Consider the following 110,235-nt stretch of genomic DNA (forward strand, 5'->3'; position numbering starts at 1 on the left):
CCGGCCCCGCCGTTCCGGCCAACCTCTACACCGCCGAATCAGGCGATCTCGCGGGTGAGGAGATCGAGGTCCGCGACTACGAGGTGACCTACGCGGAGAACGTCGAGAACGGACTCGTCGCGACGGTCGACGTCGAAGCCTTCGGCGAGACCACGGGGGTGAACACCTCCGGCGTCATCGTGCGGAGTGAGCAGCGGGGCATCTGGACCACGGCGGTTTCGAGAGGTCGGCTGGCGTTCGACGGCCGGAGAGCCGTCCGCCTCGGCGGTGTCGGCTGGCGTGAGACGGTGACCGCCCAGCGCGGCGGGTGGCGCGTCCTCGGCAACAGCTCCGCCTACCGCGTCGCGCTCGGCCACAACAACACCACACGCGTCGTCTACGCCTCGGATCCCGTTACGGCAAGCCCCACGCTCGACGGCCGGAACGTGACGGTCGTCCCGAACAAAAGCGGGTATCTGCTCCGGGTCACCGAGGGCAACACGTCGACCGACGCCCGATTCCCCACGCAAAACGAATCGGTGACGGCAGACGGACTGACGTTCACGCGGAACAACTCCAGCGTGTACGTCTCCTACAACCGGACGCGGGTGCAGTTGCTGGAGCGGGAGTCGTACGAGTGAGACGGTTCGCCGAACTGGTGATATTCAGTCGCCTCGCTGACGGGGATTAAAACTCGACTGTCCTGGTGTCGGATACCGACGAACCGTCTTTTCTGTACGGCTCTTCTCCGGCTTGATCCTTGGTGATCACCGCGGTTACCTCACACGACGTATCGTCCGGTGCCGTCTGTACGACCACCGAGGAGTTCCGAAAGTGCCCGGCGGGCAGTTCGATGATCGACTGCCCCTTCACCTCACAGTCGTTGTTGGCGTTCTCGACGTTGATGTACCCCCCTTCCGGCAGATAGGCGCTGTTGATCTGGATGACCGCGTTGAACCGCGGGTGGTCCCGCGCGGTCTGTGGGACCGGAATGTCGATTTCCGGCTCGTCCGTGTGCGAGGCCGCGGCGCCCGAACTCAATCCGGCCACGCCACCCCCGACGATTGCGGTTCCGACGCCGAGGCGCCGGAGCAGTGTTCGTCGGCTAACGATTCGATCGTTCTGCTTGTCTTGTTTCATAGTTGCCCCCATCCGTAGCCCCACGTCCGCAGCACTGCGGTCGAACGTGTAAGGCCTGAAACCGCAACGGAGGACGGAGAAAATAAATATAGGGGTCCGAGTGGGCCCGATTTCGGACGGAGTTTACCGATCCGCTGGCGTGCTCAGCTTCCCGGTTCCGACCACGCGATCCGGAACACCTCAGCCTCGATCTCCTCGCGGTCGGCCTCGTGGAAGTCGAACTGGCGTTCGATCGGGAACGTCGCCCGGAATGCCTGTGTCACCTCGCCGCCGTTGTCGGCGGCAAAGGACTCGACGAACTCCCGGGAACCGGCGTTGTGGATCGAGTAGGAAACCGTCGCCAGGTCCGCGGCCGTGGCCAGAAACGCCCGATCGGCGTGTTCGTTGCCGTCCTGGGCGCCGAACGGCGGGTTCATCAGCACCGTCGTCTCCGCCGATGGGCGGAGCGGCGCACGCGTCGCGTCCGCACAGACCCAGTCGATAGACGTCGCCGCCCCGACGCGTCGACGGTTCTCCGCAGCGGTCGTAAGCGTCGTTCGATCGATATCGACGCCCACGACGCGGTCCGGGCCGCGGAGCGCGGCACCGAGCGCCAACATCCCCGTACCCGTTCCGAGGTCGACGACCGTCTGGCCTTCGATGTCTCCGTTCAGGTCCGCCACGTGGACGACGTGTGCGGCCAACGCCGGCGGCGTGGGATACTGTTCGAGATCCGCCCGCGGCGCTTCGAAGCCCGCGACGACCGCCAGTTGCGTCTCCAGCGCTGATTTCGTGGCCATCAGACTCAGTCTATGGATTCCCGGTGATAATACAAAAATCCTTCTCGAATACGCGCAGTTATCCCTTCGGTCAGTAGGAATGCTGCAAGACCACGCTCAGTAGGAATGCTGCAAGACGACCGTCCCGTTCGCGTTGCGGACGGTGATCGTGTCACCGCCGTTGTTCCAGACGGCGCCGTCGGCACCCCAGTAGACCTCCGATTCGGTGTCGGTTCCCGAACCGGTCCGGAGCGTCAGTTCCGCCCCCGCTGGGAGCGTGGTCCCCGTCGGGAAGGTATACGAGTGGCCACCGTCGTCGGAGACCGTCCACCCCGAGAGGTCGAGTTCGGTGTCACCGGTGTTGCGGAACGTCACGTACTCGTCGTCGAGATTCTCGTGGTCGTTGCCCGCGGCGTCGGCGTGGACCTCAACGACTGCGAGCGGGCCCTCGGTGGCTGTCCCGACAGTCCCGCCGGTGTCGTCGATGCACGACCAGAGTCCGCGGCGGTCCTCGCGTGCCGCGCTCGCTGCTCGTTCGTACCGCTCACGTTCGGTAAAGGTGCTCTCGTAGATCCGGGCGTGGCCGTCCCGGAGCAGGGCGTAGTTGAAGGACTCGTTCCCGACGTAGACGTAGGCGAGCAACCTGCCGTAGTACCCTCGCTTGTCGGCGCGTTCGTCGAAGACAAGCGTGACGGTTTCGCGCGCTAACCGATCCGACGCGTACGTCGAGGCGTTCTCGCCGGCCCGTCGCAGACAGCGTGCCCCGGCGTCGGTGTCCGGGATGCCGTCGAACTCCTCGGGGGTGTTTTCCGCGTGAACCTCCGGAGTATCGACGCCCAGTAGTCGGACAGTCTCCCGCGTCCCGTTCGGGTAGGCCACCTTTATCGTGTCGCCGTCGACGACCTCGGTGACAGTCACGCGGACGCCGTCTGTCGGCGTCCCGGCGGTCGGTCCCGACGAGTCATCGGTCGCTGCGCCGTCACTCGGCCCCGGTGCCGGAACGCCGGCGAGACAACCGGCCGAAACCACGAGGAGAACGACGAGGAGCGTCTGTGCACGCATAGGGAAGCGGACCGGCAGCGGGTGTCGGAAACCGAACCCGACCGATTTATGTCCGTTTTCTGTTACAAAGGTTTAAATTCACCGTTCACCACAAACCTTATAATGGAACGTCCGAGTCGCCAGCGCCAGCGGGAGCAGGAAAGCGAACAGTCGGGCGAGGAACGCCTCGTATGCCCCGAATGCGAGTCGCAGGACATCGTGACGGACGCCGACCAGGGCGAGTTGGTCTGCGAGGACTGTGGCCTGGTGTTGGACGAACAGCAGATCGATCGGGGGCCGGAGTGGCGGGCGTTCAACCACTCCGAGCGACAGTCGAAATCCCGCGTCGGTGCGCCGATCACCGAGACGATGCACGACCGCGGGTTGACGACGACGATCGACTGGAAGGACAAAGACGCCTACGGGCGGTCGCTCTCCTCGGAGAAACGCTCGCAGATGCACCGCCTGCGGAAGTGGCAGGAGCGCATCCGCACGAAGGACGCGGGCGAGCGCAACCTGCAGTTTGCGCTCTCGGAGATCGACCGAATGGCTTCGGCGCTCGGGGTCCCGCGATCGGTTCGGGAGGTCGCCTCCGTCATCTACCGACGGGCACTCAACGAGGACCTGATCCGGGGGCGCTCCATCGAGGGCGTCGCGACCTCGGCGCTCTATGCCGCCTGTCGACAGGAAGGCATCCCCCGCTCGCTGGACGAGGTCGCCGAAGTGTCGCGTGTCCCTCAAAAGGAGATCGGACGGACCTACCGCTACATCTCCCAGGAACTCGGACTGGAACTCAAACCGGTCGATCCGAAGCAGTTCGTGCCGCGGTTTGCCTCCTCGCTCGGACTGAGCGAGGAGGTCCAGTCGAAGGCGACTGAGATCATCGACGTCTCCGCCGAACAGGGCTTGCTGTCGGGCAAGTCGCCGACGGGGTTCGCGGCGGCCGCGATCTACGCCGCCTCCTTGCTCTGCAACGAGAAGAAGACCCAGCGGGAGGTCGCCGATGTCGCGCAGGTGACCGAGGTCACCATCCGCAACCGCTATCAGGAGCAGATCGAAGCGATGGGCTTCCGGTAAGTAGCCCCACCGCTCGGCTCGCACCGTCCCGTTTTCCTGCTGTCGCTTACGTCCGCACTCACTCCACGACATCGACTCCGGTGAACTCGAACCGGGCACCGCCGTCGCCGCTTTCGGTCACGGCGACGTCCCACCCGTGCGCGTCGGCGATCTGCTTGACGATGTTCAGCCCCAGGCCCGTCCCGTCGTCGGTCGTAGTGTAACCCGTGTCGAACACCTGTTCGCGCTCTTCGGCCGGGATCCCCGGGCCGTCGTCTGCGACGTAGAAGCCGTCCGCGAGGTCGCCGACCGTCACGGTGACGTCCGGCCGCCCGTGTTCGATCGCGTTGCGGACGAGGTTCTCGAACAACTGCTGGAGCCGCGAGCGGTCAGCGCGAATCTGTCGGTCGGTGTCGACGACGAACGAGGCCTCGGGTGCCGAGACGGTCTCCCGGCAGTTCGACAGTAGCTCGCCGGGATCGACGGGTTCGGTCTCGCCGGTGTTCCCACCCTCGCGTGCGAGGACGAGGAGGTCCTCGATCAACTCCTCCATCCGGCCCAGGGCGTCCTGTGCAGCCTTGCGGTGTTCGCTTCGGTGATCGGGATCGGTTTCGACCAGATCGAGCCGTCCCTTCGCTACGTTCAGCGGGCTGCGCAGGTCGTGGCTGACGACCGTAGCGAACTGTTCGAGCCGATCGATCTGCCGTTCGAGTTCCCGCTCGTCGGCCTTCCGGTCGGTGATGTCGCGGCTGAAGGCGATGAAGCGCTCCGCCGCGTCGATCTCGGCTTTCGTGATCCAGACCTCGACGGGGAACGTCGAGCCGTCTTTCCGCCGGTGCCGGCCCTCGACCTGGACCCGCTCGCCGACGTTCGCTTTCGCCCACGTCCCGCGGAGCGTCTCTCGGGAGTGACGGGCCTCGACGTCGGCGACGTTCATCGAGAGCAACTCCTCACGAGAGTAGCCCAGGTTCTCGACCTGCTGGCGGTTGACCCGCAGGATCTCCCCGTCGACGTCGTGGACCGTGATGGCGTCCGGCGAGTTCTCGAAAAGCGCGTTTAGCCGTTTTCTGTTGCGTTCCAGCGCCGCCTGGCGCTCCTTGTGCACGGTGATCTCCGCGTTGACGGCGACAAAGTGAGTGGCCCCCGCGTCGGTTTCGACGGGGGCGATCGTCTGATCGACGACGTACCGGTCCCCGGATTTCGTCCGGTTCGTGATATCGCTCCGCCAGACGCCGCCCGCGAGGATCGTCTCCCACAGCCGTTCGTAGAACTCCCGATCGTGCTCGCCCGATTTCAGGATCCGGGGCGTCTGGCCGATCGCCTCCTCGGCGCTGTAGCCCGTCGTCTCCTCGAAGGCCTCGTTGACGTAGATGATTGTCCCGTCCCGTTCGGTGAAGTACACCGCGTGCCCCGACGCCTCGACAGCCTCGCGGAACAGGCGGAGTTGCGGTACCTCCACCGTCTCCCGACTCCGAAGTTGATCTACACCGCTTCTCACCGCCCGCGCCGCGTCGACGGCGGTTTTTATTCGCTTCGCGAACAGCGCTCTCTGTTCGACGCCATCGCGCCGCCGGAGGAAATCGGTGGCGCCCGCCGTGATCGCCGCCTCGGGCGTGACGTCGGCGTCGGATTCGACGAAGAGCAGAAAGGGGAGATCCGGATGTCTCTCGCTGACGTCGCCGAGCAGTTCGAGGCCGGTCGCGTCAGGCAGTCGGTATCCCGACACGACACAGTCGAACCGCTCGTGGCCGTCCGCCAGCCGATCGAGCGCGTCGGCGGCACTGGTCGCCCTGACGACCGCGAAGTCCGCGACGGCGTCCCCGGAGTGGTGTAGTTCCGACTCGGCGGCCGCGTCGGCAGCGACCCACAACACCCGGATCCCACCAGTCATACTGAGATTGTCCCGATCATCGGTTAAAAAGGTAGGGCGGTCGGGTCCTCAGCGCCGCGAGTGGTTGACGAACACCACTACCTCGCGGTTCCACAGTCCCAACCGGTACGTCGTTGCCTCGTACGCCGGATCGAGCCGCTCTGCGACCACGTTCCGATTCCCGCGGTCGGTGACGACGATCGGCGGCACGGCCCCGGTTTCGGCCAGCCCGTCCAGTTCTGTGGCGTTCGCCACGCTCGTCGCGTCCGCATCGGCCGACGCGACGTACCACGGCAGTGGCAGTCGGTTCCCCCAGGCGTCGCCGACGGGCGGGAATCGCGTCGAGCGATGGTCGGGAACGTGGTAGGCGGATCCCACGTACACCACTTCAGCAGTCGATCGATCCCCATCGGTCGCGTTTGCCGCCGCAGATCTGATCGGGTCGAGATCGTCGCTCGGCTGTCCATACTGCGCAAGCCGGTTGTCCCGGTCCGAGGGCCCGTAGACGTCACCGGCGATGACGCCACCGACCGAAGCCGTCACGGCGAGGACGACGAGCACGACGGCGACGACCGTGCCGGCGTCGAAATCGACGCCAGGGCCGATACGATCGCCCTCGTCGAACTCGGTGCCAACGTCGATCTCAGTATCCGCGTCGACGTCGTCGACGGGGCTCTCGGGCGCCGAATCGGCCGCGTCTCTCACCTCGACTGCAGCGTCGGCACCCCACCGAAGCAAGGCCACCAGGCCGACCGCAGCCGGGAGCGACAGCGGGACGATCACGTGCACGAGCGTCCACGGAGCGGACACCTCTGCGATCGTCGGGAACACCACGACCGCGAGCAGGCCCCAGTAGCCGACGCCCTCGACCACCGGCCGGCGCGTTTCCGTGTACCGTTCCCGCAACGTTGCCGCGACCCCGAGGAGGACGACAGGGAGCGAGACGGCCAGAAAGAGCCTGCCGCTGTCGGCCACGTACGGAAGAATCGCGTGCGTCCCCTCCGGAAATCTGTTCACGATCCGAACGCCGACGAACCGCCGGAAGGCGCCGACGGTCCCCTCGTAGACCGCCAGGTGGACCGTCGACGGATCGTAGAGACCGATCGGGACGCCGGGCCCGGCCCGCGGGGCGAACAGGAAGGCGGTCACGCCCGTCGCGAGCAATCCCGCACGAGCGGCCGGCGTCGACGTCCCTTCGAGGCGCTTTCGAAGGGTACCGACGGCCGCTCGTGCGCTGCGCCCCTCGTCGGCGGCGACGCTCCGCTGGTCGACGACGATGAAAAGCGCCGCGAGCCAGCAGGCGACGTAGCCGACGACAAATCCCGAGGCTGAGGCTGCAAGCGGCAGCGCAACCGCGGCCGCGTACGCGTCACGTCGGCTCCGCCGATCCCAGGCCCTCACCGCGAAGCCGACGGCGGCGAGACCGAACAGCGCGAGCGGGACGTCGCCGCGGAGAAACCGGGAGTAGTACAGGAGGAGCGGCTGGACGGCGAGGACTGCCGCGAAGGCGATCGTCTCGGCGTCGCCGAGCCGATCCCGAAAGAGGAGGGCTCCAAGCGGGAGTGCGGCGCCGAGAACCGCCACAGGGAGCCTGGCGAGCCGATCCGAGACGCCGCCCAGAGAGAAAATCACCCGATCGAGATGGTAGAGGAGCGGCCCGCCGGCCACGGGGCGGTACTGGAACGCGCCCGTCTCGACGTATCGAAGCGCCCAGTAACCGACACGCGCCTCGTCCCAGTGGAACGGCCGTGCCCCGAGGTCGACGAGGCGGAGCGCGAGGCCGACTACGGCAATCCCGATGACGGCGACGACGACGCGATCGATCGGGAGCGATCGGCTCTCGACAGTGTCGACAGCCGAATCGGGGGACGTCTCCTCGTCGCCCTCCTGCGACATAGGCCTCCCGTCGTCACCAGGGGGTAGAAACTTTGTGATCGGCGTCGGCTCCAGTGGACTGTGATTCGGTTTGCTCGGGGCGGTACGCCAGCCCGATCCGGAACGCCCAAGCGCTCGCAGCGCCCACTCCGGGTATGACTGTCGTGGATTCGCTGCCACCGCGCCCGCTCGGCCCGGAGGAGTTGATGCAGCTTAACGCCGCCGACGCGCTGGAGCTCGCGGTCCCGATCGAAGAGGAGGGCCGCGCGTCCGGCGTGCTCGTCGCCACCGACGCGTGGGTGAAGGGTCTCGCCTTCGATGCCGACGCCGAGTCGTGGACCGTCGTGGAGACGGTCAGCCTCTCGGAGGACGTCCAACGTATCGACGGGTTACAGACGTGTGAGGCCGCAATCCTCCGATTCCGCGGGACCGATCCGGCGGACGTGACGGCCGAAGACGCCCCCGGGAACTTCGAGCCCGCAGTCGACGACAGCACCGCCCCTGAGAAGACCGACTAGAAGGCCTCGGGACCGCATCCGAGGATACTAACTAAAACCCCCCGGGACGTAGGTTGTCCCGACAGATGTACGACACCATACTTGTTCCGACGGACGGCAGCGACGCGAGCGAGGGCGCAGTCGAACACGCGATCGAACTCGCGACGCAGTACGACGCGACGCTCCACGCTCTCTACGTGGTTGATACTGGTGCGTACTCCTCGCTGGAGATGGGCGCAGAGATCGTCGCCGAGGCACTTCAGGAGGAGGGCAAAAAGGCGGTCGACCGCATCGAGAAGGCCGCCGAGGAAGCGGGCGTTTCGGTCGAGGCGACCGTGAAAACCGGCCTCGCCCACCGATCGATCGTCGACTACGTGGCCGAGGAGGGAATCGATCTCGTGGTGATGGGTACCCACGGCCGCACCGGCGTCGGGCGCTTCCTCCTGGGCAGCGTCGCCGAGAAGGTCATCCGCACCGCGGACGCTCCGGTGATGACGGTCCGAACGCCGAAATCGGCCAAGGAGGAAGAAAGCGAAGAGTAGCCCGCCCCGTCCGGTCGGGGAGCATCGATCAGATCATCTCCCGGCTGCTTCGCAAAGAGTTTTGAAGCGATCCGCCGAACGGCGAGGTATGACCGAGTACAGTGTCGAGTTCATCGGCACGGGCGAGACTCTGGCGATTTCGGACAAACAGACGATTCTCAAAGCCTGCATCGAGGCGGGAATCGCCCAGGAGTACTCCTGTCGCGTCGGTATGTGTCTGGCCTGTTCGGCGGAGATCGTCGAGGGCGACGTCACCCAGCCCGCAGCACGGGCGCTGACCGACGAGGAGCGCGAGAACTACGCGCTGACCTGTATGGCCCGCCCCCAGAGCGATCTGAAGCTGAAACGGGGCGTGTACCCGCCGAGCATCGAAGCGGACGCCGCTGACGCCTCGCAGGCCGCCGCAGACGACTGATACTGATTACTCTCGTCTCTTCCCGCCGAGCGCCACCCCCGGTGGCGGCGCTCGGCGGTAAACAGTGAGAGTAATCAGTATGAGGGTGGGTCGACGGCTCGGCCCGTCAGTCGGCGTCGGCCCCTCCGGCCGCGCAGTTGTTCGGTCCGAGTTCCATCTCGAACGCCTCGTCGTCGTCGACGCGCTCGCGGCCGAGGTTCGTCGCGATTATCTGCTCGTAGTTGTTCGGCCGCGGTGGCATCGCCGAGAGGACGTGGTCGACGAACGCGTCGGACTCCATCGACAGCGCGTCTAGCGACCCCCGAAGCTCACCCAGTGTGGCGGCGTAGACCCCCGACTCGGCGGCCGTCGTGGTGGTGTCGTAGTGACCCGGCGCCACGATGACGTCGTCAGCGAGTTCGCCGAACTGCTCCGTCAGCGTCCGGTGGAGCAGCGCAGCCAGTTCGGGTGCGCCGTCGAGACCCGCCTCCAGGTCGGGGCGTGCGACTGAGCGCAAGAAGAGGCTATCGCCCGCGAGCAGGACGTCGACTCCGGCAATTCCGGTGTCTCCCCCGCTCCGGGCGGTGTCGGGGTCTCCACCGGTCCCGGCGGTGTCGACGACTCCCCCGCACCCGACGGTTTCCCCGACGGCGAACGCCGTCATCTCGTGGGTGTGACCGGGCGCCCCCAGCGCACGCAGAGTCGTCCCGCCGACAGTGAGCGTCTCGCCGTCGCCGACGAGTGTCGCGTCGAACGCGAGCCCGCGGTCGGCCGCGCCGGCGGGGAGGATCACCTCGGCGTCGGTCCGCTCGGCGACTTCGCGGACTCCGCTGACGTGGTCGGCGTGGACGTGCGTGTCGATCGCGTAGGATACGTCCGCGCCGAGATCCGCCGCGTCCGCGACGTACCGCTCGGCGAAGGCCCGGAGCGGGTCGATGACCGCCGCTTCGCCGTCGCGCTCGACGAGGTAGCCGAGACAGCCGCTGGAGGGGCGCCGATACTGGCGGACGGTGGCCGGTCCGTCGGTCGGCACCTCGGCGGCGACCAGCAGGTCGGCCCACGCGTCCATCCCGCCCGCCAGGTTCGCCGCTTCGACGCCGGCCGTCGTCAGGAGGTCCGCGACGTACGCGCTGGCTTTCCCCTCGCCACAGACCACCACGAGTGGTTCGGGGAGGTCCGGCGCTCGCTCGGCGACGGTCCCCTTGACCTCGGCCTGGACGAATTTCACGTAGGGGATCTGTCTGCTGGTGACGCCCGGCCCGTCGACGTGCCAGGCGTCGTACTCGTCGCGGTCGCGGACGTCCAGGATCGAGACGGGCTCTCCCGAACCGATTCGGGCGGCGAGAGTCGCCGGCGAGAGCGTGTCGACCTCGCCGTCCGGTTCCGGGTAGTCACGGTCACTCATACTCGCAACTACGGCGCTCGGTGGATTAAACAGCAGGGTGGCGGGATCGCGCCGTCCGGATTACACCTCGACTGATAATGATTACCTCACTTTTTACCGCCGAGTCCCACCCCCCCGGTGGCGGCGCTCGGCGGGAAGAGACGAGAGTAATCAGTATGAGGGCACATCCACACTGATTGTTCCGCCGCGGTGTCGATCGAAGCCGATCGCCACCAAGGCTTAACGCCTGCTGCTCCGAAGCGGGAGTATGGACACAGCCGACCTCCGAAGCGCCGTCGAGACGGCCAAGGAAACGGAACTCGACCGTCTCAGTTCGAGTAAACTGCTTCTCGCGCTGACCGACGCCGAACTCGACCGCGAGAGCGTTCTGCGAGCGGCCGCCGCCAGCGAACTCGCCGCCCGCGAGACGTTCTCCACGTGGGCCGACGACGAAGAACACGATGCGGCCGCAGACCTGTTCGCCGACGTCGCCGACCAGGAGCAGCGCCACTACGAGCGGGTCGCCGACCTCCTGGGCGAGGAGATCGAGCCCCCGGGCAGCGGCCCGATGCACGGCTACCTCCGGGAGCGTGCGGGGACCGTAGATCGCCTGGCCGGAGGGTTACTGGGCCGGACGCTGGTCAGCGACCGGACCCACCTCCAGGTGGTCAGCTTCTTCGTCAACGAGGCCGACGAGGCCGCCGCCGACGTCTTCCGCGAACTGCGGACCGAAACCCGCGAGGCCCAGGATCGGGGACTGGACCTGCTGGATACGGTCTGTGAGACCGAAGAGGACTGGGAGACCGCCGAGGCCGTCGCGAGCTACGTCATCCAGCTCGCGTACGACGACTACACCGACGTGCTCGTGGGGATGGGTGTCGATCCCAAGCCGATCTGCTGAGGGGAAAGAACAGGCTTTCGCACACGACTTCGCTCCGATCGGTCGAACACCGTCGGATCGGTCCGTTTGGTCGAACACCGTCGGATCGGTCCGTTTGGTCGAACACCGTCGGATCGGTCCGTTTGGTCGAACACCGTCGGATCGGTCCGTTTGGTCGAACACCGTCGGAACGTCGCTCCGGCGAGCTCGATCCGACTCACGCCGGATCGAACAACGCAAATCGGAGATTGGCTGGCTCGACGAACCTACGCTTCGTCGAACAACTCCTCGCCGTCGACCATATGCTCCGCGACGGCGTCCATATCGAGCGTGACGCCGAGGCCGGGGGCTTCAGGAACCTCGATCGATCCGTCCTCGATGACGGTCTCCTCGACGAGTTCGTCCCACCAGCCGAGTTCGTAGGAGTGGTATTCGACCGCCAGCGCGTTCGGGATCGCCGCGCCGACGTGGGCGGCGGCCATCGTCGCGACCGGCGAGGAGACGTTGTGCATCGCCACCGGCACGTAATACTGGTTCGCGACGTCGGCGATTTTTCGCGTCTCCCGCATCCCACCGACTTTCGGCAGGTCGGGTGCGATGATGTCGACCGCGCCGTTCTCGATCAGCCGCCGTTCCTCGGTGACGCGGTAGCGGTTCTCGCCGACGGCGATCGGCGTTGTCGTCGACTTCGTGACCTCCTCCTGGACTTCGAGGTTCTCCGGCGGCACGGGATCCTCCAGCCACCAGACGTCGTACTCCTCGACGGCGTCGGCGAGGCGCTTGGCCGACCCGCCGGAGAACGTCCAGTGACAGTCGAAAGCGACGTCCGCGCGGTCTTTCACGCGCTCCGTGACCGCCTCGACGATCTCGACTTTGTGCCGGATCTCGCCCGGACGGAGGTGTCGGTTCGCCCGGTCTTTCTCCAGGCCGGAGGGCACGTCGAGATCGAATTTCAGCGCGTCGTAGCCGAGTTCCTCGACGACGCGCTCGGCCTCGTCGGCACAGGCCTCAGGATCGGCTTCGGCTTCGGTATGACAGTCGCAGTAGACCCGCATCTCGTCGCGGTACTTGCCACCGAGCAGCTGGTAGGCCGGGATCTCGAGAATCTTGCCCGCCAGATCGTGGAGGGCGACCTCGATACCGGAGATCGCAGTGACCGTGACGCCCTCGATCGAACCCTCGCCCGACATCTTCTGGATCAGATGTTCGTAGAGCCGGTCGATGTCGAGCGGGTTCTCGCCGACGATCATCGGCTTCATCCGCTGGATGAGTTCCGGGACGCCGGCACCCCAGTACGCCTCGCCGGTACCGACGACGCCGGCGTCGGTGTACACCCGCACGAGCGTCCACGGGAAGTTCCCGTCGATCATCGTCGTCTGGACGTCGGTGATCGCGACGTCGCGGCCGCCACCGCGCTCGCGCGTGACGCCCATCGTTTCCGCGGAGAGTTCCCGCATCGTGTACTCCGCGTTCGGATCGTGTAGATCCGCGTAGTCGATTCCCATAGTTGCGTATTTACTCGGTCCGATGTAACTCTTTGGAGGCTGGGAACTGCCCCGAGAGACCGGCCGATCTCACCACTCGTTCAGCCGGTTCAGCACGGAGACCGTCCGCAGGATCGATCCCGCGTCTCCCGGCTCGTAGACGAGTTCGTCGGTCGCTCGGACGTGTTCGAGGACCGACGCGGAGGCGTGGCTCGGCGCCGCAGCGATTCCGGCGTCGGCGGCCTCGGCCCACTCCATCACGCGCAGATCCGACTTGCTGTCGCCCATGACCGTCACGAAGGGGTCGTCGATCCCGAGGACGTCCAGCGCAGCCCTGACGCCGGTGGGCTTGTCGAGGTCCAGGGAACCGATTTCGGCGGCGTCGGCGTGGTAGTACCCCACGTCGATCCGGTCGAACCGCTCCCGAACCGACTCTGGGATCTCTTCGACCCCACAGGACGGCGTCGCGTCCTCGCGGTCCAGTACCTGTGCGATCTCCGGATCGGCGTCGGCGTAGTACGCCCGCGCCCAGTTTGCGGCGCGTCCTCTGTCGTCGCCGTCGACGTCTCGGACCTCGATGCCGACCTCGCCGATCCCTTCGACGGTCTCGGCGACGGCCTGCCCGAGGAGGTCGACGAGGTACACCAACCCCTCGTCGATGACTGCCGCTGCGGCGTCGCTCCCGACGTCGAAATTCGGTTTGAGCGTTACGTTGAACTCGTTGCCCTGCAGATGTACCGAGCGACGGAGGTCTTCGGGGGCGGCGGTGAGAACGCGCGAGCGGACCACCGAGAACACCTCCTGGACGTCCTCGTCGAGCGTCTCGTAGAGCAACCGCTTCGTGTCGGAGCCGTGGCCCGGGGTGAAGACGCCCGTTCCCGCCTCGTAGACGATGCTGAGCGCCCCCGAGTGGACGAGTTCGGTGCCCAGTCCCTGGATGGCGAAGCCCTTCACGTTTTCCAGCGTCTGGCCCGTACAGATGACGATCGGGAGGCCCGCCTCGTGCATCTCCGTCAGGAGGTGCAGCGTCTCCCGGGGGATCTCGTTGTCCGTACGGCCCGCGGAGCGAAGTGTCTCGTCGACGTCGAGTACCAGGGCGTTCACCGACCGACCGTACTTCGAGTGGAGGTCCAGCGCCGTGAAAGTCTGCTCTCGGGTCGCCCGAGCGGCGATTTCGGCGAGTGTGCCCCTGCCGTCGAACGCCGCGGTGATCTCCCGCTTTCGGGCGTCCAGTTCGTCGCTCGCGTCTTCCCAGTAGTCGAGCGCGACGCGGGAGTCCACCGGCGGAAAGAGATCCACGAAGTTCTGGAGATCACGCAGGGTATCCGTCTCGTACCCCTCGTAGAGTCGGTAGAGGAGATCGTATCGATCCATAGGCGGAGTCGGTTATGTGGGGATAAAAACGCATCCTCCGTGTGATCCGGCCTGCCGATCGCGACGGGGCGCGCCCGGAGCCGCCGAGGGGAAACGCTCAAACGGTCGACTGGCCTACACCGTCGTATGACAGACTGGACCGACAGCATCGTGGGCGACCGGATGACTGTCGACCGGGAGTTCACCGACCGGGTCGAGAATTCCGAGTTCACGAGCCAGGAGTGGGGCCTGATTATGACGGCGACCGAACTGGACATCGAGAACGCCGAGGACCCCGAGAACGCGCGGATGATCGCGAATACGGAGAAACTCCCACAGATTATGCCGGAACTCGAGAACGTGCGATCGCAGATGGGATCGATGGCCGGCGGCCCCGGCGAGGACGACTCCTCCGGTGGTGGCCTGCTGGACTCGCTGAAGGGGGCGATCGGCCTCGACGCCGGAAGCAGCGGCTCGGATCAAGAGCGGATCGAAGCCGCAGAGCGGCTGACGCAGGCGTACGCGGACGAACTCCAGCGACATCTGGAATCCCGCGACAAGTGGGAGCAGGTCCGAATCGCATATCTAGAGTAACCCCCGGCGGTCCAGTATCGGAGCGGCGATCGCTCCGGGAGGAGAACGCTTTCCCTGCCGGCCGTCGTGTGTCCGCGTATGAGCGACGATGACATCCGCGAGTTCGACGGCATTCGGCTCGAACGGGTCCGCGAGCACGTCTGGGAACTGCCCCGTGAGGGTGATATGCGGGTCCCGGCGCGGGTGCTCGCGAGCGAGGAACTACTCGAACAGATCGGCGACGACAAGACGCTGACCCAGCTGCGCAACGCGACGCATCTCCCGGGGATCGTCGAACCCGCGGTCTGTCTGCCCGACGGCCACCAGGGCTACGGGTTCCCCGTCGGCGGCGTCGGCGCGACCGACGTCGAGACCGGCTGTCTCTCGCCCGGGGCAATCGGCTACGACATCAACTGCGGCGTCCGGATGGTGACGACGAACCTGACGTACGACGACCTCGTCGGCCACGAGGCGGAGCTGGTGGATGCGCTCTTTGCGAACATCCCGTCGGGGCTCGGCGGCGGCGGCGTCGTCGAGGCCGGCAAGGAGACGGTCGAGGAGATTCTCGCTCGCGGCGTCGACTGGGCGCTCGAACACGGCTATGCCGTCGAGGACGACCTCACACACTGTGAAGACGAGGGGATGCGTCGGGATGCCGATCCGAGTGCGGTGTCGCAGAAGGCCAAGGACCGCGGCAAAAACCAGATCGGCAGCCTCGGCTCCGGCAACCACTTCCTCGAGGTCCAGCGCGTGACCGACATCTACCGGCCGGCTGTCGCCGAGGAGTTCGGCCTCGAAGCCGACCAGATCGTCGTCCTCATCCACTGTGGTTCCCGCGGGCTCGGTCACCAGGTCTGTACCGACTACCTCCGCGAGATCGAACAGGCGCACGGCGACCTTTTGGCTGAGCTCCCGGACAGGGAGCTGGCGGCCGCCCCCGCCGGCTCGGACCTCGCGGAGGAGTACTACGGCGCGATGTGTGCGGCGATCAACTTCGCGTGGGTGAACCGCCAGCTGATCACCCACCGGGTGCGGCAGGTTTTCGAGCGCGTCTTCGACCGGGACTGGGAGACGATGGAGATGAACCTGCTCTACGACGTCGCCCACAACATCGGTAAGAAGGAGGTCCACGAGGTCGGCGTCGACGAGGACGGCCGGCCGACGACCGCCGACGCCGCGGTCGGCCGCGAGAAGCGGGAGCTCTACGTCCACCGGAAGGGCGCCACGCGCGCGTTCCCGGCCGGGCGGCCGGAACTGCCGGCTGCCTACCGGGACGTCGGCCAGCCAGTCATCATCCCGGGCAGTATGGGCGCGGGATCGTACGTGCTCCGGGGCGGTGAGAATTCGCTGGACCTCTCGTTCGGCTCGACCGCCCACGGCGCCGGCCGGACGATGAGCCGGACGCAGGCGAAAAACGAGTACTGGGGTGAGACCGTTCAGGACGAACTCCGCGACCAAGAGAAGATCTACGTGAAGGCGCAGTCGGGGGCGACCGTCGCCGAGGAGGCACCGGGCGTCTACAAGGACGTCGACGAGGTGGTCCGCGTGTCCGACGAACTCGGCATCGGCGACAAGGTGGCGCGGACGTTCCCCGTCTGTAACATCAAGGGGTGAGCGCGGCGAGACAGCGCATCAGGGAAAGGGCGAACAGGCGGCGCATTCTGACGCCCCCGACGGCGCGCCGCGCTCCCGCTGTGACCGTCGGGGGACCGTCTTCAGGTCACGCCGGGGCTGGCCTCCCGATCGGGTAAAAGCCCTCGCGATGTTCCGATCCGGCAAGATCCCTGCTACTGGTCGTGCGTGCAGATCACCAGCCGCTCGTCTTCGTGGGTTACACAGACCCGTTCGGCGCCGCCGAGGTCGAACGAGTGGCTGCGCCGCTCGGTGAGAAGCAATCGGGAGAACGGGGCGCCGCAGGCCGGACACTCGACGTCTTCACGGTTCTCATACAGCGTGACGTCGCCGCCGTCGCGGAGGAGTTTCATCCGGTGACGGACGGCGTGTTGGTCGAATCGCTCGGCCATCGCCGGGTGTCTGAGAGCCGCGGCCAAAACCGTTGCTGTCGCGATCGCCACCGGCCGTGAAACGAGTCTCTTTAGCCCAGGCGCGAAAGTCGATCCCGAGCACGGGCGAGCGCCGCCTCGTCGTCGTCGTGGAGGTACGCGACGAGTTCGCGGGCGGCACGGACGAGTGCCTCCGATTCCTCGGCCGGCACGTCGCCGTAGATGGCCTCGACGCGTCGCACGTGCGTATCGAGCCTCTCACGCACCTTGCTCGCGGCCGTGTCCGGATTGTCCTCCAACCAGACACCGACGTCGGTGATGAACCCGTCGAGCACCTCCGCGTACGCGAGTCCCCGGGCGGCGGTCATGGACGCCGGGACAGTGTCCGGGGCCGGTCGCTCGCCGAAGTCGGCGCCGCGGAGGAGTTCGAGTACGTACAGGCGCGAATCGTCGTCGGGATCGCGCGTCCGGTCGAAGACGTCGACGGCGTGGAGCAGTTCGGCCGCCGCGAGCACCGTCTCGTCGACGGGACGCAATTCGCCGCCGTGCAGGAACCCGCGACGGCGAACGTAGTCCCGGAGCGTCGTTTTCAGGTCGGCCGCGACGTCTTCGATAACAGTGTGCTCGCCGAGGGCAGCGCGATGGTCCGACAGGTCGAGTTCGACCGCCCCGTCGGTGTGTCGTTCCCGGTCGCCGAGGCCGACGCTCCGGAGGCTCCCGCAGTCCGGACAGTCGACGCGGCCGGTGTCGTAGTACGACCATTCCCGGCCGCAGTCCGTACACCGGCGACGGCCTCGGATTTCCATACGCTCCGGTTGCGTCCCGAATACAAAAAGCGCGTCGCGACGGCGCTCGCCGCAGTCGATATATTTATGTAGAGAAATCCGTAACCGTCGGATGACGCTTCGCTTGGAGGGCCGAAGCGTCAGCGGGGACCAACTCAGGGCGGCAAGCATCCGCGTGCCTTTCACGCGGCTTGCTTCCTTTTCCGTTCGGGTCGTTCGCCAGCCACTGGTCTCTTTGATCCCCATAAGGGTCGAAGTCACGCGACGGCCGACATATTTACTCGTTGACTTTCGAGGGGTAAATCTCCGGATATGTCCCTTGATCGGTATAGCGCATACGAGACGCTCTTGCCGGTTTCGAGCGCCCTGCGGCCGTCGTGAGCCGATATGTTTATTTCCGAGAACACTAAATAACACATAGAGTTCACCGATGTATGACCTGACAGGATTTCAGCGCGACCTGCTGTACGTGATCGCCGGGCTCGACGAACCCCACGGGCTCGCAATCAAAGACGAACTCGAAGAGTACTACGAAAAAGAGATCCACCACGGCCGGCTGTACCCCAATCTCGACACTCTCGTGGAGAAAGGACTCGTCGACAAGGGACAGCGCGACCGACGAACGAACTACTACACTCTCACCAGACGCGGCCGCCGCGAGATCGCCGCGCGCAAAGACTGGGAAGCGACCTACATCAACGTCACCTTCGACGGCATCGACGACGACTGATACTGATCACTCGCACGTGTTCCCGCCGAGCGTCGCCAACGGGGTGGCGCTCGGCGGGAAGAGACGAGCCTAATCAGTGTGAGACGGGCTCGTGGATCTGACGACCGGTGTTCACCACCCGCCGGTGGGCACCGCCCGGAGACGACACCCGGCCTGCCCACCCCGACGACTGCGGGTGACTTCACTCGCCGCTCTCGGAGGGGGCTCCAGCACCTTCTTCTCCGTTCTGCGCCGTCGCCGACGTCGGCTCTGCGAGGGAGGCGCCAAACTCGAAGCCGTCTCCCCCCTCGTGGTTTCCGTCACCGTCGGTGACAACATCCGGATCCCACCCGGGCGGCTGAGAAGATTCGTCCACCTCGGCGACGCTTGGATCGATCGAGTACGGAACCAGCGACTCGCGCTGAATCAGCACCGGCAGTACGTGCCGCGCGAAGTTGACGAGTAACACGAGGATGATCGGGCCGAGGAAGATGCCGTACCAACCGAACAGCAGCGGCCCGAGCGTGTAGGCGATCATCACGGCGCCGACGTGGAGATTGCGGCCCGAGACGTACGGTCGCAGGACGAGATCCGGGATCGTATCCACGATGACGAACGAAACGCCGGCGAACACGCCGGTGAACCACAGGGTAGTCGGGTCAGAGAGGTACGCATCGGCGCCTATATACACCGCGACGGGCACGTAGACGAGTTTCATACCGACGACGGGGATGAGACTCGCGACGCCCGCGATGAGGCCGACGAGGGCTGCAGCGGGGATGCCGGTCCCCTGTGGTGCGAACAGATTCAGGACCGAGTACGCGATGACGCCGATCGTCCCGGTGAGGACAGCGTTGAGGATGTTGCCGAAGAAGATGTTCGTGAAGTCCCGGTCGACGCCGTCGAGGAAGGCTTCCAGGACGCCTCGGTCGTCGGCCACCTGTGTCCGCGTCCACATCGAGAGCTTCTGGTCGTCGCGGAGTAGATAAAACGCGACCGCGATCATCGCAAACAGGTGCACCAGCCCGATGCCGACGAAGGCGAGAACGTTACTCGCCGAGCTCATCGAGGCGATCACCTGCTGTAATTGCGCGACTGTCAACGTGGCCGGATCGAGCGCAAGCAGCCGCTCGAAGTCGGTCAGCCGCGTGAGTTGCTCGGACGTGATCGGGTACTGTGAGAGATCGAAAATCCCCTCGTTCGTCAGGCGGATCAGTTCACTGACCGCGATCGCGCCCGTATACGCAACGAGTGTCAGCGCCGGTAACGCGAGCACGAAGAGCGCGACGGCGGCAGCGAGACTCGGCGGTCGGACTCGTTTTTTGATACGCCGGTAGATGGGACGTGTCGCGTAGTAGATGAACAGCCCGAAGACGAACGTCCCGATGAAAGAGTGGACGACGAACAGCAGCGCCCCCATCAGGGCGAACCCGGCCACCCACCACGACAGCTGTGAGCGGTCCATCCCAACTACGGACATACCCAAGCAGGGACCGGAGGCGGCAAAAAGCTACCGCGAACCCGACCCCTGACCGGCTCCTGTCCGACGATTCGGCTACTCGGCTGTCGAATCCGACGTAGCGGTTTCGGCTGTTGACTCGGCGGCTGGGGTCGCTGTCGCCGTTTCAGTCGGCACCGACGCGGCCGACGACTCGTTCGAGACTGTTGCTTTCGATGACGCAACGTCACAGGCCAGCGCCGTCGAAAACACCCGGGCTCTGACGCTCCCGTCGGGTCGGACCGCCACGTGCGTCGCGGAGTCGTTGCAGTCGACGAAATCCCGCCGGATGCCGAGCATCCGGTCGTCCTCGTTCGACAGTGCGATGTCGAGGACGTAGTCCCGCGCTCGGTAGATTTCGATTCGGAGCGACCCGTAGGCCGGAAACTCGGCCGTCGCGTCCACGACACTCTCGCCCGTCGCTGCCGCGCGGAGTTCGACCTCGATCGTCCGTCGGTCGGCATCGTCGTTCCAGATCACTGCGCGGTGGTGAGCCGCGTCCGACGCCTCACCGACGCGCCGCGTCTCGAAGGGGTCCCTGGCGTCGAACTCCGAGAGCGTCCCGTCGCCCGTCGGTGGGAGTTCCTCGTCGGCCCCGGGGCTTCCGGGGGTGTCAGTCGTCGCCCCCGAACTGCACCCGGAGAGCGGGCTGACGAGGAGGGCGGACGCCACGGCGAGGAACCGGCGTCGACGCATCGATACCGAATACGGAAGCGGGTATCAAACCCGTTTGGATAGGTCGAATGCGCGTTTGAGTTACGCGGGCCGGTTTCCTCGAATGCGCGTTTGAGTTACGCGGGCCGGTTTCCTCGAATGCACGTGTGAGTTACGCGGGCCGGTTTCCTCGAATGCACGTTTGGGTAACCCCGACCGGACAGCAGGTTAGGTCCACTCGTCGAGCCCGGTCTGGACGACCGAGGACTCGATGCGTTCGAACCCGCGGGCGACCTCCTCGGCCGGGATCTCCCACTCCTCGGTAACGTAGGCGCGCGCGGCGTCGATGTCGGGTGAAATCTCCGTCCCGAAGTCGTACTCGTCGGTCACGGGCGGATCGAGAAACAGCTCGCGGATCCGATCCCCGTGTTCGATGTACACCCCGCGATCGTCGAGGACGGCCCACAGGTCCCCGTGTTCGCGGATCTCCGAGAGGGCGGTCTTCGGTCCGATCCCGGAGATACCCTCGTTGAAGTCTGTCCCACACAGGATCGCGACGTCGACGAGCTGTTCGCGGGTGAGTCCGTGCTTCGCGAGCGTCGCTTCGAGATCCATCAGTTCCGGATCGCCCTTCGAGGTGAGTCCGCGCAGGGTGTACGGCGCACCGAAGAGCAGCGTGTCGTAGTCCTCGCTACCGACGTAGTCGACGTCGCCGCGGGCCGCCATATACGACGCCTGGGCCTCGCCCTCCGCGGGCGCCTCGACGATCGGGACGTCGAGTAATCGGAGGAGTTCCCGCGTCGTCTCGTGGATCACGTCGGTCAGCCGTTGTGTCCGCGCCTCCAGTCTGGCCGCGGCGACGGCGTCGCCGCGCTCCTCGGCGTCCTGCTTCCGCTCTTCGGCGCGCTCGCGGGCCGCTCGCCGCTCTGCCACCTCGTCGTCTTTGAGTTCCGTCACGCCGCCGTCGAAGACGAACACCGGGACCAGATCGTGCTCGAAGAACTTCGGCAGCCCTTGGACGACGCCGAGCAGGTTCGCTACCTCCTCGCCCGCCTCGGTGGTGTAGACGTCCTCGGCGGTGAACTTGACTGTCGTCGTCAGATACCGGTACAGCCAGTTGTGTGCGTCGACGGCGACGACGCTGCCGGCCACCTCGTCGAAGCCGACCTCTTCGAGCGCCGCCAGACTCCGCAGGTCTGCGTTACCCATCGCTCGGCGTTCGGTTGCCCGTCGATTTAACCCTCCGGGTCCGTCGGCTGTGTGATCGGCGCCGGTGGATCGGCACCGCGCTTCCGGTGGAGAAATGTCGCTTCCTGCTCTCCGAGGTCGCGCTCGCGGAAGCGGTCGAGACCCGCCTGGTATCGATTCGCGTCGGCGGTTTCTGCCACGTCCGTCGGTACACCGTCGGACTCCGTCGCAGTCATCTCCTCTTCGACCGGTCGTTCGAGGACCAGTTCGGCCAGTCCCGTCTCGCGACCGGTCCACCGAAAGCCCGCCTTGTGCATCGCCTCGTAGGCGAAGGGGTTGTTGACGGCGATCCGGAGCCGTTCGTAGCCGCGCGCTGCGGCACGTGGGGCAGTGAAGGCCGCCAGTCGCGGGCCGATCCCTGAGCCTTTCACGTCCGAACGGACCGTCACGTAGCGGTACCAGAGCGTCGCGTCGTCTGTCCGGTCGGCGTTGAACGCGAGCGCGGCGACGACGTCGGTCTCGAAGTCGTCGGCGTCGGGGACATCCCGCGGTATCTCTCCCGAGTCACCTCTCTCTCGCATCGCCGTATTGCCATCGGGATCCGCCGATGGCCCGCGAACGACGGCCTTGCCGGTGTTCGACATCACGAACTTGCCGGCGTACGCGAACCGCCGGTAATCGAGGCGGAGCGTCGGCCCGTCCGGCGGCCACCCGAGGACCTCGAACTCCATTTCCGCACCCTACGGACGGCAGGGGAAAGAGTGCGGCGGTGCGACAGGCCCTTGCCGGGCGCCCGCGAAAGTGGGGGTATGTCCTCGCGGTTCGGTCCCGGCGATGTCCGTTTCTTCGACCGTCTCGCACGGCTCTACGACGCTGTGATGCCGCCCGCGCGGGTGAAACCGCTCCGCGATGGCTTCGCGTTCGCCGATCGGCCGATCGACCGCGTCGTCGACCTGGCCGGCGGCACCGGCCGCGCCGGACAGGGACTCGCTACTGTCGGGTACGCCCCGCTCGTCGTCGATATCTCCGGCGGGATGCTCGCACGCGCTCGCGAGAAGGGCCACGCGGTCGTCCGCGGCGACGCGAGTGCCCTCCCGATCAGCGACGACGCGGTGGACGCCGCCGTCGTCGTGGACGCGCTGCATCACCTCCCGGACCCGGAAGCGGGGCTGTCGGAGGCCTTCCGAATTCTCCGTCCCGGCGGCGTACTCGTCGTCCAGGAGTTCGATCCACGCGGCTTCCGGGGGCGCGCGCTCGTCGCCGCCGAACGGCTCGTCGGGTTCGATTCGACCTTCTGGCGGCCCGCGGCGCTCTGTCAGTTGCTGTCGACGGCGGGGTTCGAGGCCCGGATCGTCCGCGAGGGGTTCGAGTACGTCGTGGTGGGCCGCGTGCCGCGGGAGTGACGGCCAGCGCGACGGGAGGCGGACCGAATCCGGGAGAGCCATTAGGGAGCGTCCGAATCGACGTGTATGGCATCCTCCGAGGAGTCGTTCCTCGCACGACGAATCGACGCCGAGGCGTTTCCGCTGGCGGTCGTCGACGTCCTCGCGCTCGCTGCGGTCCTGACGATCGGCGTGATCAACCACAACGGCGTGGAGTACCTCTCGACGAACACCGTCGGGTGGCTTTTGACGCTCGTCCCGTTTCTGGTCGGGTGGGCGGTCGCGGGGCCGCTCGTCGGTGCATACTCCGCGGGCGCGGCCGAATCAGCGAAGGCGGCGGTTCCGCTCGCGGTTCGCGCGTGGATCCCCGGTTCGATCATCGGCTTCGCCCTCCGCGCGTCGCCGCTGTTTTCGGGCGGCTTCCAGTGGACGTTCGGGGTCGTCGTGCTCCTCACGGGCGGGGTCTCCCTCGCCGTCTTCCGGTGGCTCTTCTTCAAACTCCGCGGGTGAGTCCGGCCGTCGGTTCCCGCGTGGGCCGACTCCCGTCGCTACACATCACAGTCGGCTGAATTGGGCTCCCACTCGTAGGTCTCGGGATGGTCGACGACGAGGAAGTCACACTCGTTTTTCAGGAACCGAACGTCGTCGTCCTCGATCCGCACCAGTCCGGCGTGGTTCAGTCCGTCGCCGCGGAACTCCGGCGGACAGACGCGGACCGTCCAGGTTTCGCGCACGCGCTCCCCCGTGTCGAGCGTCGCCTCGACCGCGTAGGACTCCCGGACGGCGCCGACTCCTTCGAACGCGATTCCCTTCGCGCCGGGGACCGTATACGTCCCATCGAGGACCGTCTCGTCCGTCTCCGTGTGTCTCACCGACAGCGACACGCACCGGTCGTTCGGCCGGTGGTTCTCGACGTAGAACGGGTCGGGACCGTCACGGGGGGGGTCCGTGGAAGTGGCGGCCGTGGGGGAGTTCCCGTCCGCGAAGGAATCTGTCGCGGTGTCGTCCGTCCGGGCAGTCGCGTCGCTGTGGGTTGTCGATTCCGAGTCGGCGTCCGTCGTCGTCGCAGCCGGAGCAGTGTCGAGACAGCCGGCAGCGGCGGACGACAGCGCGGTTCCGACGGCGGCAAGCAGCGTTCGGCGACGGATGGAGGGGGTCGGCGGGACGGCCATACTGTTCCGGTTCGGCGTGGGCTCTATATGCTTTCTGCGCGCGGGCGGACGGGGTCACCTCGTCGTGGCGCCCGCGTCGGCACGGCGCCGCAGGAGGTAGAATCCGATCCCGGAGGCGACCGCCGCGAACACCGCAAGCGTCGCAAAGAGCACAGCCGGCGTCGCGTAGGTCAGAATTGTGCCCGCGATCCCGCCCCCGAGCGCACCGACGCCGAACACGCCGAGATAGGTGAAGCCGTAGGAGAGCCCCCGCGTCCCCGCCGGGGAGTACTCCGCGACCGTGGCCTGGTAGAACGGCTGGACGAGAAAGAGCGCCGCGCCGAGCACCGCGCCGACGGCTAAAAGCGGGACGATCCCGGCGTTCGCGGCCGGAAGGAACACGAGCGCGAGCACGGCCAACAGGCCGAAACCGCCGGCGAGGCCGCGCTCGACGGGGATCCGGTCCGACAGCTTCCCGCCCAGGTACTGGCCGAAGACGCCGACGATGAGCAGCCCCGAGTAGAAGTACCGCTCGGGGTTGATCGAGCGCGTCGACCCCGGCTGTACGCCCAGGGCGTCGGTCACGACCGGGGGAAGCAACGACGTCAACGGCACCGGCTCGAACCCGGGGAGCCCTTCGAGGAGATTCGGCAGGAACGTCAGGAAGCCGCGGTAGTAGAGGCCGGAGGCCATCACAACCACGAAGACGAGCGCGAACGCGCCGGCGAAGAGCCGGCGGGTCTCGACGCTGAACTCGGCCAGCGAACCCACGCTGTCTGCCCGAGAATCTCCTCCGGCGTCGGTGTTGCCGGCGTCGGCACCGCCGTCGCTCTCGTCGTCGCCCCCGCCGTTCGGGGTCGCCTTCGCAACGTCGTCGACGGCTGCTGTCTCGTCGAACTGCGCCCGGACGGCGTAGGCCCCCGCAGCGAGGGCGGGTACCGCAAGCAGGATCGCCACCACCGTCCAATCGAGAAAGAGCAGCAGGATCGCCGTCAACAACGGTCCAAGGCCCGTTCCGACGTTGCCGGCGATTCCGTGGTACGCAAAGCCCGTCCCGCGCTCGTGGACGCCCTTCGAGAGCAGCGTCAACCCCGCGGGATGGTAGACGCTCGCGGCCGCCCCCCACAGTAGGAGCGCGATCGCGACGACGAGGAGATTCGGCGAGAGCCCGAGCAGAACGAACGAAGCGGCCATCCCGAACAGACAGACCGTGATCAGTCGATCGGAGCCGATCCGGTCGACGAGGACCCCGCCCGGCAGCGCGCCGACGCCGAAGAGGCCGTAGCCCGCGGTCACGACGAGCCCCAGTGTCGCCTCCGTCACGCCAAATTCGACGAATCCAAGCGAGAGGACGTCGAACTCGACCAGCCAGATCGACACGAAGATGGGGATCGACAGCTCGTAGGTGTGGACCATCCCGTGGGCGAGCATCACGAGCGCCACGATCGACCGGTCGTTCGCGTTCACGTCCCCTTTTCCGCGGAGCGGGACTTTCAACGCTCCGGATCGATGCCGCGGGGGTCCCTCGACGCCGACTGGAACTTCACTCCGGTTCGATCGAGGGGTCCCGTTACGGAACCACTGCGATCTATAAGTTATGAGTCGTATTTCATAAAGCAACACAGGTTGTATGCGTTACCACTGGAAAAAATTTATAATCCCTACGTCAGTAGTTGACAATGAATTATGCCAGGGTACTACGACTACGTGCTCGGGCTGATCCCGATCACGCTCTTCGGATTGAGCAGCGCTCTCGTGCTGGCCGGCCTGTCGCTGACGGCGGCGCTGCCGGTCGCCGCGACGGTCGCGGCCGGAATCATCGCTCACGCGATGTTCGTCCGGGCGCCCGTGGCGACGACCCCCGACCGACGCGAACGTGATGAGATCGGACCCGACGGCAACGCACCGTATCCGAACGCCGACTGATCGTTTTCCGTTCGATTTTCCGTTTCGCCGTTTGCTTGTTCGCTCGCAGTTGGTCAGTCTCCACACGACTTCTCCCGCACGTTCTTGTCGGTGGCCGTCGAAGTCGGAGATATGACCGAGACGCTGTTTCTCACGAGCGACGACGTCGACGGCCTCGCGACGCCCGCGGAGTTCGTCGACGCGGTCCGGGAGGCCTACCGACAGCGCGGCGAAGGTGCCCCCGCCGAACCGCGGACGAAACTGAAAAACGCCGACCCGCCGGGCTTTCTCACGACCTACGCCGCAGTGCTTCCGGACACCGGCGTGATGGGCGGATATATGTACGCGGCGGGCTTTGCGGCCGAGGATTCGTGGTTCGCGACGCCGCTTTTCGACGCCGAGACCGGGGAGCCGATTGCGCTGCTCGACGGCGCCAGTATGAACCCCTTCAAGACGGGCGCGACCGGCGCGGTTGCGGCCGACGAGCTCGCCCGACAGGACGCATCCTCGGCGGCGATCATCGGCAGCGGTGCGCAGGCACGGGGGCAACTCCGCGCGCTTTCGACGGTCCGCGACCTGGAGACGGTGTGGGTCTACTCGCCGACCAAGGAACACAGAGAGTCCTTCGCCGGGGAGATGGATCGCCGGCTCGACGGGAGCGTCGCCGCAGTCGCCTCCGCCGCGGCAGCCGTCGAGGGCGCGGACATCGTCGTGACAGCGACGAACGCGAGCGAGCCCGTCTTCGACGGCGACCTGCTCGAACCGGGGGCGCACGTCACCGCGATGGGACAGTACGACCCGGCGAAACGCGAACTCGACACGACGACCATCGAGCGCGCGACGTACGTGCCTGATCTCCGCGCCCGCGCCACGCAGGACGCCGGCTCGTTCCTGCACGCACTGGAGGAAGGCGTCGTCGACGAGGACCACATCCACGCAGAACTGGGCGAGGTCGTCGCCGGCTACGAACCCGGCCGCCAGGCCCGCGACGACATCACCGTCTTCGACAGCGGCGGGACGGGTATCGAGACGGCCGCAGGCGCGTACTTGCTCTACGAGCGGGCGAATGCGGCCGACCTGGGGACCACTATCGACTTCGCCCCGGGGAGCGAGGCGCTCACCGGCGAATAGCGGCCCCTGGTCTTCGTCGACATCCCGTAGCGGCGGTAGCTGTCGGGAGTCAGGCACGTCCCAAGACGTTCAGGAGCGCAGTCACGAAATGGGGATGATTGATCGATACAGACGAACGCTGTATCACCCCGGATCGTTACCTACTCAAGCTCTGTCAGGAATTGTCTGCTGAATATCGAGCGTGTATCCGTTGTAGACGTGGAGCATCCGGTAGGCGAGGCTGTGGCGTAGCGTGTGGGCGGTACCGTCGACGACCCGAGGGGGCCGACGTGGGTGACGGAACGAACGCCAGTAATTCAACCGGCGTGCTGAGGTGGTCTACTCGCCGCCGTCGGGGACGGCCTCGCCGGTATCGGAGTCGAGATCACGGAAGTGCTTCTCGGAATCGTACTCCTCGGGATCGCCGTCGAGGTCCGCAGCGAGATCCTCGCGGATCTCTTCGCGGAGTTCTTGGATCTCCTCTTTGGCCGCAGCGAGTTCGGCGTCGGTCATTGGTTCCTGATCCCGTGCCATTGCTCAAATCTCTCGATAAAGCGTTCGAGGTTCTTCGCTAAATGGTCTTCGGCGTGATCGAGGGCGACGGCAGCCGGAAGCGGCGGCGTGACGAACTCAGTCCGATACGTCTCACCCTCGCGGTAGATATCGATGTGGAGTCCTTCTTCCTCAACGTCGTGACCGAACTCGCTCCCGGGATCGTGGTCGTAGCGAACGACCGTCTGCCACTGGCCGTCGTGGTGATACGCCAGCTGCACGACGAAGCGTATGACCTCGCCGCTGTCGGTGTCTCGACCGACGCGCTCCCGAAGCGGCCCCGGCAGAGACCGCTGGTATTCCCGGTCGTAGTCGCGTGGGTCCTCGTCGGTCACTGTTCGCCTCTGCGGAGACGGACCGACGTAAGGGATTCGGAAAGCGTCATATGGCGGTCTGTATATCCAGGTCTTTGCTTCCGTGAGTCGGTCCGTACAGCCCACCTTTTTGCTGCGTCGGGTCGCGCTGCGCGCGACCACTCCTTGCAAAAATCTGGACCAAAAAGTGACCGACTCCGCCGCCTTCGGCGGCTTCGTCGGTGAACCGCTCGCTCACTACGTTCGCTCGCGGATGCTCAACTCGCAAGCCCAGTCCAACGGCCAATTCAGTGAAATGAGTGTGAAAACAAGATCGTGGTATCGTTCTCTATTCTCGTCTGGGAGAGTCGATGTCGCCGCGCGAAGCGCGGCGTTCACCGCGAGGCGAGCAAAGCGAGCCGAGCGGCCTTTTTTGGTCCAGATTTTTTGGCCGAGCGGGTCGCCGGAGGCGACCCCGAGGCGAAAAAAGGTGGGTTACTGTAACCGATACCGTAGCAGCGCCGCGATCCCGCCGAGGTTTTTCAGCTGTCGACCGGGGTCGAACTCCCCGGAGAAGACGGTGACGTCGCCGCCCTGCTGTTCGACGCTCCGGATGACGTCGTTGACGTCGACTTCCCAGTCGCCCTCGCCCTGTCGTTCCTGCCGCAGCCGATCGTCGACGACGAGTAACTCCTCGACGGCGCCGAACTCGGCGGCCTCGGCCACCTCCTCGATCCCGTAGGCGACCTTCTCGCCCGTCGCGATGCCCTCCATCAGCTGATCAAGTAATTCGGCCTCCTTGGAGATGCGCGTCTGGGTCTGTACCTCGTCGACGGCGCCGCGCTTCAGGACCTCGTGGACGCCCCGATCCCCGACAGCGGCGGTGTCGACGACGGTGATCAGGTCGGCCACGTCGGGGTGGTTCTCCGCGATGTAGTCTTGAGCGTCACCCTTCGTGAACCCCGGCCCGGCGAGGATGATCGCGTCGACGTCCATCCGCGCGAGCGCCTGCCCGAGTTCCGCAAATAGCTCCGAGCGCGGGCGGGCGTACTCGCCCTTCCCGGTCGGCGCGGTGAAGGAGAAACGCTCCTCGGTGCCGTACTGGGCGACCGTGTGGATGTGCGCCTCCCCCTCTTCGACGGTCGCGATCGCGACGTCGGCGTTCTCGGCGGCCTGTTCGGCCTCCTCGATCCGTTCGAGCTGATCGGGCTTGAAGTGTTTCTCGATCGTCACCTCGTCGTGTTCTTCGACGTTCAGCGTGTGGTGGTGCCCGAGCTGATCTTCGCGAGAGCAATCGATGATCTCACCGCCGACGCGCAGCCGGTTCGCGAAGCGTGCGAACTCCACGTCGGAGACCTCGACCGTCACGAACAGGTGTTCGCGCTGGCCGCCCGTATCGCGGAGCTGGTCGTCGTCGCGCTGAATCCGCCGTGTCGTGTCACCGGAGACCCGGTCCCCGGATTCGAGGACGTGGGAGAGATGCCAGAGGTCGTCGACGTTCTCGGGGACGAGGGTCATCCGCTCGCGGCCCTCCTCGCCGTGGCCGCGGCTCGAAATTCGCATACACTGAGGTCGACGGTCGGGAAAGAAAGGTCCTGCTATCCGTGGGGACGGTAGCCCCGGATCAATCGAGCGGCGCGAGCGCTACAGCCGCGCTCTGTTCGCGCCGCCGTAGCTGCCGGGTTCGTCCAGTCCGTCGGCGAACCCACGGGCGAACAGATAGAACGTCACGACCTGCACGTAGAACAGCCCGAAGATGCCGATCACCACGGCACTCAGGAGGCTCGCAACCGTGCCGAGGACGACTGCGACGGCGATCGCGAGCACCCAGGCGGTGAGGTACTCGCCGGTCGTGACGCCCGCGACGATCGTCGAGACGTCGAACGCCGCCGCGAGCGAGTCCTCGCGGGCGAAGTTCGCGAGCATCGCCGGGGCGACGTAGCCGATCGCCAGTGCGATCACCAGAAAGAGGAGGAATCCGACGACGCCGAGCACGGCGATGAGTCCGCCCGGGCCCGGATCGGCGCCGGGCCCTGCTCCGCTGAGCAGCGAGCCAGCACCGAAGAGTGCTCCGATGACGAGCATCGCGGCGACGAAGACGAGGGAGAGGAGGATGTTCACGACCAGAAGCTTCACGCCGTCGATGAATAGATCGCCCCAGTCGTTGAACACGGGGGGTTGGCTGTCACCGTTGGCGACACCGCGAAGCACGCGGACGAAGTAGCCCTGGAGGAAGAATATCGGGACCACGAACACCGTGAGCACGCTCAGGAGGCCGCCGATCAGTATCGTCCGAAGCCACTTGTCGTCGTTCAGCGGATAACGGAGGGCATCTGAGAGCATCGACCCGACCCTCTCGGTGCTCACAAGTAACTCTTTTTACTCTCTCGCGATGGGTCCGGAGGGAGATGTCGGCGAAGCGTCCCGCCGAGTTTAGACGGCGACTTGGTCGTCGACCGTATCGTCACGTTCGGCCCCATCGAGACTGCGGAGTTCCCCCCACGCGCTGCCGATGAGGTAGTACGCGGCCACCGCGGCGTAAAACGTGAGGAACGCCCCAACGATCGCCCCGAGGAAGGGGATCACGTTGAGGGCGCCGCCCACGATGACGGCGGCGAGCACGACCGCGAAGGCGGAGAGCCAGGCAGTGGCGTAGGTTCCGGACGTCAGGACAGGGCTGAGTTCGTCGAACGAAAACGCCGTTCCAATCCGGCCAGTCTCCGCGAAACCCGAGATCGCTGCGGGGACGATGTACGCCGCAAGGAGGCCCAACACGAGTGCCAAGAGCCCGCCCAGGAGGATGCCGATCGTCCCGAGTCCCAGAAAGCCAGCGCTTTCGGTTCCGCTCCCGACGACGAACGAGAAGATCCCGCCGCCGACGAAAACGCCGCCGACGATTCCGGGGACGAGTCCGTACACGAACGCGATCACGAACGCTCTCAGCCCGTCTCCGAAGAGGTCCCCCCACTCGTCGAAAGCGGGGGGCCGTTCGTCACCTCGCATCGTCCCGCGCGCCACTCTGACGAAGTAGCCGAAAACGAGGATCGTCGGGATGACGAAGACGCCGAGCAGGGTGAGGATGCCGCCGATGATAACCGTGGTGATCCAATTGTCGTCGTGTCTGGGATACTGCAGTGATTGTTGTATCATTATTTCTCCGAGCGACCCCACAGGTTGGACCCGAGGCGGTGGTCCGGGTGAGTTCGCCCTGCGTTATCGTATGCCATTATCCCAGATAACTATGAACAGCTTACCCCTGGTATGCTCGCCGTACACCGTCTGAGGCTCGCTTCCGTTTCGTTCCGGCCACTCTTCTTCGACCCGGTCGCTCCGGGCGCTCCTCTTCGACCCGGTCGCTCCAGACACACCTCTTCGATCCGGTCGCTCCGGGCGCTCCTCTTCGATCCGGTCGCTCCGGGCGCTCCTCTTCGATCCGGTCGCTCCAGACACACCTCTTCGATCCGGTCGCTCCGAGCCCTACTCTTCGACCAGTTCGCTCCCACCCGGCGGCAGGAACTCCTGGATCTTGTCGGGAGACGCGACTTTCCGGAGGAAGGACTGATCGGTGAACCGTTCTTTGAACTCCCGATAAAGCATCTTCGCGGCGTCGTTCTGCGCGTAGCGACCGGGGCGCACCCGGACCGCCGTCTCGACGCGATCCTCGATTGCCGACGGCGGCCCGCCGAGGACGCGGGTCTCGCCCTCACACTGGATGCCGATCGCGACCTCGGCGGCGACATCCCTGAAGTACGTCCGGTCGCCGCGGATCACGAAGGAGCCCTTCTCGATGTACTCGCCGGACTCCGGCGTCTTCGACACCTGGTCCGGCGTCACCATATACGCGTCCCCGGCGTATCTGCCATCTTTCCAGATCGACGAGTACGAGACGGCGAACTGTGCGGCCTCCTTTTTCGTCGATTCCGGGAAATCGACAGCCTCCGAGGGCTCCGAGGGCCCTGTCGCCTTCACGATCGTCACCGGGCCGCCGTGGGCCTGGGTGTGGAAGAACAGATCGTGTTTGTTCAGGTATTTCGTGACGATCTCCTCGTTCTGGTCGGCGTTGCGGCCGCCGATCACCAGGAATCTGTCGGAGGTGTGGAACCACCGGAAGCGCTCGTACCACTCCTCGGAGCTTCTGATGGGAATCGACTCCATTTCGAGCCAGTCCCGATCCTCGGGCTCTTCGTCGGTGTCCGCCTCGTCGGCCTCGCCGTCGTCGGCCTCCCACTCCTCGCGCCGCTGCTTTACGGCTTCAAGTTCCTCGCGGGTGTTTTCGATTGCGGCGAGCGCGCCGTCTTTCTTCTCTTCGATCCGCTTTGCCTCGGTGTACAGTCGATCGGCGTTCTTCTCGACCCCGGTGTCGACGTTGACCGCAACCTCGGTATCGTCGAGTTCGATCGTCACGGTTCCTTCCGCGCCGTCGACGTCGACGACTGCCTCCGCCGCGGGGATGCCCTGTTCGGCCCCCGCCGCGAGCGTCTCGCGGATCTCGTCCCAGGAGACGTCGTTTTCGCGCGCCTCGCGGACTGTCGAGATGACCTCGTCGACGAGGTCGTAGTTCGCGTACAGCAACTCAGCGCGGCGGCGTTCCTCGTCGGCCTGCGCCTCGAAGTCCTCGATTGCCCCCTCCTGCTGGGCGATGATCCGCTTTTGCTTCTCGATCTCGGCCTCGAAATCCGGCCGCGACGATCCCGTGTCCTCGGTCTCGTTGGCATCGTCTGCCAGTTCGAGTCGGAAGAAGTACTCGTCTACGGCGTCGTTAAAGGTATCGTACGCCTCGCTGTCGAGGCCCGCCGCCTCGTGTTCCTCCAGTGGGAACGGCGTGACATCGACCACGGCACCCTCCTCGTCGGTGTACACGCGCGGGTCGAACTCGCCGCCTCGGAGTCTGGTCCGCAGATCGTCGATGGCGTCGTGGAGCGCCCGGTAGACGTCCTCGTCGGCGTCCTCGATCGGCGTCGTCTTCTCGACGCCCGCGCGGGTGCAGACCTCCTCGGCGTAGAGGCCGCCCATATTCAACTGCGTCGCGATCGTTCGCACGACGTCGGTGTCCGAATCTTCCATCTCCCGGGCAAACGGTTCGTAGTCGACGGTGAGTGGGTTGATCCGCGATTCGGGGAACTCGTACTGGGCGCCGGGAGCGACGGTCCGGGATTTCAGCCGGACCGTCTCCAGGCTCCGGACGACTTCGCCGGTTTCATCGAGCACGGCGACGTTGCCCTGGCCGAACAGTTCCACCACGATCTTCGTGTTCTCGTCGCCGCGCTCGAACTCGAAGACGAGGATGCGGTCGAACTCGTACTGCTCGACACCCGCGAAGTCCGCCCCCGAGAGGCGGTTGCGCAGCATCATCGCGAAGTTTGGCGGCCGCCCCGGGGCATCAGGCACCCGCTCCGGGTCGGCGACGTGCGCGCGCTTGACTTCGCCGACTTCGAGGATGAGTTCCACTCGGCCACGGTCGAAATCGCGCATCTTGAAGCGGAGCAGGTCGTCGCCGTAGAGGTAGGCCTTGTCGACCTTCGCCCCCTCGTACCGGGTCAGTTCGGTGACGAGGGCGGCCAGATCGACGCTCGTGAGCTCCCGCTTCGGATCCATACCCCCCGTTCTCGCGGGGGAAGGAAAAGCCGCACGTTCCGTTCGTCGTCGGGACGCGCCGTCACGTCACCACCGGGCCGCAGCTCGGACCGACGAGACGTGCTCGGCTACGGGGTGACGACGTGCTCACCTACTGGCCGACGACGACGCGCTCACCTACCGGCGGGCTGCATCTCCGGCCGCCGACGCGCTCACCTACCGGCGGGCTGCATCTCCGGACGCCGCCGACACGCTCGACTACCTAGCCGAGACGCTCCCACAGCCGCCGTGCACCCGCGCCGACGACGAAGCCGGCCGTGCCCGCGCCCACGGCGACGCCCGCGCCGATCGCCAGCCCGGTCAGAAGCGTCGCGCTCGGGTACGTCAGCTCGAACAGTCCGAGCGGGAGGTAAAAGCCGAAACTCGGCCCGCCGGCCAGGGCCAGGCTGACGAACAGCCCGTCGTTTCGGAAGGCGCCGACTGCCGCCGCGAGGAAGGCAATACCGACCAAGAGCGGCAGGAACAGCCCGAACGGGACGGAGAGACCGCCGACGAGTCGGGGCGGCAGGTGGAGGACGAACGTCACGACGAACAGCACGCCCGCGACCGCCGAGAGCCGGATCGATTCGGCCGGGTCCCGGCCGAGTAACAGCGACTCCACGCGCGGCGACAACGGCGACGGCCCGGACGGCGACTGCTCTTCGGACACGTTCGGTCGTTTTCGGTGACGGCTCTTGATACTTCCCCCGGCAGGCCGAATACACGTGGAGGTCGCCGAGACGCGCTCTTTTTATCCGCTCGTCCGCTACCCTCCGCTAATGGCCAAAGTCAGCATCGGCCTCCGCGGCTGGCGCTTCGACCAGGAGGAGGTGTTCGACGAGGACGGCGAGTTCCGCCCGCTCGATGAGGTTTCCGAGGACATCCGCAAGCGGCTCATCCGTCTGACGTACCTCCAGGAGAAGCCCTGCGACGCCTGTTATCTCACCTACGGCGAGGAAGAAAAGCGCCGCGCCAACCAGGCTGCGATCGTCTACGGCGAACCGATGGAGGAGGTGCTCCTCTGTGCGGACCACGAGGCGGACTTCCTCTACTGGTTCCGGGAAGCCGGCGGGAAGGAACTGGTCGGTTCCGAACGGTTCCGCGACGAGTTCCACGAGTGGTTCGCCGCCGGCAACCGCGCTCCCGAGGGCTACGGCGGCCTCGAACACGTCGATACCGACCCGAGCACGCTGCCGACGCCCCCGGATCCGGCGGAGCTCAACCGCCGGCTCAACGAGAGCTACGAGGGCGAGCGCAAGCGGATCGACCTCCGGACGGGCGAAATCACGACCGTCGAGGAAGCCGAGGACGCGGACGGTGAGGCGCCGCCGCCGCTGGACGACGTCGACCTCGGCCGCGAGTACCCCACCAAGTAGATGTCGGGCGAGGGCGACGCTAACGGCCGCAGCCACGACCCCGTCGTCGTCGTCGTGGAACCGAAGACGCCGGGCAACATCGGGACGATCGCCCGCGCGATGAAGAACTTCGGGCTCTCGGAGCTGAAACTCGTCGATCCCCCGGAACTCTCAGAGGACGGCGAGGCGTACGGCTTCGCCGGGCACGCCCGGGAGGACGTTCTGCCGAACGCCGAGGAAGTGACCTTCGAGGAGGTCGTCGACACCTACCACACCGTCGGCACGACGGCGATCACGAACGAGGATAGCCGACGGCACGTCCGCTTTCCCTTCAAGACGCCGCTGGAGGTCCGCGAGAGCCTGAAAGCAGTCGACACGCGCACGGCGCTCGTCTTCGGCCGGGAGGGCACCGGCCTCGACAACGAGGAGCTCGCACAGCTCGATGAGGTGTGTTCGATCCCCGCAAGCGAGGACTATCCAGTGTTGAACCTCGGCCAGGCCGCGACGATCCTCCTCTACGAACTCCGGCCGCTGACCGTCGGCGAGACGCAACTCCCGGACGTCGAGCGCGAACGCGCCGACGAGGCGGCGATCGATCGGTTCTACGACTTCTTCGAGGAGTTCCACCACTCGATCGAGAGCCGGGACCACAAGCGAGCGAAGACGGGGATGATGATGCGTCGACTGCTCGGTCGTGCGCATCCGACCGAACGGGAAATCACCACGCTCACCGGCATTTTCCGGCGGGCGAACGAACTTCTCGGCGACCGCTCGTTCGGCGACCACACGGAGACAGAACCCGACGCGAGACCCGACACAAGTGGCACCAAAGACGACGAGCCCGTCGCAACCAACAGCAACCGAACCGACTAATCCGAATGGTTCCGTGACACCACTACTGAACGCCGCCGTTCCGCAGACCGAAGATACTGATGTCCTCACCCCCGCCGCGATCCCGTAGATCAGCCAGATCGGTCCGGCCCGGGAGGGACCCCGGACCGGGGCTCGTCGCGCGTGTCCTCGTCGGACTCGCCCTTCTGGCGTTCTACGGCGTCCTCGCCGCGGGGAGCGTCGTCGTGTTCACGTCGCTGTGGCAGGGCGGGCTGGACCCGGGTGTGGTCGTGCTCGGGATCGGCGTCGGCACGCTCGTCGCCGCGTACCTGAGCCTCCGTCTGGGCACCCAGCGTATCCTCTCACAGCTGGACGCTCGGGAACTGTCCGAGGCACGTGCGCCCGCAGTTCACCGGCTGCTGGCGGACCTCGCCGACGCGATGGAGATCGACCGGCCACGGCTGCTCGTGGCCCGACTCGGCGAGCCGAACGCCTTCGCCCTGGCGACGCGGGGGCGTGGGACCGTCGTGGTCGCCGCGTCGCTCTTCGAGTTGCTCGATGGGGGGGAGATCGAAGCGCTGCTCGCTCACGAACTCGCGCACTTGGAACGGCGGGACAGCCTCGTCCAGACTGCCGTCCTTTCGGTTTCGCAGCTCGTGGTCGTACTCGTCGAGGTGCTGCTGTCACCGGTCGTGTTCCTCGTGACCGGAATCGCCCTCAGCCTGGCGTGGTTCCGCGGTGCGCCGCGTTCGTGGCCGGAGACGGTTCCGGGTCGAATCAGACGACGGCTCGAATCGGGCGTCGTGTTGGTCGGCGTCGCCGTGACACTCTTACTCCGCGCTCACGCCCGTCGGCGGGAGTTCGCGGCCGACCGACGCGCCGCAGAGGTGACCGGCCGACCGCGCGCCTTGGCGAGCGCGCTCCGGAAGCTCGACCGGGCGTCGAAGCCAGCTGCAGTCGGGCGATCGCCCCTGTGGCACGGGGAGGTCGAATCCGACGCCGAGCGTCGGCTCCGGGAGTACTTCTCGACGCATCCGCCCACGAAAGAACGGATCGAGCGGCTGGCGGATATCGCAGCGGATTCAGCAACCCGAATACCCGTCGAGTGATCCCGACTACTCCGGCGTGCCGCCGTCGCCGACCGCGACGCTGGATCCCGATGTCGCAGTCGGATCGGGGTCGCGCCCGGCGGGCTCCCCCGTCGTCCCGCCTGCCTCGAATGCCGACAACAGCGACTGGAGCTGTTCGGCCTGCTCGGCGAGTGACTCTACGTTCGCGCTGACCTGCGAGATCGAGGAGGCCTGTTCTTCGGCAGCCGCGGAGACGTCCTGTGCGTCGTCGGCCGTCGTCCGGCTGATCTCCGCGGCCCGTTCGACCATCGACACCGTCTCCTCGGCGGTTTCGGCCTGGTCGTCGGTCGCGTCGCTGATCTCCTGAATCCCGCTGTCTGTCTCCTCGGCGTTCGTCGCCACCTGCGTGAACGCGTCCAGGACCTCCTCGACGGCCTCGACGCCTTCCTGCATATACTCTTTTGCCGCCCGCGCCTCGGAGACCGTCGTCCCGGTCTGTGCCTGGGTCTCCTGGATGAGCTCCTCGATCTCGTTTGCGGACTCCTGGGTCTCTTCGGCCAGCTGTTTCACCTCGTCGGCGACGACGGCGAACCCGTCGCCGTTGGCCGTGCCGGTGCCGTTGCCGACGCGGGCGGCCTCGATGTTCGCGTTCAGCGCGAGCAGGTTGGTCTGCTCTGCGATGTCGCTTATGAGTTCGACGATCTCGCCGATCTCGGTCATCCGATCCTCCAGCCGTTCGACGTTGTCGACGGTCGAGTCGATCGCCGACTGGGCGTCGCGGGCGTCGTCGATCGCCCGCTGGGCGGTCATCTCGCCGGTTTCCGCGATCTCGGCCGTCTCGTGGGACGTCTCGGCGACGGTTTCTGCCGAGGCGGCGACCTCCTCGACCGTCGCGGAGAGGTCGGTCATCTCGCCGTAGACCTCCTCGAGCATCTCCCGCTGTTCGTCCGTGCCGCCGGAGATGTTCTGGATCGCGTCGGTCACCTCCCCGCTCGCCTGCCTGACCTCGTCGGTGCCGGCGTCGGCTTCTTCACTCGCGACAGTGACCTCCCCGGCGACCGTCTGGACCTCCCGCATCGTCGGCTCCATCTCCTCTATCATCTCGTTGAACGCCTCGGCGACCTGGGTCATCGCTTCGCTGTCGCTGTCTGGATCGAGTCTGACGCCGAGGTCGCCGTCGGCCGCTTTCGCCATCGTGGCGCTGAAGTCGTCGGCCTTGGTTTCGAGGTGGGCGTTCAGTTCCTCGACCTCCTGCTGTCGCGCTTCCGCGTCGGCACGCGCCTCCTCGACCTCCTGGGTCTGCTGGAGTTGCTTTTCGGTCTCCTCGCGGGAGCGCTCGATCGAGTACCAGTTCGACATCAGCGCGGCGGCGAGAAACAGGACGAACGTGGCGTGAATCATCGCCCACGCGAACGGGTTGTTGATGGCGGCGGCGTGGTTGTAGACGAGGCCGGGGGTCGTCATTCCGAAGTACCCGTGCTGGACCGCCACGTACACGATTCCGACGAGGAACGGGAGCCAGTCCTCGTAGACAGCGACCACTGCCATCACGACGAAGAAATGGAAGTGCGCCTCGATGTACCCGCCGGAGAAGTACACCAGCACGGCCGAGGACGTCGCAAGTCCAAGCGTCGCGAACGTGGTCCGGGTGCGCCGGCCGAACCGGGAGACACTCGCCAGGACGATGAAGGCGACGATGGTCCCGATGCCGAGACCGACCTCGGGCACGGAGAAAGCCGGGATCGTCGCGCCAGTGAGTACCGACTCGGTTCCCTCGTAGAGTCCGAGGAGGAGCAAAAGCGGCGTGTGTGCCAGCAGTAGGACCAACACCTTTCGGTGGCGTCCACGCCAGGTCTCCGCCGGAATGGAATCTCCACTCGGCGTGTACTTGATGATCTCGCTTACGACCCCGCCCCCGCCGCCGATTAGACCGGGACTGTCCACCCCCGCGTCTGTCGTGCTCCCCGCCATACTTTGTCCGACCCCACACCGGGGGAAAAATCTGTGCCCCAAATATCAAAATAGATAATTAGAATCTTCCGGTAGCGGAACGTTTCGTTCGGAAATAGACGGAAGCGCAGTCTTGCTATTTTCACTAAAAACTGGCGTGGAACGGCCGACCCATCGAACAGATTGGCCGCAGAGTGGCGCAGATGCGGCCCGCAGACTCCTAATCAGTATCAGGCGCGCTTTTGGATCTCCTCGCGGAGGACGTCGCTGACGATTTCGCCGTCCGCCTTCCCGCGCAGCGCGCCCATCGCCTCGCCCATCAGCGCCGAGAACGCGCCCATCCCCTCGGACTCGACCTGCTCTATGTTCCGTTCGACGACCTCGCTGACGGCCTCGCGGACGTCGGACTCGGAGACGGCGCCGAGGCCGGCTTCCTCGATCGCCGCCTCCGCCGAGAGGTCGGGGTCCGCGGCGATGGTCGAAAGCACCGCCGCGACGCCCTCCTTTGCGAGGTCGCCGTCCTCGACCAGATGCATCACCGCGAGCAGGTGCTCGTCCGTCAGTCGCTCGACGGCGACGTCGTCGCGGCGGAGTTCAGTCAGCGTGGATTCGAGCAGTCCCGCCGCGAAGGTGGCGTCGATCCCCTCCTCGATTGCCTGCTCGAAGAGCGGCATCCGGCGGCCGTAGGCCACCTGTTCGGCGAGGCCGGAATCGAGATCGTACGCCGCCTGATACCGTTCGACCTTCTCGGTCAGTAGCTCCGGCGTCTCGACGGCCGAGGGGTCGAGGTCGACCGGCGGCACGTCGGTCTCGGGGTACATCCGCGCCGCGCCCGGGAGCGGACGGAGGTAGCGGGTCGTCCCGTCCTCGTTGGCGCCGCGGGTCTCCTCGGGAACGCCCTCGATTGCTGTCTTGGCCCGCGCTGCGGCGGCGTCGATCGCCAGTTCCGCGGTCTCGGTGTCGGCGGCGACGATCGCGACCGCGTCCTCGTCGCTGGCGTCGACCGCCTCACGGAGCGCGGCGACCTCCGCCGCTGTCACGCCGTAGGCCGGGAGTTCGTCGGTGTGGAAGATCCCGCCCGCCCCGTGGCGCTTGGCGTGATCGGACAGTTCGGTACCGAGCCGGCGGTCCGGCTGGATCTCGCGGCCGACGAGGCCGTCGAAGCCGAACAGCGGCACCGCCATCACCGACCCGCCGTCGGAAAGTGCGCCGCCGATCACGCCGGAGTCGGTGTCCGTGAAGACGTCGGAGACGTCGGCGACGTCGCCGACCGACGCGTCGCGCTCTCGGAGTTCCGCCCGGATATCGAGGAGTTCGACCTGCCGACCGACTTCCCGGCGGACGATCTCGTCGATCTGATCGAGCGCCTGCACGCCCTTGATCTCGACGCGTGCGCCCTCGGCGATAGAGACGTTGACGTCCTGCCGGATGGTCCCGAGGCCCCGCTTCACGGCGCCGGTCGACCGCAGGAGCATCCCGATCGTCTCCGCCGCCTCGCGGGCCTGCTCGGGGGAGTCGATGTCCGGCCGGGTGCCGATCTCCACGAGCGGGACGCCCAGCCGATCCAGGGAGAAGGTGACACCGCCCTCGCGTTCCTCGACGCGCTGTGCGGACTCCTCCTCTAAGAGCAGATCCTCCACGCCGACCGGCCCCTCGCTCGTCTCGATCTGGCCGTCCTGCGCGACCAGCGACGTCCGCTGGAAGCCGGAGGTGTTCGACCCGTCGATGACGAGCTTTCGCATCACGTGGGCGACGTCGACCGGCTCCATCTCCAGCAGGTCGGCGATCTGCAGCGCGACCGCCTGCGCCTCCTCGTCGAGCCGGTGGGGCGGTTCCTCGTCCTCCTCGACCAGACAGGTGGTGTCGTAGGCGAGATACTCGAACTCCCGGTCGACGCGGCTCTCCTCGAGGGCCGCCTCGTCGAGTTCGCCGAGTTCGCTCTTCGTCGGGTGGAGATAGCGGGTAAACGAGCGCGACGCTGCATCCGGGTCACGCTCCGCAGTCGGACACCCGCAGAACAGCTTCGTCGGGGTGTCGAGTTGCTGGTGGATCTCCAGCCCCGCGACGAGGCCGAGGTCGTCGTAGTCGTACGCGGTCATTACGGGCTACTGCGAACCCCCGGCGTAAAAACCATTCAGTCCGCGGCGAGCGGTCCCCCCGTCGGCGCGCGATCCGGCGACCGACGCCCGCAGCCACTGCAAGTCGGCGCGTAATTCGGTGGCCGCAGTCTAGAGTCGCCGCAGTCCGTCGCCGATGCCGCTGCCCTCCCCGCACTCGGGACAGGCGTAGTGCCACCCGTCGGTCGTCGCCTTCCCTTCCGGAAACGTCGCCCCACAATGTCGGCATTCGAGGAGGTCGCGACCGCGGTCGCGACTGTACTGGAGACCCTGCATACGGCGGTATTCGACGGAATCGTGTATCAACGTATCGATCTTCCGATGATCGGACCACACTGATCCTGTCGTTCCGCCAAACCGGTATTTATCCCGTACCGGGTGAACCCCAAGACGTGACCCGATACGATCGGCCCCGACTGATCGAAGATACGACCGGCGCGACGAAGCTGAAGGTGTCGCTTCCCGGGGGACGGTATCAACTCTCGCTCCGTGACGGCGGGCGGTCGCTCCTGTGTGACAGGCTCGGCTACGAACTCCGCGACGTCGTCCCGGACCCCCTCGTCCGCGTCCTCGTCGCGACCGGCGACGCCTGGTTCCCCCACCAGCGGGATTACGAGTCAGTCCTGGCGGATCTTCCGGAGAACGCGCCCGCCTCCGAGAGGGACCGTGCGGCGGTGGCGGAGTACCTGCGGACGACACGCGTCCCTGCAGTGCGGCTCGAAACGGTGACGCGCGTCATCGAGGAGACCGGCCTCTCGGGACACATCGATCCCGACGACGTCCCGGTGACCGAACTGCCGACGATTCCCGACGGGATCTTCGAGGACGATTCCTCCTCGGCGGAGGCCTCCGGGGAACCGGACGAACCGGACGAACCGACCCGGGAAGCGGTCGAACCGGACGAACCGACCCGGGAAGCGGTCGAACCGGACGAACCGACCCGGGAAGTGGGCGAACCGGACGAACCGACCCGGGAAACGATCGAACCGGACGACCGCATCGAGGAGCGACCGGCCGATCGACCGCCGGTCGGCGACGAGGGAACCGAGGGGAAAGGCGAGGAGACCGACGCCGAACTCCGCGAGATCCCCGGCGTCGGAGCCAAACGCGCGGACGCGCTCCGCGCCGCGGGGTTCGACTCGATCGCCGAACTGGCTGAGACGCGTCCGGCCGACCTCGCGGCGGTCCCTTCGTTCAGCGAGGCGACGGCGACCGTCGCCGTCGAGGGCGCGCGGGAACATCTCGACGACGGGCCCTCGACGGCCGAGAAACTGGCCCGACAGACGGGACGGGAGGCGTCGCTCTTCGAGGCGGCGCTGTCGCAACTCGCGGCGGCGGGCGTTCCCCCGTCGGCGGCGCGTCAAACGCTCCTGCGACAGTACGGGCCGTCGGTGGCCGATATCGACGCCGTCGACGGGCGGATGGCGTACTTCCTCTCGGAGGCGGGCTACTCGACGCCGTTGGAGGTGTCGGGGGCGAGCCTGGAGGAACTCGAAGCGGTCGACTACGTCGGGGCGACGACCGCCGCGCGGATCAAGGAAGGTGCGGCGGCGCTTCTGGACGACTGACAGGCGGGCGAGGGGTTGCGGTTCGAGGCCGACCCGCCGAACCGCGGCTCACTCGTCGCCGAGGATCCCGCGGTGCGTCATCGTCTCGGGGTCGAGCACCTCGTCGGCCTCGCTCTCGGTGAGATAGCCCTTCTCGATGACGACCTCGCGGACGGTCTTGTCCTCTTTCAGCGCGGTCTTTGCGACTTCGCTGGCCTTGTCGTAGCCGATCGTCGGGTTCAGCGCCGTCGCCAGCGCCATCGACCGCTCGACCTGCTCCTCGCAGACGGCCTCGTTGGCTTCCAGTTTCGCGACGAAGCGCTCGGCGAACGTCTCGGCGGCGTTCGAGAGCAACGCCGCGGACTGCAGGAAGTTGTGCGCGAGGACGGGCTTGTAGAGGTTCAGATCGATCTGTCCCTCCGCGGCCCCGGCGGCGACGGCGGCGTCGTTGCCGACGACCTGTTTGTGGACCTGATTGACCGCCTCCGCGACGACCGGATTGATCTTGCCGGGCATAATCGAACTCCCGGGCTGGTTCTCCGGCTGTTCGATCTCGCCGAGGCCGTTCCGCGGCCCCGACGCGAGCAGCCGGAGGTCGTTTGCGATCTTGTTCAGCGAACCCGCGACCGTCCGGAGGGCGCCGTGGGCCTCGTTCATCGCGTCGTGGGCGGCCTGCGCCTCGAAGTGGCTGTCGGCGGGCCGGAAGGATAGCCCCGTCTCCTCGGAGATGTACGCCGCGGTGCGCTCGGGGAACTCCGGGTGGGTGTTGAGCCCGGTCCCGACGGCGGTGCCGCCGAGCGCGAGTTCGCCGAGGTGGTCGCTGACGTCCTCCGCGCGCTCGATCCCCTTCTCGACCTGCGTCCGGTAGCCGGCGAACTCCTGGCCGAGGCGGATCGGCGTCGCGTCCTGCAGGTGGGTCCGCCCCGTCTTGACGACGCCGTCGAATTCGGACTCCTTCGCTTCGAGCGAGTCGGCGAGCGTCTCAAGCGCCGGAATCAGATCCTTCTGGACGGCTTCGAGCGCCGAGACGTGCATCGCCGTCGGGATGACGTCGTTCGAGGACTGCCCGTAGTTGACGTGGTCGTTGGGGTGGACGGTCCGGTCACCGATCGACTCGCCGAGGAGCTCCGCCGCGCGGTTGGCGATCACCTCGTTGGCGTTCATGTTCGAGGAGGTGCCCGAGCCCGTCTGGAAGACGTCGACCGGGAACTGGTCGTCGTGCTCGCCCGCGATGACCTCGTCGGCGGCGTCGACGATGGCGTCGGCTTTCTCTTCGTCGACGAGGCCGAGGTCCCGGTTGGCCTCCGCGGCGGCCTTCTTGACGATCCCGAGCGCCCGGACGAAGCGGCGGCCGAAGGCGATCCCCGAGATGGGGAAGTTCTCGATCGCTCGCTGGGTCTGCGCGCCCCAGTAGGCGTCTTTCGGCACCTGCATCTCTCCGAGGCTGTCCCGCTCGATGCGGTACTCGTCGTCGTCGGACATACTCGGAGGGACGGCCGGCCGGCGCGTAAAACCCGTCGGTTCGCGTCGCGCGGGACCTCGTATCGACGACGCTCAGCGTCGGAGCGGAAGCGCGATTCCGACGGTTTAAGAGAATTCCCCGCTACCCCGTAACCGTGAACGCGTGGCAACGTCGGGTCGTCGGATACTCCGTCTTCCTCGCCGCGGTGATGCTGCTCACGGCGCTGGCCTACCAGTGGGGGATGCGGGTCTGGGAGAACGATCCGGTGACTTTCCTCCACTCGCTGCAGGTCGTCGTCGAGATGTTCACAACCACCGGGTTCGGCGGCGACTCGCCGTGGACGGCGCCGCAGATGCAGGCGTTCATCGCCGTGATGGATCTCGTCGGAATGGCACTCTTGATCGGGACGCTGCCGGTGTTGGCGACGCCGTTGCTGGAGAACGCGTTCTCGACGACGGTCCCGCGAGCGGTCGAGGAGTCGCTCTCGGAGCACGTGGTGATCTGCTCGGATACCTCGCGGGTGGAGACACTCACGTCGGAACTGGACTCCCTCGACGTGCCGTATGTGATCATCGAGGGGGACCGCGATCGGGCGGTCGAACTATACGAGGACGGCCACCGCGTCATCCGGGCGGATCCCGAGTCGACAGACGGACTCGCGCGGGCGAACCTCCCCACAGCGCGGGCACTGGTCGCAGACCTCTCGGATCAGGTCGACGCGAGCATCGTCCTCGCCGCGAAGGAACTCGCCGCGGACGTCCGGATCGTCAGCGTCGTCGAGGACCCCGACAGGGAGCGGTACCACCGGCTGGCCGGCGCCGACCAGGTGCTCTCGCCGCGGTCGCTGCTCGGTCGGAGCCTCGCCGCGAAGGTGACCACGGCGATGAACGCGGAGATCGACGAGGCGATCGAGATCGGCGACGACATCGAACTCGCGGAGATCCCGATCCGCCACGGGAGCGAACTCGCCGAGTCGACGCTCGCCGACAGCGGGATCCGGGAGAAGACCGGCGTCAACGTCCTCGGCGCGTGGTTTCAGGGCGAGTTCGACGCCGTTCTCCATCCGGACACGAGGCTGACGGCCGGGACGGTGCTCTTCGTCTCCGGCCACTCCGAACAGCTCGAACGCCTCGTCAAACTGAGCCGGGCGCAACTCCGCCGGTTCCGGACGGGAGAGACAATCGTCCTCGGCTACGGCGAGGTCGGTCAGACGGTCGCGACCGCGCTCGAAGAGGCCGGCGTCCCGTTCACGACGGTCGATCGGACCGAGGGCGAGGGCGTCGACGTCGTCGGCGACGCGACCGATCCGGAGACGCTCGTCGAGGCCGGTACCGAGGACGCCCGAACGGTGGTGCTCGCGCTGCCGGACGACACGACGACGGAGTTTGCGACGCTCGTGGTTCGGGATCTGGCCCCGGAGATCGAGATCATCGCCCGCGTCGAGGAGCGCCCGACGATCCCGAAGGCCTTCCGTGCGGGTGCGGACTACGTTCTGTCGCTGGCGACGGTCACGGGCCGGATGATCGCCTCGCAGATCCTGACGGAACGGGACGTGCTCTCACTCGATCAACAGATCGAAGTGGTTCGGATGGAGGCTCCCGAACTCTCGGGACAGACTGTTTCGGAGGCGGATATTCGCGCCCGAACCGGCTGTACAGTGGTCGCGATCGAGCGCAACGGTGATGTGGTGACTGACGTCGGGCCGAAGACCCGGATCGGCACCGACGACAAACTCGTGGTCGCCGGAACCGACGAGAGCATCCGGGAGTTCGAGCGTCTGTTCGTGTGACTGCAACGGTGGTGTCGGTCACAAAATAGCCGCGACCGACAGTATCAGTTCGCTTCGCGGTACTCCTCGGGCGTGTACGTCTTCAACTCCAGGGCGTGAATCTCGGTCGTCATCGCCTCGCCCAGCGCGTCGTACACCAGTTCGTGCTGATCGACGAGCGACAGGCCCTCGAAGGCCGGCGAGACGACGACTGCCGCGAAGTGTGCGTCCTCGTGGTCCTCGTCGGGGACACGCGGGAGCGAGACTGACGCCTCCGCGTCGTCGATTGCGGCTTCGATTCGTCGTTCGACCTCGTCGGTTTCCATACGCGGTCTGAGCGTCGCCAAGGAATAAAGCCCTCCGCTCGGGCCTCTGTCGACAGCGATTCCACTCGGGTTCGCTGACGGGGGCGACTACATCTGATACCGGCGCTCGTCGTCGCGCTGCGGGAACTGATCGGCACCCGTCATCTCCTCGAAGGTCATCCCCGAGAGATACTCGTCGTATGTCACGTCGTAGTCCTGTCGGAGGTGGAAATCCAGCGTGCCGCGATCGACCGTCGTCTGGAAGAGGAGATGGACCGCCCGCCGCAGCAGCTCGTCGGTCTCCTCAGTGCCGAACGCTGCGGCCAGCATCGCCAGTTCGTGGCGGGTCTCCCTGTCCAGCGACACCGACTGCTCCTCGTCGATGTCGGCGTAGGCGGTTTCGACGTCCTCAGTGAGAGCATCGAGGCTCATACCCCGAGGCTGGGGTGGCGTGGGCAAACGGCTTTCGCCTCGGGTGCGCGATCCCGCCGAGGCCAGGGTCGAACCGTCAGGCCCGATCAGAATCCACAAACCCTGCGAGCCCACAGGGACTATCGATGACCGACGAGGAGGCCTCCCAGGCCGCGACGGCGGCGGTTCCGGCCGACGATCTGGCGTCGATCCGCGACGCCCTGCTCTCGTGGTACGAGGCCGACCACCGCGAGTTCCCGTGGCGCGAGACCGACGATCCCTACGAGATCCTCGTCTCGGAGGTGATGAGCCAGCAGACGCAACTGGGGCGCGTCGTCGACGCCTGGGAGGACTTCCTCGACCGCTGGCCGACCGCGGCGGATCTGGCGGCAGCCGATCGCGCCGACGTCGTCGCCTTCTGGAGCGACCACTCGCTGGGGTACAACAACCGCGCGAAGTACCTCCACGAGGCTGCGCGACAGGTAAGCGAGGAGTACGACGGGGAGTTCCCGCGGACGCCCGAGGAACTCTCGGAGTTGATGGGCGTCGGGCCCTACACCGCCAACGCCGTCGCCTCCTTCGCGTTCAACAACGGCGACGCGGTCGTCGACACGAACGTGAAACGGGTCCTCTACCGCGCATTTGCAGAAATCCATAATGCGGACGATCCAGACTACGAAACTGTTGCGAACGCCCTCATGCCGGCCGGAGAGTCCCGAATCTGGAACAACGCGATCATGGAACTCGGCGGCGTTGCTTGCGGAAAGAAACCACGGTGTGACGAGGCCGGCTGCCCGTGGCGCGAGTGGTGTCACGCGTACCAGACCGGTGATTTCACTGCGCCCGACGTACCCACACAGCCGAGCTTCGAGGGGAGTAGGCGACAGTTCCGCGGGCGGATCGTCCGGTTACTCGGCGAACACGACGAGATGGACCTAGACACACTCGGGCATCGGATACGAGTGGACTATACACCCGACGGCGAGCACGGCCGGGAGTGGCTTCGAAATCTCCTCTCAGACCTCTCTGACGACGGTCTCGTGCAGATCGAGGAAGGAAACGATCAGATAACTGCTCGCCTCCAGTAGTCCGATTCACATCGACGCCCCCATCTCGCCCATCGACGGGCCGATGATCCCCAGAAAGAGCTACTTGTGCTCGCAAAGGTGGTATCTATAATGGATTTCAAAATAGAATTCGCAAGGTTGAGAGTCTATGTCACCATTATTCACGGCTTCAGGATTTCGGGGCGTTTTGCCCTTAAGTACTCATTTGCGCTGAAAGAAGAAATTTAGATTTCCGAAATCACGATTTCTAAAATCGGGAGTTCTATTTGGGTGGGGATGCTATCGGGTGTATGGAGCAATTCGTTGATCGGGATGTCGAACTCGATCAGCTCACGGACTGCTACGAGTCCGAGACCGCAGACTTCGTCGTCATTTACGGCCGGCGTCGTCTCGGCAAGAGCGAGCTCGTCCGTCAGTCCATCGCTGATCGGGATGACGCCGTCTACTACCAAGCAGTCGAATCCACGGCACAGAACCAACTCGAACAGTTCGTCGACACCGCCACTGCACAGTTCCCCTCGTTGCAGAACGTCCGCCGCGACTGGGAAGCCCTCCTCGAAACACTCGGCGAGCAAGACGCTATCGTAGTCATTGACGAGTTCCCGTTCCTCATTGAGGAGGACGAATCGCTTCCCTCACGGATCCAGCGAGTGTGGGACATGGAGCTACAGGAGACGGGGATGACGCTTGTGCTCGTCGGCTCCTCGATCAGCGTCATGGAGGACAAGGTGCTCTCCGGCAGCGCACCGCTGTACGGCCGTCGGACAGCGACGATTGATCTCAAGGCTCTCGATGTACCTGACGCACGCCAGTTCTTCCCGGCGTACGATCCGGAAACGGCCATCACGGCGTGGTCCATCTACGGCGGTACGCCGTACTACCTCCAGACTATCGACCCCGACCAGTCGCTCAGCTCGAACGTTCAGCAAGGAATCCTCTCGGAGCGCGGGCTCCTGTACTCTGAACCCGAGTTCCTGCTCCGCACCGAACTCCGCCAGCCGAACACGTACTTCAGCATCCTTCGCGCACTCGCCCACGGCCGTCGCACCCCGAACGAGATCGCGGGGATGGCCGGCGTGGAGTCAGGCTCGCTCAGTACCTACCTTCAGAAGCTTCGTCGACTCCGCCTGGTCGAACGCCACATCCCCGTGACGGAATCACCGACGGTCTCGAAACGCGGTCGGTATCGCATTGCTGCGCCGCTGTTCCGGTTCTGGTTCCGATTCGTCTACGGGAACCAGGACCAGCTTCGGATGCTCGACGACGACGCGTACAACGAACTTGTCGAACCAGAAGTAGCGGATTACGTGAGCCCGCTGTTCGAACGGCTCTGCCAGCGGGCGCTCCCAGACCTCACCGACCGGCAATTCCGTGACGTCGGGCAGTGGTGGTTCAAGGAACACGAACTCGACGTCCTCGGCCTCACCGGCGGCGGACTCGTCGCCGGCGAGTGTAAATTCACGTCCCAACCCGTGAGCGAAGGCATCCTCACCGACCTCGAACGAACGGCGGCGGAGGTCCGGTGGTCAGAAGAACCGGCAGACGGGGAGACGCTGTACGTCTTGTTCAGCCGCTCCGGGTATACTGACGACCTCAGAAACGTCGCTGACACGCGTGATGACGTCCGACTCTTCGAGTTGTCTGACCTGATGACGACTGATAGTGATTACTCTCACTGTTTCCCGCCGAGCGCCGCCAACGGGGATGGCGCTCGGCGGTAAGAGACGAGAGGAAGCATTATGATACGAACGCGTAGCAGGGAGTGCTGGTCGCCTCCAGGAACTCATCAACGGTGACAGCTCTCCAGTCGGGGAGGACGTTGTTCAATTCTTCTCGGCGGAAGATTCCGTCCCTCGTTCCGAACACTGCCCGAATATCATCCAGATTCAAATACGGTTCCCGGAGGCGGAGTACCATAAGTTCTTCAAGTAGCTCGGCGCTCGGGAATACGATACTCTCGACGGCGGTTGTCTCCCGAAGCTCACGCAGTGTGCTGTGATCGGGGTTAGTGCACGTCGAGGACACGATGGCGAAATAGATGCGGCGAACGCCTTGATCGCGCAACTGCCGGGCGTGCGTCTCGATGTACTCCCGAATCGCTCGGTCGTCCGTGGCGATAGAGTAGCCGTCACCGCGGACTTTTCGCGTCGTAGATGACGGCGTAGTCGTTTCGAACGGCGGTAGCGATACCATCAGGCCGGCGATCGGAGCCCTGCCCTAGTTTTTCGACGTCGCAGACGACGATGCGGCGTTCGAGGCGACCGCGGCCGAACTGCTGCCCGCGGGCGAATCCCGCGTCTGGAACAACGCGATGATGGAACTCGGTGGCGTCGCGTGCGGGACGATCCCCGACTGCGACGCCGCGGGCTGCCCCTGGCGCGAGTGGTATCACGCCTACGAAACTGGCGACTTCACCGCTCCCGACGTGCCGACACAGCCGAGTTTCGAGGGCAGCCGTCGACAGATGCGGGGCCGCGTCATCTCGACGCTCAAGGAGTACGACGAACTCGAACTCGCCGACCTCGGACCGCGGATCCGGATCGATTACGCGCCCGACGGTGAGTACGGTCGGGAGTGGCTCCGTGGCCTGCTCTCGGATCTGGCCGATGACGAACTGGTCGCGATCGACGACCGGGGCGACGAGACCGTCGCCCGGCTCCGGTAGCAGGGGAACACGTCTTTGATCCCACCCCGGTTATTCCGCAGCAATGGTTAGTACCCCCGTCGCAATCGTGCTCGCGGTCGTCGGGACCGCCGTCATCTGGAAGGGGAGCGGGCTCTTCGAGGGGGCGGCCGACCGCCTGAGCAGATACTACCGGCTGCCGGTGGCGGTCCACGGTGCCATCGTCGTCGCGGTCGGGTCGAGTTTCCCGGAGATCAGTTCTGTCGTCATCAGCACCGTCGTCCACGGGGAGTTCTCCCTCGGCGTCGGGGCTATCGTCGGAAGCGCGATCTTCAACCTCCTCGTCATCCCGGCGCTGTCTGCGCTCTCCAGTGAGACACTGGGAGCGACGCGCGACATCGTCCACAAGGACGCGCAGTTCTACATCATCAGCGTGCTGGTCCTGTTTATCGTGTTCGCACTCGGAGCGACCTACGTTCCCGGCGGGACCAACAGTGCAGCGATCCTGACGCCGACGCTGGCCGTGATTCCGCTTGCGACCTACGTGGTCTACGTCTTTCTCCATTATGCGGACGCGAGTGATCACGTCGGCAAGGGCGCGCCCGAGGTGAATCCGCGCCGAACCTGGGTGACGCTGCTCTTTGCCCTGGCGCTCATAAGCGTCGGCGTCGAAGGGCTCGTCCGCGCCGCGCTCTCGTTCGGCGAGACCTTCGGCACGCCCTCGTTTTTGTGGGGACTGACCGTCATCGCCGCGGCGACGAGTCTCCCGGACGCCCTCGTCAGCATCCGTGCGGCCCAGCAGGACGAGGACGTGACGAGCCTCACGAACGTGCTCGGGAGCAACACGTTCAACCTCCTCGTCGCCATCCCGCTCGGCATTCTGCTGGCGGGGTCGGCGACGATCGATTTCCGCGTGGCGATCCCGACGATGGGGTTTCTCACGCTTTCCTCGATCGTGTTCGTCGTCTTCGTCCGGACCGGGCTGGAACTCACCGATCGCGAGGCCTACGGCTTCCTGGCGCTATATGGGCTGTTCCTCCTCTGGATGACCCTCGAGACCGTCGGGGTGATCGAGACTGTCCGTGGGATCTGATCGCCCCGGTTGTGTCCGTGCTAATCCAGCACATACGCCACCCAGTTGTATTGTTCAATACTTGCAAAACTGTTTTATTACTGGCTTCCGTAGCGGGAGGTGATGAGCGAGTCACAATCCGACGAGACGCTCGACGAGATCAGAGAGCAGAAACGCCAAGAACTGGCGTCCGAACTGAACGATGGACCGAAAGCCGACGAGGAAGCCGAGGAGAACGTGGTACCCGCTGAACCGATCCACGTGAACGGCGCCGGCGAGTTCCAGGACGTCGTCTCGGAATACGACGTCGTGCTCGTCGACTTCCACGCGGAATGGTGTGGTCCGTGCAAGATGATCGAGCCGACGGTGAAGTCGCTCGCGGAGTCGACGGACGCCGCTGTCGCGAAGGTCGACATCGACGAAAATCAGGGACTCGCCCAGCAGTACCAGGTCCGTGGCGTGCCGACGCTCCTGCTCTTCAGTGGCGGCGACCCCGTCGAGCAGATCGTGGGTGTCAAAGACGAGTCGACGCTCCGCTCGTTGATCGACCAGTACCTCTAGGCCGGCGGCTTCGGCCAGCACTCGGGATCGCGGCTCCGGGACTAACCCCACCGACACCCGTTCTTATTGGTCAGCGCCTCGAACGACCGGTATGGCCGACCACGGCATCGACGGCGATCCGGCGGATCGGGTAGTGGAGGACGTCCACCGCGTCGCCGAGGACATCGGCACAATGGAGATTCGGGGCGCGGCGACGATCGCCGACGCTGCCGCGCGCGCACTCGGGACACAGGCCGAATCCAGCGCAGCCGAGACGCCCGCAGAATTCCGGGCGGAACTGCGCGCGGCCGCCCGCGTCCTCTACGACACCCGCCCGACAGCGGTGAGCCTCCCGAATGCGCTCCGATATGTCCTCCAGGACGTCGACGGCGACACGATCGGCCAGCTCCGGGCGAGCGTCCGCGCGAGCGTCTCGGAGTTCTGCGACCGACTCGACACCGCACAGAACGATCTGGGTCGCGTCGGGGCACACCGCCTCCGCGACGGCGACACGGTGATGACGCACTGTCACTCGACGGACGTCCTCGCCTGCGTCGAGACCGCCGTCGAACAGGGGAAGTCGCTGTCGGCGTTCGTCAAGGAGACCCGACCGCGGAACCAGGGTCACATCACCGCCGAAGCGCTCTCCGAGATGGGCGTCGACGTCACCCTTATCGTCGACTCGGCCGCCAGACGGTATCTCGACGACACCGATCACGTCCTCGTCGGCGCCGACAGCATCGCCGCCGACGGGTCGGTCATCAACAAGATCGGCACGAGCGGGCTCGCGGTCAACGCCCGCGATCGCGGGGTTCCGATCGTCTGTGCGGCCCAGACGATCAAACTCCACCCCGACACGCTCACCGGCCACATCGTCGACATCGAGATGCGCGACGAAACTGAAGTCGTCGACGAGGCGACCGCAGCAGAGATTGGTGACCTGACGGTCCTGAATCCGGCTTTCGACGTGACGCCGCCGCGATACGTCGACGCGATCGTCACCGAACGCGGCCAGTTCCCGCCGGAGAGCATCGTCACGCTGATGCGGGATCTGTTCGGGGAAGGAACGGACGAGCCCTGGCAGGAATCCTGACCGCACGCCGAAAGGGGAGGACGGCGGTCCCACCGTGTAGCCTGCCGGGCCACAGAAGAGTTTTACCCACAGGTCGGCGACTGCAGGGCGATGGCGACGCCCCCGCATCTCTCCCCGAAACTGGTCGTCGGGGTCGGCTCCCTCCTCCTCACGCTCCTCGCGACGTGGGCGACGACCCGGACGGCCGGGTATCCGACGCACCGTCCCCTCCGCTCGTGGCCGACGCGGTTGGCTACACGGCTCCGTCGTGAACTCCCGCGCGGCGACCACCTGACCGCCGCGTGGGCCGCGATCGCGCTCTGGTCAGTGCTCGTCACCGGGCTCCACTTCGGAGGGGTAATCTACAACGTCTACACCGTGCTCCCGTGGTGGGATCTGCTCACACACGCGATGGGCGGCCTCGGCGTCGCGGCGCTGCTCGGGTTTACCTTCCGCAGGCAGACGCTCCGCGCCCCGTTCTGGCTCGTCGCTGCCGTGCTCGCGATCGGCGCGGGCTTCGAGGTCTACGAGTTCCTCTTCAAGACCTTCTGGCACCACTGGTCGCTCGAATTCTACGTCGTCGACACGATCATCGATCTCGTCGTCAACACCGCCGGAGCGGCCGTTTTCGCGGCCGCCACAGCGGTTTATCGGAGTCGGGTCCGAGCCGACGCGGCCGAGGCAGTCGGCGACCCCGACCCAGAATCGGTTACCGACTCGGACTGAGGCTCGTACCGATGGCGTCCCTCCTCTCGTGGCGTCCCTCTACCGCGGTGTCTCCGTCCTCTACCGCGGCGTCTCCGCCCTCTACCGCGGTGTCTCCGTCCTCTACCGCGGCGTCTCCGTCCCCCACTCCGCGATCGCCGTTTGCAACGCCGGGCTCTCTTCGGCCTTCGCGTCGAGTGAGACTCCCGCCGCGTAGGCGTCTGCGGCCGCCCGGAGCGCTTTCGCCCCTGCGTGGGTGCCGCCGGGGTGGCCGTGGATCCCGCCGCCAGCCTGGACGCAGACGTTCGTCCCGGTCGCGTCGAGGAGGTCGGGAAGGAGGCCCGGGTGGAGGCCGCCGGAGGCGACCGGGAGGACGTCCCGGAGGCCATAGAGTTCCTTGCGAAGCCACGCGTTGATACCGACGGTGTCCTCGTTTGCGAGTTTCCCGAGGCCGACCGTCCCGGTGTGGAGCTGGTCGACGCCGACGAGTCGGGCGATCTGTGCGAGGACGCGCATCGAGACGCCGTGGTTCGGCAGGCGGTCGAACGCGGCGTGCATCGCGCGGTGAGCGTGGATCGCCAGTCCGAGTTCCGCACAGCGCTCGCGGACCGTTTGGACGGCCGCCCAGCCGGTCGTGATCACGTCGACCATCACGTACTCACAGCCCTCGGCGGCGACCTGATCGACGCGTTCGAGCATCTCGTTCGTGCCTGCAGTCACGTTGATGAGATACGACTTCGGCTCGCCGGTCTCCTCGGCGGCGCGGTCCCGCTGGGCGAGGCTCTCGATCAGGCGATCCTGGAAGGGGTTAAAGGCCTGATCGGTGAGGTTCTCGTCGTCCTTGAGCAGATCCACCCCGCCGGACCACGCCTCGTAGCCGACTTCCGCGTGCCGGTCGGTCGAGAGGCCGACCTTCGGCTTCGGCACCGTCGCGAGGATCGGCCGATCCTCGACGTCGAAGATCTCCGCCCGGACCGCCGACCCGAACTGCGGTCCCGGGAACGACGTTGCGAGCCCCTCGGGCCACTCGCAGTCGACCAGCCTGATGGTGTCGACGGCTTTCATCCCCATGATGTTGCCCGCGATACACGAGAGGATCTGGGGCATACTGCCCGGTTCGAACAGGCCCTCGGGGTACGCGACCCTGATCTCGGTAGTATCGGCGGCCGCACGGGGGTCCGCGGCGGTGATGTCCCTGCCGGTCCCGTCGCCTCCGGCCTCTATGTCGAAGGCCGTCGCTCCCATATCGGTGAACCCCTCACCGGTCGGCAGCGCCGCCCACGTCCCGTTCGAGGATTCGGAGGCGACCCGGGAGGCTGCCGCCTCGACGTCCATCCCCTCGGCGGGCACGATCCGGAACGTGCAGACGAGATCCGATGCCGCGGGCTCGTACGAGAGATCGATGAAGTCCTCGTATGTGATTCCAGTCATCTCCATTCGAACTCGCGGCCAGCGGGTATAAAATCCGCCGCCGGGTCCAGAGAGCGACCGCCTGTCGGACCCCGACTCATCGACGTGGCGGCTCCCCGTCCCCTCCCGGTGCCGCAGGGAGCTGCTCTCGGACCGTCCCGAAGACCTCGACGTCGACACCGAGCGTCCGCGCGACGGCGTCGCCCGCGCCGAGGAGCCACCGCGCGCGCTCGACGTGCGATTCGACGTCGCCGGGGCCGACGCGGTAGCGGTCGACGAGCGTCTCGATCGTCGCGCCCTCGCTCCACTCCACGAGCAGGCGGGCGAGTTTGACCGCACGGAGCCACGCCTCGAAGTCCTCGGCCTCGTCAGGAGCGGTCGTGAACTCGGCGGCGTGCTGCGAGGCGAACCGGTAGACCTCGGCGCGTTCGCGGTTCCCGAGGTACGTCCCGCGCATATCCGGGGTCGCACAGACGACACCCAGCGCCGTGAGCGCAGTGACGGTCTCCTCGGTCATCGACTCGATCGTTCGCGCTCCGGCCGCGAGTGCCGCACCCGTCTCCGGCCGGACGTACTGCCGGGAGACCGTCCCGCCGAGGTCGGTGGCGGTGAGCCCGTCACTATCCTCGCCGCCGTGCCTCTCGTCGACATCCCCCTCACGGCCGTGTCTCTCGTCGACGTCCCCCTCTCCGCCGTCTCTGTCGTCGACGTCGAGCAGTTCCATCGACGCCAGTTCGGCCGCGACGTCGTCGAGCAGCCCCGAGAGGTCGACGTCGGGCGACTGGTGGGCGAAGAACGTCGCATCGAGCAGCTCGAGGACGCCCGCTTTCGAGTCCGCAAAGCCCGAGGCGACGACCGAGAGGACGTGCGTCCGGAGCGCCTCCCGGGCTGTCAGTTGGGATTCGACGGCCTCCGGGCCGGCTTCGACGTACCGCTCCCGGAGGTCATCGGCGGTACGCTCGTCGCCCACGAGAATCGCCTCGCCGTAGGGGTCGAGGTGGGGCCGTCCGGCCCGGCCGCACATCTGGTGGACTTCGAGGACCGGGAGTTCCGCCATCTCCTCGCCGGTGTAGCGTTCGAGGTCCCGGACGACCACGCGGCGCGCGGGGACGTTGACGCCCGCCGCCAGCGTCGGGGTTGCACAGATCACCGCCAGGTTGCGCTCGCGGAACGCGGATTCGACGAGCGCGCGGTGATCGCTCCCGAGGCCGGCGTGGTGGAACGCGACACCGGCCTCGGCGGCGTCGGCCAGCCGATGGGCCGTCGACGTGCCGTCGACCGCGCGGACCGCGTCCGCAAGGGCGTCGCGGGCGTCTTTCGATCGGTCGCTTTCCGTCCTCTCCCCGCCAGCGAGGTCCTCCTCGGCGAGGCGGGCCGCCAGCGACTCCGCCTCGCGACGCGACCGGACGAACGCCAGCGACTGCCCGCCGTCGTCGACGGCGTCGGCGACGAGCGCCGCCGTGACTTCGGTGTCCATCTCCTCGTTTGGTCCCACGGGGCCAACGTCGACACCGAGCGTCGACCCATCGTCGAAGCGGACGCCGTCGCCGTCGTAGACGCCGGTCCGGAGGTCGACCGGCCGCCACGTCGACTCGACGAGTTCGGCGTCGAGCCACGCGGCGACGTCCTCGGGGTTCTCGACCGTCGCCGAGAGCGCGACGATCTGCACCCCGGGCGCGCGCCGCTGCAGCGTCGCCAGGGTGACTTCGAGCGTCGGACCACGGCGCTCCCGGCCCAGCAGGTGGACCTCGTCGACGACGACGCAGGCGAGGTCTTCCACCCACGAGGCGCCGTTCCGGATCGCGGAGTCGACTTTCTCGGCCGTCGCGACGACGATGTCCTCGTCGCCGAGTTCCTCCGCGGGCGAGTCGAAATCGCCCGTGGAGATGCCGACGCTCACACCGGGGAGTTCAGCGAAGGACTCGTACTTCTCCCGTGCGAGCGCGCGAAGCGGGACGACGTAGAGGGCGGGGCCCTCGGCCGTCAGCATCGCCAGTTCCGCGATCAACGTCTTCCCCGACGCCGTCGGGATGGCGGCGACGACGTTTGCCCCCGCTGTGACGCCCGCGTCGACGGCCGCGGCCTGCGGCGGATACAGTCCTTCGATGCCCGAGGCGCGGTAGTGTTCGCGGACGGCGGCGGAGACGGGGAGGTCCCGAACGTGCACATCCGTGGGTGGGACCGTCATCACATAAAAACTCGCGGCACCTTCGGGGTCGGGAAGTACGCGGTCCGGGTAGTCGTCTGCGCTGTGGATGGTGTGGCGACGACTCGCGTCCTACCGAGCGAACTGCTGTTCGAGCAGCGTCGTCAGCAGGTACGCACCGAGCCGCGAGGTGTTGTCCGTCGGATCGAGCGTGGGGGCGACCTCCATCAGATCGGCGGCACCGACAGCGTCGTGCGTGCCGAGCGTCTCCATCACCGAAAGCGCCTGGGAGGCGCTCAGCCCGCCCGGTTCGGGCGTCCCGGTGCCCGGCGCGACCGACGGCTCCACCGAGTCGATGTCGAACGTGACGTAGACCGCGTCGGTGTCGGCGGCGGCCGCATCGATCGCGTCCTCGACGACCGCGTCGATCCCGCGGTCCTCGACGTCGCGGATCGTGAAGAGCGAGAGCCCGCTGTCGTCGGCGAACTCGAAGAAGTCCGGGGACTCGTAGCCGCGGATGCCGACCTGCGAGACGTGCTCGTAGTCGGTGTGCGGCGACTCGGCGATGTGGTGCGTCGAGGAGCCGTGGAAGTGTTCGCCGTGGAGCGCGCTCTCGGCGACCGTGTCGGTGTGGGCGTCGATCTGGACCAAGCCGACGGTGTCGTGGCCGCTTCCCTCCGCGAACCCCCTGAACGCCGGGAACGTGCAGTAGTGATCGCCGCCGAGGAGGACCGGCATCACGTCCTGCGCGGCGACGGTGGCGACGTGTGCGGCGATGGAGTCGGCGGTCGTCTCCCGATCCATCGGGAAGACGGGGACGTCGCCGCAGTCGACCAGCTCGAGGGCGCCGAAATCGACCTGGTGGCCGGTCCGGATGTTCGTCAACCCGCCCTTGTAGCCCGAGAGGTACGCCAGCCACCCGCTGGCACGGCGGAGCGCACGGGGACCGTAGCGCGTGCCCGGCTGATTGCTGACCGCTCCGTCGTAGGGTGCCCCGAGGACGGCCACGTCGGCGCCGGCGACGTCCTCGACGTCCGCGATGTCCCGCTTTAGGAACGTCTCGAAGCCGGCGTACGGCAGTTCGACGGCGCTTCCGGGGGTCGAATCGCGAAAGGCCGTAGCCCGACTTCCCTGTGTTTCGTCTTTCATCTCAGGTACTCGCTTCGTCCCGGCTGGCTTCGATCGTTGTCCGGCAGCTCTCGACGCCGCACTCGAGTTGGTCGCGGGGGATGGTCAGCGGCGGCTGGAACCGCAGCACGGTCCTGTGGAACCCGCCGATACTGCGTCCCTGCTTGCGAATGTACCGTCCGGCCAGTTGTGATGAGTCTGCTTGTCGTGACATTGTATCTGGAACTCGTTTTCCACCGTTACCGGTGCCTTGTGCCGACCTGTTCAAAAATCTTGAGGTGAGAAATCCCCGCTACAGGGATTACTGTCGCCTGTATACGGATCCAGCAGTCAGCCGATCGTTATAGCTGAAAGACATCTTATACGGTAATCCGTTTCCGCTCCGGCGAGCAGTGTCGAGGGTTTTTAATCGGGCCTCCCCTGTATCGGAGTAACCGATGGCATCAGGGGGCGAACGGCGGCGATACGATCTGCTCCGTCTCATCGACGAGAACGAACCGATCGGGAGCATCCGGCTCGTCGATCTGATGCAACAGCGGGGCTACTCGATCAAAGACCGGACGATTCGGCTTTTGCTCTCGGAGCTCGACGACCAGAACCTGACGGAGAAGGTCTCCGGGAAGGGACGACGGTTGACGCCCCAGGGCCGACGGGAACTGAAACGGGGAGACGTCAGCGGGCGGCTCGAACAGATCCGCGAGCGCATCGCCACGCTGACCAGCGAGGTGACGTACGATCCCGCGGAGGACGGGGGAGAAGTCGTCGCCGGCGCCGGCCGCGTGCCGGCAGCGCGCGTCGATGAGGCCTTCGACCTGCTGACTGCGCTTCACGAATCCGAAGTGGGCCCGGTCCCCGTCTCGGTCGTCGAACGCGGTCGCACCGTCAAGCTCGCGGTTCCGTCGAGCATCACGATCGACGGCGTGTTGCTCTCCCGCGGCATCAATGCACGGCTCGTGACCGCGGGACTCGTGGAGTACGACGGGGAGATCACCCGCTACATCGACGCCATCAGCGGCGAGGGATCGACGATGGACGTGGTGCGGTTGCTCGTCCAGGCCGATCGCACCGACGTGGACGGAATCCTGCACGACTGCGAGGGCGTCTTGATCGTCGACAGCCGGGAGTTCCCGCTTACTCGCTTCGACGAGGCGCAGGACCTCTCGACGGCGACGCGCGACCGGATCGGTGGGGTGTTGTCGTTCCGCCGTCCCCGCGAATCCGGGCAGGTCCCGGCCGGAACGCAGGGCTGGGAGTTCGCTTCCTGCACCTACGGCGGCGTCGGCGAGATGGCGTTCGCGCTGCTGCACGAACACGGCCTGCTCTCGGAGTGGGACTCCCTCGACGGCCTGCGACCCCGGAGCGCGTTCGAGGCAGCGCCCGCTCTCCGCGAGCGGTTGTGATCACCACAGCAGAAAGGGGAAACGAGACGATCGGGGCGGCGAGGCAAACTCTCCTGCGTTCAGGCGCCGACGACGATCCCGAGGATGATCGCCGCGAAGAACGCGGCCCACATCCCCAACGAGCGCAGGGTCACCGATCTGTCCTCCAGTTCGACCGGCCCGTCTCTGGCGGTATCCTTGTCGCTGTCGAAGCCCTGGGTGACGAACCAGTAGAGGACGAGCGTACCGAAGAGCGCCTCCGCGGCCCAAAACAGCACGATCATCCCAGTGAAGAGGCCTTTGCTCATCATTGGTCGTCACCTCCGTCGACGCCGCCGTCGGTGACGACGGCCGACCCCTCCTGTGCGATAGACTCGAAACGGAAGTCGTCCGGTGATGCCGCACTGATGAGCAGGGTGAGCCCCGTCGAGACGAGGTGGCCGACGGCCATGATCTCCCAGAGCTTGAGCGTCGGGCTGGTGACGACGACGTCGTAACTGGCTGCAAGCAGGAACGCCGTCACGAGCTGGGAGACGATCACACCGGTGACAAAGCCCGTCTGGGAGGCCTTCGTCCAGAACAGCGACAGTGCGAAGGGACCGACCAGCGCCGACGCGCCGATGCCGCCGATCAAGAGCAACTGGACGAAGCTGACCGAGCCGAGCGCGAACACCGTCGCCGCGAAGATGACGGCCGCAAAGCCGATCGAGGCACCGCGAGCGACTCTGAGTTGCTGGTCGTCGGAGGCATCCGTGTTGAGGTGGCGGTAGTAGATGTCACGCGAGGTGAGACTCGCGATCGCGGTCAGATACGAGTCGACCGACGACCCGAGCACCATGAGCGCAACGAGCAGGAAGATGATCGCTGCCCAGTCGGGCAGGAGCCCGAGCGCTTCGATCGAGAGGTTGCCCGGGGCCACGTCGGTGAACGCCGCGAGCCCGACGAAGCCGATGACGGAGTACATCGCTATCGTGGTGAACACGCCGATCCCGCCGATAGTGAGGAACCGGGAGGTCTTGTCCCGGCGGACCGCGAACACTCGCTGCCACGTCGCCAGCGAGACCACGCCCCAGACGCCCAAACCGAGCGCGTAGGGGAGGAACAGCCCCTCGATGGCGTTGAAGTTCGCCATCGAGAGGAACTGCGCCGACTGCTCGCCGAGGTTCGTCACCATCCCCTCGTACACCTGTCCCGGACCGCCAGCCTCCACCAGGAGGAGTGGCACAAAGACAAGCGTCAACACGAGTGCGCTGACGAACTGGACGAAGTCGGTCGTCATCGAGCCCCACAGCCCGCCGAGCAGGATGTAGATCCCGATGACGCCCATCAGGATCGCCATCACGATGTTGGGATCGATGCCGGTCAGACCGCCGATGACGCTTCCCCCGACGAACAGCTGGATCACCCCGCCGAGCACCATCGTGTAGAGGATGACCAGGATCACCGCGAGGTGCGCCCACTTCCCGAATCGCTCGATGAAGTACTCGCTGTACGTCAGCCCCTGCGGGAACAGTTTCCGCATCCGCAGGGCGAAGGGAATGACAACGAACGACGACAGGACCGCGGGCGCGGCGTACATCCAGATCCCCGCGACGCCGGTGATCCCGACGTACTGGGGAACCCCGAGGATGTCCCCGGCCCACATCCAGGTGACCGCAAAAGAGGCTGTCGTCAATCCGAGCTGTGCGCGCCCCCCAGCGGTGATGAACTCCTCGGTGTCGGTGACTGACTGCCGCTGGTAGATGTAGTAACTCAAGGCGATCATCGCGATCCCCCACGCCGCCAGCAGGGCACCGCCCGTGAGCTGTGTTACCACGCTCCGTCACCTCGCGCTGCGCGCTGGCCGTCCGTCCGCCGCCGATGGTGGTAATACATTACCATATCAAAAGATGCAAAGTTTAACCAGGTATATAAATATTGTGGAAGTGAGTGACATGGCTTACGTACCCGCGGCACGAACCCCGCTACGATGGCTACCGATCTGACCCATCCGATCGAGACGGGAATGCAAACCTACCCAGGCGACCCTGACGTGACGGTCCGCGACTACGCCTCCCACGAGGCCGACGGGTACCGCGTGTCGGCGGTCGAACTCGGCAGCCACACCGGCACTCACATCGACGCGCCCGCGCACGTGCTTCCGGACGGAAAGATCCTCGAAGCGTACGATATCGATCAGTTCGTCTTCGACGCAGTCCGGGTTGACTGCCGCGATCTCGGCCCGCGTGAGCCCGTCCCACCGGAGCGAGTCCCCGACGAGGAGGCCGACTGTCTGGTCCTGTGGACCGGGTGGGACGATCACTGGGGAACCGATCGATACCTCGATCACCCGTATCTGTCACCTGCGGCCGCAGCGGTCTGTGTCGAGCGCGGGCTCGCTGTCGCGTCCGATACGCTGAATCCGGATCCGACGCCGACCGAGGCAGCGTCCGCCGACGAACCGGACGGGCTCCCGGCCCATCAGACGCTGCTCGATGCGGACTGTCTGATAATCGAGAATCTGACTGGACTCGACGCAGTCACAGACCGCTTCGAGTTGCGGGCGTATCCGCTGGCCCTCGGCGGCGACGGTGCCCCGATCCGCGCGGTCGGCGTCGTCTGAATCCCGGAACTAGTATGCCACCTTGGAATCTCCATTCGATTGGGCACTCTCAGACAATAGAGATCGCTTCTCTCACTCGTTTTGCGCCGCAAAAAGTGCGAACAGAGGGTTCGACCTGATCGCGCTTCTCAGATGTAGTCGTGTTCCGCCAGCCGATCGACCGCTTCCCGGAGTCGTTCCTCGCTCGCGGCGTAGGAGATCCGCGCGTAGCCGGGCGAGCCGAACGCCGAGCCAGGGACGGTGGCGACGTGGGCGTCCTCGATGGCGCCGGCGCACCACTCCTGGTCGTCTGCTCGCGGCTCGTCGCCGCTCGCACTTTCCGAGGCGCTCCGCGCCTCGCTGTCGTCCGCGACGGGCAGCATCATGTAGAACGCGCCGTCGCCGACCGGGACGTCGACGCCGTGCTCCGCGAAGAGCTCCGCGAGCATATCGCGGCGCTCGCGGAACGCGTCGCGCATCTCCACGACCGCCTCGTCGGTGTTCTCCAAGGCTTCGAGGCCGGCGTGCTGGACGAAGTTCACGGCGCAGGACACCGAATGCGAGTGCAGTTTCGCCGCCTGAGAGATCAGCGACTCGGGAGCGTGGAGGTAGCCGAGCCGCCAGCCGGTCATCGAGTACGCCTTCGAGAAGCCGTTGATCGTGATCGTGCGGTCGCTCATCCCCTCCAGGCTGCCGAGACTCGTCGGCTCGACGCCGTAGGTGATCTGCTGATAGATCTCGTCGGAGATAACGGTGATGTCGTGTTCGACCGCGAGGTCGCGGACACCCTCCAGCGCCGCGTCCGAGTAGACCGCGCCCGTCGGATTCGACGGCGAGTTGACGACCAGAAGCTTCGTGTCGTCGGAAACCGCCGCCGCGAGGTCGTCGAGCGCCGGTTCCAGCTGGAAGTCGTACGGCGCCAGATCGACGCGGTTCAGCGATCCCCCCGAGAGCTTCGCCATCGCCTCGTAGGAGACCCACGCGGGATCGAGCAGGACGACTTCGTCGCCAGCGCGGGACGACGTCCCGCGGGCTGACGAGCCCTGCTCGTCAACGCCGTCGATCAGGGTCTGGAACGTCTCGAACAGCGCCTGTTTGCCGCCGGGCGTGACGATGACCTCCTCGCTCGTTGCGTCGAGGCCGTCATCTCGGAGCTTCGCCGCGATCGATTCCCGGAGTTCCGGGATGCCGTTCGAGGACGTGTAGCCCGTGTGTCCGGCGTCCATCGCTTCCTGGCCGGCCGCGACGATGTTCTCCGGCGTCGGGAAGTCCGGCTCCCCGACCGAGAGGTCGACGACGTCGACGCCCTCCGCTTCCAGTTCGCTCGCCTTGTTGCTGATTGCCAGCGTCGCGCTCGGTTCCACCCGTTCGACGCGGGCTGCGAAGTCGAAACTCATGCCAACGTCTCCACCATATCGACCGCGGCGTTTACCGCTTCCGCACCTTTCTCGATCCGCTCCCGCGCCTCGGCCCCGCTCTGGCCGGGGCCGGAGACGCCGAAGGTGACCGGCACGTCGCGATCGAGGCTGATCTCCGTCAGCGACTGCGCGGTCGCGTCCGCGATGACCCGGTCGTGGTCGGTGTCCCCGGTGATGACGGCGCCCACGACGGCCACCGCGTCGATGTCGTCCCGTCGCGCGAGTCGATCGGCCGCCAGCGGCGAGTCGTACACGCCGGGGACCGACAGTTCAGCACCGACCGCCGCGTCCCGTTCTTCGGCCGCTTCCCTGGCGGCTGTCGCCATTCGCTCGGTGACCGACGCGTTGAACTCGGCCACCACCAGTCCGAGAGTTACCATACTCCGGCGCTCGCCCGGCGGTCTCATAATGATTGCTTTCGTCGCTTCCCGCCGAGCGCCGCCCGTTGACGACGCTCGGCGATAGCCAGTGAGAGTACTCAGTATCAAAGGGAAACCGGCACGTGCTCGCCCCTGCTCGGATCTCTCGCCTGAAAACCGCGATTCGAGCGGGGAAACTCAAATAGTCGGATTCGCAAACACAAGAGTTGTAATGGCGTGGTTGATCAGAGGGTTGTAATGAGCCCTGACGAGGGCCCGTCCGACACCTCCGAGATGCCCTCCACCGACAGTCACGACGGCGACGATCCGACCGACGAGCCAGTCCCGGCGCCGGAGAACCCGGCTGCTCCCGACAAAGACGTCGGTAACGACGAATACACCGATACCGACCCGCCCGGACGCGACGCCCCGTGGTGGCGATCGCTCTCTGCAGACCGGTATGTGCTTCTCGGTGTCGGCGTCGCCACAGTCGTCGCGCTCGCGCTCCGGCTTTTCGCACTCGGCGGCCGGATCTTCCACTGGGACGAGGGCCGCGTCGGCTACTGGATCCTCCGGTACCACGAAACCGGGGTTCACTCCTACCGACCGATCGTCCACGGGCCGTTCCTCCCCATCGTCAACGACTGGCTGTTCGCCCTGATGCCGGTCTCAGACTTCGCTGCGCGGCTTCCCGTGGCGGTCGTCGGCGGCCTGCTCCCGCTCGCGGCGTGGCTCTTCCGCGAGCGCCTCCGCCGGACCGAAGTCGTCGCGCTCGCGGCGCTTCTCGCGCTGAATCCGCTCGCCGTCTACTACTCCCGGTTTATGCGCAACGACGTTCTCGTGGCGGCCTTCGCGGTGTTCGCGCTCGGCTTCGTCGTCCGCGGGTTCGACACCGGACGGCTCCGGTATGCGTTCCCGGCGGCCGCCTCGCTCGGTCTCTCCTTTACGACGAAGGAGAACGCGATCCTCTACGTCCTCTGTTTCCTCGGCGCGGGCGCGCTGCTCGCCGACCATCGGTTGCTCGCTGCGCGGGCCCGCGGGGAATCCGCGGGCGCTGTCGTCGGTGGCTGGTGGACGGCCGTCGTCGACCGCTTGCTCGCCCACGGCGATACTTCCCGCTCCTCACTCGGGCGCGTCCTCGGCACGGCGGTGGGAGCACTCGCGCTGTTTCTCGGTGTCGTGCTCTTCTTTTATGCCCCGCGTCCGGACCTGTGGCAGGCCTTCACTGCGCCCGGACAGATTCCCCAGGTCGTCGACGCCGGCACAGTCGGCGCAGCAGAGAAGTTCTTCGACACCTGGGGCGACGGGGGCCATCAGGACCACCCGTACCTGCCGTTCCTGCAGGACCTGGCTGAAACGCTCGTCTACGGCGCGCCCGCACTCATCGCGTTCGGCCTCCTCGGCGTCGTCATCGACCGATACGGCGTCCGCGGGACGGGGCCGCGGGAGTTCGTCACCTTCGCGACCTACTGGGCGGTCGCGTCGCTCTTCGGGTATCCGATCGCGACCGACATCCAGGCGCCCTGGGCCGCAGTCCACGTCGTGGTTCCGCTGGCGATTCCGGCCGCCGTCGGCCTCGCGTTCGTGATCGACTCCGGCCGCGAGTCGCTGGCCGCGCGCGATGCAGTGAGCGTCGGCCTCGCGGCGCTCGTGGTGCTCGCGGCTCTGAGCGGGGCGGCCGCGGCCAACGCCGCGTACTTCAATTCGGCGGACGAGGCGGACAAGCAGGTACTGCAGTGGGCCCAACCCGAAAATTCCCTGAAGCCGACGGTGCAGATCGTCGGCGAGGTCGCTGCCGACAACGACGACGGCCCGGACGTGCTGTTCGTCGGCTCACGGCCGCCCGGGAGCGACGGCGAGGTGTTCTACGTCCGCAACGAGTCGTCGCTGCGGACCGCGCCGCCGGGCGGCCCCGCGTGGCACGATCGCCTCCCGCTGCCGTGGTATCTGGAACGGTACGGCGCCGAGGTCACCAGTTCGCCGCCCGACGCGACGAAGACGGAGGCGCTTTCGGATCCGCCGCCGGTCGTGATCGCGAAGGGCTACGACCGGAGCGAGGTCGCCGCGGAACTGACAGGCTACACCGCCTTCGAGCACAAGTTCCGGCTCTGGAACGACGACGTCGTGGTCTTCATCGACGACGAGCGGCTGCAGCGGGTCGCTCCGGAGCGGGTCGGCGGAGCGGACGCCGACGCCCCGGAGTGATGCCCCGGAGTAGCTGGTGGGTCTCACACGCCAAGACGACAATCAGACTCCTCGCGTCGACTCCGCTGTGAGTTCCGCATCGTTCGGCAAGGTTTATTCGATATCCTGCGGTACCGTCGCTCGTGCCCGTCACCGTACCCGGACCAACGCTCGGCGTCGTCGGCGGCGGACAGCTCGGTCGGATGCTCGCCGAGGCGGCCGCGCCGCTCGGCGTCGAGGTCGTCGTCCTCGATCCGACTCCGGACTGCCCCGCCTCGCCGGTCGCCCGCGAGCAGATCGTCGGCGAGTTCGACGACCCCGAGGCGTTCCGCGAACTCGCCGAGCGCGTCGACGCCCTGACCTTCGAGATCGAACTCGCGGACGCGGACCTGCTGGACCGGGTCGCCACGGAGTACGGCCTCTCGGTCAACCCCGCGCCGTCGACGCTGGAGACGATCGAGGACAAACTGATCCAGAAGCGCACGCTGCGGGAGGCGGGCGTCCCCGTTCCGCCGTTCCGGCAGGTCGACGACGCCGACGATCTCCGCGCGGCGCTCGAAGAGTTCGATGCGGTGATGCTGAAGGCCCGGACCGGCGGCTACGACGGCCGCGGGAACGTGCCGGTTTCGGACCCCGACAACGCAGAGGCGGCGATGGACGCGGTCGGCGGCCCGGCGATGGCCGAGACGTTCGTCGACTTCGCGCGGGAGCTGTCCGTGATCGCTATCCAGGGTGACGGCGAGGTGCGGACCTTCCCCGCGGGCGAGAACGTCCACGAGGAGGAGATCCTCCGGGAGACGATCCTCCCAGCGCGGACGAGTGACGACGTGCTCGAACGCGCCGAGACGGTTGCCCGCGACGTGCTGTCGACGCTCTCGGGCCGCGGCGTGTTCGGGATCGAACTGTTCGAGACGACCGACGGGGAGATCCTCGTCAACGAGATTGCCCCCCGACCACACAACTCAGGACACTGGACGATCGAGGGCGCGCGCACGTCACAGTTCGAACAGCACGTCCGCGCCGTGCTCGGGTGGCCGCTCGGGTCGACTCGCCTGCGGTGTCCGACGGTGATGTCGAACGTCCTCGGTACTGTCGAGGAACCGCGCCCGGCCCGCCTCGGGAACGTCGACGCCGTTTTCGAAGATGGCGATGCCTCCCTGCACTGGTACGGCAAAGACGAGGTCCGACCGCTGCGGAAGATGGGACACGTGACAGTCACCGGTGACGGGACGGCGGAGGCGGGGGCAGCCGAGCGCGACGGGATCGACGACCTTCTCGCGAACGCGAGAGATATCAGGCGGGCGCTCACGTTCGAGTCAGGCGGGCGCTCACGTTCGAGTCAGTAATCCAGGACTGAACTCGCGGGCTTCCGCCTTGTTTATTTGTGGATGGGTGATGCTCCCGCGCGAGTGAACCCTGAGGGAACTCCCGCTGCGAACCGAACATAACAACACCGTCCGAGAGTGAATCCACACAGGACCCAGCAATGACAGAGTACACGCCCGACGGCGACGCAGACGTGACGGTACAGGATCTGATCGACCGGCTGCACGCGGAGGCCGACGCCGACGCCGACCCGGCGACGACGCCCGACGTGGGGATCATTATGGGGTCGGACTCCGACCTCGACGTGATGGCCGGCGCCCACGAGGCCCTCGATCGCCTCGGCTTCGCGGAGCAGACCGACTTCTCCGCGTCGCCCGACGCGCGCTTCACGTACGAGACGTACGTCGTCTCCGCGCACCGGACCCCGGAGCTGATGTACGCCTACGGCGAGACGGCGGCCGCGCGCGGCCTCGACGTCGTGATCGCGGGCGCCGGCGGGAAATCCGCCGACCTGCCGAATATGACCGCGTCGATCGCCTACCCCGTGCCGGTGATCGGCGTGCCCGTCCAGGAGAAATCGGTCGACTCGGTCATCGGGATGCCGACCGGCGCGCCGATCGTGGCCGTCGACGCCGGCAAATCGTTCAACGCCGCGCTGTCGGCCGCGCAGATCCTCGCGCGCGAGCACGAGGAAATACGGGAGCGGCTGGTCGAGTACCACGACTCACTCGTCGGCGGGGTCGCCCGCGACTCCCGGGACCTCCACGACCTCGGCGTCGACGCCTACCGCGAGCGGCGGAACGAGGAGTAGCCGCCGACGGATTCACAACCGTGTAGAATTTCGCCATTCGAGGCGGCAAATGTCACTGAACCGGGTAGCGACGGCCCGACACCGCCGCCTGCATCGCGAGCGGACCCCGGTGTATAAATCAACGCTTATGGGGGGGCGCTTCTAACCACTCGAACGTCAGGGAGACTACGGAATGAGTGAATGGATCGCAATCGGGGCCCTCGGGCTCGTCGCCGTCGGAATCCCGCTGGGGATGATGGCCGTCTCGGCGATACTCCGCCCGTCGGTACCCGAACAAGGTAAACGCGCCACCTACGAGAGCGGTGAGGTACCGACCGGCACGGCGCGCGTCCAGTTCAACATCCAGTACTACATGGTCGCGCTGCTGTTCGTCGTGTTCGACGTCGAAACCGTTCTCATCTTCCCGTGGGCCGTCATCTACCGGCCCGCATTAGACCAGGGTGTCGCCCTCTCGACGGTGTTGCTGCCGATGCTCGTATTCGTCGGCGTGCTCGTCGTCGGACTGGTCTGGGCGTGGCGCAACGGCGCAGTCAAGTGGGTCAAAAGCCCGCTGGCGAACCGCCGAAAGACGGAGAGAAACGCATGAGCAGCCAACAGGACAGACCATTCGTTACGGACGACACACAGGTACAGACCGAGACGCGCGACGCCCGGATGACGGGCGGCGGCGCGGACAACCGGTTCAACTCGAAGCTTCGGGAGGCGTTCGGCTCCTCGCCGTTCATCCTCACGAAGTTCGACCAGTTCATGAACTGGGTCCGCGGCTCGTCGATGTTTATGCTGCAGTTCGGGATCGCCTGCTGCAGCATCGAGATGATGCACACCTACTCGGTGAAACACGATCTCGACCGCTTCGCGGCCGGGGTCCCCCGCGCGTCGCCGCGACAGGCGGACGTCATCATCGTCCCGGGCACGATCGTCTCGAAGTTCGCCCCGCGGATGAAGCGGGTCTACGACCAGATGCCCGAGCCGAAGTTCGTCGTCGGGATGGGTTCGTGTACGATCTCGGGCGGCCCCTTCCAGGAGGGGTACAACGTCATCAAGGGCGCCGAGGAGGTCATCCCCGTGGACATCCACGTCCCGGGCTGTCCCCCGCGCCCCGAGGCGCTCATCTACGGCGTCGCGAAACTGCAGCAGCGCATCGCCGAGGGCGAGTCCAGCCCGGTGACGGTCAAGCCGTACGAACTCGAACAGTTCGACGACCTCGAACAGGACGAGATCGTCGAGCAACTGGCCGACCAGATCGACGAGGAGGATCTGGTGATGCGGTACAACTGGGCTGATTCGCCATGAGCACGCTAAGACGTTCCTGCTCGCCAGACGGCTGCGCGGGCTGCGACTTATCTGCTAACGCTCGACACCGGAGGTGTCTCGCGTGAGTTTGGAGGAACCGACACCCGACGAGGGCGCCGTCGAGGTCCTTCCGACGACGGGCGACGAGATCGAAGAACTGCTGGGCGATCTCGTCGTCGACCGCGAGGAACACGTCAACGCGCCGGGCTTCGTGATCCGCCCCGATACGGTCCAGGAGACGCTCCGTCGCCTGCGCGACGAGGCCGGCTTCGACCACCTCTCGTCTGTCACCGCCGAGGAGCGTGAGGACCGCTACGAGTCGATCTACCATCTCACGAGCTTCGACGACCGACAGCGAGAGGTCAGCGTCGTCGTCCCGACGACGAAGGACGAACCGGTCAGCGAGTCCGCCGAACCGGTCTTCCGGACGGCCGACTGGCACGAGCGGGAAGCGTACGATCTCATCGGCATCGACTACGACGAGCACCCGGACCTGCGCCGGATTCTCCTACCGGACACCTGGCAGGGCCACCCGCTCTCGCAGAACTACGATCAGGATCGTCCGCAGATCGTCACGCTCAAAGAGTGGGAGAACCCCCTCGCCGACGATCACCGCGAGGAGGAGGGCGACACGATGTATATCAACATCGGGCCGCACCACCCCGCCACGCACGGCGTCCTCCACGTCAAGACGGTGCTCGACGGCGAGCAGGTCGCGGACGTCGACCCCGACATCGGCTACCTCCACCGCTGTGAGGAGCAGATGTGCCAGACCAAGACCTACCGGCACCAGATTATGCCGTACCCCGACCGGTGGGACTACGCCTCGTCGGGGCTCCTCAACGAGTGGGCCTACGCCCGCGCGGCGGAGGATCTCAACGACATCGACGTCCCCGAGTACGCCCAGATCATCCGGACGCTGGGCGCGGAGTTCTGTCGGATCGCCTCGCACATGCTCGCGGTCGGCACGTTCGCCCTCGACGTCTACGGCGACTTCACCGCGATCTTTATGTACGCGATGCGGGACCGCGAGAAGGTCCAGAACGTCCTCGAAGAGCTCACCGGCCAGCGGATGATGTTCAACTACTTCCGGCTGGGCGGCGTCGTGTGGGATCTACCCGAACCCCGCGAGGACTTCTTCGAGATGATCCGGGACTTCCTGGAGGACCTCCCGGAGGCCTTAGAGGAGTACCACGACCTCATCACCGGAAACGAGATCCTGCAGGCCCGGACGATCGACACGGGCGTGCTCCCGCCGGAAGTCGCGAAGTCCTACGGCGCGACAGGGCCGGTCGCCCGCGGTTCTGGCATCGACTACGACCTGCGCCGCGACGACCCCTACGGCTACTACGACGAACTGGAGTGGGACGTCGTCACCGAAGACGGCTGCGACAACTTCAGCCGCCTGCTCGTCCGCCTCCGGGAGGTCGAGGAGTCCGCGAAGATCATCGAGCAGTGTGTCGACCTGCTCGAAGACTGGCCCGAAGACGAGCGGACGATCCAGTCGAACGTCCCGCGGACGCTGCGCCCGGACGACGACAAAGAGATCTACCGGGCCGTCGAGGCCGCGAAGGGCGAACTCGGCATCTACATCCGCGCGGACGGCACCGAGAAACCGGGGCGGTTCAAGATCCGCAGCCCGTGTTTCTCGAACCTGCAGACGCTGCCGGAGATGTCCGCCGGGGAGTATATCCCTGATATGGTCGCGTCGCTCGGCAGCCTCGACATCGTCCTCGGCGAGGTGGATCGCTGATGGGGCCGCTGCAGTCACAGGTGCTCCTGCCGGAGCGGATCGCCGGCCTGCTCGGACTCTCCGGGACGGTCGGCCAGATCGTCGGCGGGCTGATCGGCGCGTTCATCATCGCCAACCTCCTCTTGGTCCAGACGGCCGTCGCCGGCCCGTGGGCCAAACGGAAGATCACCGCGTCGTTTACCGACCGGATCGCGGTCAACCGGGTCGGGCCGTTCGGCCTGCTCGTGATCGTCGCCGACGCCGTCCGCCTGCTCTCGAAGGAACTCGTGATCCCCGAGGGCGTCGACCGGCCGGCGTACGACCTCGGCCCGCTTCTGGTGCCGTTTTCGGCGCTGCTCGGCTTCGCGGTCATCCCGATGGGTAGCGGCATCCATCTGGCCGATCCCGAGACGGGGCTCGTCTTCGCGTTCGCCGCGTCGTCGATCGCCTCGCTCGGTCTGGTGATGATGGGCTACGCCTCGAACAACAAGTACTCGCTGCTCGGCGGCCTCCGGGCGATCGCCTCGAACATCGCCTACGAGATCCCGCTCGTCGTCACGGGCGCGTCGGTGATCATCTTCACCGGCTCCCTGCAGATGAGCGAGATCGTCGCCCAGCAGACCGAGCCGCTCTTGACGGTCGCCGGCGTTGCGATCCCGCAGTGGTTCGCGTTCGTCAACCCCTTCGCCTTTGCGCTGTTCGTGGTTGCGAACCTCGCGGAGGTCGGTCGCAACCCCTTCGACGTGCCCGAGGCACCGACCGAGATCGTCGCCGGATACCAGACCGAGTACTCCTCGGTGTACTTCGTTTTAATCTACCTCGGGGAGTTCATCCACATCTTCCTCGGCGGCGCGCTCGCGGCGACGCTGTTCCTCGGCGGCCCGGCCGGGCCGGTCCTGCCGGGCTTCGTCTGGTTCACGATCAAGATCTGGGCGTTCTACCTGTTCACCCAGTGGGCGCGCTCTGCGGTGCCGCGGCTCCGCGTCGACCAGTTCCTCGACGTCGGCTGGAAGGGGATGCTCGTGCTCTCCTTCGCGAACCTGGTGCTCACGGCCGTAATCGTGGGAGTGATAGCATGATCGGCGTACTCAAATCGATGGCGACGACGATGAAACACGCACTGGACGGGGAGACGTTCACGGTGGAGTATCCGGACGTCGCACCCGAAGTCAGCCCCCGGTTCCGCGGGGTGCACAAGTTCAGTCAGGAGCGCTGCATCTGGTGTCGTCAGTGCGAGAACGTCTGTCCGAACGACACGATCCAGATCGTCCAGGACGACCAGCGCAACGGCGAGCAGTACAACCTCCACATCGGGCAGTGCATCTACTGCCGGCTGTGTGAGGAGGTCTGCCCCGTCGACGCCATCCTGCTGACGCAGAACTTCGAGTTCGTCGCCGACACGAAGGACGACTTCGTGTACAACAAAGAACAGTTGAAGAACGTCCCGTGGTACAAGGACATCGACCCGCTCAACTCCCGGGAACCGGACCGCGACGCGTGGATCGGCGAGGGAGAGGGCGAAGTAGATTACCAGTGAGGTGAGATGTCCGTGAGGGGGACCGCCGCCGGACGCCCGTTCGGCCGGTCGTCTGCTCGGGGACTTCTCGAAATCTTCAAAGGGATACCTCAAGGAGACACATACAATGGTTTATGAAACCATCGCGTTCGCGCTGTTTGCCCTCGTGACCGTGGGCTGCAGCCTGGGCGTCGTCCTCGTGCGGGACGTCTGGCACTCCGCACTCCTGCTCGGGGGCGCGCTCTTGAGCGTCGCGGTGCATTACGTGATGTTGCAGGCGGAGTTTCTCGCCGCCATGCAGATCCTCGTCTACGTCGGCGGGGTTCTGATTCTCATCACGTTCGCCGTGATGCTGACGCGGACACAACCGGAGGTGAGTAGCACATGACAACGAAACCGGAGCTGAACCTCGGATCGCATCTCGTGCCCGGTCTCGCGGCCACCGCGCTGTTCGTGGTGATGGCCGCGACGTTCCTCTCGGCGTCGTTCCCCGCACCGCAGGGGTTCGCCGAGGGCGCGAACATCACGGCCAGTATCGGCTACGCGATGTTCAACCTCGAGTTGGGCGACGTCGCGGGCGAGAGCTTCCTCGTCGCGTTCATCCTCATCGCGGTGACGCTGGACGTCGCCCTCGACGGGGCCGTCCACCTCGCGACCCGTGAGGGTGAGGACGGCGGTCGAGAACTCCTGGCCGACGGCGGTCGAGAACTCAAGCGCACGCTCTTCGGGGGTGAGGAGTGATGGTCCCGCCGCAGTACTATCTGCTCCTGTCGGCGGCGATCTTCTGTATCGGGCTGTTCGGCATCCTGACCCGCCGAAACGCGCTTTTGTTCCTGATGTCGGTCGAACTGATGTTGAACGCCGCGAACATCAACCTCGTGGCCTTTTCCTTCGTCTGGGGGAACGTCACGGGGCAGACGTTCGCGCTGTTCACGATGGCGCTTGCCGCCGCCGAAGTCGCGATCGGGATCGGGATCATCCTGGTGCTGTATCGCAACTTCGACGGCGTCGACGTCACCGAAGCGACGACGATGAGGTGGTAAGATGGCAGGAATACTCGATTTCGCACCCGCGATCGTACTGTTGCCGTTCGTCTCGTTCCTCGTCGCGCTCGCGGCGGGCGACCGCCTCCCGAAGGGCGGCGCGTACGCCGGGATCGCCGCGACGGCAGGCTCGCTTTTGCTGTCGGCCGCGACGGTCCTGACTGTCGCTGGGGGACAGACGTACCAGGCGACCATCTACACGTGGGCCGAGGGCTTAGAGGCGGTCGATCTGACGTTCGGCGTCCTGATCGATCCGCTGTCGGCGATGATGTTACTCATCGTGACGCTCATCGCCTTCCTCGTCCACGTGTTCAGTCTCGGCTATATGAACGACGAGGGCGAGACCGGCCTGCCGCGCTACTACGCCGGTCTCGGGCTGTTCACGGCGTCGATGCTCGGCTTCGTCGTCGCGGACAACCTGCTTATGGCCTTCATGTTCTTCGAGCTCGTCGGGCTCTGTTCGTACCTGCTGATCGGCTTCCACTTCCGGGAGCCGGGCCCGCCGAGCGCGGCGAAGAAAGCGTTCCTCGTCACCCGCTTCGGAGACTACTTCTTCCTCGTCGGCGTCGTCGCCGTCTTCGCGACGTTCGGCACGGCGGCGTTCTCGGGGTCGGAGTCGTTCCCCGCGCTCGCCGAGGCCGCGCTCCGCGGCGAGGCGGCGTCGGTCTCGACGTTCGGCTTCGCGCCGGAGACGTGGTTCACGATCGTCGGCCTCCTGATCCTGGGCGGCGTGATCGGCAAGTCCGCGCAGTTCCCGCTGCACACGTGGCTGCCCGACGCGATGGAAGGCCCGACGCCGGTCTCGGCGCTCATCCACGCGGCGACGATGGTCGCGGCCGGCGTCTACCTGGTCGCGCGGATGTACGGCTTCTACGCGCTGTCGCCGAACGCGCTTGCGATCATCGCGTTCATCGGTGGCTTCACCGCGCTCTTCGCGGCGACGATGGGCGTCGTCAAACGGGAGCTCAAGCAGGTGCTCGCGTACTCGACGATCTCCCAGTACGGCTATATGATGCTCGCGCTGGGCGGCGGCGGCTACGTCGCCGCGACGTTCCACCTGATGACCCACGCGTTCTTCAAGGCGCTCCTGTTCCTGGGTGCCGGATCGGTCATCATCGCGATGCACCACAACGAGAATATGTGGGACATGGGCGGCCTGAAGGACAAGATGCCCGTGACCTACTACACGTTCCTCTCGGGGTCGCTCGCGCTCGCGGGCATCTTCCCCTTCGCCGGCTTCTGGTCGAAGGACGAGGTGCTCTACGAGACGCTGCTGCACGGCCTCGACGGCAACCCGATCCTGCTCGGCGCCTACGCGATGGGCCTCCTCGCCGTCTTCTTCACCGGCTTCTACACCTTCCGGATGGTGTTCCTGACGTTCCACGGCAAGCCGCGGACGCGGACGGCCGAAGATCCTCACGGCGTGCACTGGAACGTCAAGGGCCCGCTCGTCGTCCTCGGCGTCCTGGCCGCGACGGCCGGACTCGTGAATATGGTCCCCGTTGCGGAGGTAACGGGGCTGCACATCGAGTTCCTGCACTCGTGGCTCGAACACGGCTTCGCCGGGCTGACGACAGAGCACTACAGCACGCTGCTGCACGACTTCGCCGGCTACGGTGCTGCGGGCGTCGAACTGAGCCCGCTGCTTCCAGGCGCAGTCTCGCTCGGGCTCGCGCTGGCGGGCTCCGGCGTCGCGTACCTGCTGTATAACGTCCCCGAGCCGATCCGCCACACCGACCGGCTCGGTCGCATCAAGACACTCCTGTTCAACAACTACTACCAGGACGAGTACCAGGTCTGGCTCGCGAACGGCGTCACGCGGCCGATCGCCCGCGCCGCCAACACGTTCGACGGCGGCGTCGTCGACGGCGTCGTCAACGGCGTCTCGGGCGTCAGCCTGTTCGCCGGCGGGCGGGTCCGCCGGATCCAGACCGGCGTCGTGAGCAACTACGCGGTGCTCCTGACGCTCGGGCTGACGGCCCTGCTTCTCGCCTTCGGTATCCTCGGAGGTTGGTTCGTATGATCATCGAAGCGCTCATCGCAGTCACGTTCCTCGCCGCGCTGGTCGTGTTCGTCGCCCCCGACGAATACGCCGGCCGACTCGCGGCGGCACTCAGCGCGCTCCCGATCCTCGGGAGCCTCTGGATGTGGGCACAGTACGACGCGAGCGGCAACGCCTTACTCGGCGGATCGATCGCGTTCGAGACGGATTTCGTCTGGCTGACGCTGGGCAGCCTCGACTTACACTGGTTCGTCGGCGTCGACGGGATCAGCCTTCCGCTGATCGTGCTGACGACGATTCTGTCGACGCTTGCGATCGTCAGCGCGTGGACGCCGATCGACGACCGGCAGTCGCAGTTCTACGGGCTGATGCTGTTCATGGAGGCGAACCTGCTCGGCGTCTTCGCGGCGCTGGATTTCTTCGCGTGGTTCATCTTCTGGGAGGCCGTCCTCGTCCCGATGTACTTCCTCATCGGCGTCTGGGGCGGCCCGAACCGCCGCTACGCCGCGATCAAGTTCTTCGTGTACACGAACATCGCGTCGCTCGTGATGTTCATCGGGTTCATCGCACTCGTCTTCGGCCTCGGCGACTCGGTGTCGTCGATGCGGCTGCCGGAGATCGCCCAGGCGTTGCGGGCGGGCGAACTCGGCGGCTTCGCGGGACTTGACGCCGCGACGCTGAAGACGGTCGCCTTCGTGGCGATCTTCCTCGGCTTCGCGGTGAAGGTGCCCGTCGCGCCGCTGCACACGTGGCTGCCGGACGCCCACGTCGAGGCACCGACGCCGGTGTCGGTGATGCTGGCGGGCGTCCTCCTGAAGATGGGGACGTACGCCCTGCTGCGGTTCAACTTCACGATGATGCCCGACGTGGCCACGGCGCTCGTGGTCCCGATCGCGGGCATCGCGGTGATCAGCGTTATCTACGGCGCCTTGCTCGCGCTCGCACAGGAGGATCTCAAGCGCATCGTCGCGTACTCCTCCGTGTCGTCGATGGGCTACGTCATCCTCGGCCTCGTCGCGTACACGACCTACGGGGTCGGCGGCGCGACGTTCCAGATGATCGCCCACGGCCTCATCTCGGGGCTGATGTTCATGGCGGTCGGCGTCATCTACAACACGACCCACACGCGGCTGGTGGGCGATATGTCCGGGATCGCCGATCGGATGCCGGTCACCGCCGGCATCTTCGTCGCCGGCGCGTTCGGCTATATGGGCCTGCCGCTGATGGCCGGCTTCGCGGGCGAGTTCTTCATCTTCAAGGGCTCGTTCGCCTCGACGGTCCACTCGGCGATGCCGCTCTTTACCGCCGTGGCGATGTTCGGCATCGTGATCGTCGCGGGGTACCTGCTCTTTGCGATGCAGCGGACCCTGTTCGGTCCCTTCAGCTTCGAGGACGACTACGAGATTACGAAGGCGCCGTTCCACGACGTCGCGCCGCTCGCGGTACTGCTCCTGCTCACGATCGTCCTGGGGGTCGCGCCTGACCTCTTCTTCGGGATGATCCAGGATGCCGTTAATCCGATCCTCACGGGAGGTGGGATCTGATGATGGACGTGCTCGCGCTTCAGTCGGACCTCGTCCCGGCCTGGACGGCGCTTGCGCCCGCGATCGTACTCGGGCTGACCGGACTGGTCCTGCTCGGGATCGACACGATCCAGCCCGGGGAGACGAGCAACACCCTCCTGGCTGGCGTCTCGACAGCCGGTGCGCTGCTGTCGTTCGGTATCACGGCGTGGTTCCTCGTCGCCGGCACCGGCCAGGTGTCGACCGGCGGCGCGATCTCGCTGTACGGCGACGCCGTGGTCGTCGACGGGATGAGCCTCTTTTTCACGCTTATCTTCACCATCGTCACCGCGATGGTGACCGTCGCCGCCTACGACTACCTGCGGGAGCAGTCTCACCGCGGGGAGTTCTACTCGCTGGTCCTGTTTGCGGCGACCGGGATGACGCTGATGTCGATGGCGAACTCGCTGGCGACTGTCTTCGTCAGCCTGGAACTGGCCTCGCTGCCCTCGTATGCGCTCGTCGCGTTCCTCAAGAAGGACCGCGGCAGCGTCGAGGCGGGGCTGAAGTACTTCCTCATCGGCGCGGTCTCATCTGCAGTCTTGGCCTTCGGGATCAGCCTGGTCTACGCCGCCTCCGGATCGCTGATCCTGGGTGAGGTCGCCTCTGCGGTCGGTACCACCGAGATGACCGGCGTCGTCGGCCTCGGTGCGCTGATGATCGTCGGCGGGTTCGCCTTCAAGACCGCCTCCGTGCCGTTCCACTTCTGGGCGCCGGAGGCTTACGAGGGCGCGCCCGCGCCGATCTCGGCGTTCCTCTCGTCGGCGTCGAAGGCCGCCGGCTTCGCGGTAGCGTTCCGCGTCTTCGTCGAGGCCTTCCCGCTCGGGGCGATCCCGGCGGGCGTCGACTGGGTGCTCGCCTTCCAGGTGCTCGCGGTCGTCACGATGACGCTCGGCAACTTCGCAGCGGCGACCCAGGAGAAGGTCAAGCGGATGCTCGCGTACTCCTCGATCGGTCACGCGGGCTACGCGCTGATCGGTCTCGCCGCGCTCAGCGCAGGTGGACCGAACGGCAGCGTCCTGGGAGCGTCGATGGCGCATCTCCTGGTCTACGGCTTCATGAACACGGGCGCGTTCCTGTTTATCGCCCTGGTCGAACACTGGGGCATCGGTCGGACCTTCGAGGACTACAACGGGCTGGCGTCGGTTGCACCGATTGCCGCGGTGGCGATGACGGTGTTCATGTTCAGCCTCGCGGGCCTGCCGCCGTTCGGTGGCTTCCTCTCGAAGTACGCCCTGTTCTACTCGGCCATCGAGGCCGGGTTCTGGTGGCTCGCGGCCGTCGGCGCGATCAACAGCGCGCTGTCGCTGTTCTACTACAGCCGCGTCGTCAAGGCGATGTGGATCGAGTCGCCGGAGGGTGACTTCGGCATCGAGAAGCGGCCGGTCGGGCTGTACGCCGCCGTCCTCTTCGCCGGCATCGGGACGCTACTTCTGCTTCCGGCCTTCGGGCCGGTCATCGAGACCGCCCAGGGCGTGGCTGCTGCGCTGTTCTAGGAACCCACCTTTTTATTTCGTCGGGTGCGCCTGCGGCGCACCCTCCTCGCAAAAAGCTGGATCAAAAAAGACCCGACTGAGTCGCCAGAGGCGACTCAGTCGGTTAACCGCTCGCTTCGCTCGCGGATGCTTAGTATACATTTTCCTTCGTTGATTCAATACCGGATCGTGAATACAGTACAGCGGGGGCGGGGGTATAATTATAGTAGCGTTTGCAAGTCTTCACTCACACGATCGCACGCAGTCGTGCGATCGGATGAGCAATCAGTTGCAAACGCTACTATATTAGATCCGAGTCCGATTCTCCAGTTACGATGACGTCTGCTTCGGAGGATACAGAATCCAACGGCTGGCGTCGAGTGTGGGATGCGCTCCTCGCGGCCGGTCGCTGGGCGCTCGACGTGTTCCGCGGACACGCCGGGAGTCGTCATCTCGAACAGCGCCGAAAGTGAGGAATCACACTTCCTGACGCAGAGAATAGGGCCGACACTTCGGGTCAATCAGAAGACATTTATTTGCCGCAAAGAACCAATTGCTCGTCCCGACAGGGACAGATCCGAGCGCCACTACCGGGTTGCTCGGTATAGTACCGGGCTAGCATCCCGAGACCACTGCTTTTGTGGGGCTGCACAGGTTCTTGCGGATCTATCACGTCCGGGTTCGGCAGTCGTAATTTCGCACGGAAGAGCTTGCTCTTCCGGAGGCAGCGGAGTCAGGATCTTTTTTCGTCCAGCTTTTTGCAAAGAGTGGTCGCGCGGAGCGCGACCCGACGAAGTAAAATGGTGTGGTCTCAGACAAAGCCATATGCAACGGCGGTTGGTTCTCGGCTGTGGGTCGGCCGCGCGGGCGGCCATCGACCGCATCGCCGAGTGGCCGGGTGAACTCACGGTCGTCTCACAGCGAGGCGAGGTCGTCGAGGAGATGGCGGACAACGGGGCCGACACCGACCGCCGCGCCCCCGATGAGGCGTCGGCGCTCCCTGACGGTGAGATGGACGTCGTCTTCGCCGCGAGCGACAACGTCGAAACGAACGCGAAAGCGGCCGAACAGGCACGCGACCAGTATCCCGATGCCTGCCTCGTCGTGTACCTGCCGATCGATACTGACGCCGAGATGCGCGAGCGTCTCGACCGCGTCGCCGACCGACTCGTCGACGTCGAGGGAGTACTCGTCGACCGCGTGAGCGAACTGACCGTCAGCCCCGGGGCGGAGCGACTGCATCGGCTGTTCGACGAGCTTCGCGGGATCGATGGCCGCCTGGCGGTCGTGATGCACGACAACCCCGATCCGGACGCGATTGCCAGCGCCCTCGCGTTGGCTCGGATCGCCGGCGTGGTCGGGACCCCGGCAGATGCGTGCTACTTCGGGGAGATTTCCCACCAGGAAAATCAGGCGCTGGTGAACCTGCTTGAACTCGACGTCGTCGAACTGGCAGACGGCGTCATCGACGACTACGGCGGCGTCGCGCTCGTCGACCACTCCCGACCGGGCGTCAACGACGGACTCCCGCCCGACACGGAGGTCGACATCGTCGTCGACCACCACCCGCCGCGGGGGCCTGTCGACGCGGACTTCGTCGACCTCCGCCACGACATCGGCGCGACGAGCACGCTGCTCGCGGATTACCTCCGGCGGATCGGACTCGATCCCGGCCAGTCACTTGCGACCGCCCTGCTTTTCGGAATCAGGGTCGACACCGACGACTTCGCCCGCGAGGTGTCCGTCGCCGACTTCGAGGCCGCGGCCTGGCTCCTGCCGCGGGTCGACCTGTCGGTTCTCGATCGGGTGGAGTCCCCGAGTATGACTGCGGAGGTACTGGAGACGCTCTCGCGAGCGATCAGTGACCGGGACGTTCGCGGGGACGTGCTCCTGTCGAACGTGGGTGCGATCCGGGATCGGGACGCCCTCGCGCAGGCCGCCGACCACCTGCTGAATATGGACGGAATCCACATCGCCGTCGTGTACGGATTCAGAGACGGGACTGTGTACGTCTCCGGGCGCGCACGCGGGACCGACGTCGACCTCGGTGAGACGCTTCGGGACGCACTCGATGCCATCGGCAGTGCCGGCGGCCACGCCGATATGGCCGGTGCACAGATATCGCTCGGCATTCTCTCGGAGGCCGACGACAACTCCGAGGAAGCGGTAGAAGCGGTCGTTACCGACGTCATCTCGGGACGGGTCTTCGAGACGCTGGAGGACGCGACGACGCTGATGGACGTCGACGATACCCAGACTGGGTGGGCCTCGGAGTTTCCCTTCGAGGAGTGGTGATCGATGGAGGAGACGGCAAACCCAACCGGAAAGCAACCATTGCTGCTCCGTGGGAGTAGTCTTTTGCGCGGGGAACGCAAAGTCACTGCAATGAGTGAGAGACCGAAAGTCAACGAGTATATGACGCGGGAGGTCCAGACGGTCTCGCCGACGGACACCGTCGCCGACGTGGCACGCCGGATCAAAGAAAGCGAGGGACACAACGGGTTTCCGGTTTCGGAGGGGCGGAAGGTCGAGGGATTCGTCTCGGCCAGCGATCTCCTTTTGACGGACGATCAGGATCCGATCTTCACTGTGATGGCCGAGGACATCATCGTCGCACATCCGGATATGAACGTAATCGATGCCGCACGCGTCATCCTCCGCTCGGGAATCCAGAAACTCCCGGTCGTCGACGACGCCGGCAACCTGGTCGGCATCATCTCGAATACCGACGTCGTCCGTTCGCAGATCGAACGCGCCACGCCCGAGAAGGTGGGTAAACTTCGACGAACGCTGGAACAGATTCACGACGTATCCATACACGAGGAGATCCGGACTGTGAAGCTCGATCAGCTCACCCCCTCGCAGGGACGCGTCTACGCCGACGAACTCGAAGGGCGACAGTACGAACTCGAGCGGGGACTCGCCGAGCCGCTCGTCGTCATCGACAACGACGGCGAACTCCTGCTCGCTGACGGCCACCACCGCGTGATGGCGGCCCATCAACTGGGCATCGAGGAGATGGACGCCTCGGTGATCGTCCTCGACGAACGCGTCGAACTGGGGATGCAGCGCACCGCCGAAAAGGAAGGCCTATCCTCGATCGAAGACATCGAGATCCTCGATTACGGTCGCCACCCGCTGGTCGAGACCACGCGGCGCTTGCAAGAGTGAAAGTCACGCATCTCGGATGAGTCTCACTTTCGCGCGGATGCTGGGTCCGTCGCCGCCAGCGACGTGAGAAATCTCCGACTTACTAATTTGCCTCCCAGTGTGTTGTGGCTATGGGCCAGAACTCGAACGGAGTCTCCAGGCGTCTATTTCTCCAGACAGCCGCGGGGATCGGCGCTGCCGGGGGTTCGGCCGGAACGGCGGCCGCACAGGACGGGGCGACTCACACCGTAGATATGACCGACAATCTGGTTTTCGACCCGGATTCGATCACGATCGCGCCCGGCGACACCGTCATCTGGGAGACCGTCGGGACGATCGGGCACTCAGTCACCGCCTACGAAGACGAGATTCCCGAGGAAGCCGACTACTTCGCCTCGGGGGGTTTCGACGTCGAATCGGACGCACGCAGTGCCTACTCCGCCGGCGACCCAGAGAGCGGCGATGTCCCCCAAGGCGAAACGTACCGACACACCTTCGAGGTCGAAGGGACCTACGAGTACTTTTGTATCCCACACGAGAGCGTGGGGATGCTCGGGACAGTCGAGGTCACGCCGGGCGGGGCGACGACGGATACGGGCGGGCCGGCCGCGCCGACCGTCCCCGACGCTGCGAAGAGTCTGCTCGTGACGGTGACAGGTGCGTTCGTCGCCGTTCTCTCACTCACGTACGTCTTCCTGAAGTACGGCGGCGATTACGGGACGACGAACGAAGACGAGGGGTGACAATGATCGGCGGCCAGTGAACGCCTCACACGTCTAAACGCGGTCGAACCCGTTCAGCGGACAATCACGGGGGATGCCGTATCGCGTATCGAACCACTGGAACAGAGAACCCACAAGTATCCTAATCAGCGATGCCATTCTGGGCCGCGTCGACGGCTTCGAGACTCGCGAGGGGCCCGGTGCGCGCCTCGCAGTCCGGACACACGGGATATCCCAGCTCGTCGTATTGGACCGTTTTCGTGGGGAATTCGGTCCCGCAGGCCGCGCAATCGAAGTAAGTTAGCCAGTCGAAGTCCATATCACCACACGGACGGGTGGTATTATAATTAATCACCTATTACGCGCCCTTAGGATGCTTTTTCTGTCGTAATCGGGAGCAGAGAACGGGTTGGCTGTCGAGTACGTATCGTATCACTCATCCGCCGCAGCTTCCACGACAGGCGCGACCGAACGGGTCTCCGACGTTCGGAATCGGGCCCGTCGCATCAGTCCTCAGCGGTCGATCCGTCGTCGGTGTCGTCCCCTGCCGTGGAATCGGCGTCCGTCTCGCCGCCGCCATCGGACGCTTCCCTGGTGGATCCGTCACCGAGAATCGCGTCGATGTCGGCGTGGTCGTAGAGGAGTTCCCCCATCCGCGTGATCGTCGCCTCGTCGCGTGCGCGTCCGGTGTTGACGATCGTCTCCGCGCGGTCGATCACAGAGAGGGTATCGCCCGTCACCAGCAGCACGGGGACCCCCTTCGACTCCGCCTCGCCGAGGAGGGCACCGGGCGGTCGGTGCCCGCCAGTGAGGATGATCGCGTTGACGCCCGGGGCTTCGAGCGCGGCGGCGATGATCTCCGAGCGGTCGCCGCCGGTGATGACCGCGGCGTTCTTCGTGCGGCGGAAGTACCGCAGGGCAGTGTCCCCGCCCATCGCGCCGACGAGGAACCGCTCGACGTACGCCTCACGGTCGCCTTCGGTCAGCAGTTCGCCGCCCAGTTCGTCCGCGAGGTCCGTGACCGTCACACCGGCGAGGTCGCGCTCCCGCGGGACGACGCCGACGACCGGGAGCCCCCGCCCTTCCAGGAAGGGAACGACCTCCTGCTCTAGGCCATCGAAGGCAGCGTCGGGCACGGCGTTGAACAGAATGCCGTCGAGCCGATCGCCGAACGAATCGGCCGCCGCGAGGACGTCGTCGAGGTCGCTTGCCGTCTCGTAATCGGCGACGAGGAGGACGTCGGCGTCGAGTCGCTCCGCGATATCGACGTCTGTCAGGTTGACGATGCCGCCGGTGGACCAGGCGCCGCCGCCCTCTACCAGCATCAGATCGGTACCCGCAGCGAGTTCCGCGAAGCGCTCTTCGACCACCGCGCCGAGTTCGTCGGGATCCTCCTGGCCCCGGATCGCGCCGTCGATGAACGTCGGCGAGTAGACGATCGGCTCCATCTGGTGGACCTCGCTGTCGAGATCGAGAAGTTCACGGGCCAAAAGCGGGTCCTGATCGAGCGTCTTGCCGACGTTCGACTGCAGCCGGGTCCCTTTCGGTTTCATGTATCCCACGGCACGGCCTCGCTCCTGGGCGAGTTGGCCGAGCGCGAGCGTGACTGCCGTCTTGCCGGTACTTTCCGCGATCGAGGTGACGAGTAGGGTCTTTTGCATCGGTGGGTTCCTCAGAGTTTGTCGGGGTCGACGGTGAGCCGCACGTCGACGGCCTCGACGCCGTCGGGTGTGGCCACCAGGGGGTTGATGTCCAGTTCCAGGATTGCGGGGAAGTCGGTCACGAGCTGTGAGAGCCGTTCGATCGTCTCGATCACGCCCGCGATGTCGACGGGGTCGCGTCCCCGTGCGCCGCGAAGGAGCGGCGCGGAATCGATCTCCCGCGTCATCGCTTCGGCCTCGGATTCTGAAACTGGGGCGACTCGGAAGGCGGTGTCCTCGAGCGTCTCGACGAAGATGCCGCCGAGGCCGAAAAGCAGCAGGGGGCCGAACTGCGGATCGCGGTTCATCCCGACGATCGTCTCGACGCCCTCGTCGAGATCGACGGCCTCCTGCACCTGGACGCCGATGATCGTCGCGTCCGGTTGGTAGTTGCGCGCCCGGGAAACCAGATCCTCGTAGGCGTCGATCACGTCCTCGTTCGCTACGCCGATCTTGACGCCGCCGATGTCGGATTTATGCAGGATGTCCGGGCTAACGATCTTCATCACGACGTCGCCGTCGATACGCTCTGCGATCTCCAGGGCGTCGACCGGCGCGTCGGCGATGCCGCCCGCCGGCGTCTCGATCCCGTACGCGTCGAGCAGTCCCATCGCCTCGACGCCGAGGCGCGTGTCCGCCCGTTTCTCGACCGACGAGAGGATCTCGCGGGCCCGTTCGCGATCGACTTCGAAGGTCCGTGGCGCCTCGTACTCGCGGACGCTGATGTCCCGAAATTCCGCGAGCGCGTCGAGGCCGCCGACCGCCCGGGCGGGATCGAAGTAGTTCGGGATTCCCGCCGCCGACAGCGTCTCTGCGGCACGCTCGACGCGCTTTCCGCCCATCAGACAGGCGGCGACGGGCTTGTCGTGTTTCTCCTGCAGCGCCGCGGCGTCCTCGGCTAACCCCTCGTAGTCCAGCACGGCCGTCGGACACGCCAGTACGAGTCCACTGCCGACGTTCTCGTCGCCGAGCGCGACGTCCAGGGCCTCCCGGAACCGTTCGTTGTCCGCGTCGCCGACGACGTCGACGGGGTTGTAGATGTTCCCCTCCGGCGGCAGCGCTTCGGAGAATGCATCCAGGGTCGCGTCCTCGAAGGAGGCCATCGACAGCCGCGAGTCGCCGATCGCGTCGGTCGTCATCACGCCCGGACCGCCGGCGTTCGTGACGATCGCGACGCCGTCTTTCGCCGGGAGGGGCTGGCTCTCCAGGACGCGCGCGGCGTCGAACAGCCCCTGGACCGATTCGGCGCGGATGACGCCGGCCTGCTCTAACCCCGTCTCGTAGGCCTCGTCGGAGCCAGCGATGGTCCCGGTGTGACTGGACGCCGCCTGCGCGCCGGCGTCGGTGCGGCCGGATTTCACGAGGACGATCGGCGTTTCCCCGGTAACCTCGCGGGCGGTCTCGATGAACTTCTGTCCGTCGTCGATCCCTTCGAGGTAGCCGATGATCACGTCGGTCTCGGCGTCCTCGCCCCAGGCTCTGATGAAGTCTGACTCGTCGAGGACGGCCTCGTTCCCCAGGGAGACGACGTCTTTGAAGCCGATGCCCTGGTCGTTGGCCCAGTCTAAGACGGCCGTGATGAACGCGCCGGACTGGCTCATAAACGACATCCGCCCGGGTGTGGCGTCCTCGGGACCGAAGGTGGCGTTCATCCCGACCGGCGTCGACATTATTCCCAGGCTGTTGGGGCCGACGAGGTTGATGTCGTACGCCGTCGCGACGTCGATCAGTTCCTGTTCCCGGGCCGCGCCGTCGCTGCCGGTCTCGCCGAAGCCGGCGGTGATGACGACGACGTTTTTGATACCCGTCTCACCGGCTTCACGGACGACGTCGACGGCGACGTCGGGCGGAACCACCACTACCGCGAGGTCGGCGTCGGCCTCGCCGACGCTGTCGAGCGCCGTGCGACCGAACACCGACTCGCGGCTCGGGTTCACGGGGACGACCTCGCCCGCAAACGAGTCGAGAAGATTCCGCATAATTGCGTCCCCGACGGAGCCCTCGCGGTCCGTCGCGCCCACGACGGCGATGCGTTCGGGGGCGAATAGCTCGGATAACTCTCCCATCAGTTCGATCTACTCGTGGTCGACGCTTAAAAGCAGGTGGGGATTCTCATCCACTCGGGTCGTGACGGCATCGAGAGGACCGAGAGTCGCTTTCCGCGCGGGTCGGAACGGGCCGGAGCCGCGGTTCATACCGTGATCGTCGTCGCGTCAGCGACCTGCCCGAGCCGCTCCGGGTCGATCGGAAACACGGCCGTCGGCGCGCCAGCGGCGGCCCAGACGGTGTCGTACTCCAGCAGGGTGTCGTCGAGATACACCGGCACGTCGGCGTCGTGACACAGCGGCGGGACGCCGCCGACTGCCCATCCGATTTGGGCCTCGATATCGGCGGGATCGGCCATCGACACGGTGTCGACACCGAGATGTACCGCCAGTTGGGGCTCGTCGACGTGGTTCGCGCCGCTCGTGACGACGACCACGAGATCCCCGGCGGCCGAGAACACGAGGCTACTGGCGATCGCCCCGACCTCGCAGCCGATCGCTTCGGCCGCGTCGGCGGCGGTCTCCGTTCCGTCGGGAAACTCCTCGATTCGCGGCTCGATTTCGTACTCTTCGATCACCCGATCGCGGAAGTCGCGGGCGCGCTGGTGCATACTCCCCTCTGTGAGCGCGGTCCCGAAGAACACTTCGCCGCACGAGAGAGATAGTAAGAAATCTGATTTGATGTGTGGCTATCGAGCGTCCGTTCGGCCCCGACTGATGTTTTTAGGCCTGCCAAAACGGTAAGGAATATGAAATAGTTATGTTCGTCGACCGGTTACCGTCCCGTATGGTCGAACTGTGGTCGTTCGCCTTCGTGTTCATGGCGGGCCTGATCACCGCGCTGGCGACGGGGCTGGGCGCGATTCCGTTCTTTTTCGTCGCCGAGGTGAGCGACCGCTGGAACGTCACGCTGTGGGGAATCGCCTCGGGGATTATGCTCTCGGCGTCGGTGTTCGGACTCGTCTTAGAGGCGCTGGGGACCTACATCCAGGTATCGCTGGGCGGCGTTTCGGTCAGTCCGATCCCGCAACGACAACTCCTCTTGCTCGGCGTCGGGCTCCTCTCCGGCGTCGTCCTCGTCTACGTCGCTCACGACCTCATCGAGGCGGCGGACGTCGATCCGCGGGAGTACGCCGAAGCGGACTTCAAAAAGCTCGTGCTCATCCTCGGGGTCCTGACGATCCACTCGTTTCCCGAGGGCGTGGCCGTCGGCGTCTCCTTCGCGGACCTCGGACTGGCGGGCGGGACCCAGATCTTCGGGTTCGTCGTGCCGCTGCTCGCGATCTTTATGACGATCGCCATCTCGATCCACAACGTTCCCGAGGGCGTCGCCATCTCGATTCCGCTGCGGTCGATGGGCGTCGCGAACTGGAAGCTCGTCTGGTGGTCGGTGTTTTCGAGCCTGCCGCAGCCGATCGGTGCGGTGCTCGCGTTCTACTTCGTCCGTGTCGCCCGGGAGTTTCTGCCCGCGGGGTTCGGCTTCGCCGCCGGCGCGATGATCTATCTCGTGCTGACGGAGTTCATTCCGGAGGCGCTGGCGGTCGGCAAGGGCCTCCCGGGTGACGGCCGCCGAGAACTGCTCGGGGGCGTCGCTGCCGGCGTGCTGGCGATGATACCGCTCGCCTTCGTCTGAGAGTCCGAAGATCGCGTCTCTTTGCTGTCTGAGCTCTCACGCGTCGGCGTAAAAGTCAGAAACCGATCAGTGACTGTGGCCCATCGCCTCGTCGAGCGGGACGCCGAAGCGCTCCTCGAAGAGGTCCTCCATCTTTTCGTTCAGCGCTTCCAGATCTGCCGGCGTCTCGCCCTGTCCGTGGTGGACGACCGCGTGGGCCTGCTGTGCGAACGACTGGACGAGGAGGTCGCCGACGACCGCCGTCGGCGACTCGCCAGCCTCGGTGAAGACGTCGGCGAGCCCCTCGGGGAGTTCGAGTTCCTCGACGTCGCCGTTCGGCGCTTCGATCGTGTAGGTCTCGGTGTCGACCATACGCCCCCTCCGGCGGCGCGGCTTAAGGGTCTGTGGGAAACGGGCCGGGCCGGACACAGTACGGACAGGGCGAGACGCCGGCTGACCTAATGGCGACTCCGGTCGATCGGCCGCGTCCGGACGATAGCTCCGATCAATCTGCTGCGTCCGGACGATAGCTCCGGCTCACGGCCTTCCAGCGGTTCGATCGGAAGCGACGGAGGTTCACGACCATCGGCACGGCCGTCTCCGCGAACAGCGCGATCAGGAGGCCGCCGACGCCGAGTGCCGGGATAACGGTTCCGAGCCACGCGACCGGGAGCGCGACGAGATACAGCCCGGCGAGCGCAGCGATGAACGGCACGCGGGTGTCGCCCGCGCCGCGGAGTGCGCCCGTGATCGATCCGTCAATGCCGAGCGCGATCACGCTGACCGCGGCGACCCGCACGAACCACGCTGAGAGTTCGCGGTTCGCCGGGTCGTCGACGAACACGCCTGCGATCGGATCACCGAACGCGACGACGATGGCGGCGGCACCGACGTAGACCAGCGCCGAGAGGCGGACGATCCCCCAGCCGTAGGCCTCGGCTTCGCTTTCCTCGCCCGCGCCGAGTTCTTGGCCGACCAGGGTCGAGGCCGCGATGGAGAAGCCCCACGAGAAACTCCCGAGCAGCGCGCGGACCTGCCGGCCGATGCCGACAGCTGCGACCGCGACGGGACCGAACGTGGCCGCAATGGCCAAAAGTGGGAACACAACCAGCCCCTGTGCGGCCCGCCGGGCGATGAGCGGTGCCGACACCTGCGCGATCTGGCGGAGCAGTTCGCGGTCGACGAACGGCCGCGAGAGTGTGAGCGGGACAGGGCTGGCGCCGCGGCCGCGGAGGTAGTTCCGCCCCGTCATCCCCCACGAGAACGCGACTGTCACGAGTGCCGTCGCAAGCGTGGTCCCGAACGCCGCTCCCGCGACGCCCATCCCCAGCCCGAGCACAAAGAGCGACGACAGCGCGATGTTAGCGATGGCGCCGCCGGCCCGCATCGCCATCGGGGTGAGGGTGTCGCTGACGCCGGCGTACGTCCGGCTGGCGATCAGATTGAGATACTCGAACAGGAGTCCGGGGGCGACGATGGCGAGGTACGTCGCACCGTGACGGATGCTGTCCGGATCGTCGCCGACGAGGCCGACGAGCGGTTCCGCGGCTAGGCCGAACACGACGGCTGTCGGAACGCCGACCGCGAACGCGAGGAGGACACTCAGGCGGACGACAGCGGCGGCCCGATCGACGTCGCCGCCGCCGTAGTTCTGTGAGACCAGCGAGACAGTCCCGCCCGCCAGGCCGATCGCGAGGAACTTCGCGACCATCCAGAAGGCGTTTGCGATCGTCAGCCCCGCGACCGCCGTCGATCCGATGACGATCCCGACGAGCGCCAGATCCACCGTCCGCTTGGACATAATCGCAAAGCCGGTGACGATCCGCGGCCACGCCAACTCGAAGGTGTCTTCGAGCCGGCGTTCGTCGATGACGCCCGCACTCGCCAGTGATCTGGCGAGGGACGATCCGGTACGGCGGAGACGTGACACGTTCCGATGGTGAGTCGCCGTCGGCTAATCGGTTGCGTTCGCGAGCGAGGGTCGCCGGTAATTCGTCGCCCCCGGGGTTAGTGCATCGGAAACAAGGCCGCGAATTGCTTCCGTTGTCGACAGCGGTCCTTTTTTAATTGTTTCCAGCATCGCCGCGCGCAGCGCGGCGTTCACCGCTCGCGAAGCGCGCGGTTTTTTGGTCCAGATTTTTTGGCCGGAGTCGAGCGCTGCCTCCGGCAGCGCGAGGCCCCGGTGAAAATAGGTGGGTATTAGTCGTCGCTCTCGGCGGCCGCGACCTCGCCGCCCGCCGCCGCTTTGCCTTTCCGCTCCAGTTCTTCGAGGTAGTCGTCGGCGTCGAGGGCGGCCTTCACGCCCATCCCGCCGGCGGTGGCCGCCTGCTGGTAGTGGTAGTCGACGACGTCGCCCGCGCCGAAGATGCCGGGGACGTCCGTGGCCGTCTGGCCGCCGCCGTCGCCGCCTTTCGCCTGCAGGTAGCCCTCGTCGTCGAGTTCGACGCCGGTATGTTCGAGGTACTCCGTGTTCGGCGTGTGACCGATCGCGTAGAACACCGCGCCGACGTCGAAGTCGAACTCCTCGGTGTCGGGGTCGTCGAGTTTCTCCGTGGGGTGGCCCTCGGGGTGGGAGACCAACGTAACGTGATCCATTCCCTCCTCGCGCCTGCCGTGGAGTTCCGTCACCTCGGTGTTCCGCATAATCTCGATTTCGCCCTCGTCGACCTTCTCCATCACGCGGTCGATCCAGTAGTCCTCCGCGCGGAACTCCTCGCGGCGGTGGGCGATGTACACTGTCGAGGCGAACTTGGTGAGGAAGTTCGCCTCCTCCATGGCGGCGTCGCCGCCGCCGACGACGAGGATCTTCTCGTCGCGGAAGAAGGCGCCGTCGCAGGTCGCACACGTCGAGAGGCCGTAGCCCATCAGCTCGTCCTCGCCGGGAATCCCGAGCGTCCGTGCCGACGCGCCCGAGGCGGCGATGACGGCGTCGGCGGTGTAGACGTCACCGTTCTTCATCCGGACCGTGAACGGCCGTTCGTCCCCCTCGACGGACTCGACGATCCCGTTTTTAATCTCGGCGCCGAACCGCTCGGCCTGCGCCTTCATATTCTGAACGAGTTCGGGGCCGGAGATCCCCTCAGGGAACCCCGGATAGTTGTCGACCTCCGTGGTCAGCGTGAGCTGTCCGCCCGGTTCGTCGCCCTCGAAGACGAGCGGGTCGTTGTTCGACCGGCCCGCATAAATTGCGGCCGACAGGCCCGCGATGCCGGAGCCGGCGACGATGAGCGGTCGGTGATCGACGATCTCGTCTGTGTCCTCTGTCATATCCATTCGTTCGGTGGACGCGTCCTTTTAGGTTCCGCTGTCGTGCGCACTATCCGCCAGACTGTCTTGTATATAGTTCACAATACTACTGCCGGGCCCAATATACCTCGCCGATACCCACGGGCGCAATATATACCGCCGGCGTGCGGAGTGAGCGATATGCCGGCGGAGTTGACCGAGAAGACGGACCGCTACGAGGGGATGCTCGCCGACGCCCTCGGGGCCGCGGAAATCGCTGTCCCGGAAGCGACGCCCCTGGGCGAGACTGCCGCGGAGATCCGGGAGATGGCGCAATCGTATCTCGAAGACGGGCGGCACTTCCGGGAGCACGACGACCCGGTGAACGCCCTGGCGGCGTTCTCGTACGGGTACGGATGGCTGGATGCCGGGGTCCGGATGGGACTGTTTTCGGTCCCCGAGGAGACCGACCTGTTCACGATCGAGTAGGTGCGGCGTTCGGGGCGTCCCGTCGCTACTCGAATCGATAGGTCGGCCCGTCGTCGCCGTCCTGTACCTCGACGCCGAGGTCGACGAGGTCGTCGCGGAGGTCGTCGGCGCGCTCGTAGTTGCCAGCCTCGCGTTCGGCTTCGCGGACCTCCAAGACGAGTTCCACCAGTTCCTCTGCGAGCGTGACCGTTCCGTCACCCGTCGCCTCGTCGCCGAACGAGAGGCCGAAGACCTCGCCGCCGAGGTCCTCGAACGTTTCGACCGACTCTCTGAGCGCCCAGAAGTCGTAGGCATCGGCGTCGTCGACGTGCCGGTTGATCGCGGTCGCGAGTTCGAGCAGCGCCGCCATCGCCTCGCGGACGTTGAAGTCGTCGTTCATCGCCGTCTGGAACGACTCCCGCGTCTCCGCAATCTTCTCGCGGAAGGCCTCGGCTTCGACCTTCGCGTAGGCGTCGGTGCTGTCGCAGGCGTCGACGGCGGTCTCGTAGGCGCGTTCGAGTCGCTCCCACCGCTCTTCGGCCTCGCGCATCTCCGATTCCCCGAAGGTCTGTTCGCTTCGGTAGGCGGTCGACAGGTAGAACGTGCGCACCACGTCGACGCCGTACTCCGAGAGGGCCTCCTCTACTGTGAGGAAGTTGCCGAGACTCGAGGACATCTTGTCGCCCGCCGTCTGCAACAGCCCCACGTGGAGCCAGTAGCGGGCGAACTGCTCGCCGGTCGCCGCCTCGCTCTGAGCGATCTCGTTTTCGTGATGCGGGAAGACCAGATCTCTCCCGCCGACGTGGATATCGATCGTATCGTCCAGATGCGTCATCGACATCGCCGAACACTCGACGTGCCACCCCGGCCGGCCCTCGCTCCACGGCGACTCCCAGGTCAGGCCTTCCGGTTCATCGATCGGATCGAGGTCGGCGTCGCGATGCTCCGCGATGTCGCCGGGATCGACCGCGCCGGCCTTCCACAGCGCGAAGTCCGCGGGGTGGCGTTTTTCCGAGCGCTCCGCCGCCGCGCCCTGCGTTTCGATCTCGTCGAGGCGCTGGTTCGAGAGTTTCCCGTAGTCGTCGAAGGCGGTGACGTCGAAGTAGACCGAGCCGTTCGACTCGTAGGCGTAGCCCCGCTCGACGAGCGTCTCCACGAGGTCGACGATCTCGGGGACGTGTTCCGAGACGCGTGGGTACACCTCGGCGCGTTTCAGGTTCAGCCCGCGCATATCGCGGATCACGTGCGAGGTGAAGTGCTCGGCGACCTCCGGTTCGCTCTCGCCCGCCTCGCCGATCCGCGCGACGATCTTCTCGTTGACGTCGGTGAAGTTCTCGACGTGGCGCACGTCGTAGCCCTCGTGGGCCAGCCAGCGGTGCATCACGTCGGCGTGCGCCCACAGGCGGGCGTGCCCGAGGTGCGCGTCGTCCGAGACCGTCAGCCCACAGACGTAGAGCAGAACGTCCTCGTCGTTCCGCGGTTCGAACTCCTCGCGTTCGCCCGTCAGGGTGTTGGTCACGGACAGCGTCATCACCCTCCCATTCTCCGGACGCGTTTTTCAACCCGTCGGAACGGACGGTCACGGACGCCTCTCTGCGGTGGCCGGAGGGGACGTCGGCGCGGGCGCACCGACCGCTACTGTTTACTCGGCTCCGGAATAATATGTGTTTATGAGCGCTCGACGCGGGAAAGGGACGGTCGCGATTGTCGGCGGCGCAGGTGCGGTCGGGTCGACCACGGCCTTTGCCCTGATGGACAGCGGACTGGTCGGCGAGATCGTGCTCGTGGATATCGACGACGAGCGGGTCGAGGGGGAGGCGATGGATCTGGCCCACGGCGCGTACTTCACGTCCCCTGTGACAGTGCGCACCGGCGGTTACGAGGACTGCTGGGACGCCGACGTCGTGATCGTCACCGCGGGCGCGAGCCAGGCGCCCGACGAGACGCGCCTCGACCTGGTGGAGCGCAACGCGGACATCTTCGCGGAGATGGTCCCGGAGATCACTGCAGGACTCTGCGACGATGCAGTGTTGCTCGTCGTCACGAACCCCGTCGACGTCCTCTCGTACGTCGCCTGGCAGGTGTCGGACCTGCCGGCCGAGCGGGTGATCGGCTCCGGAACGGTGCTGGATACCGCCCGCTTCCGGCACGCGCTGAGCCGGGAGTTCGACCTCGATCCGGCGAACGTCCACGCGTACGTGATCGGGGAACACGGCGACAGCGAGGTCCTCGTCTGGGACTCGGTGAATCTGGGTGGCATTCCGCTTGAATCCTACTGCGCCCAGCGCGGGATTGAAGATACCGACGTGCTCGAAACGCGAATCTCCGCTGAGGTCCGTGACGCCGCCTACGAGATCATCGAGCGCAAGGGACGGACGAACTACGGCGTCGCGCGCTCGGTGACGGCCACCGTCGAGCGCATCCTCGGCGACGGCGACTCGATCCTCACGGTCTCGACGCTGCTCGACGGCCAGTACGGGATCGACGACGTCTATCTGAGCCTCCCCTGTACCGTCAACCGCGGCGGCGTCCGCGACGTTCTGGAGTTCGATCTCTCCGACGGAGAGCGAAAGGCCCTCGAAGACTCCGCGGCCGTCGTTCGCGACTCGATCGACCGGCTGAACGTCGACTGACCCGCGTTTACTGGGTCGGTACCGCCGACAGCGCCGATTCGACGAGTCGCAGCGCGTTCGCGCCGTCGTTGCGGGGGACGACCACGACCAGGTCGCCGTCCGCGACGCCGGCGGCGTCGACGACGACGTTCTCGGCAGCGAGTCGGTCGACGACGGCAGACTGCGCCCGCGAGTCGACCGCGCCGTCGACGACGATGGCCGTGAGACTCCCGTCGGCGGTGACGATCGCCGAATCGCCGACCGTCAGGAGCGCCTCGGCTCCGGCGTCGTCCGGACCGTCTGCCTCGCCAGCGGCGTCCGGACCGTCTGCCTCGCCAGCGGCGTCCGGACCGTCTGCCTCGCCAGCGGCGTCCGGACTGCCCGCCCCGCCGTCGCCGACCTCGCCCACGTCGACGCCAGCGAGACCGACCCCGCTCCGCATCCGAACGGTGACCTCACGCGATTCAGTCCCCGCGGGCGGCAGATCCTCGGCGAACCGGCGCAGTGCCGTCGCGATCGATTCGGTCTCGCCCTCGACGTCGAGCGACTCGGCGGCGGCCGCGTAGTTGACCACGCCCGCCCGGAGCGCGCGAAGCAACCACGGACGGGCCCGAACCGCGGCCCGCGTCTCGGCGGCAAGTGACATACAGGTGTCCTCGTTCGAGGTGCGCAAAAGTTCCGGGGGTGTCGGAGCCGAGTTCGCTCCCGCCCGCCCCTGCCGGCCCGACTGGCTGAATTTTACCTTCCGAAAACCCGAAGAAACGTTTTCGGAACCCGAAGTCCATAAGGGCGTTCCGGACACAGATCGGGTATGCAAGCGCTGGTTATCGTGGCACACGGGTCGCATCTCAACCCCGATTCGTCGGCACCGACACACCGCCACGCGGACACGATCCGCGCGACGGGCGCGTTCGACGAGGTGAAGACGGGCTTCTGGAAGGAGGAACCGTCGCTACGCGAAGTGCTCCGGACCGTCGAGTCCGAGGAAGTCTACGTCGTCCCGCTTTTCATCAGCGAGGGATACTTCACCGAGGAGGTGATCCCGCGGGAACTCCGCCTGTCGGGCTGGGACGTCGCCGAGTGGGACTCCGATGGACTGAGCGCCGACACCGCGACGCTCACCGCCGAGGACACCGGCCAGACGGTTCACTACTGCGGGCCGGTCGGCACTCACGGCGCGATGACCGACGTGCTGGTTCGCCGTGCGGAGACCGTGACCGGCGACCCCGACGTCGGCGAGGGCTTCGGCTTCGCCGTCGTGGGCCACGGCACCGAACGCAACGAGAACTCCGCGAAGGCCATCGAGTACCACGCCGACCGCGTCCGCGAACTCGACCGCTTCGGGGAGGTCCAGGCGCTCTATATGGACGAAGAGCCCGAGGTCGACGACGTGACCGACTACTTCGAGTCCGAAGACGTCGTCGTCGTCCCGCTTTTCATCGCCGACGGGTTCCACACCCAGGAGGACATCCCGGAGGATATGGGCCTGACCGACGATTACCGGACGGGCTACGACATCCCTGCGGAGGTCGACGGCCACCGCATCTGGTACGCCGGGGCCGTCGGCACCGAGGGACTTTTGGCCGACGTGGTGCTCGAACGCGCCGCCGACGCCGGCGCCGACATCGAGTCGGCGATCGCGACCGTCCGCGAGGAGACCCGCGAGACGGACGCCGACGGAGAGACGCCGGCGGCGGGTGACTGACGTGCGGGACACCCAACTCGATGCCCTCCTCGATCGGGCAGCGGACTCGGGAGTCGACTTCGACGGCCTGCGCGTTACGGCGGACTCGGACGGCTACACCCTCGAAATCGACGATTCAGACGTTCGTCACGAGAACCTCACCGGATCCGACGTCCGTGCCACAGCGAAGGAGGACGACGTCGCGCCGTACGTCACCAACTGGTACTACTGGGAGGAAGTCGTCGGCCACTCGGGGCGTCATCGTCGGGCGTTCCTCCGCCACGCCGAGGGAGCCGAGGAGCATTCGGTTCCCGAGCGGTACGAGGCGCTTCGATCGGGACTGCAGACGGAATGGGGCGACGTCCTCGTCACCGCGACGCTCGCAGCCGACGGGCACCGTCGCTACGAGATCCGCCACGCGGACGACGAAGGGGTCGACACGGCGGAACTGGACGGCTACGAGGATCCGCTCGCCGCGCGTGAGATCGCCACCTACGACGAGACGGGTCGGTACCGGCCCCTGAAGACCGCCCCGTCGCTCGTCTCCGGATGGGTCTTTTCGGGTCTCGACGGCCGCGACGCCGCCGAGACGCTGGACGTCCTCTATCCTGCCTCCGTCGCCAACTGGAACCTCGAACGCGAGGGCGAACTCGACGTGACCCACTGGCGGGACACGGCCGAACGACAGACCGGCATCTACGACGTCGTCGAGGAACTCCCCTCGGCGGCCGTCGATTGGGTGGCGGAAGCGTGCTGTGTGGACTCACAGTGTCTCAAGCGGCGCGAGTGGGAGTACGACGCGGACCACGAACTCGACGCCGACGGCGGGGACGGAGCCTTCCCCTGCCGCGAACCGTGTTCGCTCGTCGTCGCGGCCGCGCGGAAGTGGACCAAACTCGAAGAGGAGGAGACCCGGACCTACGAGTTCGAACTGACCCCCTCCGAAAAGGAGCAGATCGAGGCGATAATCGACGCCGTCGCCGACGACCGCACCGACGAGATCCGCGAGGCCGACGTCTACGAGGGTGCTAACCGGTACCGGGCCAGATACCTCCGAGCGAAGCGGTTCGACGACGAGGGGAACCTGTCGGGGACGGCGACGCACCCAGAGGATGGTGAAGACGGGCACACCGAACACGACGACGAACACTGATTCGGCATCCCGCCCCGCAGGAAAACAGCCGCCTCGCTACCGCTCTTCGAGCAACCGCTCGGCGTGTGCTTCCGACTGGGCGCGTTCCCACCGCACCTGTTCGGCCTCGCCGTAGGCCAGTTCTTCGCGGAGCGTATCCGGAAGAAAACCCGCCGTCGCCTCGGTCACGTTCCCGTCTCCGTCGCCGAACTCGATGAGTCCGTAGGCATCGGGAGCCGAACCGACCGTTCCGCGACTCAGCGGCTGCCAGCGCTTTCTGAGCGCCATCAGTCGGCTCCGTCGTCCGCCTCGTCTCCGTCTCCCTCGGCTCCGTCGTCGTCTTCCCGCACGAACTCGTACGATTTCTCGCTCCAGTCGTCCTCGACGAAGACGAACACGCGGCCCCGCGCCACCTCGGGATCGGCTTCGATCTCCGTGCGCATCCCGCCGGGGCGGCGCACGGTGACGCCCGGGAACAGCTCTTCCTCTTCGCCGTCTTCGAGGATCACCCGCCCGACGCCAGTCGATTCGAGGATGTCGTCGTGGGTCTTCAGGTCGTTGACGTACAGCATCACGCCCTCGGTCTCGGTCGGATCCGTAACGAGAACGTGGGTTTCCTTCTTCGGCGGCGTCGTGAGCGTGTCGGTCACGGGCTCGGGGACGCCCCGGTACAGCGTCGTTCGCCCGTCGGTGTACTCTACCTCGACGCCGTGGTCGAGGAGTTCGACGCCGACGGTGCTCGGCGGGACGTCGTTGCGCGCGCTCATACGCTCGTCTTCGAGCGTCCGATTCAAAAGGACCGCGATGGCGTCGCTGGCGCGGCGGCGCAAAAGAGCCGTTCGCGAACGCAGCGGTTTTCACCCCGGCCAGTGACCCAGCGACTGTGAGCGACCACGACGGCAACGCCCCCGAGACGGACATCTCTGCGGGGGAATCCGAAACGGACACCACCGCAGCACAATCCGAGACGGCAACCCCCGCGACAGAATCCGAAACGGACACCACCGCGACAGAATCCGAAACGGACGCGAGCCCCCCAGCCGAGCGACTGACGTACGAGGACGTCGACGTGGGCGACCGCTACGTCGCTGACGGGACAGTGACGTTCACCCGCGAGGAGATCGTCGACTTCGCCGCGGAGTACGACCCGCAGCCGTTCCACGTCGGTGACGACGTCGACGACGCCGCGCCGTTCGACGGCCTCGTCGCAAGCGGCCTGCACAGCTTCTGTGTCTGCAGTCGGCTCGCGACCGAGGCGTTCTTCGGTCGGATCGCGTTCCTGGGTGGCCGTGGCGTCGACGAACTCAGGTGGTACCGCCCCATCCGGCCGGGTGACTCGCTGTCCGTCGCGGTCGAAATCGTCGACAAGCGCGTCTCCGAGTCGGACCCCCGCCGGGGTCACATCGACGTCGACATACTTGGACGCGATCCCGACGGTGAGACGGTCGTCCGCTGGCGGGTGCTGGGGATGATCCGCCGCGAGAACTCGGCGTAGCCGCCTGCCGTTCTGCGTCCGCGGCAACAGCCGTCACTGCCCACGCGGGGCCGACCCGCAACCGCTACACCTTTTACCACGCTCGATAGCGTTCGTGTATGCACGGTCGTGCAGTCGCACTGGGGGCCGGAACGGTGCTGAACGCCCTCTCGACGGGTGTCGGCTCGGCGTTCGCCATCGACGTCGAGACGACCGCGACCGTCGATCTCGACGACTCCGGAACGGTGGCGGGGACGATCGCCGAGAACGAAGACGCCGACACCCGACTGATCGAGCGCTGCGTCGAACTCGCGATCGAGACCTACGGGGACGGCGACGTCTCCGGCGGCACGGTCCGGACCGAAAGCGACGTTCCGATGGCTGCAGGCCTGAAAAGCTCCAGCGCAGCGGCGAACGCGACGGTTCTGGCGACCGCCGACGCGCTGGGTGCGGATCCGGAGCCGCTTGCAGCCTGTCGCCTCGGCGTTACCGCCGCGCGCGACGTCGGCGTCACAGTCACGGGCGCGTTCGACGACGCCTCGGCGTCGATGCTCGGCGGCGTCACCGTCACCGACAACGCGGACGACGACCTCCTCGCCCACGATACGGTGGAGTGGGACGTTCTCGTCTGGACGCCACCGGAGCGAGCGTACAGCGCCGACGCCGACGTCGACCGGTGTGGCAACGTCGCGCCGATGGCTGATCTGGTCGCGGATCTGGCGCTCGACGGCCGCTACGCCGAGGCGATGACGGTCAACGGCCTGGCGTTCTCGGCGGCGCTCGGCTTCTCGGCCGATCCCGCTATCGAGGCGATGCCCCACGTCGAAGGCGTCTCGCTTTCGGGCACCGGACCGAGCGTCGTCGCCGTGGCGGAACCCGCAAGCGACGGACTCGAATACGTGCAGGAACAGTGGGACGAACGGGACGGCCGGACTTGGCGGACGACCACGCGAACTGACGGAGCACGACTCGAATGACCCGAAACGAACACACGGACGGCGACCGCGAGGAGGAACCCTCGCTGGACGAACTGCGCGAAGAAATCGAAGACATCGACCGCGAGATCGTCGAACTGATCGCCCGCCGGACGTACGTGGCGGACTCGGTCGCACAGGTGAAAGCGGACCGCGGACTCCCCACCACGGACGAAGGCCAAGAGGAGCGCGTGATGGAACGGGCCGGTCGGAACGCCGACCACTTCGACGTCGACTCGAACCTCGTGAAAGCCGTGTTCAGGTTGCTCATCGAGTTGAACAAAGTGGAGCAGCGGGAGAATCGGTAAGGTGCCGCACTCGCGGACGCTCGCCTCTGTTCCCGAACCAGAAACAGAGCACGATCGGCCAAACTGATTTATTACTACCTCTTGTACCAAGCCGTATGGGGAGTTACGCGACACCGCCGGACTGGTCGGACCCGACCGACGAGGACGATGACGAGGACTCGGCAGTCAAACTCGGTGACCTACTGTCCGGACGACTGGCTGATGTCGACATAGACTCCGTCGAGGCAGTTCGCGAAGTGCGAGAACGTTGATGAAGGTGTTCGTCGACACGAACGTTTTCATCGCCAGCATTACCGACGAACCGGGCCGCGGTGACGTAGCGACGGAACTGCTGAACGAACGTCACGAGTTCTGCACGTCGATTCTCAACCTTATGGAGATTCGTTCGGTCTTGACGAAAAAGAAGCGCGTGGAACAAGAGCGGGTCGAGGAGGTACTGACGGATATCTACGGACGCGTCGATATCTATGCGCCGGAGATAAGCGACCAGATTTCGGCGTACACCCTCCAGCAGGACACGTTACTGTACACGCTCGATTGCGTCCTCCTCGCTCTCGCCGAAGATATCGACGCCACGTTGGTCACGTTCGATGGTGAGCTACTGGAAAACGGTGCTATCTCGCCAAGCGAGCTGATGGAGTAGGGTAGGACTCGAGAGGTCAGGGGAATAGGCGGCAACCCGTTTACGGCGGGGAGGATGTCACCCTAACTCTATCCCGTAGGGACAGTCGGGTGTTTCCGGAAATCCATCGTACGGTTCCTCACCCTCGTGACAACAGTTCCAGGCGCGCATTTCTGCCACAAATCGGAACACCGCATCGTCTACCGGAATGTGTTTCTCTCCGTTGCTGAACGTTGTCACTGGTACGTCAAATTCTGCAAGTTCTACCGTGTGTACCGTCGAACAGGTTTTGCACATTGCCCGCCAGCCTTTGTCGACGAGTACACCGTTCTCGGTAGTTCTGGTCTCCCTTGAATCCAGTATTACATCCTGAAACAGCAGATCCACCATATCACCGTGGAGATAGGTACCTTGCTTATAAATTATGCTTCGTTGACGGTCGCGATCGGGAACCAGCGTGGGTTCGGTTCGATTCAGCGACCGAGTTCATACTGTCGAACGTAACTATCTGGAAATTCTCGGCACCACGAGGTGCCGAAATGTTCCACGAACTTACGTCCGACAGTATCAAAACAGCCGGCTGAATACACTCAGATCACTCCCGTCTTCCGTCCTCAGGATGGGCCGCTGAGAGACTGGTATCGGAGCGATTATCCTTTGTGCTTGCGGCACTGTCCTCTCTTGAGCCCAGATCTTCTGCCTCCGGGACGCGGATGCAACGAACGTCGTGTTCGTCGTGCGATTCGAACTCGGGGAAGCTTTCGGAGCACTCGTCTGTCGCGATCGGACACCGCGGGTGGAATCGACACCCTTCGGGAGGATCACTGGGCTCGGGAACGCTCCCGGGAAGCGTAATATCGTTCTCTGATTTATGATGCGGATCCGGAACTGGAACGGCCGAAATAAGCGCCTGCGTGTACGGGTGTTTCGGGTCCGTGAACAGATCCTCCGTCGACGCTTTCTCGATGATGTTGCCGAGGTACATCACCGAGACGTGCGTCGCGAAGTGACGCACCACCGAGAGGTCGTGCGTCACCATCACGTACGTCAGATCGTATTCGTCCTTGATCTCGTCCAGCAGTCGGAGTATCTTCGATTGCACGCTCACGTCCAGGGCGCTCGTGGGTTCGTCCAAAAGAAGCAGCGAGGGGTTCAGACTGATCGCGCGGGCGATCGCGACTCGTTGCTGCTGGCCGCCGGAGAGTTCGTGCGGATAGCGCCCGTAGTATCGTGGACCGAGTCCCACGTCGTCCAGCAGGCTCACCACCCTGGCGTCGATCTGCTGCGTCGTCGCATCTGTATGCAGGTGAAGCGGTTCGCTGATTATCTGCCCGATCGTGTTCCGCGGATCGAGTGAGGATTCGGGATTCTGAAAGACGATCTGAATCTGGCTTTTGATGGCCCGCTTTTCGCTGCTGGAGAGGTCGTTGATCGGGGTCCCATCGAAGGAGACGGTCCCGTCTGTCGGCTCTTCGAGTCCGAGAAGCGTCTCCAGCAGTGTGCTCTTCCCACACCCGGATTCGCCGACGATCGCGTGTGTATCACCGGGATAGACGTCGAGGTCGACACCATCGACCGCGCGTACCGTTCCGGTCTGTCGTCGGAAGATACCCTCCTTGATGGGGTAGTGCTGTTTCACGGCCCTGGCTTTCAGCAGCGGCCCGTCCGTCATCGCATCCGCGCGTGGCTGTGTGCGGCGGCTCATTGGTCCTCCGCGTCGTGCACCAGACACGAGGCTTGGTGATCCCGACCCTCGATTTTGCCGGGCTGCGTCGTTTCACACCGTTGCTCCGCATCGGGACATCGCGGGTGGAAAGCACACCCGCTCGGCGGCTCCCGCATATTCGGGACGGTCCCTTCGATCACCCGTAGCTCTTCGTCTGCCCGCTCGATATTCGGAATCGTCTGTAACAGTTCGCGTGTGTAGGGGTGAGTCGGTCGATCGAAGATGTCGTACACACTCCCGTACTCGACGACTTCCCCGGCGTAAATGACCCCGATTTTGTCGCAGAACTCCGCGACTACTCCTAAATTATGAGTAATCCACAGAACTGATACATCTTCCTCTTCGACGACTTCACGGAAAATGTCTATTACCTTTTTTTGGACCGTGACGTCCAGCGCAGTCGTGGGTTCGTCCGCAATTATCAGATCCGGATCGAATCCTAACGCCATCGCGATAGATACACGTTGCTTCATTCCTCCTGACAATTCGTGTGGGTAGCTATCCAGGATCCGCTTCGGGTTCGGCATATCGACCTTCTCGAGATATTCGATTGCGACCGACTCCGCCTCCGCATCGCTCATATTCCGGTTGTGGCCGATTTTCTCGATCATCTGGCTTCGGATCGAGTAGACGGGGTCTAGTGACGTCGAGGGGTCCTGGAAGATCATCGTGATATCACGTCCCCTGACGCGCTGCATCTGCGACTTCGAAAGCGACAGGAGATCCTGTCCGTGAAGTTCGATCGATCCGTCGACGATTTCGCCCGGCGAATCGACCAGTCTGAGGACTGACTGCGCGGTGACCGACTTGCCGCTGCCGGATTCGCCCACCAGACCGACGCGCTCACCTTCGTTGATGGTCAGATTCACGCCGCGAAGCGCGTTCACTGTTCCCGCGTCAGTGTGGAACGAGGTGTGTAGATCGCTGATTTCGAGCAGTTTCTGTGTCATCGTTTGTCCTCCAGTTTCGGATCGATCGTGTCGTGGAGTCCCTCGCCGAGGAAGTTAAACGACATAATCACCAGCACGATCGCCAGTCCCGGGAATACCGAGATCCACCACGCCGAGGTGATGTACTGCCGACCGGTAGACAGCATAATCCCCCACGACGGGGTCGGGGGCTGGACGCCGAGTCCGAGGAACGAAAGGGACGCTGCGACAGCGATCGCGTTCCCCATCTGCAGCGTTACCACGACGAACGCGGGGATGATCGCGTTCGGGATGAGGTGTCGGAAGATGATCCTGGTATCACTCAGTCCGATTGCCTCCGACGCCTTGATGAAGTCCAGTTCCCGGAGCGAGAGTACCTCGCCGCGGACGAGTCTGGCGAACACCCCCCAGAACACCAGGCCGATGGCGACCAGAACTGTCGTGAGGTTCGGCTCGAGAACCGACGCCAGCGCCAGTCCCATAATGATCGCTGGAAACGCCCACGTCGTGTCTATCGCCGTCCGGACAGCCGCGTCGACCCAGCCGCCGTAGTATCCGGCCAACGCACCGAGGAGAGAGCCGACGACGAAAGCGATCCCCATCGACGTGACGGCGATCTGGAGTGCGATCCGAGTCCCGAAGATCACTCGCGAAAGGATGTCCCGTCCGAGGCTGTCGGTCCCCATCGGATGCGCCACCGACGGCGGGGCTCTGATCGCAGTCGGGTGGACCGCGGTGGGGCTGTAGGGGGCGATTTGCGGCGCGAAAGCCGCGACGACGACGACGATCAAAAGTAACATTCCACCGACGATCGAAAGCCGATGGCTCGACAGATCTTTGATAAAGTACCAGATACGTTCGAACCGGGATTCCGCGCTACTGATCTCCTCTACCTCTTCGTTCCACTCTTCGAGTATCGCTTCCCAGTTGATTTCGGTAGATGTGCGTTCACTCATTGTCACTCATAGCGGATCCGTGGGTCGACCAAGCCGTACAGGATGTCGGCGAGGAAGTTGCCGAGCATAATCGTCGTGACCAGAATCATCAGGATGGCGCGGACGACTGGATAGTCACGCTTGAAGATGCTGTCGACGAGAAGGTGGCCGACACCGGGACGGTTGAACACGATTTCGATCACCAGCCCGGACGCCAGAATGTACCCCAATCGAAGCCCGAACAGCGTGATGATCGGGATGAGCGCGTTCCGGAGCGCGTGTTTGAACACGACGCTTCGTTCGGGAAGTCCGTGGGCGCGGGACGCGGTGATGAATTTCTCGTTCAACGTCTCGATCATCGACGATCGCATCACTCTGGTTTCGATCGCGCTGCCCCGAAGTCCGAGCGCTACCGCCGGGAGAACGAGCAGACCGATCGTCCCGTACCCGACGGCGGAAACCCACTGTAACTGGATCGCGAAGATCAGGATGAGGATGATCGCGAACCAGAAACTGGGAAAGGAGATGGCAAGGAGGACAAAGCCCATCGAGAGGTAGTCCCAGACGGTGTGCTGTTTGATCGCGCCGATGATACCGAACGGGATCGCGATGGCGTACGAGATGAAAAGCGCCAGCGCCGAGAACCTGAGGCTGATCGGAACTCGAAGGGCGATCATCTCCGTGACTGGCCGGCGCGTCGCGGCAGAGATTCCGAGGTCGCCCTGCAGCATATTCGCGATCCACGTCAGATACTGGACGTACAGCGGATCGTTGAGTCGCCACTTGTTTCGCAGCGCTTCGATCGTTTCGGGGCTCGCTCTGGGAGGCGCGAGCGTCGTGACTGGATCGCCGGGAGTGATCTGGACCAGCATAAACACGACTCCCGATGCGATGAGCAGTTTGGGGATCAGTCCCAGCGTCCGCCGTGCGAGATATGACTGAAAACTCATCAGTAGCTCGGTTTTCCTACCACTCGTCGCTCTCGACGGGCCACATCACCGCTCCTTTGTAGTGCGGTTTCCAGTTGTTGATGTGGTCGCCCCACGCGTCCGCCGCTTTTGGATACATCAGGTAGATCATCGGGACCACCTCGTCGAGCAGATACTTGTGCGCCTCCTTGTATCGCTGTGTCCGCTCTTCGAGCGTGGTCGCATCCTGTGCCCGATTCGTTATCTCGGTCGCTTCGGGGAACTGCTGCCACGCGTTGGAGTTCAGATAGTACGAATCCTCCGCGTCTTCGCTCGTCGCCCACCAGAGTTGATCGGCGTTGCCCCAGTCGTAGAACGTCGACATCCCGGCGGCGAAGTTTCCGCTGCCGACGTCTTCTTTGAACGTCGAGGTGTCCGTGGTACTCACTTCCATCACGACGCCAATTTCCGTGAGCTGCTCTTTGATGAGCGTCGCCCGTCGCCGCGACAGTTCCGTATTCTGCGTCAGCAGCGTAAAGCGTGCCTCGCGGCCGTCCTTCGTGCTGACGCCACCGGGGTTGACCGTCCAGCCGTTCTCGCTCATCACCGACTTCGCCCGTTCGAGGTCGTAGGTGTAGTTGTACTCCTCGGGGATGTCGTGGGCGTCGACGGTCGGGACCAGATAGTTCGGGGCAGGTTCGCCGACGCCGTTGAAAATCACGTCGACGATCTGCTGCCGGTCGATGGCGTACGAAATCCCCTTCCGGAGGCTCAGCTCTTCCGCCAGGACGGGCGCCGTGCTCGTCTCGGGGTTCAGATTGAGCATGATGAAGATCTGCTCGGTGCTTGCCGGCGGGGTCCCCGTATTGTACTCGTCGCTCTCCTGGTAGTTCGGGTACTTCGAGTATGGGACACCGGCGATCATCCCGTCGATGTCGCCGGCCTCGAAGGCGGACGTCCGGGTCGCCGTCTCGGGGTAGGACTGGTATTCCAGCCGTTTCGGCCGGATATCGACCTCCGCGTCGTACAGTTCTCTCTCCCAGGGCTTCGGCCAGCTCCACTCCTCGTACCGTTCGAGCACCGCGTGGTTCGAGTCGTGTTCGATCTCTTTGAACGGGCCGGCGCTGACCACCTTCCCGCTCTGTCCGTACTCGTCGCCGTACTCCTCGACTGCCTCCCGGCTGTGGATCTGTCCCCACGCGGACGCGAGGTCCCAGAGGATGTACGGGTCCGGGGAGCTGAACATCACGCGAGCACGATAGTCGTCTTCGACGACCACGTCGTCGACCTTGCTCACGATGTACGACGTTCCGGAACCGTTCGCCAGGAAGTCGGTCAGATGCCACTTGACGTGTTCGGCGTTGAACTCCGATCCGTCGTGGAAGATGACGTCGTCCCGGAGGTCCATCACCAGTTCGCTGCCGTCGTTCTCGAACGACCAGTCGGTGGCCAGATGCGGTTCGACGCCACCCTCCCGGTTAAACGTGGTTAGCGTGCTGATGACTCGATAGTTGTGTGCCCCGTCGTCGGCCGCTTTGCGGGTGTCCATGATCGTCGGGACCGGTTCGGGGAGGCCGATTCGTACCGTCCCACCGCCGCCCGACTCGTCCATACTGCCCGTCTCGGTACTGCCGCCGGTGGTGGTCTCGCCGCCACTTTCGGTATCGAGACCGGTTTGGGCACCGTCCTGGTCGCCACTACACCCCGCGAGCCCGACAACACCTAGCAGTGCGCTTTTTCTGAGGAGCTTGCGTCGCCGCATGACGTATGCCATCTATGAACACAGATATAAAAAATTTATTACTGTCGAAATGCCGAAGAGTTACTCTCACCTGCGAGCGAAAACGACTGGTCTCCCGCGGTGCGAACCCATACACTGCAGGTATCAGACCGAACCAACTGTGCAAGCGCCGCTCACGCCGAAAGCGGGAGTTCGTCATTGGTTGTCCCGCTAGTTCCCCATACCGCAGCATCGAGCAGCCGGGAGATCGCCCAAGCGTCGATCGTTTCATACGAATCAACGTGCATGTGATATTCAGAGAAGGCAGCCTTCCGCACGGCTACCGGCCGCAGGCGCGCCGGTGTAGAACACCCTCTCACTCACCGCAGTCGGAGGCGACTGATTTCAGTTTCTCACTCGCCGTAGTCGATGGCGACCGACTTGAGTTGGGTCATCGATTCGAGGTGCCAGTGACCCTTGTACTCGCCGCCGCTGCCGCTCTCTTTGAACCCGCCGAACGGCAACTGGTGCTCCCAGAAGTTGTTCGTCCCGTTGACGACGATACCCCCCGATCGAAGCCCGTCGATCACCTTGTGTGCGTTCCGGATGGACTCGGTGAACACGGCCGCTTGGAGCCCGTACCGGGTGTCGTTGGCGACCGCCACCGCCTCTTGGCGGTCCGCGACGGGGATGATCGGCGTGAGCGGGCCGAACGTCTCCTCGGTCGCCGCCAGCATTTCGGGGTCCACGTCGGCCAGGACTGTCGGCTCGATGTACCGCTCGCCGACGGACCCGCCCGTGGTCACGCGCGCACCCGACTCGGTCGCCGTCGTGATATGCCGCTCTGTCGTCTCTCTGACGTCGTCGTTGATCGGCGGTCCGATGTCGGTCTCGGCGTCGCGGGGATCTCCGACGGTGAGTTCCCGGGTTCGCTCGGAGACTGCCGCGACCAGCTCCTCGTAGACCGGTTCCGTCGCGATCACGCGTTCCGATCCCGAGCACGACTGGCCGCAGTTGTAGTTGCTCCCCAGAACGATCGCGTCCGCGGCCTTCGACACGTCGGCATCGTCGAGCACCAACACCGGATCCTTGCCGCCGAGTTCGAGCAAGCACTCGGCGCTCCGCTCCGCCGCCGCCGCTGCGATTTGCTGCCCGACGTCGGTACTCCCGGTGAACGCCAGCAGCCGGACGTCCGGATGACTGCTCAGTGCTGCACCGACGGTCCCGCCCGCGCCGGGAACGAAATTGAATGCCCCCTCGGGAAGCGACATCTCCGCGAACGCTTCGGCGATGTGAGTGGCGGTCAGCACAGCGTCGGAAGCGGGATTCCACGCTACAGGGTTTCCGGTGACCAGCGCCGCCGAAAGATGATCGGTCGGGATCTCGAACGGGTAGTTCCAGGGTGTGATGATCCCGGTGGGCCCGTAGGACTCCCGCCGGGTGAAGTTGTGACGATCGTCGTACTGCGATCGTGTCACCTCGCCCGAGAGCCGGACCGCGTCGGCGGCGTACTCGCGACCTGATCGAACAGCACTCCGGATCTCTTCTCTGGCCTCGCTTTGTGGCTTGCCCACTTCGGCCACCATCGTTTCAGCAATCTCGTCGGTCCGGTCTTCGATCGCGTCCATCGCGGCTTCGACCGCGTCCGCGCGACGATGGACGTTCATCTCGCGGAGCTGTTTGGAGGCGCGTTCAGTCGCTGCGACGGCGCGGTCGACGTGTTCCGCCGTGCCGGCAGCGACCGTTCCCAGTTCGCTCCCGTCGATCGGAGAGGTGGCACGAATCCGCCCGGAATCCGGTTCGATCCACTCGCCGCTGATGTACAGGGGCTCCATCAGCCGTAGTGTGGTAGAGGATATCATAAGTTTTTGTCGCTCGCACGGAACGCTTTTGCTCCCCCCACAACGCCGTATCCGTGGGAGCAATGTCAGCCACCGCTTTCGTCGTCGCGCTGTCGCTCGTTTCGGGCGCGTTTTGGGGAGTCGGCCCAGTCTTCTCCAAGCGCGGGATGGAACGGGGCGGCCAACCCCGTCGAGCGACGCTCATCGTTCTTTTCGTCGGTGCCGGGGTCTTCTGGGCCGCACTGCTCGGGCGCGGGACGGGCCATCTCTCCGTGACCCGGTTGCCCGTCGCGGACATCACTATTTTCGCCGTCTCGGGGATCGTCGGGACCTCCTTCGCGTGGTTGGCGTGGTTCCGGGGAATCAGACTGGTGGGCGCGAGCGTCGGGAACGTCCTCTTTTATACGCAACCGCTCTTTGCCACAGTGCTGGCGGCACTCGCCTTGGGTGAACAGCTGACGCCGTTCACCGCCGTGGGTGTAATCTTGATCGTCTCCGGCGTCGGATTACTCTCGCTATCGGGCGGGACGAACGTCCAGTTGCGGTTCTCGAAAGCGCTACTGCTCCCGCTGGCGGCGGCGGTGTTCGCCGCCGTCAGCAACGTCGTGAACCGATTCGGGTTTCAGACGTCGGCGGCGACGCCGCTGGAGGCCGCAGCGATCAATCTGACCAGCGCGTTGCCGCTGGTCGTCGGACACACCCTGAGCTATCATCCGGATGTGCTGACGACGCCCGACCGCTCCGATATGTACTTCGTCTGCTCGGGGCTGGCAAACGCGGCCGCCGTCTTCACGATGTTTACCGCCCTCGCGAACGGGCCGGTGGTGATCGTCGCACCGCTCGTGAGTACGTCACCGCTTTTCACGACTGCGTTGGCTCACCTCTTTTTGAAGGACGTCGAGACCGTCACCGCCCGAACGGTCCTCAGCGCGTCGCTGACTGTCGTCGGGGCGGGAATAACCGCGGTGTGATATAGTAGCGTTTGCAACTGAGTACTTATCCGATCGCACGACTACGTGGGATCGTGTGAGCGAAGACTTGCAAACGCTACTATAATGGTCACTCTCACTTTTTCCCGCCGAGCGCCACCCCCGTTGATGGCGCTCGGCGGGAAGAGACGAGGGTAATCAGTATGAGTCACACGGGATACCGTTATTACCGTCCGGTGGCGAACTTCCAACTATGTCTGACGGCGACCCGCCGCGGCCGGCAAATCTGCCACCCGGGTTCGACGACGAGTCCCCGTACGCCGATGTCGATTTAGCGGAGTTCCCCGAGTGGTGGCGCCGCAACGTCGAAGAGTTCCGGGAGCACGAGATGCGACCGTATCGTCCGCCACGACTGGCCGACGGGACGGTCACGACGGAACTCATCGACCGGCTGGAGTCGACGTACGACGTGGAGGTTCGTATTCGGGCGGTCGATCCTCACGAGGGAGGTGCTTGGGAGATTCTGGTCGACGACGAGGCTGTCCGCTCGATCGAGCGGACTCGCACCGAAGCAGGGAACACACGATACG

The 110,235-nt window shown here is 65.7% G+C and carries 113 protein-coding genes and 1 pseudogene (2 of these 114 running past the window's edge); 57 read left to right on the forward strand and 57 right to left on the reverse strand.

The window, feature by feature from the left end:
• Positions 1-620, forward strand: partial view of a rhomboid family intramembrane serine protease gene (locus RJT48_RS13055; protein ID WP_311172755.1) — the final stretch only. The gene continues 1,033 nt to the left of window position 1, outside the view; the window shows 620 of its 1,653 coding nt (coding positions 1,034-1,653); its start codon lies beyond the left edge, outside the window; its stop codon occupies positions 618-620.
• A gap of 46 nt (positions 621-666) precedes the next feature.
• On the opposite strand, the gene RJT48_RS13060 is transcribed toward RJT48_RS13055, so the two are convergent.
• The 3 genes from RJT48_RS13060 to RJT48_RS13070 form a co-directional block, all read right to left on the reverse strand.
• Complete coding sequence (locus RJT48_RS13060; protein ID WP_311172756.1) at positions 667-1,119, reverse strand: hypothetical protein; 453 nt, start codon at positions 1,117-1,119, stop codon at positions 667-669.
• A gap of 143 nt (positions 1,120-1,262) precedes the next feature.
• On the reverse strand, positions 1,263-1,898 hold the full coding sequence (locus RJT48_RS13065) for an METTL5 family protein (protein ID WP_311172757.1): 636 nt from the start codon (positions 1,896-1,898) through the stop codon (positions 1,263-1,265).
• Positions 1,899-1,994: 96 nt separating this feature from the next.
• On the reverse strand, positions 1,995-2,939 hold the full coding sequence (locus RJT48_RS13070) for a lamin tail domain-containing protein (protein ID WP_311172758.1): 945 nt from the start codon (positions 2,937-2,939) through the stop codon (positions 1,995-1,997).
• Positions 2,940-3,041: 102 nt separating this feature from the next.
• On the opposite strand from RJT48_RS13070, the gene RJT48_RS13075 reads away from it, so the two are divergent.
• Positions 3,042-3,995, forward strand: a complete 954-nt coding sequence (locus RJT48_RS13075) for a transcription initiation factor IIB (protein ID WP_311172759.1) — start codon at positions 3,042-3,044, stop codon at positions 3,993-3,995.
• A 58-nt stretch (positions 3,996-4,053) separates the two neighbouring features.
• Here RJT48_RS13075 and RJT48_RS13080 read toward each other — a convergent pair whose 3' ends face one another.
• Positions 4,054-5,865, reverse strand: a complete 1,812-nt coding sequence (locus tag RJT48_RS13080) for a PAS domain-containing sensor histidine kinase (RefSeq protein ID WP_311172760.1) — start codon at positions 5,863-5,865, stop codon at positions 4,054-4,056.
• 48 nt (positions 5,866-5,913) lie between these two features.
• Positions 5,914-7,740 (reverse strand): flippase activity-associated protein Agl23, encoded by a 1,827-nt coding sequence (locus tag RJT48_RS13085; RefSeq protein ID WP_311172761.1) that lies wholly within the window; start codon positions 7,738-7,740, stop codon positions 5,914-5,916.
• Between the two features lie 134 nt (positions 7,741-7,874).
• Between RJT48_RS13085 and RJT48_RS13090 the strand changes: the two genes are divergently transcribed.
• The 3 genes from RJT48_RS13090 to RJT48_RS13100 all read left to right on the forward strand — a co-directional run bounded on the left by RJT48_RS13090 (position 7,875) and on the right by RJT48_RS13100 (position 9,173).
• Positions 7,875-8,237, forward strand: coding sequence for a DUF7964 domain-containing protein (locus RJT48_RS13090; RefSeq protein ID WP_311172762.1), 363 nt, complete (start codon positions 7,875-7,877; stop codon positions 8,235-8,237).
• 65 nt (positions 8,238-8,302) lie between these two features.
• Complete coding sequence (locus RJT48_RS13095) at positions 8,303-8,758, forward strand: universal stress protein (RefSeq protein WP_311172763.1); 456 nt, start codon at positions 8,303-8,305, stop codon at positions 8,756-8,758.
• Between the two features lie 88 nt (positions 8,759-8,846).
• Entirely contained in the window at positions 8,847-9,173 is a 327-nt protein-coding gene (locus tag RJT48_RS13100; protein ID WP_311172764.1) for a 2Fe-2S iron-sulfur cluster-binding protein, read from the forward strand.
• A gap of 106 nt (positions 9,174-9,279) precedes the next feature.
• Here the strand turns inward: RJT48_RS13100 and RJT48_RS13105 are convergent, their stop codons facing one another.
• Positions 9,280-10,557 (reverse strand): MBL fold metallo-hydrolase, encoded by a 1,278-nt coding sequence (locus tag RJT48_RS13105; protein ID WP_311172765.1) that lies wholly within the window; start codon positions 10,555-10,557, stop codon positions 9,280-9,282.
• A gap of 247 nt (positions 10,558-10,804) precedes the next feature.
• Between RJT48_RS13105 and RJT48_RS13110 the strand changes: the two genes are divergently transcribed.
• Positions 10,805-11,437, forward strand: coding sequence for a rubrerythrin family protein (locus RJT48_RS13110; protein ID WP_311172766.1), 633 nt, complete (start codon positions 10,805-10,807; stop codon positions 11,435-11,437).
• A 245-nt stretch (positions 11,438-11,682) separates the two neighbouring features.
• Here the strand turns inward: RJT48_RS13110 and RJT48_RS13115 are convergent, their stop codons facing one another.
• Together RJT48_RS13115 and RJT48_RS13120 are read right to left on the reverse strand one after the other, a co-directional pair.
• Positions 11,683-12,921, reverse strand: coding sequence for a mandelate racemase/muconate lactonizing enzyme family protein (locus RJT48_RS13115; RefSeq protein ID WP_311172767.1), 1,239 nt, complete (start codon positions 12,919-12,921; stop codon positions 11,683-11,685).
• A 69-nt stretch (positions 12,922-12,990) separates the two neighbouring features.
• Positions 12,991-14,274 carry an HAD family hydrolase gene (locus RJT48_RS13120; RefSeq protein WP_311172768.1) on the reverse strand — a complete coding sequence of 428 codons (1,284 nt, stop codon included), beginning with the start codon at positions 14,272-14,274 and terminating at the stop codon, positions 12,991-12,993.
• Between the two features lie 126 nt (positions 14,275-14,400).
• Here RJT48_RS13120 and RJT48_RS13125 point away from each other — a divergent pair, with 126 nt between their 5' ends.
• Together RJT48_RS13125 and RJT48_RS13130 are read left to right on the forward strand one after the other, a co-directional pair.
• Positions 14,401-14,847 (forward strand): DUF5799 family protein, encoded by a 447-nt coding sequence (locus RJT48_RS13125; RefSeq protein ID WP_311172769.1) that lies wholly within the window; start codon positions 14,401-14,403, stop codon positions 14,845-14,847.
• A gap of 78 nt (positions 14,848-14,925) precedes the next feature.
• The gene (locus tag RJT48_RS13130) at positions 14,926-16,440 is read left to right on the forward strand and encodes an RtcB family protein (RefSeq protein ID WP_311172770.1); all 1,515 of its coding nucleotides are present in this window, start codon (positions 14,926-14,928) and stop codon (positions 16,438-16,440) included.
• 173 nt (positions 16,441-16,613) lie between these two features.
• Here the strand turns inward: RJT48_RS13130 and RJT48_RS13135 are convergent, their stop codons facing one another.
• On the reverse strand, positions 16,614-16,850 hold the full coding sequence (locus RJT48_RS13135; RefSeq protein ID WP_311172771.1) for a DUF7385 family protein: 237 nt from the start codon (positions 16,848-16,850) through the stop codon (positions 16,614-16,616).
• 71 nt (positions 16,851-16,921) lie between these two features.
• Complete coding sequence (locus RJT48_RS13140) at positions 16,922-17,635, reverse strand: DUF7117 family protein (protein ID WP_311172772.1); 714 nt, start codon at positions 17,633-17,635, stop codon at positions 16,922-16,924.
• Between the two features lie 409 nt (positions 17,636-18,044).
• Between RJT48_RS13140 and RJT48_RS13145 the strand changes: the two genes are divergently transcribed.
• On the forward strand, positions 18,045-18,344 hold the full coding sequence (locus RJT48_RS13145) for a PadR family transcriptional regulator (RefSeq protein WP_311172773.1): 300 nt from the start codon (positions 18,045-18,047) through the stop codon (positions 18,342-18,344).
• 181 nt (positions 18,345-18,525) lie between these two features.
• Here RJT48_RS13145 and RJT48_RS13150 read toward each other — a convergent pair whose 3' ends face one another.
• The 4 genes from RJT48_RS13150 to RJT48_RS13165 all read right to left on the reverse strand — a co-directional run bounded on the left by RJT48_RS13150 (position 18,526) and on the right by RJT48_RS13165 (position 22,394).
• Positions 18,526-19,803, reverse strand: coding sequence for an AI-2E family transporter (locus RJT48_RS13150; RefSeq protein ID WP_311172774.1), 1,278 nt, complete (start codon positions 19,801-19,803; stop codon positions 18,526-18,528).
• 75 nt (positions 19,804-19,878) lie between these two features.
• Positions 19,879-20,517 carry a hypothetical protein gene (locus tag RJT48_RS13155; RefSeq protein WP_311172775.1) on the reverse strand — a complete coding sequence of 213 codons (639 nt, stop codon included), beginning with the start codon at positions 20,515-20,517 and terminating at the stop codon, positions 19,879-19,881.
• A gap of 186 nt (positions 20,518-20,703) precedes the next feature.
• On the reverse strand, positions 20,704-21,684 hold the full coding sequence (fen, locus tag RJT48_RS13160) for a flap endonuclease-1 (RefSeq protein ID WP_311172776.1): 981 nt from the start codon (positions 21,682-21,684) through the stop codon (positions 20,704-20,706).
• Between the two features lie 26 nt (positions 21,685-21,710).
• Positions 21,711-22,394 (reverse strand): GNAT family N-acetyltransferase, encoded by a 684-nt coding sequence (locus RJT48_RS13165; RefSeq protein WP_311172777.1) that lies wholly within the window; start codon positions 22,392-22,394, stop codon positions 21,711-21,713.
• Between the two features lie 78 nt (positions 22,395-22,472).
• Here RJT48_RS13165 and RJT48_RS13170 point away from each other — a divergent pair, with 78 nt between their 5' ends.
• Both RJT48_RS13170 and RJT48_RS13175 read left to right on the forward strand, forming a co-directional pair.
• Positions 22,473-23,066, forward strand: a complete 594-nt coding sequence (locus RJT48_RS13170; protein ID WP_311172778.1) for a class I SAM-dependent methyltransferase — start codon at positions 22,473-22,475, stop codon at positions 23,064-23,066.
• Positions 23,067-23,132: 66 nt separating this feature from the next.
• On the forward strand, positions 23,133-23,555 hold the full coding sequence (locus tag RJT48_RS13175) for a DUF3054 domain-containing protein (protein ID WP_311172779.1): 423 nt from the start codon (positions 23,133-23,135) through the stop codon (positions 23,553-23,555).
• A gap of 38 nt (positions 23,556-23,593) precedes the next feature.
• Here RJT48_RS13175 and RJT48_RS13180 read toward each other — a convergent pair whose 3' ends face one another.
• Together RJT48_RS13180 and RJT48_RS13185 are read right to left on the reverse strand one after the other, a co-directional pair.
• Positions 23,594-24,217, reverse strand: coding sequence for a hypothetical protein (locus RJT48_RS13180; protein ID WP_311172780.1), 624 nt, complete (start codon positions 24,215-24,217; stop codon positions 23,594-23,596).
• A 54-nt stretch (positions 24,218-24,271) separates the two neighbouring features.
• Entirely contained in the window at positions 24,272-25,627 is a 1,356-nt protein-coding gene (locus tag RJT48_RS13185; RefSeq protein WP_311172939.1) for an MFS transporter, read from the reverse strand.
• A 255-nt stretch (positions 25,628-25,882) separates the two neighbouring features.
• Between RJT48_RS13185 and RJT48_RS13190 the strand changes: the two genes are divergently transcribed.
• Together RJT48_RS13190 and RJT48_RS13195 are read left to right on the forward strand one after the other, a co-directional pair.
• Positions 25,883-26,122 carry a DUF8015 family protein gene (locus RJT48_RS13190; RefSeq protein ID WP_311172781.1) on the forward strand — a complete coding sequence of 80 codons (240 nt, stop codon included), beginning with the start codon at positions 25,883-25,885 and terminating at the stop codon, positions 26,120-26,122.
• Positions 26,123-26,233: 111 nt separating this feature from the next.
• A complete protein-coding gene (locus RJT48_RS13195) occupies positions 26,234-27,232 on the forward strand; it encodes an ornithine cyclodeaminase family protein (protein WP_311172782.1) in 999 nt (332 codons plus the stop codon).
• 318 nt (positions 27,233-27,550) lie between these two features.
• Here RJT48_RS13195 and RJT48_RS13200 read toward each other — a convergent pair whose 3' ends face one another.
• From RJT48_RS13200 to RJT48_RS13235, 8 genes are all read right to left on the reverse strand, one after another.
• Positions 27,551-27,724 (reverse strand): hypothetical protein, encoded by a 174-nt coding sequence (locus RJT48_RS13200; RefSeq protein WP_311172783.1) that lies wholly within the window; start codon positions 27,722-27,724, stop codon positions 27,551-27,553.
• The gene (locus RJT48_RS13205; protein ID WP_311172784.1) at positions 27,721-28,098 is read right to left on the reverse strand and encodes a DUF7718 family protein; all 378 of its coding nucleotides are present in this window, start codon (positions 28,096-28,098) and stop codon (positions 27,721-27,723) included. Before RJT48_RS13205 ends, RJT48_RS13200 begins: the two co-directional genes overlap by 4 nt.
• A gap of 453 nt (positions 28,099-28,551) precedes the next feature.
• Entirely contained in the window at positions 28,552-29,619 is a 1,068-nt protein-coding gene (locus tag RJT48_RS13210) for an mRNA surveillance protein pelota (RefSeq protein ID WP_311172785.1), read from the reverse strand.
• An 81-nt stretch (positions 29,620-29,700) separates the two neighbouring features.
• On the reverse strand, positions 29,701-30,399 hold the full coding sequence (locus RJT48_RS13215) for a DUF4013 domain-containing protein (RefSeq protein WP_311172786.1): 699 nt from the start codon (positions 30,397-30,399) through the stop codon (positions 29,701-29,703).
• 90 nt (positions 30,400-30,489) lie between these two features.
• Positions 30,490-31,206, reverse strand: coding sequence for a DUF4013 domain-containing protein (locus tag RJT48_RS13220; RefSeq protein WP_311172787.1), 717 nt, complete (start codon positions 31,204-31,206; stop codon positions 30,490-30,492).
• A gap of 63 nt (positions 31,207-31,269) precedes the next feature.
• Complete coding sequence (locus RJT48_RS13225; RefSeq protein ID WP_311172788.1) at positions 31,270-31,506, reverse strand: hypothetical protein; 237 nt, start codon at positions 31,504-31,506, stop codon at positions 31,270-31,272.
• Between the two features lie 27 nt (positions 31,507-31,533).
• On the reverse strand, positions 31,534-33,651 hold the full coding sequence (rqcH, locus tag RJT48_RS13230) for a ribosome rescue protein RqcH (protein WP_311172789.1): 2,118 nt from the start codon (positions 33,649-33,651) through the stop codon (positions 31,534-31,536).
• Between the two features lie 241 nt (positions 33,652-33,892).
• Positions 33,893-34,339, reverse strand: a complete 447-nt coding sequence (locus RJT48_RS13235; RefSeq protein ID WP_311172790.1) for a hypothetical protein — start codon at positions 34,337-34,339, stop codon at positions 33,893-33,895.
• A 109-nt stretch (positions 34,340-34,448) separates the two neighbouring features.
• Between RJT48_RS13235 and RJT48_RS13240 the strand changes: the two genes are divergently transcribed.
• Genes RJT48_RS13240 through RJT48_RS13250 form a run of 3 tightly spaced genes read left to right on the forward strand, consistent with a single transcriptional unit; the run spans position 34,449 to position 36,964 of the window.
• The gene (locus RJT48_RS13240; protein WP_311172791.1) at positions 34,449-35,045 is read left to right on the forward strand and encodes a DUF8114 family protein; all 597 of its coding nucleotides are present in this window, start codon (positions 34,449-34,451) and stop codon (positions 35,043-35,045) included.
• Positions 35,046-35,897, forward strand: coding sequence for an RNA methyltransferase (locus tag RJT48_RS13245; RefSeq protein WP_311172792.1), 852 nt, complete (start codon positions 35,046-35,048; stop codon positions 35,895-35,897).
• A 59-nt stretch (positions 35,898-35,956) separates the two neighbouring features.
• Positions 35,957-36,964, forward strand: a complete 1,008-nt coding sequence (locus RJT48_RS13250; RefSeq protein WP_311172793.1) for a M48 family metallopeptidase — start codon at positions 35,957-35,959, stop codon at positions 36,962-36,964.
• A 6-nt stretch (positions 36,965-36,970) separates the two neighbouring features.
• Here RJT48_RS13250 and RJT48_RS13255 read toward each other — a convergent pair whose 3' ends face one another.
• The 3 genes from RJT48_RS13255 to RJT48_RS13265 all read right to left on the reverse strand — a co-directional run bounded on the left by RJT48_RS13255 (position 36,971) and on the right by RJT48_RS13265 (position 41,268).
• Positions 36,971-38,896, reverse strand: a complete 1,926-nt coding sequence (locus RJT48_RS13255) for a methyl-accepting chemotaxis protein (RefSeq protein ID WP_311172794.1) — start codon at positions 38,894-38,896, stop codon at positions 36,971-36,973.
• A gap of 209 nt (positions 38,897-39,105) precedes the next feature.
• Positions 39,106-40,974, reverse strand: a complete 1,869-nt coding sequence (gene gatE, locus RJT48_RS13260) for a Glu-tRNA(Gln) amidotransferase subunit GatE (protein ID WP_311172795.1) — start codon at positions 40,972-40,974, stop codon at positions 39,106-39,108.
• Between the two features lie 129 nt (positions 40,975-41,103).
• On the reverse strand, positions 41,104-41,268 hold the full coding sequence (locus tag RJT48_RS13265) for an HVO_2901 family zinc finger protein (protein ID WP_311172796.1): 165 nt from the start codon (positions 41,266-41,268) through the stop codon (positions 41,104-41,106).
• A gap of 116 nt (positions 41,269-41,384) precedes the next feature.
• On the opposite strand from RJT48_RS13265, the gene RJT48_RS13270 reads away from it, so the two are divergent.
• Positions 41,385-42,560 (forward strand): helix-hairpin-helix domain-containing protein, encoded by a 1,176-nt coding sequence (locus tag RJT48_RS13270; RefSeq protein WP_311172797.1) that lies wholly within the window; start codon positions 41,385-41,387, stop codon positions 42,558-42,560.
• 48 nt (positions 42,561-42,608) lie between these two features.
• On the opposite strand, the gene RJT48_RS13275 is transcribed toward RJT48_RS13270, so the two are convergent.
• Entirely contained in the window at positions 42,609-44,021 is a 1,413-nt protein-coding gene (locus RJT48_RS13275; protein WP_311172798.1) for a class II fumarate hydratase, read from the reverse strand.
• Positions 44,022-44,155: 134 nt separating this feature from the next.
• Here RJT48_RS13275 and RJT48_RS13280 point away from each other — a divergent pair, with 134 nt between their 5' ends.
• Positions 44,156-45,790, forward strand: coding sequence for a potassium channel family protein (locus tag RJT48_RS13280; RefSeq protein ID WP_311172799.1), 1,635 nt, complete (start codon positions 44,156-44,158; stop codon positions 45,788-45,790).
• Between the two features lie 44 nt (positions 45,791-45,834).
• Here the strand turns inward: RJT48_RS13280 and RJT48_RS13285 are convergent, their stop codons facing one another.
• Together RJT48_RS13285 and RJT48_RS13290 are read right to left on the reverse strand one after the other, a co-directional pair.
• Complete coding sequence (locus RJT48_RS13285; protein ID WP_311172800.1) at positions 45,835-46,095, reverse strand: BolA family protein; 261 nt, start codon at positions 46,093-46,095, stop codon at positions 45,835-45,837.
• An 87-nt stretch (positions 46,096-46,182) separates the two neighbouring features.
• Entirely contained in the window at positions 46,183-46,506 is a 324-nt protein-coding gene (locus RJT48_RS13290) for a ribbon-helix-helix protein (protein ID WP_311172802.1), read from the reverse strand.
• Between the two features lie 125 nt (positions 46,507-46,631).
• On the opposite strand from RJT48_RS13290, the gene RJT48_RS13295 reads away from it, so the two are divergent.
• Positions 46,632-47,573, forward strand: coding sequence for an HhH-GPD family protein (locus RJT48_RS13295; protein ID WP_311172803.1), 942 nt, complete (start codon positions 46,632-46,634; stop codon positions 47,571-47,573).
• A 269-nt stretch (positions 47,574-47,842) separates the two neighbouring features.
• Positions 47,843-49,273 (forward strand): ATP-binding protein, encoded by a 1,431-nt coding sequence (locus RJT48_RS13300; RefSeq protein ID WP_311172804.1) that lies wholly within the window; start codon positions 47,843-47,845, stop codon positions 49,271-49,273.
• A gap of 16 nt (positions 49,274-49,289) precedes the next feature.
• On the opposite strand, the gene RJT48_RS13305 is transcribed toward RJT48_RS13300, so the two are convergent.
• A complete protein-coding gene (locus RJT48_RS13305) occupies positions 49,290-49,745 on the reverse strand; it encodes a hypothetical protein (RefSeq protein ID WP_311172806.1) in 456 nt (151 codons plus the stop codon).
• A 31-nt stretch (positions 49,746-49,776) separates the two neighbouring features.
• Between RJT48_RS13305 and RJT48_RS13310 the strand changes: the two are divergent.
• From RJT48_RS13310 to RJT48_RS13330, 5 genes and pseudogenes are all read left to right on the forward strand, one after another.
• Positions 49,777-50,217, forward strand: a pseudogene (locus tag RJT48_RS13310) (HhH-GPD family protein); the annotation flags it as partial.
• A 43-nt stretch (positions 50,218-50,260) separates the two neighbouring features.
• The gene (locus tag RJT48_RS13315) at positions 50,261-51,268 is read left to right on the forward strand and encodes a sodium:calcium antiporter (RefSeq protein ID WP_311172807.1); all 1,008 of its coding nucleotides are present in this window, start codon (positions 50,261-50,263) and stop codon (positions 51,266-51,268) included.
• Between the two features lie 102 nt (positions 51,269-51,370).
• Positions 51,371-51,808 (forward strand): thioredoxin, encoded by a 438-nt coding sequence (gene trxA, locus RJT48_RS13320; RefSeq protein ID WP_311172808.1) that lies wholly within the window; start codon positions 51,371-51,373, stop codon positions 51,806-51,808.
• 91 nt (positions 51,809-51,899) lie between these two features.
• Positions 51,900-52,880 (forward strand): ribose 1,5-bisphosphate isomerase, encoded by a 981-nt coding sequence (locus tag RJT48_RS13325; protein ID WP_311172809.1) that lies wholly within the window; start codon positions 51,900-51,902, stop codon positions 52,878-52,880.
• A gap of 90 nt (positions 52,881-52,970) precedes the next feature.
• Positions 52,971-53,585: a DUF2238 domain-containing protein gene (locus RJT48_RS13330; protein ID WP_311172810.1), complete on the forward strand. Its 615-nt coding sequence runs from the start codon at positions 52,971-52,973 to the stop codon at positions 53,583-53,585.
• A 102-nt stretch (positions 53,586-53,687) separates the two neighbouring features.
• Here the strand turns inward: RJT48_RS13330 and rbcL are convergent, their stop codons facing one another.
• The 4 genes from rbcL to RJT48_RS13350 all read right to left on the reverse strand — a co-directional run bounded on the left by rbcL (position 53,688) and on the right by RJT48_RS13350 (position 58,462).
• Positions 53,688-54,995, reverse strand: a complete 1,308-nt coding sequence (rbcL, locus tag RJT48_RS13335; RefSeq protein ID WP_311172811.1) for a type III ribulose-bisphosphate carboxylase — start codon at positions 54,993-54,995, stop codon at positions 53,688-53,690.
• Between the two features lie 76 nt (positions 54,996-55,071).
• The gene (locus RJT48_RS13340; protein WP_311172940.1) at positions 55,072-57,141 is read right to left on the reverse strand and encodes a DEAD/DEAH box helicase; all 2,070 of its coding nucleotides are present in this window, start codon (positions 57,139-57,141) and stop codon (positions 55,072-55,074) included.
• A gap of 111 nt (positions 57,142-57,252) precedes the next feature.
• Positions 57,253-58,269 carry an agmatinase family protein gene (locus tag RJT48_RS13345; protein WP_311172812.1) on the reverse strand — a complete coding sequence of 339 codons (1,017 nt, stop codon included), beginning with the start codon at positions 58,267-58,269 and terminating at the stop codon, positions 57,253-57,255.
• Between the two features lies 1 nt (position 58,270).
• A complete protein-coding gene (locus RJT48_RS13350) occupies positions 58,271-58,462 on the reverse strand; it encodes a hypothetical protein (RefSeq protein WP_311172813.1) in 192 nt (63 codons plus the stop codon).
• Between the two features lie 223 nt (positions 58,463-58,685).
• On the opposite strand from RJT48_RS13350, the gene RJT48_RS13355 reads away from it, so the two are divergent.
• On the forward strand, positions 58,686-59,648 hold the full coding sequence (locus tag RJT48_RS13355; RefSeq protein ID WP_311172814.1) for an NrpR regulatory domain-containing protein: 963 nt from the start codon (positions 58,686-58,688) through the stop codon (positions 59,646-59,648).
• 59 nt (positions 59,649-59,707) lie between these two features.
• Here RJT48_RS13355 and RJT48_RS13360 read toward each other — a convergent pair whose 3' ends face one another.
• Together RJT48_RS13360 and RJT48_RS13365 are read right to left on the reverse strand one after the other, a co-directional pair.
• Entirely contained in the window at positions 59,708-59,935 is a 228-nt protein-coding gene (locus tag RJT48_RS13360) for a hypothetical protein (protein ID WP_311172815.1), read from the reverse strand.
• Positions 59,935-61,443 carry a sodium:solute symporter family transporter gene (locus tag RJT48_RS13365; protein ID WP_311172816.1) on the reverse strand — a complete coding sequence of 503 codons (1,509 nt, stop codon included), beginning with the start codon at positions 61,441-61,443 and terminating at the stop codon, positions 59,935-59,937. The genes RJT48_RS13360 and RJT48_RS13365 overlap by 1 nt, the downstream gene beginning before the upstream one ends.
• 153 nt (positions 61,444-61,596) lie before the next feature.
• Between RJT48_RS13365 and RJT48_RS13370 the strand changes: the two genes are divergently transcribed.
• Positions 61,597-62,229: a cyclase family protein gene (locus RJT48_RS13370; RefSeq protein WP_311172817.1), complete on the forward strand. Its 633-nt coding sequence runs from the start codon at positions 61,597-61,599 to the stop codon at positions 62,227-62,229.
• Positions 62,230-62,357: 128 nt separating this feature from the next.
• Here RJT48_RS13370 and RJT48_RS13375 read toward each other — a convergent pair whose 3' ends face one another.
• Both RJT48_RS13375 and ribH read right to left on the reverse strand, forming a co-directional pair.
• Positions 62,358-63,605 (reverse strand): pyridoxal phosphate-dependent aminotransferase, encoded by a 1,248-nt coding sequence (locus RJT48_RS13375; protein ID WP_311172818.1) that lies wholly within the window; start codon positions 63,603-63,605, stop codon positions 62,358-62,360.
• Positions 63,602-64,006, reverse strand: coding sequence for a 6,7-dimethyl-8-ribityllumazine synthase (gene ribH, locus RJT48_RS13380; protein ID WP_311172819.1), 405 nt, complete (start codon positions 64,004-64,006; stop codon positions 63,602-63,604). Before ribH ends, RJT48_RS13375 begins: the two co-directional genes overlap by 4 nt.
• 237 nt (positions 64,007-64,243) lie before the next feature.
• On the opposite strand from ribH, the gene RJT48_RS13385 reads away from it, so the two are divergent.
• The 18 genes from RJT48_RS13385 (at position 64,244) to RJT48_RS13470 (ending at position 82,822) form a co-directional block, all read left to right on the forward strand.
• Entirely contained in the window at positions 64,244-66,190 is a 1,947-nt protein-coding gene (locus RJT48_RS13385; protein WP_311172820.1) for a flippase activity-associated protein Agl23, read from the forward strand.
• A 122-nt stretch (positions 66,191-66,312) separates the two neighbouring features.
• On the forward strand, positions 66,313-67,515 hold the full coding sequence (locus RJT48_RS13390; RefSeq protein ID WP_311172822.1) for a 5-(carboxyamino)imidazole ribonucleotide synthase: 1,203 nt from the start codon (positions 66,313-66,315) through the stop codon (positions 67,513-67,515).
• Between the two features lie 140 nt (positions 67,516-67,655).
• Positions 67,656-68,306 carry a 5-(carboxyamino)imidazole ribonucleotide mutase gene (purE, locus tag RJT48_RS13395; RefSeq protein ID WP_311172823.1) on the forward strand — a complete coding sequence of 217 codons (651 nt, stop codon included), beginning with the start codon at positions 67,656-67,658 and terminating at the stop codon, positions 68,304-68,306.
• Positions 68,307-68,478: 172 nt separating this feature from the next.
• On the forward strand, positions 68,479-68,892 hold the full coding sequence (locus tag RJT48_RS13400; RefSeq protein WP_311172824.1) for an NADH-quinone oxidoreductase subunit A: 414 nt from the start codon (positions 68,479-68,481) through the stop codon (positions 68,890-68,892).
• Positions 68,889-69,599, forward strand: a complete 711-nt coding sequence (locus RJT48_RS13405; RefSeq protein ID WP_311172825.1) for an NADH-quinone oxidoreductase subunit B — start codon at positions 68,889-68,891, stop codon at positions 69,597-69,599. Before RJT48_RS13400 ends, RJT48_RS13405 begins: the two co-directional genes overlap by 4 nt.
• An 82-nt stretch (positions 69,600-69,681) precedes the next feature.
• A complete protein-coding gene (locus RJT48_RS13410; protein WP_311172826.1) occupies positions 69,682-71,352 on the forward strand; it encodes an NADH-quinone oxidoreductase subunit D in 1,671 nt (556 codons plus the stop codon).
• Complete coding sequence (locus RJT48_RS13415) at positions 71,352-72,410, forward strand: complex I subunit 1/NuoH family protein (protein WP_311172827.1); 1,059 nt, start codon at positions 71,352-71,354, stop codon at positions 72,408-72,410. Before RJT48_RS13410 ends, RJT48_RS13415 begins: the two co-directional genes overlap by 1 nt.
• Complete coding sequence (locus tag RJT48_RS13420; protein ID WP_311172829.1) at positions 72,407-72,868, forward strand: NuoI/complex I 23 kDa subunit family protein; 462 nt, start codon at positions 72,407-72,409, stop codon at positions 72,866-72,868. The genes RJT48_RS13415 and RJT48_RS13420 overlap by 4 nt, the downstream gene beginning before the upstream one ends.
• 106 nt (positions 72,869-72,974) lie before the next feature.
• Entirely contained in the window at positions 72,975-73,235 is a 261-nt protein-coding gene (locus RJT48_RS13425) for an NADH-quinone oxidoreductase subunit J (protein ID WP_103992159.1), read from the forward strand.
• Complete coding sequence (locus RJT48_RS13430; RefSeq protein WP_311172831.1) at positions 73,232-73,588, forward strand: proton-conducting membrane transporter; 357 nt, start codon at positions 73,232-73,234, stop codon at positions 73,586-73,588. Before RJT48_RS13425 ends, RJT48_RS13430 begins: the two co-directional genes overlap by 4 nt.
• Complete coding sequence (nuoK, locus tag RJT48_RS13435) at positions 73,588-73,890, forward strand: NADH-quinone oxidoreductase subunit NuoK (RefSeq protein WP_311172832.1); 303 nt, start codon at positions 73,588-73,590, stop codon at positions 73,888-73,890. Before RJT48_RS13430 ends, nuoK begins: the two co-directional genes overlap by 1 nt.
• A 1-nt stretch (position 73,891) precedes the next feature.
• Positions 73,892-75,913 carry an NADH-quinone oxidoreductase subunit L gene (gene nuoL / locus RJT48_RS13440; protein WP_311172833.1) on the forward strand — a complete coding sequence of 674 codons (2,022 nt, stop codon included), beginning with the start codon at positions 73,892-73,894 and terminating at the stop codon, positions 75,911-75,913.
• Positions 75,910-77,436 (forward strand): complex I subunit 4 family protein, encoded by a 1,527-nt coding sequence (locus tag RJT48_RS13445; RefSeq protein ID WP_311172834.1) that lies wholly within the window; start codon positions 75,910-75,912, stop codon positions 77,434-77,436. The genes nuoL and RJT48_RS13445 overlap by 4 nt, the downstream gene beginning before the upstream one ends.
• 8 nt (positions 77,437-77,444) lie before the next feature.
• Complete coding sequence (locus RJT48_RS13450) at positions 77,445-78,950, forward strand: NADH-quinone oxidoreductase subunit N (RefSeq protein ID WP_311172942.1); 1,506 nt, start codon at positions 77,445-77,447, stop codon at positions 78,948-78,950.
• 314 nt (positions 78,951-79,264) lie between these two features.
• Positions 79,265-79,402, forward strand: coding sequence for a hypothetical protein (locus RJT48_RS13455; protein ID WP_311172835.1), 138 nt, complete (start codon positions 79,265-79,267; stop codon positions 79,400-79,402).
• A gap of 352 nt (positions 79,403-79,754) precedes the next feature.
• On the forward strand, positions 79,755-81,224 hold the full coding sequence (locus tag RJT48_RS13460) for a DHH family phosphoesterase (RefSeq protein ID WP_311172836.1): 1,470 nt from the start codon (positions 79,755-79,757) through the stop codon (positions 81,222-81,224).
• 90 nt (positions 81,225-81,314) lie between these two features.
• Complete coding sequence (locus RJT48_RS13465; protein ID WP_311172837.1) at positions 81,315-82,100, forward strand: CBS domain-containing protein; 786 nt, start codon at positions 81,315-81,317, stop codon at positions 82,098-82,100.
• Between the two features lie 110 nt (positions 82,101-82,210).
• Positions 82,211-82,822 carry a plastocyanin/azurin family copper-binding protein gene (locus tag RJT48_RS13470; protein WP_311172838.1) on the forward strand — a complete coding sequence of 204 codons (612 nt, stop codon included), beginning with the start codon at positions 82,211-82,213 and terminating at the stop codon, positions 82,820-82,822.
• Between the two features lie 121 nt (positions 82,823-82,943).
• On the opposite strand, the gene RJT48_RS13475 is transcribed toward RJT48_RS13470, so the two are convergent.
• The 4 genes from RJT48_RS13475 to RJT48_RS13490 all read right to left on the reverse strand — a co-directional run bounded on the left by RJT48_RS13475 (position 82,944) and on the right by RJT48_RS13490 (position 87,157).
• Complete coding sequence (locus RJT48_RS13475; RefSeq protein WP_311172839.1) at positions 82,944-83,120, reverse strand: hypothetical protein; 177 nt, start codon at positions 83,118-83,120, stop codon at positions 82,944-82,946.
• A 187-nt stretch (positions 83,121-83,307) separates the two neighbouring features.
• The gene (locus RJT48_RS13480; protein WP_311172840.1) at positions 83,308-84,462 is read right to left on the reverse strand and encodes a phosphotransacetylase family protein; all 1,155 of its coding nucleotides are present in this window, start codon (positions 84,460-84,462) and stop codon (positions 83,308-83,310) included.
• Between the two features lie 11 nt (positions 84,463-84,473).
• On the reverse strand, positions 84,474-86,567 hold the full coding sequence (locus tag RJT48_RS13485; protein ID WP_311172841.1) for an acetate--CoA ligase family protein: 2,094 nt from the start codon (positions 86,565-86,567) through the stop codon (positions 84,474-84,476).
• A 125-nt stretch (positions 86,568-86,692) separates the two neighbouring features.
• Complete coding sequence (locus RJT48_RS13490) at positions 86,693-87,157, reverse strand: YbaK/EbsC family protein (protein WP_311172842.1); 465 nt, start codon at positions 87,155-87,157, stop codon at positions 86,693-86,695.
• Between the two features lie 176 nt (positions 87,158-87,333).
• Here RJT48_RS13490 and RJT48_RS13495 point away from each other — a divergent pair, with 176 nt between their 5' ends.
• Positions 87,334-88,179: a ZIP family metal transporter gene (locus tag RJT48_RS13495; RefSeq protein ID WP_311172843.1), complete on the forward strand. Its 846-nt coding sequence runs from the start codon at positions 87,334-87,336 to the stop codon at positions 88,177-88,179.
• Positions 88,180-88,245: 66 nt separating this feature from the next.
• Here the strand turns inward: RJT48_RS13495 and RJT48_RS13500 are convergent, their stop codons facing one another.
• The 3 genes from RJT48_RS13500 to RJT48_RS13510 all read right to left on the reverse strand — a co-directional run bounded on the left by RJT48_RS13500 (position 88,246) and on the right by RJT48_RS13510 (position 91,425).
• Positions 88,246-88,530 carry a DUF7545 family protein gene (locus RJT48_RS13500; protein WP_311172845.1) on the reverse strand — a complete coding sequence of 95 codons (285 nt, stop codon included), beginning with the start codon at positions 88,528-88,530 and terminating at the stop codon, positions 88,246-88,248.
• 133 nt (positions 88,531-88,663) lie between these two features.
• Positions 88,664-90,088, reverse strand: coding sequence for an MATE family efflux transporter (locus RJT48_RS13505; protein WP_311172846.1), 1,425 nt, complete (start codon positions 90,086-90,088; stop codon positions 88,664-88,666).
• 269 nt (positions 90,089-90,357) lie between these two features.
• Entirely contained in the window at positions 90,358-91,425 is a 1,068-nt protein-coding gene (locus RJT48_RS13510) for an NAD(P)/FAD-dependent oxidoreductase (protein ID WP_311172847.1), read from the reverse strand.
• Positions 91,426-91,584: 159 nt separating this feature from the next.
• On the opposite strand from RJT48_RS13510, the gene RJT48_RS13515 reads away from it, so the two are divergent.
• A complete protein-coding gene (locus RJT48_RS13515; protein WP_311172848.1) occupies positions 91,585-91,872 on the forward strand; it encodes a DUF357 domain-containing protein in 288 nt (95 codons plus the stop codon).
• 25 nt (positions 91,873-91,897) lie between these two features.
• Here RJT48_RS13515 and cysS read toward each other — a convergent pair whose 3' ends face one another.
• Positions 91,898-93,382: a cysteine--tRNA ligase gene (gene cysS / locus RJT48_RS13520; RefSeq protein WP_311172849.1), complete on the reverse strand. Its 1,485-nt coding sequence runs from the start codon at positions 93,380-93,382 to the stop codon at positions 91,898-91,900.
• Positions 93,383-93,521: 139 nt separating this feature from the next.
• Here cysS and RJT48_RS13525 point away from each other — a divergent pair, with 139 nt between their 5' ends.
• Positions 93,522-94,484, forward strand: a complete 963-nt coding sequence (locus RJT48_RS13525) for an L-lactate dehydrogenase (RefSeq protein WP_311172850.1) — start codon at positions 93,522-93,524, stop codon at positions 94,482-94,484.
• 7 nt (positions 94,485-94,491) lie between these two features.
• On the opposite strand, the gene RJT48_RS13530 is transcribed toward RJT48_RS13525, so the two are convergent.
• Positions 94,492-95,109: a DUF7523 family protein gene (locus RJT48_RS13530; protein ID WP_311172851.1), complete on the reverse strand. Its 618-nt coding sequence runs from the start codon at positions 95,107-95,109 to the stop codon at positions 94,492-94,494.
• 165 nt (positions 95,110-95,274) lie between these two features.
• On the opposite strand from RJT48_RS13530, the gene RJT48_RS13535 reads away from it, so the two are divergent.
• Both RJT48_RS13535 and RJT48_RS13540 read left to right on the forward strand, forming a co-directional pair.
• Positions 95,275-96,168: a CbiX/SirB N-terminal domain-containing protein gene (locus tag RJT48_RS13535; RefSeq protein ID WP_311172852.1), complete on the forward strand. Its 894-nt coding sequence runs from the start codon at positions 95,275-95,277 to the stop codon at positions 96,166-96,168.
• On the forward strand, positions 96,161-97,300 hold the full coding sequence (locus RJT48_RS13540) for a DR2241 family protein (RefSeq protein WP_311172853.1): 1,140 nt from the start codon (positions 96,161-96,163) through the stop codon (positions 97,298-97,300). Before RJT48_RS13535 ends, RJT48_RS13540 begins: the two co-directional genes overlap by 8 nt.
• Positions 97,301-97,336: 36 nt before the next feature.
• Here RJT48_RS13540 and RJT48_RS13545 read toward each other — a convergent pair whose 3' ends face one another.
• Both RJT48_RS13545 and RJT48_RS13550 read right to left on the reverse strand, forming a co-directional pair.
• Complete coding sequence (locus tag RJT48_RS13545; RefSeq protein WP_311172854.1) at positions 97,337-97,567, reverse strand: DUF7508 domain-containing protein; 231 nt, start codon at positions 97,565-97,567, stop codon at positions 97,337-97,339.
• A complete protein-coding gene (locus RJT48_RS13550) occupies positions 97,567-98,046 on the reverse strand; it encodes a DUF5796 family protein (RefSeq protein ID WP_311172855.1) in 480 nt (159 codons plus the stop codon). Before RJT48_RS13550 ends, RJT48_RS13545 begins: the two co-directional genes overlap by 1 nt.
• Positions 98,047-98,162: 116 nt before the next feature.
• Between RJT48_RS13550 and RJT48_RS13555 the strand changes: the two genes are divergently transcribed.
• From RJT48_RS13555 to RJT48_RS13575, 5 genes are all read left to right on the forward strand, one after another.
• Positions 98,163-98,774 (forward strand): MaoC/PaaZ C-terminal domain-containing protein, encoded by a 612-nt coding sequence (locus RJT48_RS13555; protein WP_311172856.1) that lies wholly within the window; start codon positions 98,163-98,165, stop codon positions 98,772-98,774.
• 98 nt (positions 98,775-98,872) lie between these two features.
• Positions 98,873-99,730: a shikimate kinase gene (locus RJT48_RS13560; protein ID WP_311172857.1), complete on the forward strand. Its 858-nt coding sequence runs from the start codon at positions 98,873-98,875 to the stop codon at positions 99,728-99,730.
• Positions 99,727-100,035 carry a chorismate mutase gene (locus RJT48_RS13565; RefSeq protein WP_311172858.1) on the forward strand — a complete coding sequence of 103 codons (309 nt, stop codon included), beginning with the start codon at positions 99,727-99,729 and terminating at the stop codon, positions 100,033-100,035. The genes RJT48_RS13560 and RJT48_RS13565 overlap by 4 nt, the downstream gene beginning before the upstream one ends.
• Positions 100,036-100,130: 95 nt before the next feature.
• Positions 100,131-100,286 (forward strand): hypothetical protein, encoded by a 156-nt coding sequence (locus tag RJT48_RS13570; protein WP_311172859.1) that lies wholly within the window; start codon positions 100,131-100,133, stop codon positions 100,284-100,286.
• A complete protein-coding gene (locus RJT48_RS13575) occupies positions 100,286-100,678 on the forward strand; it encodes a type II toxin-antitoxin system VapC family toxin (RefSeq protein WP_311172860.1) in 393 nt (130 codons plus the stop codon). Before RJT48_RS13570 ends, RJT48_RS13575 begins: the two co-directional genes overlap by 1 nt.
• 57 nt (positions 100,679-100,735) lie before the next feature.
• Here RJT48_RS13575 and RJT48_RS13580 read toward each other — a convergent pair whose 3' ends face one another.
• From RJT48_RS13580 to RJT48_RS13610, 7 genes are all read right to left on the reverse strand, one after another.
• A complete protein-coding gene (locus tag RJT48_RS13580) occupies positions 100,736-101,047 on the reverse strand; it encodes a hypothetical protein (RefSeq protein WP_311172862.1) in 312 nt (103 codons plus the stop codon).
• A 205-nt stretch (positions 101,048-101,252) separates the two neighbouring features.
• On the reverse strand, positions 101,253-102,362 hold the full coding sequence (locus RJT48_RS13585; RefSeq protein ID WP_311172863.1) for an ABC transporter ATP-binding protein: 1,110 nt from the start codon (positions 102,360-102,362) through the stop codon (positions 101,253-101,255).
• Positions 102,359-103,333 carry an ABC transporter ATP-binding protein gene (locus RJT48_RS13590; RefSeq protein ID WP_311172864.1) on the reverse strand — a complete coding sequence of 325 codons (975 nt, stop codon included), beginning with the start codon at positions 103,331-103,333 and terminating at the stop codon, positions 102,359-102,361. The genes RJT48_RS13585 and RJT48_RS13590 overlap by 4 nt, the downstream gene beginning before the upstream one ends.
• Complete coding sequence (locus RJT48_RS13595) at positions 103,330-104,268, reverse strand: ABC transporter permease (RefSeq protein WP_311172865.1); 939 nt, start codon at positions 104,266-104,268, stop codon at positions 103,330-103,332. The genes RJT48_RS13590 and RJT48_RS13595 overlap by 4 nt, the downstream gene beginning before the upstream one ends.
• 2 nt (positions 104,269-104,270) lie before the next feature.
• Positions 104,271-105,197 (reverse strand): ABC transporter permease, encoded by a 927-nt coding sequence (locus tag RJT48_RS13600; protein ID WP_311172866.1) that lies wholly within the window; start codon positions 105,195-105,197, stop codon positions 104,271-104,273.
• Between the two features lie 16 nt (positions 105,198-105,213).
• Positions 105,214-106,929, reverse strand: a complete 1,716-nt coding sequence (locus RJT48_RS13605) for an ABC transporter substrate-binding protein (protein WP_311172867.1) — start codon at positions 106,927-106,929, stop codon at positions 105,214-105,216.
• Between the two features lie 359 nt (positions 106,930-107,288).
• Complete coding sequence (locus RJT48_RS13610) at positions 107,289-108,710, reverse strand: aldehyde dehydrogenase family protein (protein WP_311172868.1); 1,422 nt, start codon at positions 108,708-108,710, stop codon at positions 107,289-107,291.
• A gap of 89 nt (positions 108,711-108,799) precedes the next feature.
• On the opposite strand from RJT48_RS13610, the gene RJT48_RS13615 reads away from it, so the two are divergent.
• Together RJT48_RS13615 and RJT48_RS13620 are read left to right on the forward strand one after the other, a co-directional pair.
• A complete protein-coding gene (locus tag RJT48_RS13615; protein WP_311172869.1) occupies positions 108,800-109,687 on the forward strand; it encodes an EamA family transporter in 888 nt (295 codons plus the stop codon).
• Positions 109,688-109,898: 211 nt separating this feature from the next.
• Positions 109,899-110,235: the 5' portion of a hypothetical protein gene (locus RJT48_RS13620; RefSeq protein WP_311172870.1), read on the forward strand. The gene runs 53 nt beyond the window's last position; only the first 337 of its 390 coding nucleotides appear in the window; the start codon lies at positions 109,899-109,901; its stop codon lies off the right edge, out of view.

Source organism: Halobellus ordinarius (assembly GCF_031823395.1).
Classification (GTDB): Archaea; Halobacteriota; Halobacteria; order Halobacteriales; family Haloferacaceae; genus Haloquadratum; species Haloquadratum ordinarius.

What these genes read in the sequence shown, in the direction of transcription:
- RJT48_RS13430 (WP_311172831.1), top strand. Translation starts at nt 73,232, where the DNA reads ATGACAACGAAACCGGAGCTGAACCTCGGATCGCATCTCGTGCCCGGT.
- nuoL (WP_311172833.1), top strand. Translation starts at nt 73,892, where the DNA reads ATGGCAGGAATACTCGATTTCGCACCCGCGATCGTACTGTTGCCGTTC.
- RJT48_RS13140 (WP_311172772.1), bottom strand. Translation starts at nt 17,635, where the DNA reads ATGGAAATCCGAGGCCGTCGCCGGTGTACGGACTGCGGCCGGGAATGG.
- RJT48_RS13350 (WP_311172813.1), bottom strand. Translation starts at nt 58,462, where the DNA reads ATGTCACGACAAGCAGACTCATCACAACTGGCCGGACGGTACATTCGC.
- RJT48_RS13590 (WP_311172864.1), bottom strand. Translation starts at nt 103,333, where the DNA reads ATGACACAGAAACTGCTCGAAATCAGCGATCTACACACCTCGTTCCAC.
- RJT48_RS13305 (WP_311172806.1), bottom strand. Translation starts at nt 49,745, where the DNA reads ATGGTATCGCTACCGCCGTTCGAAACGACTACGCCGTCATCTACGACG.
- RJT48_RS13085 (WP_311172761.1), bottom strand. Translation starts at nt 7,740, where the DNA reads ATGTCGCAGGAGGGCGACGAGGAGACGTCCCCCGATTCGGCTGTCGAC.
- trxA (WP_311172808.1), top strand. Translation starts at nt 51,371, where the DNA reads ATGAGCGAGTCACAATCCGACGAGACGCTCGACGAGATCAGAGAGCAG.
- RJT48_RS13200 (WP_311172783.1), bottom strand. Translation starts at nt 27,724, where the DNA reads ATGACCGACGCCGAACTCGCTGCGGCCAAAGAGGAGATCCAAGAACTC.
- RJT48_RS13610 (WP_311172868.1), bottom strand. Translation starts at nt 108,710, where the DNA reads ATGGAGCCCCTGTACATCAGCGGCGAGTGGATCGAACCGGATTCCGGG.
- RJT48_RS13255 (WP_311172794.1), bottom strand. Translation starts at nt 38,896, where the DNA reads ATGGCGGGGAGCACGACAGACGCGGGGGTGGACAGTCCCGGTCTAATC.
- RJT48_RS13445 (WP_311172834.1), top strand. Translation starts at nt 75,910, where the DNA reads ATGATCATCGAAGCGCTCATCGCAGTCACGTTCCTCGCCGCGCTGGTC.
- RJT48_RS13600 (WP_311172866.1), bottom strand. Translation starts at nt 105,197, where the DNA reads ATGAGTTTTCAGTCATATCTCGCACGGCGGACGCTGGGACTGATCCCC.
- RJT48_RS13125 (WP_311172769.1), top strand. Translation starts at nt 14,401, where the DNA reads ATGACAGACTGGACCGACAGCATCGTGGGCGACCGGATGACTGTCGAC.
- RJT48_RS13500 (WP_311172845.1), bottom strand. Translation starts at nt 88,530, where the DNA reads ATGGTCGACACCGAGACCTACACGATCGAAGCGCCGAACGGCGACGTC.
- RJT48_RS13285 (WP_311172800.1), bottom strand. Translation starts at nt 46,095, where the DNA reads ATGGAAACCGACGAGGTCGAACGACGAATCGAAGCCGCAATCGACGAC.
- RJT48_RS13420 (WP_311172829.1), top strand. Translation starts at nt 72,407, where the DNA reads ATGATCGGCGTACTCAAATCGATGGCGACGACGATGAAACACGCACTG.
- RJT48_RS13095 (WP_311172763.1), top strand. Translation starts at nt 8,303, where the DNA reads ATGTACGACACCATACTTGTTCCGACGGACGGCAGCGACGCGAGCGAG.
- RJT48_RS13345 (WP_311172812.1), bottom strand. Translation starts at nt 58,269, where the DNA reads ATGAAAGACGAAACACAGGGAAGTCGGGCTACGGCCTTTCGCGATTCG.
- RJT48_RS13385 (WP_311172820.1), top strand. Translation starts at nt 64,244, where the DNA reads ATGAGCCCTGACGAGGGCCCGTCCGACACCTCCGAGATGCCCTCCACC.
- RJT48_RS13400 (WP_311172824.1), top strand. Translation starts at nt 68,479, where the DNA reads ATGAGTGAATGGATCGCAATCGGGGCCCTCGGGCTCGTCGCCGTCGGA.
- RJT48_RS13370 (WP_311172817.1), top strand. Translation starts at nt 61,597, where the DNA reads ATGGCTACCGATCTGACCCATCCGATCGAGACGGGAATGCAAACCTAC.
- RJT48_RS13065 (WP_311172757.1), bottom strand. Translation starts at nt 1,898, where the DNA reads ATGGCCACGAAATCAGCGCTGGAGACGCAACTGGCGGTCGTCGCGGGC.
- RJT48_RS13330 (WP_311172810.1), top strand. Translation starts at nt 52,971, where the DNA reads ATGGCGACGCCCCCGCATCTCTCCCCGAAACTGGTCGTCGGGGTCGGC.
- RJT48_RS13190 (WP_311172781.1), top strand. Translation starts at nt 25,883, where the DNA reads ATGCCAGGGTACTACGACTACGTGCTCGGGCTGATCCCGATCACGCTC.
- RJT48_RS13295 (WP_311172803.1), top strand. Translation starts at nt 46,632, where the DNA reads ATGACCGACGAGGAGGCCTCCCAGGCCGCGACGGCGGCGGTTCCGGCC.
- rqcH (WP_311172789.1), bottom strand. Translation starts at nt 33,651, where the DNA reads ATGGATCCGAAGCGGGAGCTCACGAGCGTCGATCTGGCCGCCCTCGTC.
- RJT48_RS13090 (WP_311172762.1), top strand. Translation starts at nt 7,875, where the DNA reads ATGACTGTCGTGGATTCGCTGCCACCGCGCCCGCTCGGCCCGGAGGAG.
- RJT48_RS13115 (WP_311172767.1), bottom strand. Translation starts at nt 12,921, where the DNA reads ATGGGAATCGACTACGCGGATCTACACGATCCGAACGCGGAGTACACG.
- RJT48_RS13425 (WP_103992159.1), top strand. Translation starts at nt 72,975, where the DNA reads ATGGTTTATGAAACCATCGCGTTCGCGCTGTTTGCCCTCGTGACCGTG.
- RJT48_RS13530 (WP_311172851.1), bottom strand. Translation starts at nt 95,109, where the DNA reads ATGTCACTTGCCGCCGAGACGCGGGCCGCGGTTCGGGCCCGTCCGTGG.
- RJT48_RS13170 (WP_311172778.1), top strand. Translation starts at nt 22,473, where the DNA reads ATGTCCTCGCGGTTCGGTCCCGGCGATGTCCGTTTCTTCGACCGTCTC.
- RJT48_RS13220 (WP_311172787.1), bottom strand. Translation starts at nt 31,206, where the DNA reads ATGATACAACAATCACTGCAGTATCCCAGACACGACGACAATTGGATC.
- RJT48_RS13275 (WP_311172798.1), bottom strand. Translation starts at nt 44,021, where the DNA reads ATGTCCGACGACGACGAGTACCGCATCGAGCGGGACAGCCTCGGAGAG.
- RJT48_RS13495 (WP_311172843.1), top strand. Translation starts at nt 87,334, where the DNA reads ATGGTCGAACTGTGGTCGTTCGCCTTCGTGTTCATGGCGGGCCTGATC.
- RJT48_RS13490 (WP_311172842.1), bottom strand. Translation starts at nt 87,157, where the DNA reads ATGCACCAGCGCGCCCGCGACTTCCGCGATCGGGTGATCGAAGAGTAC.
- purE (WP_311172823.1), top strand. Translation starts at nt 67,656, where the DNA reads ATGACAGAGTACACGCCCGACGGCGACGCAGACGTGACGGTACAGGAT.
- RJT48_RS13250 (WP_311172793.1), top strand. Translation starts at nt 35,957, where the DNA reads ATGTCCTCACCCCCGCCGCGATCCCGTAGATCAGCCAGATCGGTCCGG.
- RJT48_RS13360 (WP_311172815.1), bottom strand. Translation starts at nt 59,935, where the DNA reads ATGAGCAAAGGCCTCTTCACTGGGATGATCGTGCTGTTTTGGGCCGCG.
- cysS (WP_311172849.1), bottom strand. Translation starts at nt 93,382, where the DNA reads ATGACGCTGTCCGTGACCAACACCCTGACGGGCGAACGCGAGGAGTTC.
- RJT48_RS13070 (WP_311172758.1), bottom strand. Translation starts at nt 2,939, where the DNA reads ATGCGTGCACAGACGCTCCTCGTCGTTCTCCTCGTGGTTTCGGCCGGT.
- RJT48_RS13325 (WP_311172809.1), top strand. Translation starts at nt 51,900, where the DNA reads ATGGCCGACCACGGCATCGACGGCGATCCGGCGGATCGGGTAGTGGAG.
- RJT48_RS13565 (WP_311172858.1), top strand. Translation starts at nt 99,727, where the DNA reads ATGACCCGAAACGAACACACGGACGGCGACCGCGAGGAGGAACCCTCG.
- RJT48_RS13465 (WP_311172837.1), top strand. Translation starts at nt 81,315, where the DNA reads ATGAGTGAGAGACCGAAAGTCAACGAGTATATGACGCGGGAGGTCCAG.
- nuoK (WP_311172832.1), top strand. Translation starts at nt 73,588, where the DNA reads ATGGTCCCGCCGCAGTACTATCTGCTCCTGTCGGCGGCGATCTTCTGT.
- RJT48_RS13245 (WP_311172792.1), top strand. Translation starts at nt 35,046, where the DNA reads ATGTCGGGCGAGGGCGACGCTAACGGCCGCAGCCACGACCCCGTCGTC.
- ribH (WP_311172819.1), bottom strand. Translation starts at nt 64,006, where the DNA reads ATGGTAACTCTCGGACTGGTGGTGGCCGAGTTCAACGCGTCGGTCACC.
- RJT48_RS13165 (WP_311172777.1), bottom strand. Translation starts at nt 22,394, where the DNA reads ATGGAGTTCGAGGTCCTCGGGTGGCCGCCGGACGGGCCGACGCTCCGC.
- RJT48_RS13595 (WP_311172865.1), bottom strand. Translation starts at nt 104,268, where the DNA reads ATGAGTGAACGCACATCTACCGAAATCAACTGGGAAGCGATACTCGAA.
- RJT48_RS13300 (WP_311172804.1), top strand. Translation starts at nt 47,843, where the DNA reads ATGGAGCAATTCGTTGATCGGGATGTCGAACTCGATCAGCTCACGGAC.
- RJT48_RS13580 (WP_311172862.1), bottom strand. Translation starts at nt 101,047, where the DNA reads ATGGTGGATCTGCTGTTTCAGGATGTAATACTGGATTCAAGGGAGACC.
- RJT48_RS13130 (WP_311172770.1), top strand. Translation starts at nt 14,926, where the DNA reads ATGAGCGACGATGACATCCGCGAGTTCGACGGCATTCGGCTCGAACGG.
- RJT48_RS13405 (WP_311172825.1), top strand. Translation starts at nt 68,889, where the DNA reads ATGAGCAGCCAACAGGACAGACCATTCGTTACGGACGACACACAGGTA.
- RJT48_RS13060 (WP_311172756.1), bottom strand. Translation starts at nt 1,119, where the DNA reads ATGAAACAAGACAAGCAGAACGATCGAATCGTTAGCCGACGAACACTG.
- RJT48_RS13535 (WP_311172852.1), top strand. Translation starts at nt 95,275, where the DNA reads ATGCAAGCGCTGGTTATCGTGGCACACGGGTCGCATCTCAACCCCGAT.
- RJT48_RS13560 (WP_311172857.1), top strand. Translation starts at nt 98,873, where the DNA reads ATGCACGGTCGTGCAGTCGCACTGGGGGCCGGAACGGTGCTGAACGCC.
- RJT48_RS13355 (WP_311172814.1), top strand. Translation starts at nt 58,686, where the DNA reads ATGGCATCAGGGGGCGAACGGCGGCGATACGATCTGCTCCGTCTCATC.
- RJT48_RS13075 (WP_311172759.1), top strand. Translation starts at nt 3,042, where the DNA reads ATGGAACGTCCGAGTCGCCAGCGCCAGCGGGAGCAGGAAAGCGAACAG.
- RJT48_RS13080 (WP_311172760.1), bottom strand. Translation starts at nt 5,865, where the DNA reads ATGACTGGTGGGATCCGGGTGTTGTGGGTCGCTGCCGACGCGGCCGCC.
- RJT48_RS13290 (WP_311172802.1), bottom strand. Translation starts at nt 46,506, where the DNA reads ATGAGCCTCGATGCTCTCACTGAGGACGTCGAAACCGCCTACGCCGAC.
- RJT48_RS13215 (WP_311172786.1), bottom strand. Translation starts at nt 30,399, where the DNA reads ATGCTCTCAGATGCCCTCCGTTATCCGCTGAACGACGACAAGTGGCTT.
- RJT48_RS13570 (WP_311172859.1), top strand. Translation starts at nt 100,131, where the DNA reads ATGGGGAGTTACGCGACACCGCCGGACTGGTCGGACCCGACCGACGAG.
- RJT48_RS13120 (WP_311172768.1), bottom strand. Translation starts at nt 14,274, where the DNA reads ATGGATCGATACGATCTCCTCTACCGACTCTACGAGGGGTACGAGACG.
- RJT48_RS13470 (WP_311172838.1), top strand. Translation starts at nt 82,211, where the DNA reads ATGGGCCAGAACTCGAACGGAGTCTCCAGGCGTCTATTTCTCCAGACA.
- RJT48_RS13375 (WP_311172818.1), bottom strand. Translation starts at nt 63,605, where the DNA reads ATGAGTTTCGACTTCGCAGCCCGCGTCGAACGGGTGGAACCGAGCGCG.
- RJT48_RS13110 (WP_311172766.1), top strand. Translation starts at nt 10,805, where the DNA reads ATGGACACAGCCGACCTCCGAAGCGCCGTCGAGACGGCCAAGGAAACG.
- RJT48_RS13240 (WP_311172791.1), top strand. Translation starts at nt 34,449, where the DNA reads ATGGCCAAAGTCAGCATCGGCCTCCGCGGCTGGCGCTTCGACCAGGAG.
- rbcL (WP_311172811.1), bottom strand. Translation starts at nt 54,995, where the DNA reads ATGACTGGAATCACATACGAGGACTTCATCGATCTCTCGTACGAGCCC.
- RJT48_RS13100 (WP_311172764.1), top strand. Translation starts at nt 8,847, where the DNA reads ATGACCGAGTACAGTGTCGAGTTCATCGGCACGGGCGAGACTCTGGCG.
- RJT48_RS13145 (WP_311172773.1), top strand. Translation starts at nt 18,045, where the DNA reads ATGTATGACCTGACAGGATTTCAGCGCGACCTGCTGTACGTGATCGCC.
- RJT48_RS13150 (WP_311172774.1), bottom strand. Translation starts at nt 19,803, where the DNA reads ATGTCCGTAGTTGGGATGGACCGCTCACAGCTGTCGTGGTGGGTGGCC.
- RJT48_RS13575 (WP_311172860.1), top strand. Translation starts at nt 100,286, where the DNA reads ATGAAGGTGTTCGTCGACACGAACGTTTTCATCGCCAGCATTACCGAC.
- RJT48_RS13180 (WP_311172780.1), bottom strand. Translation starts at nt 24,217, where the DNA reads ATGGCCGTCCCGCCGACCCCCTCCATCCGTCGCCGAACGCTGCTTGCC.
- RJT48_RS13475 (WP_311172839.1), bottom strand. Translation starts at nt 83,120, where the DNA reads ATGGACTTCGACTGGCTAACTTACTTCGATTGCGCGGCCTGCGGGACC.
- RJT48_RS13135 (WP_311172771.1), bottom strand. Translation starts at nt 16,850, where the DNA reads ATGGCCGAGCGATTCGACCAACACGCCGTCCGTCACCGGATGAAACTC.
- RJT48_RS13460 (WP_311172836.1), top strand. Translation starts at nt 79,755, where the DNA reads ATGCAACGGCGGTTGGTTCTCGGCTGTGGGTCGGCCGCGCGGGCGGCC.
- RJT48_RS13515 (WP_311172848.1), top strand. Translation starts at nt 91,585, where the DNA reads ATGCCGGCGGAGTTGACCGAGAAGACGGACCGCTACGAGGGGATGCTC.
- RJT48_RS13175 (WP_311172779.1), top strand. Translation starts at nt 23,133, where the DNA reads ATGGCATCCTCCGAGGAGTCGTTCCTCGCACGACGAATCGACGCCGAG.
- RJT48_RS13185 (WP_311172939.1), bottom strand. Translation starts at nt 25,627, where the DNA reads ATGCTCGCCCACGGGATGGTCCACACCTACGAGCTGTCGATCCCCATC.
- RJT48_RS13210 (WP_311172785.1), bottom strand. Translation starts at nt 29,619, where the DNA reads ATGCGAATTTCGAGCCGCGGCCACGGCGAGGAGGGCCGCGAGCGGATG.
- RJT48_RS13510 (WP_311172847.1), bottom strand. Translation starts at nt 91,425, where the DNA reads ATGACAGAGGACACAGACGAGATCGTCGATCACCGACCGCTCATCGTC.
- RJT48_RS13480 (WP_311172840.1), bottom strand. Translation starts at nt 84,462, where the DNA reads ATGCAAAAGACCCTACTCGTCACCTCGATCGCGGAAAGTACCGGCAAG.
- RJT48_RS13545 (WP_311172854.1), bottom strand. Translation starts at nt 97,567, where the DNA reads ATGGCGCTCAGAAAGCGCTGGCAGCCGCTGAGTCGCGGAACGGTCGGT.
- RJT48_RS13315 (WP_311172807.1), top strand. Translation starts at nt 50,261, where the DNA reads ATGGTTAGTACCCCCGTCGCAATCGTGCTCGCGGTCGTCGGGACCGCC.
- RJT48_RS13265 (WP_311172796.1), bottom strand. Translation starts at nt 41,268, where the DNA reads ATGCAGGGTCTCCAGTACAGTCGCGACCGCGGTCGCGACCTCCTCGAA.
- RJT48_RS13525 (WP_311172850.1), top strand. Translation starts at nt 93,522, where the DNA reads ATGAGCGCTCGACGCGGGAAAGGGACGGTCGCGATTGTCGGCGGCGCA.
- RJT48_RS13455 (WP_311172835.1), top strand. Translation starts at nt 79,265, where the DNA reads ATGACGTCTGCTTCGGAGGATACAGAATCCAACGGCTGGCGTCGAGTG.
- fen (WP_311172776.1), bottom strand. Translation starts at nt 21,684, where the DNA reads ATGGGTAACGCAGACCTGCGGAGTCTGGCGGCGCTCGAAGAGGTCGGC.
- RJT48_RS13195 (WP_311172782.1), top strand. Translation starts at nt 26,234, where the DNA reads ATGACCGAGACGCTGTTTCTCACGAGCGACGACGTCGACGGCCTCGCG.
- RJT48_RS13550 (WP_311172855.1), bottom strand. Translation starts at nt 98,046, where the DNA reads ATGAGCGCGCGCAACGACGTCCCGCCGAGCACCGTCGGCGTCGAACTC.
- RJT48_RS13615 (WP_311172869.1), top strand. Translation starts at nt 108,800, where the DNA reads ATGTCAGCCACCGCTTTCGTCGTCGCGCTGTCGCTCGTTTCGGGCGCG.
- RJT48_RS13605 (WP_311172867.1), bottom strand. Translation starts at nt 106,929, where the DNA reads ATGGCATACGTCATGCGGCGACGCAAGCTCCTCAGAAAAAGCGCACTG.
- RJT48_RS13485 (WP_311172841.1), bottom strand. Translation starts at nt 86,567, where the DNA reads ATGGGAGAGTTATCCGAGCTATTCGCCCCCGAACGCATCGCCGTCGTG.
- RJT48_RS13415 (WP_311172827.1), top strand. Translation starts at nt 71,352, where the DNA reads ATGGGGCCGCTGCAGTCACAGGTGCTCCTGCCGGAGCGGATCGCCGGC.
- RJT48_RS13155 (WP_311172775.1), bottom strand. Translation starts at nt 20,517, where the DNA reads ATGCGTCGACGCCGGTTCCTCGCCGTGGCGTCCGCCCTCCTCGTCAGC.
- RJT48_RS13585 (WP_311172863.1), bottom strand. Translation starts at nt 102,362, where the DNA reads ATGAGCCGCCGCACACAGCCACGCGCGGATGCGATGACGGACGGGCCG.
- gatE (WP_311172795.1), bottom strand. Translation starts at nt 40,974, where the DNA reads ATGACCGCGTACGACTACGACGACCTCGGCCTCGTCGCGGGGCTGGAG.
- RJT48_RS13105 (WP_311172765.1), bottom strand. Translation starts at nt 10,557, where the DNA reads ATGAGTGACCGTGACTACCCGGAACCGGACGGCGAGGTCGACACGCTC.